The sequence below is a fragment of the Geodermatophilus sp. SMS 5-13 genome (genome assembly GCF_059428245.1).
In genome coordinates this window covers 2,482,108-2,597,450 of sequence record NZ_CP165729.1, presented here as the reverse complement: position 1 = coordinate 2,597,450, position 115,343 = coordinate 2,482,108, and the positions used below count along the sequence as shown (strand labels likewise).

General features: G+C 74.5%; 105 protein-coding genes and 1 pseudogene (2 of these 106 only partly in view). 30 read left to right on the top strand and 76 right to left on the bottom strand.

The annotated features are described in order from the left end of the window. Window positions 1-637: the 3' portion of a GNAT family N-acetyltransferase gene (locus AB3388_RS12705; protein ID WP_495411130.1), read on the top strand. 95 nt of this gene lie to the left of the window's left edge; the window shows 637 of its 732 coding nt (coding positions 96-732); the start codon falls outside the window, past its left edge; its stop codon occupies window positions 635-637. A 15-nt stretch (window positions 638-652) separates the two neighbouring features. Here the strand turns inward: AB3388_RS12705 and AB3388_RS12700 are convergent, their stop codons facing one another. The 4 genes from AB3388_RS12700 to AB3388_RS12685 all read right to left on the bottom strand — a co-directional run bounded on the left by AB3388_RS12700 (window position 653) and on the right by AB3388_RS12685 (window position 5,035). Next, entirely contained in the window at window positions 653-1,828 is a 1,176-nt protein-coding gene (locus AB3388_RS12700; RefSeq protein WP_495411129.1) for a glycoside hydrolase family 1 protein, read from the bottom strand. Further along, on the bottom strand, window positions 1,825-2,757 hold the full coding sequence (locus AB3388_RS12695) for a nucleoside hydrolase (RefSeq protein ID WP_495411128.1): 933 nt from the start codon (window positions 2,755-2,757) through the stop codon (window positions 1,825-1,827). The genes AB3388_RS12700 and AB3388_RS12695 overlap by 4 nt, the downstream gene beginning before the upstream one ends. Then, window positions 2,754-4,253 carry a carboxylesterase/lipase family protein gene (locus AB3388_RS12690; protein ID WP_495411127.1) on the bottom strand — a complete coding sequence of 500 codons (1,500 nt, stop codon included), beginning with the start codon at window positions 4,251-4,253 and terminating at the stop codon, window positions 2,754-2,756. Before AB3388_RS12690 ends, AB3388_RS12695 begins: the two co-directional genes overlap by 4 nt. A 173-nt stretch (window positions 4,254-4,426) precedes the next feature. After that, window positions 4,427-5,035, bottom strand: a complete 609-nt coding sequence (locus tag AB3388_RS12685; protein ID WP_495411126.1) for a TetR/AcrR family transcriptional regulator — start codon at window positions 5,033-5,035, stop codon at window positions 4,427-4,429. A gap of 118 nt (window positions 5,036-5,153) precedes the next feature. Between AB3388_RS12685 and AB3388_RS12680 the strand changes: the two genes are divergently transcribed. The 11 genes from AB3388_RS12680 (at window position 5,154) to AB3388_RS12630 (ending at window position 22,975) form a co-directional block, all read left to right on the top strand. Next, on the top strand, window positions 5,154-6,689 hold the full coding sequence (locus AB3388_RS12680) for an ABC transporter substrate-binding protein (RefSeq protein WP_495411125.1): 1,536 nt from the start codon (window positions 5,154-5,156) through the stop codon (window positions 6,687-6,689). 70 nt (window positions 6,690-6,759) lie between these two features. Further along, the gene (locus AB3388_RS12675; protein ID WP_495411124.1) at window positions 6,760-7,701 is read left to right on the top strand and encodes an ABC transporter permease; all 942 of its coding nucleotides are present in this window, start codon (window positions 6,760-6,762) and stop codon (window positions 7,699-7,701) included. Next, window positions 7,698-9,536 carry a dipeptide/oligopeptide/nickel ABC transporter permease/ATP-binding protein gene (locus AB3388_RS12670; protein ID WP_495411123.1) on the top strand — a complete coding sequence of 613 codons (1,839 nt, stop codon included), beginning with the start codon at window positions 7,698-7,700 and terminating at the stop codon, window positions 9,534-9,536. Before AB3388_RS12675 ends, AB3388_RS12670 begins: the two co-directional genes overlap by 4 nt. Further along, on the top strand, window positions 9,533-10,396 hold the full coding sequence (locus AB3388_RS12665) for an ATP-binding cassette domain-containing protein (protein WP_495411122.1): 864 nt from the start codon (window positions 9,533-9,535) through the stop codon (window positions 10,394-10,396). Before AB3388_RS12670 ends, AB3388_RS12665 begins: the two co-directional genes overlap by 4 nt. Window positions 10,397-10,485: 89 nt before the next feature. Then, a complete protein-coding gene (locus tag AB3388_RS12660) occupies window positions 10,486-12,942 on the top strand; it encodes a glycoside hydrolase family 3 protein (protein ID WP_495411121.1) in 2,457 nt (818 codons plus the stop codon). Further along, entirely contained in the window at window positions 12,939-14,480 is a 1,542-nt protein-coding gene (locus AB3388_RS12655) for a glycoside hydrolase family 43 protein (RefSeq protein WP_495411120.1), read from the top strand. Before AB3388_RS12660 ends, AB3388_RS12655 begins: the two co-directional genes overlap by 4 nt. Next, complete coding sequence (locus AB3388_RS12650; RefSeq protein WP_495411119.1) at window positions 14,477-15,301, top strand: alpha/beta hydrolase; 825 nt, start codon at window positions 14,477-14,479, stop codon at window positions 15,299-15,301. The genes AB3388_RS12655 and AB3388_RS12650 overlap by 4 nt, the downstream gene beginning before the upstream one ends. Continuing rightward, window positions 15,298-17,118 carry a glycoside hydrolase family 3 protein gene (locus tag AB3388_RS12645; protein WP_495411118.1) on the top strand — a complete coding sequence of 607 codons (1,821 nt, stop codon included), beginning with the start codon at window positions 15,298-15,300 and terminating at the stop codon, window positions 17,116-17,118. Before AB3388_RS12650 ends, AB3388_RS12645 begins: the two co-directional genes overlap by 4 nt. A 10-nt stretch (window positions 17,119-17,128) precedes the next feature. Beyond that, window positions 17,129-19,546: a glycoside hydrolase family 2 TIM barrel-domain containing protein gene (locus AB3388_RS12640; protein ID WP_495411117.1), complete on the top strand. Its 2,418-nt coding sequence runs from the start codon at window positions 17,129-17,131 to the stop codon at window positions 19,544-19,546. Further along, window positions 19,543-21,294, top strand: coding sequence for a DUF5605 domain-containing protein (locus AB3388_RS12635; RefSeq protein WP_495411116.1), 1,752 nt, complete (start codon window positions 19,543-19,545; stop codon window positions 21,292-21,294). Before AB3388_RS12640 ends, AB3388_RS12635 begins: the two co-directional genes overlap by 4 nt. 19 nt (window positions 21,295-21,313) lie before the next feature. Continuing rightward, window positions 21,314-22,975: a sulfatase family protein gene (locus AB3388_RS12630; RefSeq protein ID WP_495411115.1), complete on the top strand. Its 1,662-nt coding sequence runs from the start codon at window positions 21,314-21,316 to the stop codon at window positions 22,973-22,975. Window positions 22,976-23,085: 110 nt separating this feature from the next. Here the strand turns inward: AB3388_RS12630 and AB3388_RS12625 are convergent, their stop codons facing one another. Further along, the gene (locus AB3388_RS12625; RefSeq protein WP_495411114.1) at window positions 23,086-23,298 is read right to left on the bottom strand and encodes a hypothetical protein; all 213 of its coding nucleotides are present in this window, start codon (window positions 23,296-23,298) and stop codon (window positions 23,086-23,088) included. A gap of 177 nt (window positions 23,299-23,475) precedes the next feature. Here AB3388_RS12625 and AB3388_RS12620 point away from each other — a divergent pair, with 177 nt between their 5' ends. Beyond that, window positions 23,476-25,893 (top strand): HNH endonuclease signature motif containing protein, encoded by a 2,418-nt coding sequence (locus AB3388_RS12620; RefSeq protein WP_495411113.1) that lies wholly within the window; start codon window positions 23,476-23,478, stop codon window positions 25,891-25,893. 214 nt (window positions 25,894-26,107) lie between these two features. Here the strand turns inward: AB3388_RS12620 and AB3388_RS12615 are convergent, their stop codons facing one another. The 4 genes from AB3388_RS12615 to AB3388_RS12600 all read right to left on the bottom strand — a co-directional run bounded on the left by AB3388_RS12615 (window position 26,108) and on the right by AB3388_RS12600 (window position 30,944). After that, window positions 26,108-27,412 (bottom strand): IS110 family RNA-guided transposase, encoded by a 1,305-nt coding sequence (locus tag AB3388_RS12615; protein ID WP_495411112.1) that lies wholly within the window; start codon window positions 27,410-27,412, stop codon window positions 26,108-26,110. 276 nt (window positions 27,413-27,688) lie between these two features. After that, window positions 27,689-28,573, bottom strand: coding sequence for an SCO6745 family protein (locus AB3388_RS12610; protein WP_495411111.1), 885 nt, complete (start codon window positions 28,571-28,573; stop codon window positions 27,689-27,691). A gap of 150 nt (window positions 28,574-28,723) precedes the next feature. Continuing rightward, entirely contained in the window at window positions 28,724-29,833 is a 1,110-nt protein-coding gene (gene ribB / locus AB3388_RS12605) for a 3,4-dihydroxy-2-butanone-4-phosphate synthase (protein ID WP_495411110.1), read from the bottom strand. 100 nt (window positions 29,834-29,933) lie between these two features. Then, on the bottom strand, window positions 29,934-30,944 hold the full coding sequence (locus AB3388_RS12600) for a sugar-binding transcriptional regulator (RefSeq protein WP_495411109.1): 1,011 nt from the start codon (window positions 30,942-30,944) through the stop codon (window positions 29,934-29,936). 153 nt (window positions 30,945-31,097) lie between these two features. Here AB3388_RS12600 and AB3388_RS12595 point away from each other — a divergent pair, with 153 nt between their 5' ends. From AB3388_RS12595 to AB3388_RS12580, 4 genes are read left to right on the top strand one after another with little or no spacing between them, the layout of a single operon-like run. After that, a complete protein-coding gene (locus AB3388_RS12595; protein WP_495411108.1) occupies window positions 31,098-32,636 on the top strand; it encodes an FGGY family carbohydrate kinase in 1,539 nt (512 codons plus the stop codon). Between the two features lie 5 nt (window positions 32,637-32,641). Continuing rightward, complete coding sequence (locus AB3388_RS12590; protein ID WP_495411107.1) at window positions 32,642-33,634, top strand: sugar phosphate isomerase/epimerase family protein; 993 nt, start codon at window positions 32,642-32,644, stop codon at window positions 33,632-33,634. After that, on the top strand, window positions 33,631-34,572 hold the full coding sequence (locus tag AB3388_RS12585) for a transketolase (RefSeq protein ID WP_495411106.1): 942 nt from the start codon (window positions 33,631-33,633) through the stop codon (window positions 34,570-34,572). Before AB3388_RS12590 ends, AB3388_RS12585 begins: the two co-directional genes overlap by 4 nt. Then, window positions 34,569-35,528 (top strand): transketolase family protein, encoded by a 960-nt coding sequence (locus AB3388_RS12580; RefSeq protein WP_495411105.1) that lies wholly within the window; start codon window positions 34,569-34,571, stop codon window positions 35,526-35,528. Before AB3388_RS12585 ends, AB3388_RS12580 begins: the two co-directional genes overlap by 4 nt. 21 nt (window positions 35,529-35,549) lie before the next feature. On the opposite strand, the gene AB3388_RS12575 is transcribed toward AB3388_RS12580, so the two are convergent. Beyond that, entirely contained in the window at window positions 35,550-35,747 is a 198-nt protein-coding gene (locus AB3388_RS12575; RefSeq protein ID WP_495411104.1) for a hypothetical protein, read from the bottom strand. Window positions 35,748-36,066: 319 nt separating this feature from the next. Here AB3388_RS12575 and AB3388_RS12570 point away from each other — a divergent pair, with 319 nt between their 5' ends. Beyond that, window positions 36,067-36,492, top strand: a complete 426-nt coding sequence (locus AB3388_RS12570; protein WP_495411494.1) for a hypothetical protein — start codon at window positions 36,067-36,069, stop codon at window positions 36,490-36,492. A 410-nt stretch (window positions 36,493-36,902) separates the two neighbouring features. Here the strand turns inward: AB3388_RS12570 and AB3388_RS12565 are convergent. The 8 genes and pseudogenes from AB3388_RS12565 to AB3388_RS12530 all read right to left on the bottom strand — a co-directional run. Further along, a pseudogene (locus AB3388_RS12565) lies at window positions 36,903-37,118 on the bottom strand (DUF5060 domain-containing protein); the annotation flags it as partial. A 14-nt stretch (window positions 37,119-37,132) separates the two neighbouring features. Beyond that, entirely contained in the window at window positions 37,133-38,257 is a 1,125-nt protein-coding gene (locus AB3388_RS12560) for a serine hydrolase domain-containing protein (protein ID WP_495411103.1), read from the bottom strand. 71 nt (window positions 38,258-38,328) lie between these two features. Next, a complete protein-coding gene (locus AB3388_RS12555; RefSeq protein WP_495411102.1) occupies window positions 38,329-39,897 on the bottom strand; it encodes a sulfatase family protein in 1,569 nt (522 codons plus the stop codon). Between the two features lie 21 nt (window positions 39,898-39,918). Next, on the bottom strand, window positions 39,919-40,857 hold the full coding sequence (locus AB3388_RS12550) for a formylglycine-generating enzyme family protein (protein WP_495411101.1): 939 nt from the start codon (window positions 40,855-40,857) through the stop codon (window positions 39,919-39,921). A 17-nt stretch (window positions 40,858-40,874) separates the two neighbouring features. After that, the gene (locus AB3388_RS12545; protein WP_495411100.1) at window positions 40,875-41,234 is read right to left on the bottom strand and encodes a DUF202 domain-containing protein; all 360 of its coding nucleotides are present in this window, start codon (window positions 41,232-41,234) and stop codon (window positions 40,875-40,877) included. Beyond that, window positions 41,231-41,614 (bottom strand): YidH family protein, encoded by a 384-nt coding sequence (locus AB3388_RS12540; RefSeq protein WP_495411099.1) that lies wholly within the window; start codon window positions 41,612-41,614, stop codon window positions 41,231-41,233. Before AB3388_RS12540 ends, AB3388_RS12545 begins: the two co-directional genes overlap by 4 nt. Before the next feature lie 19 nt (window positions 41,615-41,633). After that, window positions 41,634-42,374: a DUF5995 family protein gene (locus AB3388_RS12535; RefSeq protein WP_495411098.1), complete on the bottom strand. Its 741-nt coding sequence runs from the start codon at window positions 42,372-42,374 to the stop codon at window positions 41,634-41,636. 13 nt (window positions 42,375-42,387) lie between these two features. Then, window positions 42,388-44,202: a PucR family transcriptional regulator gene (locus tag AB3388_RS12530; RefSeq protein WP_495411097.1), complete on the bottom strand. Its 1,815-nt coding sequence runs from the start codon at window positions 44,200-44,202 to the stop codon at window positions 42,388-42,390. Between the two features lie 404 nt (window positions 44,203-44,606). Between AB3388_RS12530 and AB3388_RS12525 the strand changes: the two genes are divergently transcribed. After that, the gene (locus AB3388_RS12525) at window positions 44,607-45,617 is read left to right on the top strand and encodes an oxamate carbamoyltransferase subunit AllH family protein (RefSeq protein ID WP_495411096.1); all 1,011 of its coding nucleotides are present in this window, start codon (window positions 44,607-44,609) and stop codon (window positions 45,615-45,617) included. A gap of 310 nt (window positions 45,618-45,927) precedes the next feature. Here the strand turns inward: AB3388_RS12525 and hisG are convergent, their stop codons facing one another. From hisG to rpe, 7 genes are read right to left on the bottom strand one after another with little or no spacing between them, the layout of a single operon-like run. Continuing rightward, window positions 45,928-46,794, bottom strand: coding sequence for an ATP phosphoribosyltransferase (hisG, locus tag AB3388_RS12520; RefSeq protein ID WP_495411095.1), 867 nt, complete (start codon window positions 46,792-46,794; stop codon window positions 45,928-45,930). A 28-nt stretch (window positions 46,795-46,822) separates the two neighbouring features. Next, window positions 46,823-47,086 carry a phosphoribosyl-ATP diphosphatase gene (locus AB3388_RS12515; RefSeq protein ID WP_495411094.1) on the bottom strand — a complete coding sequence of 88 codons (264 nt, stop codon included), beginning with the start codon at window positions 47,084-47,086 and terminating at the stop codon, window positions 46,823-46,825. Beyond that, window positions 47,083-47,607 (bottom strand): 6,7-dimethyl-8-ribityllumazine synthase, encoded by a 525-nt coding sequence (ribH, locus tag AB3388_RS12510; protein WP_495411093.1) that lies wholly within the window; start codon window positions 47,605-47,607, stop codon window positions 47,083-47,085. The genes AB3388_RS12515 and ribH overlap by 4 nt, the downstream gene beginning before the upstream one ends. Next, a complete protein-coding gene (locus tag AB3388_RS12505) occupies window positions 47,604-48,878 on the bottom strand; it encodes a bifunctional 3,4-dihydroxy-2-butanone-4-phosphate synthase/GTP cyclohydrolase II (RefSeq protein ID WP_495411092.1) in 1,275 nt (424 codons plus the stop codon). The genes ribH and AB3388_RS12505 overlap by 4 nt, the downstream gene beginning before the upstream one ends. Further along, complete coding sequence (locus tag AB3388_RS12500) at window positions 48,875-49,507, bottom strand: riboflavin synthase (protein WP_495411091.1); 633 nt, start codon at window positions 49,505-49,507, stop codon at window positions 48,875-48,877. The genes AB3388_RS12505 and AB3388_RS12500 overlap by 4 nt, the downstream gene beginning before the upstream one ends. Before the next feature lies 1 nt (window position 49,508). After that, complete coding sequence (gene ribD / locus AB3388_RS12495; RefSeq protein WP_495411090.1) at window positions 49,509-50,573, bottom strand: bifunctional diaminohydroxyphosphoribosylaminopyrimidine deaminase/5-amino-6-(5-phosphoribosylamino)uracil reductase RibD; 1,065 nt, start codon at window positions 50,571-50,573, stop codon at window positions 49,509-49,511. Between the two features lie 2 nt (window positions 50,574-50,575). Continuing rightward, window positions 50,576-51,250 carry a ribulose-phosphate 3-epimerase gene (gene rpe / locus AB3388_RS12490; protein WP_495411089.1) on the bottom strand — a complete coding sequence of 225 codons (675 nt, stop codon included), beginning with the start codon at window positions 51,248-51,250 and terminating at the stop codon, window positions 50,576-50,578. Window positions 51,251-51,386: 136 nt separating this feature from the next. Between rpe and AB3388_RS12485 the strand changes: the two genes are divergently transcribed. Continuing rightward, window positions 51,387-51,962 (top strand): DinB family protein, encoded by a 576-nt coding sequence (locus tag AB3388_RS12485; RefSeq protein ID WP_495411457.1) that lies wholly within the window; start codon window positions 51,387-51,389, stop codon window positions 51,960-51,962. Between the two features lie 6 nt (window positions 51,963-51,968). Here the strand turns inward: AB3388_RS12485 and AB3388_RS12480 are convergent, their stop codons facing one another. The 21 genes from AB3388_RS12480 to pyrR form a co-directional block, all read right to left on the bottom strand. Further along, window positions 51,969-52,628 carry an anti-sigma factor family protein gene (locus AB3388_RS12480; protein WP_495411088.1) on the bottom strand — a complete coding sequence of 220 codons (660 nt, stop codon included), beginning with the start codon at window positions 52,626-52,628 and terminating at the stop codon, window positions 51,969-51,971. Continuing rightward, the gene (locus AB3388_RS12475) at window positions 52,625-53,152 is read right to left on the bottom strand and encodes a sigma-70 family RNA polymerase sigma factor (RefSeq protein ID WP_495411087.1); all 528 of its coding nucleotides are present in this window, start codon (window positions 53,150-53,152) and stop codon (window positions 52,625-52,627) included. Before AB3388_RS12475 ends, AB3388_RS12480 begins: the two co-directional genes overlap by 4 nt. An 11-nt stretch (window positions 53,153-53,163) precedes the next feature. Beyond that, entirely contained in the window at window positions 53,164-53,544 is a 381-nt protein-coding gene (locus AB3388_RS12470) for a hypothetical protein (RefSeq protein WP_495411086.1), read from the bottom strand. A gap of 187 nt (window positions 53,545-53,731) precedes the next feature. Next, the gene (locus AB3388_RS12465) at window positions 53,732-55,117 is read right to left on the bottom strand and encodes an RsmB/NOP family class I SAM-dependent RNA methyltransferase (protein WP_495411085.1); all 1,386 of its coding nucleotides are present in this window, start codon (window positions 55,115-55,117) and stop codon (window positions 53,732-53,734) included. Beyond that, a complete protein-coding gene (fmt, locus tag AB3388_RS12460; protein ID WP_495411456.1) occupies window positions 55,114-56,031 on the bottom strand; it encodes a methionyl-tRNA formyltransferase in 918 nt (305 codons plus the stop codon). Before fmt ends, AB3388_RS12465 begins: the two co-directional genes overlap by 4 nt. Before the next feature lie 5 nt (window positions 56,032-56,036). After that, window positions 56,037-56,594, bottom strand: coding sequence for a peptide deformylase (def, locus tag AB3388_RS12455; protein WP_495411084.1), 558 nt, complete (start codon window positions 56,592-56,594; stop codon window positions 56,037-56,039). A 23-nt stretch (window positions 56,595-56,617) separates the two neighbouring features. Continuing rightward, on the bottom strand, window positions 56,618-57,310 hold the full coding sequence (locus AB3388_RS12450) for an aspartate/glutamate racemase family protein (protein ID WP_495411083.1): 693 nt from the start codon (window positions 57,308-57,310) through the stop codon (window positions 56,618-56,620). 15 nt (window positions 57,311-57,325) lie between these two features. Further along, on the bottom strand, window positions 57,326-59,278 hold the full coding sequence (locus tag AB3388_RS12445) for a primosomal protein N' (RefSeq protein WP_495411082.1): 1,953 nt from the start codon (window positions 59,276-59,278) through the stop codon (window positions 57,326-57,328). A 41-nt stretch (window positions 59,279-59,319) separates the two neighbouring features. After that, entirely contained in the window at window positions 59,320-60,543 is a 1,224-nt protein-coding gene (metK, locus tag AB3388_RS12440) for a methionine adenosyltransferase (RefSeq protein ID WP_495411081.1), read from the bottom strand. 77 nt (window positions 60,544-60,620) lie between these two features. Beyond that, on the bottom strand, window positions 60,621-61,871 hold the full coding sequence (gene coaBC, locus AB3388_RS12435; protein WP_495411080.1) for a bifunctional phosphopantothenoylcysteine decarboxylase/phosphopantothenate--cysteine ligase CoaBC: 1,251 nt from the start codon (window positions 61,869-61,871) through the stop codon (window positions 60,621-60,623). A 68-nt stretch (window positions 61,872-61,939) separates the two neighbouring features. Beyond that, the gene (gene rpoZ, locus AB3388_RS12430) at window positions 61,940-62,203 is read right to left on the bottom strand and encodes a DNA-directed RNA polymerase subunit omega (protein ID WP_179720069.1); all 264 of its coding nucleotides are present in this window, start codon (window positions 62,201-62,203) and stop codon (window positions 61,940-61,942) included. 15 nt (window positions 62,204-62,218) lie between these two features. Further along, window positions 62,219-62,827, bottom strand: a complete 609-nt coding sequence (gmk, locus tag AB3388_RS12425) for a guanylate kinase (protein WP_495411079.1) — start codon at window positions 62,825-62,827, stop codon at window positions 62,219-62,221. Window positions 62,828-62,864: 37 nt separating this feature from the next. Next, window positions 62,865-63,194 carry an integration host factor, actinobacterial type gene (gene mihF, locus AB3388_RS12420; RefSeq protein WP_495411078.1) on the bottom strand — a complete coding sequence of 110 codons (330 nt, stop codon included), beginning with the start codon at window positions 63,192-63,194 and terminating at the stop codon, window positions 62,865-62,867. Window positions 63,195-63,546: 352 nt separating this feature from the next. Beyond that, on the bottom strand, window positions 63,547-64,440 hold the full coding sequence (gene pyrF / locus AB3388_RS12415; protein WP_495411077.1) for an orotidine-5'-phosphate decarboxylase: 894 nt from the start codon (window positions 64,438-64,440) through the stop codon (window positions 63,547-63,549). Further along, window positions 64,437-65,363 (bottom strand): dihydroorotate dehydrogenase, encoded by a 927-nt coding sequence (locus AB3388_RS12410; RefSeq protein WP_495411076.1) that lies wholly within the window; start codon window positions 65,361-65,363, stop codon window positions 64,437-64,439. Before AB3388_RS12410 ends, pyrF begins: the two co-directional genes overlap by 4 nt. Then, window positions 65,360-66,259 (bottom strand): iron-sulfur cluster-binding protein, encoded by a 900-nt coding sequence (locus tag AB3388_RS12405; protein ID WP_495411075.1) that lies wholly within the window; start codon window positions 66,257-66,259, stop codon window positions 65,360-65,362. Before AB3388_RS12405 ends, AB3388_RS12410 begins: the two co-directional genes overlap by 4 nt. Continuing rightward, complete coding sequence (gene carB, locus AB3388_RS12400) at window positions 66,256-69,552, bottom strand: carbamoyl-phosphate synthase large subunit (protein WP_495411074.1); 3,297 nt, start codon at window positions 69,550-69,552, stop codon at window positions 66,256-66,258. The genes AB3388_RS12405 and carB overlap by 4 nt, the downstream gene beginning before the upstream one ends. Further along, window positions 69,552-70,655 (bottom strand): glutamine-hydrolyzing carbamoyl-phosphate synthase small subunit, encoded by a 1,104-nt coding sequence (gene carA, locus AB3388_RS12395; protein ID WP_495411073.1) that lies wholly within the window; start codon window positions 70,653-70,655, stop codon window positions 69,552-69,554. The genes carB and carA overlap by 1 nt, the downstream gene beginning before the upstream one ends. Further along, the gene (locus AB3388_RS12390) at window positions 70,652-71,938 is read right to left on the bottom strand and encodes a dihydroorotase (RefSeq protein WP_495411072.1); all 1,287 of its coding nucleotides are present in this window, start codon (window positions 71,936-71,938) and stop codon (window positions 70,652-70,654) included. Before AB3388_RS12390 ends, carA begins: the two co-directional genes overlap by 4 nt. After that, window positions 71,935-72,855, bottom strand: coding sequence for an aspartate carbamoyltransferase catalytic subunit (locus tag AB3388_RS12385; protein WP_495411071.1), 921 nt, complete (start codon window positions 72,853-72,855; stop codon window positions 71,935-71,937). The genes AB3388_RS12390 and AB3388_RS12385 overlap by 4 nt, the downstream gene beginning before the upstream one ends. After that, entirely contained in the window at window positions 72,852-73,448 is a 597-nt protein-coding gene (gene pyrR / locus AB3388_RS12380) for a bifunctional pyr operon transcriptional regulator/uracil phosphoribosyltransferase PyrR (RefSeq protein ID WP_495411070.1), read from the bottom strand. The genes AB3388_RS12385 and pyrR overlap by 4 nt, the downstream gene beginning before the upstream one ends. A 135-nt stretch (window positions 73,449-73,583) precedes the next feature. On the opposite strand from pyrR, the gene AB3388_RS12375 reads away from it, so the two are divergent. The 6 genes from AB3388_RS12375 to AB3388_RS12350 all read left to right on the top strand — a co-directional run bounded on the left by AB3388_RS12375 (window position 73,584) and on the right by AB3388_RS12350 (window position 79,027). Further along, on the top strand, window positions 73,584-74,522 hold the full coding sequence (locus AB3388_RS12375) for an ATP-binding cassette domain-containing protein (protein ID WP_495411069.1): 939 nt from the start codon (window positions 73,584-73,586) through the stop codon (window positions 74,520-74,522). After that, a complete protein-coding gene (locus tag AB3388_RS12370; protein ID WP_495411068.1) occupies window positions 74,519-75,316 on the top strand; it encodes an ABC transporter permease in 798 nt (265 codons plus the stop codon). The genes AB3388_RS12375 and AB3388_RS12370 overlap by 4 nt, the downstream gene beginning before the upstream one ends. A 10-nt stretch (window positions 75,317-75,326) precedes the next feature. Further along, on the top strand, window positions 75,327-76,100 hold the full coding sequence (locus AB3388_RS12365; RefSeq protein WP_495411067.1) for a MerR family transcriptional regulator: 774 nt from the start codon (window positions 75,327-75,329) through the stop codon (window positions 76,098-76,100). 148 nt (window positions 76,101-76,248) lie between these two features. Next, on the top strand, window positions 76,249-76,800 hold the full coding sequence (gene bldD, locus AB3388_RS12360; protein ID WP_495411066.1) for a transcriptional regulator BldD: 552 nt from the start codon (window positions 76,249-76,251) through the stop codon (window positions 76,798-76,800). Between the two features lie 293 nt (window positions 76,801-77,093). After that, a complete protein-coding gene (locus AB3388_RS12355; protein WP_495411065.1) occupies window positions 77,094-78,011 on the top strand; it encodes an ABC transporter ATP-binding protein in 918 nt (305 codons plus the stop codon). After that, on the top strand, window positions 78,008-79,027 hold the full coding sequence (locus tag AB3388_RS12350; protein ID WP_495411064.1) for a hypothetical protein: 1,020 nt from the start codon (window positions 78,008-78,010) through the stop codon (window positions 79,025-79,027). Before AB3388_RS12355 ends, AB3388_RS12350 begins: the two co-directional genes overlap by 4 nt. 96 nt (window positions 79,028-79,123) lie before the next feature. Here the strand turns inward: AB3388_RS12350 and AB3388_RS12345 are convergent, their stop codons facing one another. From AB3388_RS12345 to AB3388_RS12270, 16 genes are all read right to left on the bottom strand, one after another. After that, on the bottom strand, window positions 79,124-80,137 hold the full coding sequence (locus AB3388_RS12345; RefSeq protein ID WP_495411063.1) for a hypothetical protein: 1,014 nt from the start codon (window positions 80,135-80,137) through the stop codon (window positions 79,124-79,126). A gap of 392 nt (window positions 80,138-80,529) precedes the next feature. Further along, window positions 80,530-80,928 carry a transcription antitermination factor NusB gene (nusB, locus tag AB3388_RS12340; RefSeq protein WP_495411062.1) on the bottom strand — a complete coding sequence of 133 codons (399 nt, stop codon included), beginning with the start codon at window positions 80,926-80,928 and terminating at the stop codon, window positions 80,530-80,532. 7 nt (window positions 80,929-80,935) lie between these two features. Further along, window positions 80,936-81,496 (bottom strand): elongation factor P, encoded by a 561-nt coding sequence (gene efp / locus AB3388_RS12335; RefSeq protein WP_495411061.1) that lies wholly within the window; start codon window positions 81,494-81,496, stop codon window positions 80,936-80,938. Then, complete coding sequence (locus AB3388_RS12330) at window positions 81,497-82,600, bottom strand: M24 family metallopeptidase (protein ID WP_495411060.1); 1,104 nt, start codon at window positions 82,598-82,600, stop codon at window positions 81,497-81,499. It abuts the gene before it with no gap. Beyond that, on the bottom strand, window positions 82,597-83,031 hold the full coding sequence (aroQ, locus tag AB3388_RS12325) for a type II 3-dehydroquinate dehydratase (RefSeq protein ID WP_495411059.1): 435 nt from the start codon (window positions 83,029-83,031) through the stop codon (window positions 82,597-82,599). The genes AB3388_RS12330 and aroQ overlap by 4 nt, the downstream gene beginning before the upstream one ends. Beyond that, entirely contained in the window at window positions 83,028-84,065 is a 1,038-nt protein-coding gene (gene aroB, locus AB3388_RS12320) for a 3-dehydroquinate synthase (RefSeq protein ID WP_495411058.1), read from the bottom strand. The genes aroQ and aroB overlap by 4 nt, the downstream gene beginning before the upstream one ends. A gap of 11 nt (window positions 84,066-84,076) precedes the next feature. After that, complete coding sequence (locus AB3388_RS12315) at window positions 84,077-84,607, bottom strand: shikimate kinase (protein ID WP_495411057.1); 531 nt, start codon at window positions 84,605-84,607, stop codon at window positions 84,077-84,079. Next, window positions 84,604-85,782: a chorismate synthase gene (aroC, locus tag AB3388_RS12310; RefSeq protein WP_495411056.1), complete on the bottom strand. Its 1,179-nt coding sequence runs from the start codon at window positions 85,780-85,782 to the stop codon at window positions 84,604-84,606. Before aroC ends, AB3388_RS12315 begins: the two co-directional genes overlap by 4 nt. A gap of 37 nt (window positions 85,783-85,819) precedes the next feature. After that, complete coding sequence (locus tag AB3388_RS12305) at window positions 85,820-86,464, bottom strand: prepilin peptidase (RefSeq protein ID WP_495411055.1); 645 nt, start codon at window positions 86,462-86,464, stop codon at window positions 85,820-85,822. Window positions 86,465-86,467: 3 nt separating this feature from the next. Next, window positions 86,468-87,271, bottom strand: a complete 804-nt coding sequence (locus AB3388_RS12300) for a shikimate dehydrogenase (RefSeq protein ID WP_495411054.1) — start codon at window positions 87,269-87,271, stop codon at window positions 86,468-86,470. A gap of 34 nt (window positions 87,272-87,305) precedes the next feature. After that, window positions 87,306-89,153 (bottom strand): endolytic transglycosylase MltG, encoded by a 1,848-nt coding sequence (gene mltG / locus AB3388_RS12295; RefSeq protein WP_495411053.1) that lies wholly within the window; start codon window positions 89,151-89,153, stop codon window positions 87,306-87,308. Beyond that, a complete protein-coding gene (gene ruvX / locus AB3388_RS12290) occupies window positions 89,150-89,818 on the bottom strand; it encodes a Holliday junction resolvase RuvX (protein ID WP_495411052.1) in 669 nt (222 codons plus the stop codon). Before ruvX ends, mltG begins: the two co-directional genes overlap by 4 nt. Window positions 89,819-89,825: 7 nt before the next feature. Further along, window positions 89,826-92,507 carry an alanine--tRNA ligase gene (gene alaS / locus AB3388_RS12285; RefSeq protein WP_495411051.1) on the bottom strand — a complete coding sequence of 894 codons (2,682 nt, stop codon included), beginning with the start codon at window positions 92,505-92,507 and terminating at the stop codon, window positions 89,826-89,828. A 55-nt stretch (window positions 92,508-92,562) separates the two neighbouring features. Then, a complete protein-coding gene (locus AB3388_RS12280; RefSeq protein WP_495411050.1) occupies window positions 92,563-92,853 on the bottom strand; it encodes a hypothetical protein in 291 nt (96 codons plus the stop codon). Next, complete coding sequence (locus tag AB3388_RS12275) at window positions 92,853-93,278, bottom strand: DUF948 domain-containing protein (RefSeq protein WP_495411049.1); 426 nt, start codon at window positions 93,276-93,278, stop codon at window positions 92,853-92,855. Before AB3388_RS12275 ends, AB3388_RS12280 begins: the two co-directional genes overlap by 1 nt. 96 nt (window positions 93,279-93,374) lie before the next feature. Then, entirely contained in the window at window positions 93,375-94,703 is a 1,329-nt protein-coding gene (locus AB3388_RS12270) for a replication-associated recombination protein A (protein ID WP_495411048.1), read from the bottom strand. Between the two features lie 36 nt (window positions 94,704-94,739). On the opposite strand from AB3388_RS12270, the gene AB3388_RS12265 reads away from it, so the two are divergent. Both AB3388_RS12265 and AB3388_RS12260 read left to right on the top strand, forming a co-directional pair. Further along, window positions 94,740-95,597 carry an aldo/keto reductase gene (locus AB3388_RS12265; protein WP_495411047.1) on the top strand — a complete coding sequence of 286 codons (858 nt, stop codon included), beginning with the start codon at window positions 94,740-94,742 and terminating at the stop codon, window positions 95,595-95,597. A gap of 221 nt (window positions 95,598-95,818) precedes the next feature. Beyond that, complete coding sequence (locus AB3388_RS12260) at window positions 95,819-96,607, top strand: type IV toxin-antitoxin system AbiEi family antitoxin (protein WP_495411046.1); 789 nt, start codon at window positions 95,819-95,821, stop codon at window positions 96,605-96,607. Here AB3388_RS12260 and AB3388_RS12255 read toward each other — a convergent pair. The 9 genes from AB3388_RS12255 to AB3388_RS12215 all read right to left on the bottom strand — a co-directional run bounded on the left by AB3388_RS12255 (window position 96,594) and on the right by AB3388_RS12215 (window position 107,191). Continuing rightward, window positions 96,594-97,523, bottom strand: coding sequence for a hypothetical protein (locus AB3388_RS12255; protein ID WP_495411045.1), 930 nt, complete (start codon window positions 97,521-97,523; stop codon window positions 96,594-96,596). The genes AB3388_RS12260 and AB3388_RS12255 overlap by 14 nt on opposite strands. Continuing rightward, window positions 97,520-98,812 (bottom strand): glycosyltransferase, encoded by a 1,293-nt coding sequence (locus tag AB3388_RS12250; RefSeq protein WP_495411044.1) that lies wholly within the window; start codon window positions 98,810-98,812, stop codon window positions 97,520-97,522. The genes AB3388_RS12255 and AB3388_RS12250 overlap by 4 nt, the downstream gene beginning before the upstream one ends. Before the next feature lie 201 nt (window positions 98,813-99,013). Beyond that, window positions 99,014-100,105, bottom strand: coding sequence for a pyridoxal-phosphate-dependent aminotransferase family protein (locus tag AB3388_RS12245; RefSeq protein WP_495411043.1), 1,092 nt, complete (start codon window positions 100,103-100,105; stop codon window positions 99,014-99,016). A gap of 10 nt (window positions 100,106-100,115) precedes the next feature. Then, complete coding sequence (locus AB3388_RS12240) at window positions 100,116-102,017, bottom strand: caspase family protein (RefSeq protein WP_495411042.1); 1,902 nt, start codon at window positions 102,015-102,017, stop codon at window positions 100,116-100,118. A 4-nt stretch (window positions 102,018-102,021) separates the two neighbouring features. Then, complete coding sequence (locus AB3388_RS12235) at window positions 102,022-102,396, bottom strand: effector-associated constant component EACC1 (RefSeq protein WP_495411041.1); 375 nt, start codon at window positions 102,394-102,396, stop codon at window positions 102,022-102,024. A 51-nt stretch (window positions 102,397-102,447) separates the two neighbouring features. Next, window positions 102,448-104,223: an aspartate--tRNA ligase gene (gene aspS, locus AB3388_RS12230; RefSeq protein ID WP_495411040.1), complete on the bottom strand. Its 1,776-nt coding sequence runs from the start codon at window positions 104,221-104,223 to the stop codon at window positions 102,448-102,450. Window positions 104,224-104,250: 27 nt separating this feature from the next. Further along, a complete protein-coding gene (locus AB3388_RS12225) occupies window positions 104,251-105,231 on the bottom strand; it encodes an aldo/keto reductase (RefSeq protein WP_495411455.1) in 981 nt (326 codons plus the stop codon). Then, window positions 105,231-106,499 carry a histidine--tRNA ligase gene (gene hisS, locus AB3388_RS12220; RefSeq protein ID WP_495411039.1) on the bottom strand — a complete coding sequence of 423 codons (1,269 nt, stop codon included), beginning with the start codon at window positions 106,497-106,499 and terminating at the stop codon, window positions 105,231-105,233. Before hisS ends, AB3388_RS12225 begins: the two co-directional genes overlap by 1 nt. Next, window positions 106,496-107,191, bottom strand: a complete 696-nt coding sequence (locus AB3388_RS12215) for an MBL fold metallo-hydrolase (protein ID WP_495411038.1) — start codon at window positions 107,189-107,191, stop codon at window positions 106,496-106,498. The genes hisS and AB3388_RS12215 overlap by 4 nt, the downstream gene beginning before the upstream one ends. 171 nt (window positions 107,192-107,362) lie before the next feature. Here AB3388_RS12215 and AB3388_RS12210 point away from each other — a divergent pair, with 171 nt between their 5' ends. Further along, complete coding sequence (locus AB3388_RS12210) at window positions 107,363-108,154, top strand: peptidylprolyl isomerase (protein ID WP_495411037.1); 792 nt, start codon at window positions 107,363-107,365, stop codon at window positions 108,152-108,154. Beyond that, window positions 108,151-108,828, top strand: a complete 678-nt coding sequence (locus AB3388_RS12205; RefSeq protein ID WP_495411036.1) for a peptidylprolyl isomerase — start codon at window positions 108,151-108,153, stop codon at window positions 108,826-108,828. The genes AB3388_RS12210 and AB3388_RS12205 overlap by 4 nt, the downstream gene beginning before the upstream one ends. 74 nt (window positions 108,829-108,902) lie before the next feature. Here AB3388_RS12205 and AB3388_RS12200 read toward each other — a convergent pair whose 3' ends face one another. From AB3388_RS12200 to yajC, 5 genes are all read right to left on the bottom strand, one after another. Continuing rightward, on the bottom strand, window positions 108,903-111,374 hold the full coding sequence (locus AB3388_RS12200; protein ID WP_495411035.1) for a RelA/SpoT family protein: 2,472 nt from the start codon (window positions 111,372-111,374) through the stop codon (window positions 108,903-108,905). Window positions 111,375-111,479: 105 nt separating this feature from the next. Beyond that, entirely contained in the window at window positions 111,480-112,079 is a 600-nt protein-coding gene (locus AB3388_RS12195) for an adenine phosphoribosyltransferase (RefSeq protein WP_495411034.1), read from the bottom strand. Beyond that, entirely contained in the window at window positions 112,076-113,488 is a 1,413-nt protein-coding gene (gene secF, locus AB3388_RS12190) for a protein translocase subunit SecF (protein ID WP_495411033.1), read from the bottom strand. Before secF ends, AB3388_RS12195 begins: the two co-directional genes overlap by 4 nt. Further along, the gene (gene secD / locus AB3388_RS12185; RefSeq protein WP_495411032.1) at window positions 113,485-115,137 is read right to left on the bottom strand and encodes a protein translocase subunit SecD; all 1,653 of its coding nucleotides are present in this window, start codon (window positions 115,135-115,137) and stop codon (window positions 113,485-113,487) included. The genes secF and secD overlap by 4 nt, the downstream gene beginning before the upstream one ends. Window positions 115,138-115,151: 14 nt before the next feature. Next, window positions 115,152-115,343, bottom strand: partial view of a preprotein translocase subunit YajC gene (gene yajC / locus AB3388_RS12180; protein ID WP_495411031.1) — the 3' portion only. 156 nt of this gene lie beyond the right edge of the window; 192 of the gene's 348 nt are visible here — the last part of the coding sequence; the start codon falls outside the window, past its right edge; its stop codon occupies window positions 115,152-115,154.

Sequence of the window (115,343 nt, the reverse complement as noted above, 5' to 3'; positions counted from 1 at the left end):
CCGCTGCCGGGCCGACCGCCGGCACCGCCCGCGGACGGTGCTGGCCGAGCTGCCCGGCGGCAACCTCGCCCTGCGCGGCGAGCCGGCGGTCATCGGCGGGCTGGCGGGCCTGGTCGAGGCGCCGCCGGAGTGGCTGCCGGCCCTGCGCGACGTGGACCCGCGCACCACGGTCTGGCCGCGGGTGGTCGCCGTCCTGCCGGACGACGCGCACGTCCCGGCGCCGCGGCACCCGGTGCGGCGGCTGGGCCCCCGCGACGCGGCGGCCCTCGAGCGGCTGGACCCCTCGATCGCCTGGATCGGCGAGACCTGGGGCGGGCCGGCCGGGCTGGCCGCCTCCGGCTACGGCTGGGCCGCGTTCGACGGCGACCGCGCCGTGTCGGTCGCCTGCTCCTTCTTCGCCGGACGGCGGTTCGAGGACATCGGCGTGGTCACCGCCCGCGACGTCCGGGGCCGGGGCCTGTCGACGGCGTGCGCGGCCGCGGTGGTCGCCGACATCCGCGCGCGCGGGCACCGGCCCACGTGGACGACCAGCCCCGACAACGCGGCCAGCCGGGCGGTGGCCGCGCGCCTCGGGTTCGTGCACGAGCGCGACGACGTCCTCTACGCCGTCCGCACCGCGATCCCGCCCGTGGACTGACGCTCGCCGAGACCCCTACGGAAGGGCGTTGGCCCGGGCGACCTCGCCCAGCCAGCGGGCGCTGGGCTTGACCGTCCGCCGGAACGTCGCGCGGTCGACCGCGACCAGGCCGAACGTGGGCCGGTAGCCGGCGACCCACTCGAAGTTGTCCAGCAGGCTCCAGTGGTAGTAGCCGCGGACGTCGACCCCGTCGGCGAGCGCGGCGTGCACGACGCCCAGTGCGCCCCGCGTGTAGGCGATCCGCCGCTCGTCGTCCGCGGTGGCGATGCCGTTCTCGGTGACCAGCAGCGGCACCCCCGGCGCGTGCGCGGCGGCCGTGCGCAGCCCGATGCCGACCGCGTCCGGGAAGTACTCCCAGCCGGTCAGCGTGGTCTCCACGCCCTCGGCGACCGCGAGCGGTCCGTCGGGCCCCACGAAGGTCCGCGTGTACGCCTGGATTCCGAGCCAGTCGTCGCCGGCGGCCTCCTGCAGGAAGCGCGTCTCCCGCGGGCCGGCGTACTCGGCGGTGACGTCCTCGGCGCCGGGCAGCGGCGTGAACGCCTGCGTCGCGACCGCCCACCCCACCCGGGGCCCGTCCCACGAGCGGACGATCTCCACCGCGCGGTGGTGCGCGTCGGCCAGGGCGTCGGCCACGAGCGGGTCGGGCGCCGGCAGCCCGGCGCCGCCGAAGGTGGCGTCCTTGCCGAGGTTGGCGAACGTCGCGGTGATGTTGGGCTCGTTGATCGTGCAGACGTACGGGACGTCGCGCTCCACCACCGGCCGCACGAACTCGGTGAACCGGGCGAAGCGCTCGGCGGCGTCGGCCGCGGTCCAGCCGCCGCGCTCGGCCAGCCAGCGCGGGATCGTGAAGTGGCTGATCGTGACGTTGGGGACGACGCCGGCCTCGAGGCAGGTGTCGACCATCCGCCGGTAGTGATCGCGGCCGGAGATCGAGAACTCGCCCTCGGCGGGCTCGATCCGGCTCCACTCCAGGCTGAACCGGTACGAGCCCAGGCCCAGGCCCGCGACGACGGCGACGTCCTCGGGGTAGCGGTGGAAGCTGTCGCAGGCGTCGCCGCTGGGCTCGGCCACGACGGTGTCCGGCGCGTGCTCCCGCGCCCACCAGTCGTTGTTGACGTTCCCGCCCTCGATCTGGTGCGACGACGTGGCCGCGCCCCAGACGAACCCCTCGGGGAACCGCGGCCCGCTCATTCCCGGCCGTGCAGCTGCAGCTTGGCGAACAGGTCGTCCATCATCAGCCGGAGGTCGAGCTGCGTGTAGATCCGCATCGGGCGGCCGCCGGGCACGGGTGCGTACTGCCCGTCGCCGGTGATCGCCGGCGTCTCCCGCACGACGTAGCGGCTCGACGAGGGGTCCGGCTCGAACGCCGACTGCAGCGCGGTCAGGAGCACCAGCGGGCTGTCGCCGAGGATGTAGGTCTCCCCGATGTCGAAGCCGTACTGCCGCCCCATCGACCGCACGCCGTCGAGCGCCTCGAACAGCCGGGCGCCCAGCGGCCCCTGCTCGGCCATGCGCAGCTGCATCTCCGAGAACGAGGCGAGCGTCTGCCGGTAGGCGTCGCGCGGCACCTGCCAGATCGGGATCGACGACTCGCCGAACACCACGCCGGCCGCGGTCACGTCGATGAGCAGGTTGTACTCGATCGGCATCGCGTTCGGCGGCGGCTCGGCCAGCCCCGGGTGCTCCGGCCCGCCGATCCAGACGAGCGTGAGCCGCTCGGCGATCCGCGGCTCGATCAGCCAGGCGCTGGCGATCTCGGTCAGCCCGGCCCCGGCGCAGACGTAGAGCGGGGTGTCGACGTCGTCCCGCATGGCCTCGGCGACCAGCGCCTCCGCCGCCGCCGAGCGGATCGGCGTCCCCGGGTCGGCCAGCCCGGTGTTCGAGCCGGCCACCACCGGCACGTCGTCCCGGCCGGCCAGGTCGAGGACCTCGCGGGCCAGCGCCGCGGCGTTGTCCGCGGTGCGGTCGGAGGGGTCGAAGGGGTCGTCCGGGCGCAGGTGCGACCCGATAACCAGCCGCAGGTCCACCGACGGCGACAGCGCGTGGTGACCGAGCTGCACGAGCCCGTCCGGGTCGCCGCCGTAGTCGTTGTCCGCGACCACCCGCACGCGGCCCGTCACAGGACCGGGTCCACGAGCGCCCGGGCGGACTCGTAGCCGCCGGAGACCACGCCGGACTTCTCGTCGAAGGCCATGACCGCACGGGAGCCGTCGTCGTAGGCGGGCCAGCCGGGGTCGCGGTCCCGGATGAAGCCGACGAACGCCCCGTGCACGCGGTCGGCCAGCTCCTGCGGCGCGCCGGGTCCGGCCACGCGGGTCACGTCCGGGTCCTCGAGCAGGTCGAAGGCGAACGGGACGTCGAGGCAGTGCTCGGCGACGCCGCTGACCGCCGAGGGCCACCGGAAGTCGTACGCCCAGGTCGGGGCGGCGCCCTCGCGCAGCGCCAGCCAGTCCACGACCCGGCGCCGGAAGAGCGCATCGGTGGCGTACTGGCCGACCACCTCGGCCGGGTGCCGCTCCGGCAGGGCGTCGGCGAACCGCCGCGCCACCGCGTCCTCCAGCCCCAGATCCCGCAGCAGACCGGCGAGCTCGCGCTCCTCGAACAGGTGCCGGTTGGCGCGGGCGAGCCCGCTGAACTCGTCGAGGGTGGTGCCCACGAGCAGCGGCACGTCGCGCCCGGTGCCGGCGGCCAGCCCTTCCTCCACGCTGCGCGGGTGCAGGTCGCCGTCCACGACCGGGCCGAGCCGCAGCCGGCCGACCAGCCCGCGCACCACGGCGAGCAGGTCGTCGGCGGAGGGGTTCGCCAGGGGCGCGAAGCCGTCCCCCTGCGCGGCCAGCAGGTCGTCCTCGGCGACCGGGACGAACCCGGCCCGGTCGGGGCTCACCCCGAGGCGGGCGGCGATCTCCGCCGTGGTCCGGCGCGCCGCGTCGAGCGGGACGTCGGTCGGCACGCCGGACAGGGAGATGACGCCGGTGAACAGGCCGCGCGCCCGGGGCAGGGTCAGCAGCGTCATCACCGCGCCGCCGCCCGCCGACTGGCCGGCGATCGTCACGCGCGAGGCGTCCCCGCCGAACGCGGCGATGTTGTCGCGCACCCACTCCAGCGCCAGCAGCCAGTCGAGGACTCCGCGGTTGGCCGGTGCGTCGGGCAGCCAGCCGAAGCCCTCGAAGCCCAGCCGGTAGGAGACGGTGACCGTGACGATCCCGTCGCGGTTGAACGCCGCGCCGTCGTACCAGGGGCTGGCCGGCGACCCGGCCACGTACCCGCCGCCGTGGATGTAGACGAGCACCGGCAGCGGCGTCTCGTCCCCCGCCGACGGCCGCGGCCGCGGGGTGAAGACGTTGACGGCGAGGACGTCGTCCCCCGGAATGCTGGGCTCCGGGATCGTGGTGATCTCCATGAGCGCCTGACGCTGCGGGGTCGGCGCGTACTCGAGCGCGTCGCGGACCCCCTGCCACGGCGCCCGCGCGACCGGCGCCCGGAACCGCAGCTCGCCGAACGGCGGCTCCGCGAACGGGATCCCGAGGAACGCCGCGGACCCCTCCCGCCAGAAGCCGCGGACGGCGCCGGTCGTCGTCTCGACGACGGCGTGCTCGCCGGTGGGTGTCGGGCGCATGGTCGTGTCCTCCTGGTCGTGGTCCGCGGACCGGGACCCCGAAGTGCCCCGCCCTGTGGTGTCGATCACACTGATGCGCGGTGAAGCGCCTCGCGGCAAGGCTCGTCGAGATCGATCCGCTTCCGGCTCCCGGGGATCCCGGGGTCGCCGACGGAGGCGCCCGCGGCGTCCCCCTAGAGCTCGACGGTCAGCAGCGCCTGGACGGCGCGCCGGACCTCCGCCGCCATGTCCACCGCGTCCCGGTCGTAGAGCCACTGGATCTGCAGCCCGTCCATCAGGGCCACCATGGCGCGGGCGGCACTGGCCGGGACCGCGTCCGGGTGGAGCAGACCGTCGTCGGCGACGTCCGCGAACGCGTCACGGAGGTGCTCCACGACCCAGGCGTAGCGCCGGGCGAAGTAGTCGTGCACCGGGTGGTCCGGCGCGGTCGCCTCGGCCGACAGGGTCGCGTACAGCTCCGCCAGCTCGGGAGTCTCTCGCTGGTTGTACTCGACCAGCCGGATCAGCGCCCGGATCCGGTCCAGGCCGCTGCCGCCCTCCCCGATGCGCTGCAGGGACTCGTCGTCCCGCCACGTCAGCACGGCCTCGACCAGGTGGCTCTTGCTGGGGAAGTGGTGCAGGACGCCGGCCTGGCTCAGGCCCGCGCGCTCGGCCACGTCCCGCAGCGAGCCCTTGTGGAAGCCGGAGGTGGAGAAGACCTCGACCGCCGCCGTGAGGATCTCCTGCCTCCGCGCGGGGGTCTTGGCGTACTCGCCGCGGGGCTTCCGAGTGGTCGCCGTCATGGCCGGACGGTAACCCCGAAACTTTCTGAAAACAAACCTAGTGCTCGGTAGGTTTTCCCGCTACGTTGTGCCCCACGTCACCCCGCCTCCGGGGTGCTACATCCGAGAGGAACTGCGCGTGCTCAGGAGAAAGAGGCTCGTCTTCGCCGCGGTCGCCACGGCGATGGCGGTGTCGCTGTCCGCATGTGGTGGCAGTGACGACAGCAGCGGCGGCGCCGCTGCCGGTGACTCCGTCAACCTCGGGGTCATCGTGCCGCCGACGTCGTTCGCCGCCGCCAACGCGAACTGGGCGAACGAGTCGCCCTACATCCAGGCGGTCTACGACAGCCTGCTCCGGGCGACGCCGGACTCCGAGATCGAGCCGTGGCTGGCCAAGGACTGGTCCTACAACGACGACAAGACCGTCCTCACCATGAACCTCCGGGACGACGTCACCTTCACCGACGGCGAGAAGTTCAACGCCGACGTCGCGGCGAAGAACATCCTCGCGTTCAAGAACGGCACCTCGGCCAACGCCTCCTACCTGGCCAACGTCGCCGACGCCAAGGCCACGGGCGACTACACCCTGGAGATCACGCTCTCCCAGCCGGACCCGGCCCTGCTGCTCTACTTGACCCAGAACGCCGGTGCCCAGGAGAGCCCGAAGGGGGCCGCCTCCCCGGACGCGCAGACCGTCCCGGTCGGCTCCGGCCCCTACGTCCTCGACCAGGACAAGACCGTCGTCGGCTCGTCGTACGTCTTCACCAAGAACCCGGACTACTGGGCGCCGGACGAGCAGCACTTCCAGACGCTGACGCTCACCGTTCTCGACAACGCCCAGACGCAGCTGAACGCCATCCAGGGCGGCCAGGTCGACGGGGTCAACCTGCTCGACCAGTCCGCCGGCGACCAGATCAAGGCCGCGGGTTACACGCTCTACCCGCACGAGCTGGACTGGTCCGGGCTCATCCTGTTCGACCGCAACGGGCAGCTGTCCCCCGAACTCGGCGACGTCCGGGTCCGCCAGGCGATCAACCACGCCATCGACCGCAAGGCGATGCTCAAGGCGGTCGTCGCCGACAGCGGGACGGTGACCGGGCAGGTCTTCAACCCGAACACCGACGCCTACGACAAGTCGCTGGACAACACCTACGACTTCGACCCGGACAAGGCCAAGCAGCTGCTGGCCGAGGCCGGCCACGCCGACGGGTTCACGCTCCAGATGCCGCAGGTCCCGATCGGTGCCAACACCGTCTACGACCTGATCCGCCAGTACCTGGGTGACGTCGGCATCACCGTCGAGTACACGCAGGTGCCGCTGAACAACGCGATCTCGGACATCCTGGGCGCCAAGTACCCGGCGGCCTTCTTCATCCTGCAGATGGACCCGACGGCCTGGCAGACCGCCAACTTCTCCATGACGCAGGCCGCCACCTGGAACGTCTTCCACCAGCCCGACGACACGGTCGCCCAGCTGACCGCGACGATCCAGACCGGCTCCGAGGACGAGGCCGCGCAGGCGGCGAAGGACCTCAACAAGTACGTGGTCGACCAGGCCTGGTTCGACCCGTGGTACCGGCTCCAGAGCAACTACGCGGCCAGCGAGAACATCGAGGTCGTGCAGCAGGCCGACAACGCCTACCCGTACCTCTGGAACATCACGCCGAAGTCCTGACCCCTGGGGTGGGCCGCCGTCCGGCGGACGGCGGCCCACCCTCCCCCACCCGCAGCCCTAAGGGGTTCCCGTGCTCCGTTTCGTGCTCCGACGGCTCGCCGCAGGGGTCGTCCTGATCGTGGTCGTCACCGTGGCGACCTTCTTCCTCCTGTACGCGGGGGCCGGCGACGTCGCCCGGACCATCCTCGGCCAGCAGGCGTCGCAGGCGACAGTCGACGCGAAGAACGCCGAGCTCGGGCTGGACCGGCCGGTCCTCACCCAGTTCTTCGACTGGCTCGGGAACGCCCTGCAGGGCGACCTCGGGGTGTCCTGGTTCACCGGCCAGCCGGTCACCGACGCCATCAGCAGCCGCGCCGCGGTCACGCTGTCCCTCGTCATCGGCGCCACGCTGGTGTCCGCGGTGGTCGCCGTCCTGCTCGGCGTGCTGGCCGCCCGGCGCGGCGGGTGGGTCGACCGCGTGGTGCAGGTCGTGTCGGTGATCGGTGTCGCGATCCCCGGGTTCCTGCTGGCGGTCGGGCTGGTGCTGGTCTTCGCCATCAACCTCGGCTGGTTCAAGCCGACCGGCTACACCGAGTTCGCCGACTCCCCCGGCGGCTGGCTGGCCTCCATCACCCTGCCGGTGATCGCGCTCTCCATCGGCGCGATCGCGGGCGTGTCCCAGCAGGTCCGCGGCGCGATGCTCGACGCGCAGCGGCAGGACTGGGTGCGCACGCTGCGCAGCCGCGGCCTGCCGGAGAGCCGGGTCGTCTACGAGCACGTGCTCCGCAGCGCCGCAGGCCCGGCGCTGTCGATCCTGGCGGTGCAGTTCATCGCGCTCATCGGCGGCGCCGTCTTCGTCGAGACCATCTTCGCGATCCCCGGGCTGGGCCAGGTCGCCGTGCAGTCCAGCAGCCGCGGGGACATCCCGCTCGTCCTCGGCCTCGTGATCGCCGTGACCATCCTCGTCGTCATCGTCAACCTCGTCGTCGACCTGCTCCAGGGTTGGCTCAACCCGAAGGTGCGCCGCGCATGACCGCCGCCCCGCTGCCCCCCGCCGAGGTCCCCGAGGTCCACACCCTCGAGGAGTCCGCCCACAAGCCGCTGTTCCGCCGGCTGCTGCGCAACCCGCTCGGCGTCGCGACGCTGGTCTTCCTGCTCCTGGTGGTCCTGGCCGCGGTGTTCGCCCCGCTGCTGGCCCCGCACGACCCGAACGTCGCCAACGCCCAGGACGTCCTGGCGCCGCCCGGCGGGAAGTACCCGCTGGGCGCGGACGCCTCCGGCCAGGACATCCTGTCCCGGCTGCTCTTCGCCGCCCGGCTGAGCCTGCTCGGCGCGCTGATCACCGTCGTGGTCGCGGTCGCGCTCGGGGTCACCACCGGCCTGATCGCCGGCTACTTCGGCCGCTGGTTCGAGTCCTCGTCGGCGTGGGTCTCCAACTTCCTCATGTCGCTCAACGCGATCGTGATCCTGCTGGCCGTCCGGGCGGCGCTGGGCCCGTCGATCCTGCTGTCCATGGCGATCTTCGGCGTCCTGATCTCGCCGGCGTTCTACCGGGTGGTGTCCGCCTCCGTCGCCGCCGTCCGCCACGAGCTCTACGTCGACGCCGCCCGCGTCGCGGGCCTCTCCGACGCCCGGATCATCGGCAAGCACGTGCTGACCGTCGTGCGGGCGCCGGCGATCATCCTCGCCGCCGGCATCGCCGGCATCGCGATCGCCATCCAGGCCGGTCTGGACTTCCTCGGCCTCGGCGACACCTCCCGGCCGTCCTGGGGCGGCATGCTCAACGCCGCGTTCGCGGCCATCTTCCGCGCGCCGCTCCAGCTGCTCTGGCCGAGCCTCGCGATCGGCCTGACCTGCATCGCGCTGTTCCTGCTCGGCAACGCGCTGCGCGACGAGCTGGAGCGCAGCGGCGCGCCGAAGAAGAAGCGCAGCCGCCGCGCGCCGGCGACCGTCGAGGTCGCCGGCGAGCCGGTGGTCGTGCACGACGAGCTCCCCGGCGCCGCCGGCGGCGAGGAGCTCCTGCACGTCGACGGGCTCTCGGTCGGCTACGACCAACCCGACGGCTCGGTCAAGACCGTCGTCGAGGACGTCACCCTCACTGTCCGCCGCGGCGAGGTGCACGGGCTGATCGGTGAGTCCGGCTCGGGCAAGACCCAGACCGCCTTCTCGATCCTGCGCCTGCTCCCCCCGGGCGGCCGGATCGTCGCCGGCACGATCGAGTTCGAGGGCGCCGACCTGGCCCACCTGTCGGCCAAGGAGATGACCCGGCTGCGCGGCAAGAAGATCGCCTACATCCCGCAGGAGCCGATGAGCAACCTCGACCCGAACTTCACCATCGGTCACCAGCTGACCGAGCCGCTGCGGGTCAACCTCGAGATCGGCAAGGCCGAGGCCCGGGAGAAGGCCCTGGCCCTGCTCGCCCGCGTCGGCATTCCGGATCCCGAGCGCACCTTCGCCGCCTACCCGCACCAGATCTCCGGCGGCATGGCCCAGCGCGTGCTCATCGCCGGCGCCGTCTCGTGCAACCCCGACCTGCTCATCGCCGACGAGCCGACCACCGCGCTCGACGTGACGGTGCAGGCCGAGGTGCTCGACCTGCTGCGCGACCTGCAGAACGAGTTCCACATGGGCGTCCTGATGGTCACGCACAACTTCGGCGTCGTGGCCGACCTGTGCGACCGCGTGTCGGTCATGCGCAACGGCCGGATCGTGGAGACCGGCCCGGCCCGCGCGATCTTCGCCGACCCGCGGCACGAGTACACCCGCTCGCTGTTCGACGCGATCCTGCAGGACAGCGAGCCCCGCGGGCCGCTGACCACCACCGCCCCCGCCGGTTCGTCCACCGCCACCCAGGGAGCCTCCGCATGACCGACCGGCTGCTCGACGTCGACAACGTGGTGGTCGAGTACCCCGCGCGCGGGCTCGGCAAGAAGGGCTTCCGCGCGCTGCACGGGGTCTCGCTCGACATCCTGCCCGGCGAGTGCGTGGGCCTGGTCGGCGAGTCCGGCTCCGGTAAGACGACGCTCGGCCGCGCCGTGCTCGGCCTGGCGCCGGTCACCGAGGGCGCGATCCACTACAACGGCCGCGACATCAGCAACCTCTCCCGCAAGGAGCGGCGGGCGCTGTCCAGCGACATCCAGGTGGTCTTCCAGGACCCGTACACCTCGCTGAACCCCGCGATGACGATCGAGCAGATCCTCACCGAGCCGCTCACCGTCCGGGACGTCCCGAAGGCCGAGGCCACCAAGCGGGTCCGCGACCTGCTCGACCAGGTGCACCTGCCCTCGAACGCGGGCAGCCGGCTGCCCCGGGAGTTCTCCGGCGGCCAGCGGCAGCGGGTGGCGATCGCCCGCGCGCTGGCGCTCGAGCCCCGGCTGATCGTCTGCGACGAGCCGGTCTCCGCGCTCGACCTGTCCACCCAGGCGCGGGTCCTGGCGCTGTTCAAGGAGATCCAGGAGCGCACCGGGGTCGCCTACCTGTTCGTGTCCCACGACCTCGACGTCGTCCGGCACCTCTCCCACCGGGTCGCGGTCATGTACCGCGGCGAGATCGTCGAGTGGGGGGACGGCGACGAGGTGACCAGCCGGCCCCAGCACCCCTACACGCAGCGGCTCTTCCTCGCCGCTCCCGTCGCGGACCCGGTGCTGCAGGAGCAGCGCCGCGCCGACCGGCGGCGCCTGATCGAGGAACAGCGCCGGCAGGACGAGCAGGCCGGCGCCGTCGCCTGAGCGTCCCCGTCCCCCTCCCTCTCCTCCCTCCTCCCCTCCCCCAGCTGCACCGAGGTCGGGCGTGCCCGGCCACCGAAGAGATCGGACCCATGACCGACGCCACCGCCGCCTCCGCGGACGCCGCCCTCACCGACAAGCTCGCCGCCCTCACCCTCGAGGAGAAGGTCCGGCTGCTCACCGGCCGGGACTTCTGGAACACCTGGCCGATCGAGAAGATCGGGCTGCGCCGCATCCTCGTCTCCGACGGCCCCTCGGGAGTCCGCGGCGAGGTGTGGGACGAGCGCGACCCGTCGCTGAACCTGCCGTCGGCCACGGCGCTGGCCGCCTCGTGGGACCCGGACATCGCGCGCCGCTACGGCGCGGCCGCCGCCGTCGAGGCCCGGCGCAAGGGCGTCGACGTCGTCCTCGGCCCGACGATCAACCTCCACCGCTCCCCGCTGGGCGGCCGGCACTTCGAGGCCTTCAGCGAGGACCCGGTGCTCACCGGCGAGCTCTCCGCCGCCTACGTGACCGGCGTGCAGGACAACGGCGTCGGGGCCACCCCCAAGCACTACGTGGCCAACGACTTCGAGACCGACCGCTTCACCGCCGACGTCAAGGCCGACGAGCGGACCCTGCGCGAGCTGTACCTGCTGGCGTTCGAGAAGTCGATCACCGAGGCCCGCGCCTGGCTGGTGATGAGCGCCTACAACTCGATCAACGGCGCCACGGCCACCGAGAACGAGCTGCTGGAGACCCCGCTGAACAGCGAGTGGGGCTTCGACGGCGTCGTCGTCAGCGACTGGACGGCGGTCCGCAGCCTGGAGTCCGCCCGGGCGTCGCAGGACCTGGTCATGCCCGGCCCCGAGGGCCCGTGGGGCGACGCGCTGGTCGAGGCCGTCCGCAACGGCGAGATCGACGAGTCCGTCGTCGACCGCAAGGTGCTGCGCATCCTGACCCTCGCCCAGCGGGTCGGCGCCCTGGACGGCGCCGCGCCGGCCGAGCCGACCTGGGTCGAGGACGGCGTCGCGTTCACCCGCCAGGCGGCCGTCGAGGGCACCGTGCTGCTGGAGAACCGGGGCGAGCTCCCGTGGGACGCCGCCGCGCTGCGCACGGTCGCGGTCATCGGCAACAACGCCTCGGCCGCCCGCACCCAGGGCGGCGGGAGCGCCACCGTCCTGCCCGAGTACACGGTCTCGCCGCTCGACGGCATCCGGGCCGCGCTGCCCGGCGCCGAGGTCACCTACTCCGTCGGCGCGGTCGTGCAGACCGGCGTCGTCGAGCTGCCCCTGGCGCAGCTGACCAACCCGGTGACCGGCGACCGCGGCCTGCGGGCCCGGTTCCTCGACGCCGACGGCACCGAGCTGTTCGCCGAGGACCGGCGGTCGACCAACCTCGTCTACTTCGGCGGCGACGCGCCGATCGAGAAGGCCGCGGCGTACGAGCTGACCACGCGGCTGACGCCGGCCGACTCCGGCGCCGTCCGGCTCGGCTTCGCCCTCGTCGGGTCGGCCAGGCTGTACGTGGACGGCGAGCTGCTCGTCGAGAGCGACCTCGAGCCCAACGGCACCGACCTGGGCGCGGCGTTCATGAACCCGCACACCGCCTCCGCCGAGATCGAGCTGACCGCCGGCAAGCCCCTCGACCTCCGGTTCGTCTACGACCTCGCCGCCCGCGAGGGCTTCGCCGCGCACGCCATGGCGCTGCGCGTGGGCACCGAGCCCGCCGAGGTGGACGAGGACGCGCTCATCGCCGAGGCCGCCCGGGCGGCCGCCGAGGCCGACGTGGCGCTGGTCGTCGTCGGCACCAACTCGATCGTCGAGTCCGAGGGCTACGACCGCGAGTCGCTGGCCCTGCCCGGCCGGCAGGACGACCTGGTCCGCGCCGTCGCCGCGGCCAACCCCCGCACGGTCGTGGTGGTCAACGCCGGCGCCCCGGTCCTGCTGCCGTGGCGGGACGACGTCGCCGCGCTGCTCATCGGCTGGTTCGGCGGCCAGGAGTTCGGCAACGCGATCGCCGACGTCCTGCTCGGGGTCGCCGAGCCCGGCGGCCGGCTGACCACCACCTGGGCGGCCGACCAGGCCGACGTCCCCGTGCTGAACTGCACCCCGAAGGACGGCGTCGTCGCCTACGACGAGGGCATCCACATCGGCTACCGCGCCTGGCTCAAGCAGCAGACCCCGCCCGCCTACTGGTTCGGCGGCGGCCGCGGCTACACGCAGATCGACCTGACCGGCGTCTCCGCGGCCGGCACCGCGGCCGCCGGCGACGTGGCGAGCGTGACCGTCGAGGTGGCCAACCGCGGCGAGCGCGACGGCAAGCAGGTCGTGCAGGTCTACGCCGAGCGGCCGGACTCGGTGGTCGACCGGCCGGTGCGCTGGCTGGTCGGCTCGGCGCCGGTGCGCGTGCCGGCCGGGCAGACGGCTTCCGTCGAGGTCGCCGTCCCCACCCGCTACCTGGCGTACTGGGCGGACGGCTGGGAGTACGAGCCGGGCGAGTACCGGCTGCGGGTCGGCACCACCGCCGTCGACCTGCCGCTGGAGACGACCCTGCGGGTGACCGCATGAGCCGGGGTCCCAACCCGCTCGTCCCCGGCTTCAACCCCGACCCCAGCGTCGTCCTGGCCGACGGCGCGTACTACCTCGTCACGTCGAGCTTCGAGTACCTGCCGGGGATCCCGGTCTACCGCAGCACCGACCTGGTCGAGTGGACGCAGATCGGCAACGTGGCCACCCGGCCCGAGCAGCTGGAGATCGGCGACGTGCCGACGGGGCTGGGCGTCTGGGCGCCGACGATCCGGTACCGCGAGGGCACCTTCTACGTGATCGTCACGATCCCCTCCAGTCCGAAGGGGTGCGTCGTCTACACGGCGACCGACCCGGCCGGGCCGTGGGACGACGGCACCACGATCGAGGGCGTCAACGGCATCGACCCCGACCTGACCTGGGACGACGACGGCACCGCCTACGTCACCTTCTCCGGACTGCTGCTGTCGGGGCCGGAGCTCGGCACGCACCTCGGCGTCCAGCAGGTGCGCGCCGACCTCACCGCGGGCAAGGCACTGGAGGAGCCGCGCTCGCTGTGGTCGGGCACCGGGCTGAAGTTCCCCGAGGCGCCGCACGTGTACCGGCGTGGCGGCTGGTGGTACCTGCTCATCGCCGAGGGCGGCACCGAGCGCGGCCACGGCGTCAGCGTTGCCCGCGGCCGCTCGCCCGAGGGCCCGTTCGAGGGGCACCCGGCCAACCCGGTGCTGTCGGCGCGGAGCACCTCGCGGCCGATCCAGAACACCGGCCACGCCGACCTGGTCGACACCCCCGAGGGCGGCAGCGCGCTGGTCCTGCTCGGCGTGCGGCCGCTCGGGGCCACGGTGTCGTTCTCGCCGCTGGGCCGGGAGACGTTCATCACCGACGTCGCCTGGGTCGACGACTGGCCGCAGCCGGAGCCGGTGGAGCTCGCGCCGCGGGCGGGCGTGTCCGAGGAGGCGTTCGACTTCGCCACCGACGACCTCGCCGACCCCGGCTGGCTCGCCGTTCGCACCCTGCCGGCCGACGTCGCCGACGTGCGCGGCGGCCGGCTGGCCTTCACCGGAGACGGCAGCACGCTCGGCGACGCGCACCCGCGGTGGGTGGGCCGACGCCAGCGGCACCTCACCGCGAGCGTGTCGACGCGGGTCGACGCCGCGCAAGGCGTCGGCGGGCTGGCCGCCCGCTACGACGAGCAGCACTGGTTCGCCCTCGAGGCGCGCGGTGACGGCGAGCGCACCACGGTCACCGCCCGGGCGCGGGTGGCCGGCCTGGCCCAGGACTGGACGGCGTCCCTGCCCGCCGGCGAGGTGGAGCTGCGCGTCGAGACGAGGCCGCCCGCGGGTGGCTTCGGCGCCGAGGCGATGGGCGGCGACCGCATCCGGCTCGTCGCGGCCGGCGGCGGCGAGGAGGTCCTGCTGACCGAGCTCGACGGGCGCTTCTGGACCGCCGAGAGCTGCGCGTCGTTCACCGGCCGGGTGCTCGGGCTCTACGCCACCGAGGGCACGGTGACCTTCGCCGACTACCGCTACCGCGGCTCGGAGAGCGGCGAGCAGTTCCGCCCCGGCGAGGTGGGGGCATGACCACGTCCCTGACCCCCCTCCCGCTCGGGGACGCCGAGGCCGAGGACGCCTCGATCCTGTGCGGTCTGCCCTGGGTGCCCGATGACGACCAGCGGTTCCTGCGCAACGTCACCGTCCCCACCCTGACGCCGTACCTGCCCGACCCGGAGACCCGGACGGGCACCGGCGTGGTGATCGCCCCCGGCGGCGGACTGCACTTCCTGTCCATCGACAACGAGGGCGCGTGGGTGGCCGAGCGGCTGGCCGAGCGCGGGATCGCCGCGTTCGTGCTGCACTACCGCGTCACCCCAACCCCGGTCCCCGCCGCGGAGTTCGACGCGGTCACCGAGCGGCTGTTCGGCGACCAGGCGTACATGGCCGAGATCTCGCGGGTGCAGCGCGGCCCCGCCCTCGCCGACGGCGGCGCGGCGGTGCGGCTGGTCCGCGAGAACGCCGGCTCCTGGGGCCTCGACCCGGAGCGCATCGGCATGCTGGGCTTCTCCGCCGGCGGCTACGTGTCGCTGGTGACCACCCTGGACGGCGCGCCGGAGGAGCGGCCGTCGTTCGTGGCGCCGGTCTACCCGGCGTGGTGGGACGAGATCCGCGTGCCGGAGCCCGCGCCGCCGATGTTCCTGGCCTGGGCGAGCGACGACCAGCTCGGCGACGCGATCATCGGCTCGTCGCTGCGGCTCTACGACGCCTGGCGGGGCGCCGGCGCGCCGGTGGAGGCGCACGCGTACGCCCGCGGCGGGCACGGCTTCGGCATGCAGGCGCAGGGAGCGCCGTCCGACGGCTGGTTCGACGCGTTCCTGGCCTGGCTGACCGCGTCCGGGCTCGCATGAGCCGCCGCGTCGCCACCACGCCCGACGGGATGCGCTTCCGCGACCTCGACGGCGACGGGGTGATGGCCCCGTACGAGGACCCCCGGCTCTCCCCCGAGGAGCGGGTCGCCGACCTCGTGCCCCGGCTGTCGCGGGAGGAGAAGGCCGGCCTGCTCTTCCACACGATCATCGGCGTGGGCGCCCCGGGCGAGCACGACGACCCGGCCGGGTTCAGCCCGGAGACCGCGCGGGAGCTGGTCACCGGCAAGCTGATGAACCACTTCAACGTGCACGAGCTGCCCGCGCCGCGGGAGACCGTGCGCTGGCAGAACGCGATGCAGGAACTGGCCGAGGAGACCCCGCACGGCATCCCGATCACCTTCTCCTCCGACCCGCGGCACGCCTTCACGCAGAACGTCGGCGTCGCGCTCGCCGCCGGGGCGCTCTCGCAGTGGCCCGAGCAGCTCGGCCTGGCGGCGATCGGCGATGCGGACCGGGTGCGGGAGTTCGCCGACATCGCCCGCCGGGAGTACGTGGCCCTGGGCCTGCGCGCGGCGCTGCACCCGCAGGTGGATCTGGCCACCGAGCCCCGCTGGGGCCGGCAGGTGCAGACGTTCGGGCAGGACGCCGCCACGGCCGCGGAGCTCGTCGCCGCCTACCTGGCGGGCATGCAGGGCGACACGGTCGGGCCGGCCAGCGTCGCGTGCACGACCAAGCACTTCCCCGGCGGGGGCCCGCAGCTGGACGGCGAGGACCCGCACTTCGAGTACGGCCGCGAGCAGGTCTACCCCGGCGGCCGCTTCGACGAGCACCTGGTGCCCTTCCGCGCCGCGATCGACGCCGGGACCAGCGGGATCATGCCGTACTACGGCCTGCCCGTCGGGCTGGAGCGGGGCGGCGAGCCGGTGGAGGAGGTCGCCTTCTCCTTCAACCGGCGGATCATCACCGGCCTGCTCCGGGAGGAGCTGGGGTACGACGGCGTGATCCTCACCGACTGGGGGCTGGTCACCGACGTCGAGATCTTCGGCCGGCCCTTCCCCGCCCGGGCCTGGGGCGTGGAGCACCTCGCGCCGGTCGACCGCATGGCGCGGATCCTCGACGCCGGGGCCGACCAGTTCGGCGGCGAGAGCCGCACCGACCTGGTGCTCGAGCTCCTCGACAGCGGCCAGGTGGCCGAGTCGCGCATCGACGAGGCGGTCCGGCGGGTCCTGCTGGTCAAGTTCGCGCTCGGCCTGTTCGACGACCCCTACGTCGACGAGGACGAGGCCGGGCGGGTGGTGGGCGCCGCGGAGTTCCGCGAGGCCGGCCACCGCGCGCAGGCGGAGGCGATCACGGTGCTCAAGAACGACGGCGTGCTCCCCCTCCGCGGGCGGCTGTTCGTGGACGGCGTCGACCCGCAGGTCGCGGCCGGGTACGGCGAGGTGGTGACCGACCCGGCGCAGGCCGACGTCGCCGTCGTCCGGGTGCAGGCGCCGTTCGAGCCGCGCGACCAGTACTTCCTGGAGGGGCACTTCCACCAGGGCTCGCTGGACTTCCCGGCCGAGGTGGTCGAGCGCGTCGCGAAGCTGGCCGCCCAGGTGCCCGTCGTCCTCGACGTCTACCTCGACCGGCCGGCGATCCTGACCCCGTTCGACGGCGTGGTCTCGGGCCTGACCGCCGGCTTCGGCGCCTCGGACGCCGCGCTGCTCGACGCGCTGACCGGGCGCATCCCGCCCCGCGGCCGGCTGCCGTTCGAGCTGCCCCGGTCGATGGACGCCGTCCGCGCGAGCCGGCCGGACGTGCCGTCGGACACCGAGGACCCGCTGTACCCGTACGGGTCCGGACTGGACCTGAGCTGAGAGGAGCACCGTGCGCCGCACGCCGTTCACGGCCGGCTGGCAGACCCGCCCCAAGGCGAACCCGTTCGCCGAGCTGACCGGCGGCGCCCCGCCCTGGCAGGCGGTGACGCTGCCGCACGACGCGACGCTCGGCCGGGAGCGCGACGGCGAGCACGGCGCGGCGTCGGGCTTCTTCCCCGGTGGCGCCTACGAGTACCGGGCGACGCTGACGGCCCCGCCGGAGTGGCGGGACCGGCGGGTGCTGCTGGAGTTCGAGGGCGTCTACCGCTCGGCCATGGTGTACGTGAACGGCGCCCTGGCCGGGCAGTGGGGCTCGGGCTACACCGGCTTCGCCGTCGCGCTGGACGACTTCCTGCGCTACGGCGAGGACAACGAGGTGCGGGTCGACTGCCGGGCCCACGCGGACTCGCGCTGGTACGCAGGCGCCGGCATCCACCGGCCGGTGCACCTCGTCGTCGGCCCGCTCACGCACATCGCGCTCGACGGCGTCCGGGTGACGGCGAAGGACGTCGACGCCGACTACGCGGTGGTCGAGGTGGCGACGACGGTGGAGCACGACGGCCGCGGGCTGCGCACCCTCACGGTGGCCACCGAACTGCGCGGTCCCACCGGCGCCGTGGTGGCGAGCGACCGGGTGCCGGTCACCGTGCGGCCCGGGGAGCCGTCCGTGGTGCGGCAGCGGCTGACCGTCGCCGACCCGGCGCTGTGGGGGCCGGACTCCCCCGCCCTCCACACGGCCACCGTGGCGCTGCGCGACGGCGAGGAGACCGTCGACGACGACACCGTGACCTTCGGCATCCGCACCCTGTCCGTGGACCCGCACCGCGGCCTGCGGATCAACGGGCAGCAGGTGCTGCTGCGCGGCGCCTGCGTGCACTCCGACAACGGCGTGCTCGGCGCCGCCGCGATCGACCGCGCCGACGAGCGCCGCGTCGAGCTGCTCAAGGCGGCCGGCTTCAACGCGCTGCGCAGCGCCCACAACCCGATGAGCCGGGCCATGCTCGACGCCTGCGACCGGCTCGGCGTGCTGGTCATGGACGAGCTGACCGACATCTGGACCGAGGGCAAGACCGACTTCGACGCCGCCCTGCACTTCCCGCACTGGTGGGAGCGCGAGGTCGAGGAGCTGGTCCGCAAGGACGCCAACCACCCCAGCGTCGTCTTCTACTCGATCGGCAACGAGATCCCCGAGGTCGGCAAGCCGCACGGGGCGCTGTGGTCGCGGCGGCTGGCGGAGAAGGTCCGCGAGCTCGACCCCTCGCGGCTGGTCACCAACGGCGTCAACGGCACGCTCTCCACGCCGCACGACCCCACGCAGATGAACCTGCCGAACGTGGAGGAGGTCGGCATCAACACGCTCATGGCCAGCATGGGCGAGCTGATGACCACCTTCGCCGGGTCGGAGACGGTCGGCAACGCGACGGCCGAGACCTTCGGCGTCCTCGACGTCGCGGGCATGAACTACATGGACTCCCGCTACGAGAAGGACCGCGAGCTGTACCCGAACCGGGTGATCGTGGGCAGCGAGACCTTCCCCGCGCAGATCGACCGGCTGTGGCGGCAGGTGCAGGACCACCCGCACGTCGTCGGGGACTTCACCTGGACCGGCTGGGACTACCTCGGCGAGGCCGGCATCGGCCGGGTCTCCGATGCCGAGGACCCGGACGCCGCGCAGCTGGCCGCGCCCTACCCCTGGCTGGCCGCCTGGTGCGGCGACATCGACATCACCGGGCACCGCCGGCCGGCCTCCTACTACCGGGAGATCGTCTTCGGGCTGCGCAGCGAGCCGTACCTCGCCGTCCAGCGGGCCGAGCGGGCCGGCCGGGAGCTGGTGCTGACGCCGTGGTCGTGGCCCGACGTCGTCGAGAGCTGGACCTGGCCGGGCGCCGAGGGGACGCCGCTGGCCGTCGACGTCTACAGCGACGCCGACGAGGTCGAGCTGCTGCTCGACGGCCGCTCGCTGGGCACCGCCCCGGCCGGTGAGAAGCACCGGTACCGCGCCTCGTTCGAGGTGGCCTGGTCCCCCGGCGAGCTGACCGCGGTCGCCCGCACCGGCGGCCAGGAGACCGGCCGGACGACGCTGCGGACGGCGGACGGCGACGTGCGGCTGTCGCTCACCCCCGACCGGGACGCGATCCGCGCCGACGACACCGACCTCGCCTACGTCGACATCACGCTCACCGACGCCGCGGGGACGCCGGCCCTGGGCGCCGACCGCGCGGTGACCGTGACCGTCGACGGGCCCGCCGTCCTGCAGGGCCTCGGCAGCGCCGCGCCCGCCACCGAGGAGTCCTACCTCGACGACGTGCACACCACCTTCGACGGCCGGGCGCTCGCCGTCGTCCGCCCCACCGGGCCGGGCGTGATCACCGTGACCGTGACCGCGACCGGGCTCGCCCCCGTCACCGCTCGAGTGGAGGCTCGATGACCAGGCACTTCGGGCCCGACTCGACCGTCGGCGCGCTGCTCAAGAGCGGCGAGGCCCGCCGCATCCTGCAGGAGACCCTGCCCGGCGTGCTCAACTCGCCGATGGTGCAGCACCTGCAGGCCTTCCCGATCGGCGGCATCATCGCCCGCGACCGGGCCCTGTCCGGCGACCCGGCGGCCGTCGACCGGCTCTGGGAGCGGCTGGCCCAGGTCGAGGAGCACGCGCGGCACCCCGAAGGCTCCCGCCGGATCGATCCCGACCCGGGCTACGAGGGCGAGGACGTCCCGCGGGGCTCGGCGACTGCGTCCTCCCCCGCCACGGTGGGCGTCCACGAGCGCTTCCAGCTCGACCTCGCCGGACCCGCCCACGGCAACCCGTTCGTGGACGTGGAGCTCTGCGCCGACTTCACCGGCCCCGACGGCAGCACGGTCGCCGTCGGCGGCTTCTACGACGGGGACGGGCGCTACGCCGTCCGGTACCTCCCGCCCACCGCCGGCACGTGGACGTTCACGACGCGGTCGACCGCGCGGTCGCTGGACGGGATCGAGGGCACGGTCGAGGTGGTGCCGTCCTCCGCGAAGGGGCCCGTCCGGGTCGACGGGTTCCACTTCCGGTACGCCGACGGCAGCCGCTACCTGCCGATCGGCACCACCGCGTACGCGTGGACGCACCAGGGGGACGAGGTCGAGAAGCGCACGCTCGCGGCGCTCGAGGGCTCGCCCTTCACCAAGATCCGGATGTGCCTGTTCCCCAAGTCCTACCTGTACAACTCGAACGAGCCCGAGCGGTACGTCTTCCCGAGCGACGGGGACGGCGGCTGGGACGTCACCCGCTTCGACCCCGCCTACTTCGCGCACCTCGAGGAGCGGCTCGACCAGCTCGCCGCGCTCGGCATCGAGGCGGACCTCATCCTGTTCCACCCCTACGACCGCTGGGGCTTCTCCGACCTGGGTCCGGACGCCGACGACCGCTACCTGCGCTACGTCGTCCGTCGTCTCGCCGCGTTCGGCAACGTCTGGTGGTCGATGGCCAACGAGTACGACCTGCTGTTCTCGAAGACGGTGGACGACTGGGAGCGGCTGGCCGCGATCGTGGTCGAGGAGGACCCGGTCGGGCACCTGCGCTCGATCCACAACTGCTTCGGGTTCTACGACCACTCGCGCCCGTGGATCACGCACTGCAGCCTGCAGCGGGTGGACACCTACCGGACCGCCGAGAACACCGACGAGTGGCGCACGCGGTGGGGCAAGCCCGCCGTGATCGACGAGTGCGGCTACGAGGGCGACCTCGACCAGGGCTGGGGCAACCTGACCGGCGAGGAGATGACCCGCCGCTTCTGGGAGGGCGCGGTCCGCGGGGGCTACGTCGGCCACGGCGAGACGTACTTCGCCGAGGACGAGGAGATCTTCTGGGCGAAGGGCGGGACGCTGCGCGGCACGAGCCCGGAGCGGATCGCCTTCCTCGCCCGCATCACGGCCGAGTCGCCCACCGGCGTGCTCGACCCGCTGCCCTCGGAGTGGGACGCGCCGTGGGGCGGGGTGGACGGCGAGTACACGATCATCTACTTCGGCTTCAACCGCCCCCGGTTCCGGACGATCTCCCTGGCGCCGGGTCAGCGAGTGCACGTCGACGTCCTCGACACCTGGAACACGACGGTCGAGCGGCTGCCCGGGACGTTCGAGGGCACGTTCACCGTGCCCCTGCCGGCCCGGCAGTACATGGCGCTGCGGCTCACCGCCGCGGGGTGAGCCCCGACGGGCCGACGGCGTGACCACACCCAACGTGCTGTGGATCAGCACGCACGACATCAACCCGCACCTGGGTTGCTACCGGGGCGTGTACCCGGGCGCGGAGTACGCGGTCACGCCCCGGCTGGACCGCCTGGCGGCGGAGGGGGTCCGCTACGACAACGCCTTCGCCAGCGCTCCGGTGTGCGCGCCGTCCCGCTCGGCGATCTACACCGGCTGCCACCCTTCGGCCATCGGGACCATGCACATGCGGACCAAGGCCGTGCCACCGCCGGAGGTCCGGCTGTTCACCGAGCACTTCCGCGCGGCCGGTTACTACACGACGAACAACTGGTTCACCGACTTCCAGGTGCACATCCCGGGGACGGCGTTCGACGACTGCAGCCCGACGGCGCACTGGCGGAACCGGCCCTCGCCGGACACGCCCTTCTTCGCGACCTTCCACGGACTGATCACCCACGAGTCGCAGATCTACCTCGACGACGAGGCCTTCGAAGCCGCCACCTCGCGGGTGCGCCCCGAGGACCGGCACGACCCCGCCGCCGCGCCGCTCCCGCCCTACCACCCGGACACCCCGGTGTTCCGGCAGGCGTGGGCCCGCTACGCCGACCTGGTCACGGAGATGGACCGCTGGGCCGGCGGGCTCCTCGACCAGCTGGCGGACGACGGGCTCGCCGGGGACACGATCGTGGTGTTCTGGAGCGACCACGGCCTGGGCATGCCGCGGGCCAAGCGATGGGCCTGCGAGAGCGGTCTGCGGGAACCGCTGATCGTCCGCTGGCCGGGGGTCCTCGCGCCGGGCCAGGCACGCACGGAGCTGGTCCACCTGCTGGATCTCGCCCCGACGATGCTCGAGGTGTGCGGCATCGGCGTGCCCGAGCACATGCACGGCAGGCCGTTCCTCGACCGGTCCGGCGCCTTCCTCGCGCCCAACGAGTTCGTCTTCGGCGGCCGTGACCGCATGGACGAGCAGGAGGACACCGTCCGGACCGTGCGGGACGCCCGCTACCGCTACATCCGGAACCTGCACCCGGACCGCCCGGGCATGGGGCACTGCGACTACCCCGACCACCTGAGCACCTGGCGGGAGTTCCGCCGGCTGCACTTCGAGGAGGCCGGCCAGCTGGCCCTCGGCGTGCCGCGGGACCGGCTGACCCCTCTGCAGCGGTCGGTCGTCGCGCCGGTCAAGCCTGCGGAGGAGCTCTACGACGTCGTCGAGGACCCGCACGAGACCCGCGACCTCGCCGCCGACCCGGCGCACGCCGGGACCCTCGAGCGCCTGCGCGGCGCCCTGGACGAGTGGACCGTCCGCTACGGCGACCTGGGGCTGCTGCCCGAGGACGAGCTCGTCGAGCGGTGGCGGCCCGGTGGGCGCCTCCGGCCGACCGAGGCTCCCGAGGTCACGGCCCGCGACGGCCGGCTCGAGGCCCGCTGCGCCACACCGGGAGCGTCCATCGGCTGGACGACGGACCCACCCGGGTCGCCGTCGTCCGGCGATCAGCCGGGCACTGCGCTGGGTGGTGCCGTCGGGATGCCCGAACAGGACGGGCGGTACTGGCGGCTGTACACCGGCCCGATCGCGCCTGCTGGTCAGGTCTGGTTCCGCGCCTGGCGGCTCGGCCACGAGCCCAGTGACGACGTGCCGGTCCACCTGGGCCCGGGAGCCGCGGGCGGCGCCTGACACCGCGGCTGTCGATGGTTGCCTTCCGCCCGGCGAGGGCGAGGCGCACGCTCACCAGGGTGCTGCCCCGTTCGGTCGCCGGCCCGATGGATGTCAGGAGGAGCGTCCGGTCAGGGACGGCGGTGCTCGCTTAGCGGCCGCCCGTGCAGGAGCACCTCGACGGCGGGGCCCAGTTCGTGCTGCCCGTCGTGGGCCAGGGTGAGCAGTTCCCTAGCCGACTCGGTCTCGGCGCGCAGACTCTCCTCTGTGTCCGGTTCCTCACGCACCCAGCGTCCGGACAACGCTTCCTGCCGGTCCAGCCATGCGGCCAGCCGCTCGGCCAACTCCTCGGCAGCAACAACTCGACTTCTCGACGACTGGGCGCGCGAGCATCGCCGCCGCGAGTTACCGGGACTGGCGCACATCTGTCACACCTTCGTGCCGAACTCAGACCGGCTGAGCTGCGATTTCGTTGTCCACAGCGCTCGCGGGGGCGCCGTCGTTCGAGTATGATCGAACACGTGTTCGATGACATCCGGGGGCTCGGCCGCACGCCGGCGGCGGTGACCATGCGGCGGGTGCGGCAGCGGGCGGCGGTCGCCCGGGCGGTGGCCGCTTCGACCGGCTGGCCGTCGTTCGCGCCGCAGACCGGGCTGGCCGCCGGCCCGCTGGGGCTGGCGCAGGCCGCCGACCGGGAGCTGGCCCGCTCGTTCGCGGCGCGGGCGCGGGCGCTGGCCGAGTTCGCGTTGTCCCGCTCCCCGGAGACGGATCGGGCGCAGGGCGAGCCGGGGGCGATGAGCGCGGCGCGGTGGGCGGCGCGGCCGGAGATCCTCAAGCAGACCAGCGAGTGGACCGCCCAGGAGGTGTCGATCGGGTTGACCTGCGCCCAGGGCCGGGCCGAGGGGCTGGTGGCCGAGTCGCTGACCCTGGTGCAGCGGCTGCCGGGCACGGTGGCCGCGCTCGAGGGTGGGCTGCTCACGATCGAGCACCGGCATCCGATGCTGGAGCAGGTCGCGCCGATCCGGGACGACGCGCTGCGGGCGGAGGTCGAGGCGGAGCTGCTGCGCTGGGTGGCCGCGCGGGCACAGCAGCGGACGATCACCACGCCGGCGCAGCTGGCCGACAAGGCGCGGCGGCTGGTGGCCAAGCGGAACGCCCGGGACAAGGCGCAGGAGGCGCTGCAGGCGCTACGGGGTCGGGGGGTGTTCCGCCAGCGCGAGCGCGGCGCGGGGCTGGCGGGCATCGCCGGGGTGGGCACCGCGACCGAGATCGCGGCGCTGCTGGCGGCGCTGGGGGCGTACGCGGATGCGGTGGAGGACGAGCCGGGGGCGGCGGTCCGGTCGCGGGCGGAGAAGATGTGGGACTGCCTGCTGGACCTGGTGCTGCGCCCGGGCGGCACGGTGTTGCCGCTGCAGGTCACGCTGACGGTGGTGGCCGGAATGCAGGCGGCGCTGGACGGGGACGGCCCGGTCGAGGTCGACGGCGTGCAGGTGTCGGCCGAGGCGGGGCGGGCGCTGCTGCGGCTGCTCACCGGCAGCCCGCTCGGCGAGGCCGCCCGGGCCGAGTACCGCCGCCTCGCCGAGCAGGCGGCCGCTGAAGCGGCGGCCGGCGCGGCGGCAGGCGGCGACGACGACGCCACGCCCGATGCCGCGGTGTCCAGCGATCGGAGGGCCGGCGCGGGCACCGCCGACGACCGCGGGTCCGACCTCGTCACCGGCCAGGACCGCGACGAGGGCCTCCTCAGCGACGAGGACTACGACGAGGACGCCGACCAGGACTTCGACGACGACTTTCCCGACGACGTCGACGAGGAGCTCGACGCCGAGGGGGCGGTGGAGCCGATCGCGGGCCTGCCCGACGGCATCGCGCCCGCCGACCTGGCCGATGATCCGTTCCTGACGCCGGGGCAGCGGCGCTGGCTGCGCCGGCTCGAGGCGCAGTACTGGGCCGAGTGGGAAGACCGGCTGACCGCCGGTGAGTTCGACGATCCCGAGCCGATCGGCGAGGCGGAGGTCCGCGCCGCCGCGGCGCGGGCCGCCGCCGCCGGCTGGGCCGCGGAGCACCGCGCCGGCACCGAGGCCGCCGAGCGGTGGTGGGCGGAGTTCCAGGCCGGCCGGCATCCCGATCCCGACCCACACGGCGACGGCTGGCCGAACGACGCCCCCGACCCGCCGCCGATGACCCCGGCACCGGGCGGCGGCTGGTGGGCGACCGCGGACCGGGCGGTGCAGGACGCCTCCCGGGCGCTGCGCGACGCCCAGCTCGCGGTCAGCCACGCCCGCCGGTTGGTGCGCACCGCGGAGCGGGCCGATGACGCCGACGAGGCCGCGTGGCGGGCCGGCCCGGCCGGCCGGGTCAGCGCCGCCACCGACGCCGTGGGCGCGCTGTGCGCCGCGGCCGCCGCCGACCGCCGGGCGGTGGCCGGCCTGCTGGGCCGCACCGCCGGCGGCGGCCTGGCCGACCGCCCGCGGCTGGCCCTGGTCGACGCCCCGACCGGGGCGCTGGTCTGCCTGACCGACCTGCCGTCCCTGGGCCGCGCCGCGCGCTGCGACCGGCCGGCCTGCACCCGCCGCCCCGAGCGCTGCGACCACGACCTGACCGGCCGGCCGGGCCTGGGCGCCCCCGGCCCCACCGACGGCTACCGGCCCGGCGCCGAGCTCGACCGGTTCGTGCGCGCCCGCGACCGCCGCTGCCGCTTCCCCGGCTGCCGCCGCCTGATCGCCACCGGCGAGCTGGACCACCGCATCCGCTGGCCCGACGGCCCCACCGCCGCCGGCAACCTGGCCGGGTTCTGCGTCGGCAACCACCGCGGCAAACACCAGGCCCCGGGCTGGTCCTACGACGACGACCCCGACGGCACGCTGACCGTCACCACCCCCACCGGCCTGGTCGCCGCCACCGATCCCCCGCCGTTCTCATATGGAGTCCCTCCCTTCTAGGGGCAGGGTGAGGCAGCCCCTCCAGCCGTCGCTCGAGGGGCTGCCTCTGGCCGTTGATGCGGGCGGTGACGAGCGTGTCGGTGTCGACGCGTGGTCACTCTCATATGCGCGGGTCGGGACCGCAGGACGGGTTGTTCGGCGGGAGCGTTGCCGCGGGTCTAGTGACGAGCGTGGCCGGTGCGGGCTGCTCATAGAACGGTCGCGGGTTCGCTCCTCACGCTGCCGTCACCGGGCCGGTGATCATCAACGGACGTGTGCGGGCCGCCGGGCTTGCCGGTCCTCGCTCAACGGCGCTGCTCCGGGAGCCGGGGCGGGGGTCAACGTGGAGCACGCGCAGCGCAGCGAGCATGAACGACGTTGACCATCGACACGGGCCCGGAGAGCCTCTCGCCGGCGAGGACATCGCCCGGGTGTCTCCACGCCCCGATGGGTCAGGGCTCGGGCGCCATGACCGCCAGCGCCTGGCACCAGCCGGCCAACTCCCGAGCGATCGCGGTGTTGGCCACCACCGGCCGTTTGCCGCGGGCGTCGAAGGACCGCCAGCGGGCGTGCAGCCGCCGGTTCCCCTTCGCCGCGTGCACCACCACCGCCCCGGCGCGTGGGACCAGCGGCGCTGCAGCTTGGTCGAGGGCCGATACGGCGGGCGGTGATGCCAGGCCGCTTCGATCAGTAGCCGGCGCACATGGGTGTTGCCGGTCTTGGTCACCCCGCCCTGCGAGCGGCTTTCCCCGGTGGAGTCCTCGCAGGGCACCAGCCCCAAGTAGGACCCGATCGTGGCCGGCGAGAGCCGAGACCAGTCGCCGATCTCCACCGCCAACCCGAATCCGGTCAACGTGGAGATGCCGCGCAGGCAGGCCAACCGATCGACGACCGGGGTGAACCGGCTGGCGGCGGCCAGCCCCGCGATCGCCTCATCCAGACGGTCCCGGCGGCCCTCGGCCGCGGCCAGCGCCTCCAGCGCGGCGTCGTAGGCGGCCCGCAGCGCCGGCTGGGCGAAGCGGTGGGTGCGTAGCCAGTTCTCGTGCTGCCGGGTCCAGGCCGTGCCCCCGGCATAGACGATGCCCTGCCGCAGCAACAGGTGGGTGACCCGGTGCCGGGCGCTCATCAGATCCCCACGCATGTCCTCGCGGGCGCGCACCAGATCCCGCGCCGCCTCGGTCTCCTCATCCGGCATCGCGACCGGGGTCACCTGGCCCACCGCCAGCAGCCGGGCCAGGTGCAGCGCGTCTTTGGCGTCGGTCTTCACCCGATCGCCGGACGGGCGTAGCAGCCGCGACGGCGCCGCCACCACACAGTCGATCCCCGCTGCCTGCAACGCTCGGGCCAGCCCGAACCCGGTCGGGCCGGCCTCATAGGTCGTCTTCACGGGTCCGGGCAGCGACCGCAGCCAGTCAATGACCTGCTCATGGGCGGGCGTCAACCGCGTTCGCAGCACCTCGCCGGTCTGCACATCCAGCCCACACCCGACGACCGAACGGGCGTGAACATCCAGCCCGACACTCGTACGCTGACCGATCACTGGGGCCTCCCACGCCTGTGGCTCTACCGCCAGGGCCCACCCCTGCGCGGCAACCCACGATCATTCGTGGCGGGGCCCCAGCCCCCATACCGTCTAGGGTCTGGCCTGCAGATTTCAGGCAGGGGGCGATGACCCACCGTGCCTGCGTGCGCCGCCCGCAGACCCCCGATGCTTGGACCGCAGTAGTCGCGGGATCCGTCGGCCTGGTTGCAAGCGCTGGGCAGCGCATCAGCCGACGAGCGCCATGGCTGACGACTCGGGACCCGCGCCGTCGTCCTAGTCGGGTGCGGCGAGGAGCAGCGCGGCAAGCGGCTCGAGAGAGACCATGAGCTCATCGAGCTCGCGAGGCGCGAGGCACTCGTAGGGCTTCGCGGCGAGGTCATCGGTGAGCGCCTCGACCCGCTGTCTGACGGCGCGACCCGATTCGCTCAGCCAACCGTCCTCCCCGATCAGGTCACGGCGGCGCATCCCGTCGATCACCTCGGCAATCTGAGCCGCAGGAAGGTGGTGGATGCGTCCGAACTTCTCCGCCGGCATGCCCATGTCGAGGGCAAGGAGGACGTGCGCCTCGAGGCCGCCGACGCCCTCGACCCTCAGGGCCGCGATGTGCCCGTCGCCGCGGTGCTCGCGGAGGAGGGACGCTGCGTGGAAGAGGCGGCCGACCGCGTCATCGGGCACCGGGAGCGCGCGGAGCGCGGCGTACATCGGTCGCCCCTCGGGCGGGGCGCTGGTCGCCGCCTTCAGCAACAGGTCGGCGGCGCGGGCGAAGGCGGGCGAGTCGACGCGATCGCCGAGGATCCGCCGGAGCGCGTTTCCGCATCCTGACTGACGAGCCGCGATCGCCGCTTCGGGCGTGGTGGTTCGCCACACCTTCGGGATGTGGCGGGCCACCTCGCCAGGAGCGAAGTTGTAGAAGAGCGCGTCCACCACCTCTGCCGTGGCGAGGCCCAGCGGGGCCGCGCGCCCGGCGAAGTAGGTGTCCCAGTAGTCGGTGAATCCCAGGGAGAACAACGCCTCGTTGGGTTCGTGGGTCGAGTACGGGACGACACCGATCGGCTCGACGAGTTCGAACATCCGCCGAGCGATCGAACGCATCGTCGACGCCTCCCGCCGTAGAGCCGGCGCTTGATCCTGAACGCTCACGAGCACTTGGACGATCACGCGCCGCTGAACTCATCGCAACAGGGCCGTCCGGCTGGCGTCCCTGAGCGGCGCACTCTGGGCGACTCGGTGGCGACCTCGCCGATGAGGCGTCTCTGACGCCGCCCTCAGGGACGTGCGACGGCGCGCGGGCGGGGACCGCCACACCGTCTACAGCGGCCGAGCAGCCTCCTGGGTCCCGGTGATCGAGAGGCCGAAGGGCTCGAGCCGGTACCGGCGACCGGGGTGAGCGGTGATCAACCGCATGCTCCGGACGCCGAGGTCGCGGAGGATCTGCGTGCCCGTCCCGTACTCCAGGTCGTCCGGGGAGGCGTCGCCGGTCTCGGGCGCGACGTGCCCCAGGATCGGCCGGTTGGCGCCGAGCACCTGGTCGGCCTGCGGCCGGACGTAGACGACGACGCCCCGCCCCTCGTCCGCGATGAGGGCGAGCGCCTCCTCCAGCTTCCCCCGGCACTCGCACAGCTGGGACCCGAACAGGTCGCCCACGGGACACTCGGCGTGCACCCGCACCAGCAGGTCCTGCCCGTCCCCCACCTCGCCCCGGACGAGGGCGACGTGCGCGGAGGCGTCCACGGTGCTGCGGTAGGCGATCGCCCGGAACGGCCCGTGGTCCGTGGGGACGACGGTGTCCGCCACCCGCTCGACCAGCGTCTCGGTGGCCAGGCGGTAGCGGATGAGGTCCGCGATCGACACCAGCGGCAGTCCGTGCCGGTCGCAGAACTCCCGGCAGGCCGGCGCGTCCATCATCGTGCCGTCGTCGTTGACCATCTCGCAGAGCGCGCCCGCCGGCGGCAGCCCGGCCATCCGCACGAGGTCCACCGCCGCCTCGGTGTGTCCGGGCCGGCGCAGCACCCCGCCCGGGACGGCGCGCAGCGGCATCACGTGGCCGGGCCGGGTCAGGTCCTCGGGGGTGGTCGCGGCGTCGGCGAGCGCGCGGATGGTGATCGCGCGGTCCTCGGCCGAGATGCCGGTGGAGTGCACCCCCCGGGCGTCCACGGTCACCGAGTAGGCGGTGCCCTTGCGGTCCTCGTTGACCGCCGTCATCGGCGGCAGGTGCAGCCGGTCCAGGTCGCCGCCGGTCATGCCGACGCAGATGAAGCCGGAGGTGTGGCGGACCATGAACGCCGTCTGCTCCGTGGTCGCCGTCGAGGCGGCGAAGATCAGGTCCCCCTCGTTCTCGCGCCCCTCGTCGTCGACCACGACGACGGACCGGCCCTGGGCCAGGGCCTCCACGGCGGTCTCGACGGGATCGAGACGCACGCCCGTCGCCTCGCGATTCGGTTCCACGATCCACCTTCGGTTCCCTGCACGGCCGGCATCCGCCGGCGGGCGATCGACAGTAACTGCGGGACGAGGAGCCTCAGGCCCCGGGCCGTCCCTCGTCCCCGCCGGAGGCCGCCGCGAGCAGGCGCCGCGCCGTCTCCACGTCGGTGACGAGGACGTTCACCCAGCCGCCCCGCAGCGCCCCCAGGACGGCGGTCACCTTCCGCTCCCCGCCGGCCACGGCGACCCGGCGGGGCACGTCCAGCAGCTGCGGCACGGAGATGCCGACCACCCGGTCGTCGAAGGAGGAGCGCACCGGCTCGCCGTGCTCGTCGAAGTAGCGCAGGCAGATGTCGCCGACCGCGCCGGCGTCCCGCAGCAGCTGCAGGTCCTCCGCGGAGACGGCGTTGCCGCTCTGCCGCAGCAGCGGCGAGGGCTCCAGCGACCCGATCCCCACCAGGACCATGGTCAGCCGCTTCCACAGGTCCATCACGGTGCTCACCGTGGAGTCGCGGGTCAGCGACCGGCGCGCGGCCGCCGTCCCGAGCACCCCGGGGGCCGGCAGGAACGCCGGGGTCGCCCCGGTGGCCTGCGCGAAGCCCGCGATGAGCCGGTTCGCCTGCATCTGCACCTGGGGGTCCCCGACGCCGCCGACCACCTGGACCACCGTGTCGACGACGGTCGACCGGGCCGTGCGCATCGCCTGGACGGCGGCCAGCAGCGTGGCCGACCAGGAGGAGATCCCGACCGTGTCCCCTCCGGTGAGGGTCGCCTCCAGGTAGGCGGCCGCGGCCGAACCCAGCGGCGTGGTCAGCTCGTCGTCCCGGCCCCAGGCGTCGACGACGACGGCCTCGCGCAGCCCGAAGGCACCCTCGAGGTCCTGCTCGAGGTCCGAGTGGACGCCGCTGGGCACCACGACCGTCGTCCGGACCACCCCGACCTCGCTGGCGCGCTTCAGCAGCCGGGACACCCGCGGCTGCGAGACGTGCAGCTCGGCGGCGATGTCCGCCTGCCGCATGCCCTGCTCGTGGTACATGCGGGCGATCCGCACCATGAGGCGCAGCTGGTCGTCGGACTGCGCCAGCCGCCCTCCTGCTCCGGACGCCATCGCGCACCTCTCCCGTGCCCCGTACCGCTCCCGCACTGCACACCCGTGCCTGCGCCACGAACATTGACACGTTAGCCACGGCTTCGTTACGGTGGATCTATTCATTACTGAATTGTTATTCACCCCGATTGCCGAGAGCTCGACAGGAGTGCCATGACCCGGACCATCGGTGCCGGTCCGTACGTGCTCTCGATCGATCAGGGGACGACCAACTCGAAGGCGGTCCTCGTCGACGGATCCGGGGCCGTCGTGGGCACCGGGTCGGCCCCGGTGGGCATCGCCCATCCCCGCCCCCGCTGGGTCGAGCAGGACGCCGAGGACCTCTGGAGCTCCGTCGTCCGGGCCGTCGACGACTGCCTCGCCCGCTTCCCCGAGGCGGTGCCCGCGGCCGTCGCCGTGACCAACCAGCGCGAGTCCGTCGTCGCGTGGAGCCGCCGCACGGGCCGGCCACTCGGTCCGGTGCTCGGCTGGCAGGACGCCCGGACGACGGAGCGGTGCGCCGAGCTGGTCGACCAGGGGCTGGACCCCGTCGTCCGCCGGCGGACCGGGCTGGCCGTCGACGCGATGTTCTCGGCGCCCAAGATGCGCTGGCTGCTGGACGCCGCGCTCGCCGGGGGCGCCGAGGCGGACGACGTCTGCCTGGGCACCGTCGACTCCTGGCTGGTGTGGCGGCTCACCGGCGGCGCGGTGTTCGCCGCCGAGGCCGGCAACGCGGCCCGCACGCTGCTGTTCGACCTGGCCGCCCTCGACTGGCACGAGGACCTGACCACCGCCTTCGGCGTGCCCCGCGCGTGCCTGGGCGAGGTGCGCGCCTCCGACGCCGGCTTCGGCACCACCGTCGCCTCCGGGCGGCTGCCCGCGGGCCTGCCGATCGCCGCCGTCCTCCCCGACTCCTCGGCCGCGCTGTACGCCCACGGCGCGACCAGCCCCGGCGGCGCGAAGGTCACCTACGGCACCGGCTCCTCGATCATGGCGCCCGCCCCCGGCGCGCCCCAGGCGCCGGCCGGGGTCAGCACGACGCTCGCCTGGCTCACCGCCGAGGGGCCGACCCTCGCCCGCGAGGGGAACATCCTCGCCAGCGGGGCGGCCCTGGACTGGATGGCCCGCGTGCTCGGGGCGCCGGCGGAGGAAGCCGGCGGCAACTTCCTCGGCCGGCTGGCCGCCGAGGTCCCGGACGCCGCCGGCGCGGTGCTGGTGCCGGCGTTCTCCGGCCTCGGCGCCCCGCACTGGGACCGCGACGCCACCGGGCTGCTGACCGGGCTCACCGCCGCCACCTCCCGCGCGCATCTCGCCCGCGCCGCCCTCGAGTGCGTCGCCCACCAGGTGGCCGACGTCGTCGACGCCATGGAGTCCGACGGCGCGGTGCACCTGGCCCTGGTGCACGCCGACGGCGGGGCGAGCGCCAGCCGGCTGCTCATGCAGCTGCAGGCCGACCTGCTCGGCCGGCCGGTGTCGGTCGCCGCCTCCGCCGAGGCCTCGGCCGTGGGCGCGGCGCTGCTCGCCGCCCGGTCGCTCGGGCTCGCCGTCGGGGACCGGGAGCTGACCGACCCCGGCTCCGTGGTCCACCCGCAGCTGCCCGAGGACCAGCGCCGGCAGGCCCGCGCGGCCTGGGCCGACGCCGTCCGCCGCTCCCGGGGGCAGAACGCGCCCCCAGCACCCCCGACCCCCGCACCGACGACCGACCGGAGATGACCGTCATGTCCGCACTCCCCCGCTTCGGGGCCGGCCTCTGGCACTTCGCCAGCTACGTCGACCGCTACGCCGTCGACGGCTACGCCCCGCCCGTGACCACGCTGGAGGCCATCGAGCGCGCCGGCTCGGTCGGCGAGCTGTCCGTCGTCGACCTCAACTACCCCTTCACCGACGGCGTGGGCCTCGACGAGGTCAAGGACGCCCTGAAGGCGGCCGGCCTGCAGGCCATCGGCATCACGCCGGAGATCTACCTGCGCCGGTGGGGCAAGGGCGCCTTCACCAACCCCGACCCGGACGCGCGCAAGGCCGCGCTGGACCTCATGCACGAGGCCGCCGGCGTGGTGCGGGACCTCGGCGCGGACTACGTCAAGATCTGGCCCGGCCAGGACGGCTGGGACTACCCCTTCCAGGTCGACCACCGCGAGCTGTGGAAGCTCGCCGTCGACGGCATGCGCGACCTGGCCGGCGCGCACCCCGACCTGCGCTTCGCCATCGAGTACAAGCCGCGCGAGCCGCGGGTGAAGATGACCTGGGACTCCGCCGCCCGGAGCATCCTGGGCATCCAGCAGATCGGGCTGGACAACGTCGGCGTCCTGCTCGACTTCGGGCACGCCCTCTACGGCGGGGAGTCGCCGGCCGACTCGGCCCAGCTGCTCATCGACCACGGCCTGCTGTACGGCATGGACGTCAACGACAACCTGCGCGGCTGGGACGACGACCTGGTCGTCGGCACCGTGCACCTCACCGAGATCTTCGAGTTCTTCTACACGCTCCGGAAGAACAACTGGGACGGCGTGTGGCAGCTCGACCAGTTCCCGTTCCGCGAGGACTCCGTCGAGGCCGCCCGCCTGTCCATCCGGTTCCTCAAGGCGCTGCACCGCGCCCTCGACCAGCTCGACGTCGCGGCCCTGCAGGAGGCCCAGAGCCGCCAGGACGCGATGGGCGCCCAGCGGATCGTCCAGGACGCCCTGCTCAGCTGCATGGCGGGGGACCGGTGAGCACCGACCTGCAGAACCTCGACGCGATCGACCTGGTCGAGGAGGACAACGTCCCGGACGTCCACGACTCCGGGGTCGACCTGCCGGTCGTCGGCCGGATCGGCCGCGACGCCCCGCGCGAGGAGGTGGTCGCCCACCTCGCCGAGGCCGCGCGGCTGGTCCGCCGGCAGGACATCCGGATGGTGCAGGCCGCCGGGCTCGGCCACATCGGCGGCGAGTTCTCGGTCATCGACGTGCTGGTGACCCTCTACCTGCACGTCCTGGAGATCGACCCCGACCGGGTCGACGACCCCGAGCGCGACCGCTTCATCCTCTCCAAGGGGCACGCGGCGGCGGCGCTCTACAGCACGCTGGCCGCGGCGGGGTTCCTCCCGGTCGAGTCGCTGAAGACCTTCATGCAGCCGGAGTCCCAGCTCAACGGGCACCCCGCCCGCACCAAGATCGACGCCGTCGAGGCGAACACCGGCCCGCTCGGGCACGGCCTGCCGATCGCGGTCGGCACCGCGCTGGCCGGCAAGCTCGACGGCTCCAGCCGCCGGACCTTCGTCGTCCTCGGTGACGGCGAGATGCAGGAGGGCTCCAACTGGGAGGCCCTGATGACCGGGGCCCACCACGGGCTGTCGAACCTGGTGGCGATCGTCGACCGCAACCGGCTGCAGCAGGGTGCCCGGGTCGACGACACCAACAGCCTCGAGCCGCTGGCCGACAAGCTGCGCGCCTTCGGCTGGGAGGTCGTCGAGGTCGACGGGCACGACCACGGCGCCCTGGTCGACACCTTCGCCCGCGTCCCCGCCGCCTCCGGCAAGCCCACGGCCGTCATCGCCCACACGGTGAAGGGCCACCCGATCTCGTTCATGTCCGACGACGTCGCCTGGCACCACAAGGTGCCCTCGGCCGAGCAGCTGGCGACCGCCCTCTCCGAGCTGGAGGCACGATGACCACGCAGGCGACGGAGGCGGTCCGGCAGGACCGCCACGACTGCCGCGACGCGTTCGCCGAGGCCCTGATCGGCCTCGCCGAGGCCGACCCGCGCATCGTCGCGGTCGTCAACGACTCGGTGGGCTCCAGCAAGCTGGGCGGCTTCCGTTCCAAGTTCCCCGACCGGCTGATCAACGTGGGCATCGCCGAGCAGGACATGGTCGGCGTCGCCGCCGGCCTGGCCAACGGCGGCAAGATCCCGTTCGTCTCCGCGGCCTCGTGCTTCCTCACCGCACGGGCGATGGAGCAGATCAAGGTCGACGCCGCCTACTCCCGCCACCACATCGTCCTGTGCGGGCAGAGCCCGGGCATGGCCTACGGGGAGCTGGGCCCGACCCACCACTCCATCGAGGACCACGCCTGGATGCGCACCATCCCGGACCTCACCGTCCTCGTGCCCGCCGACCCGGTCGAGACCGCCGAGGCGGTGCGCTGGGCGGCGCAGCACGACGGCCCGGTGTTCATCCGGGTCAGCCGCATGGGCGTGCCCGCGGTGAACGACCCGGACTACCGGTTCACCCCCGGCCGCGCCGTCCCCCTGCGTGACGGCTCCGACGTCACGGTCCTGGCCACCGGGACGACGGTCGGGCGGGCGCTCGACGCCGCGGACCTGCTGGCGGCCGAGGGGATCTCGGCCCGGGTGCTGTCGGTGCCCTCCCTCAAGCCGTTCGACGAGGACGCCGTCGTCGCCGCCGCCCGCGAGACCGGACGGCTGGTCACCGTGGAGGAGGCGCTGCCCACCGGCGGCCTCGGCGGCGCGGTCGCGGAGACCGTCGTGCGGCACCACCCGGTGCCGGTCCGGTTCGTGGGGGTCGACCGGTTCGCCCCGACCGGCTCCGTGGAGTGGCTGTTCGAGCACTTCGGCATCTCCGCGACCGGGATCGCCGCCGTCGCGCGCGAGCTGGTCGCGAGCTGAGTCTCTCCGCGCGGCCGAGCCTCAGCCGAGGCCGGCCGCGCGGAGCAGGTCCGCGACCGGCCGCGCCGGCTCCCCCGACGTCCGGTCGCGGCGCAGCCGGAGGATCCCGGGGGTCAGCCGGGGCGTGACGGTGAACGTCGTCTCGTCGGTGACGCCGAGGCGTGCCACCGTCATGCGCCACGGGTCGATCACCGCCACCTCGTAGCGGCCCTCGGCCACCGTGACGGTGACCGCCCGTGTCGGTCATCGCGAACCGGGCGCGCCCGGTGAGCGGCAGCGGCCGGGACGGCGTCGCGGGCCCGAAGTTGCCCAGGTTCCAGTCCGGCAGCTCGCGCGGCACCGGGAAGTACACGAGGTACTCCTCCCCCGGCTTGGCCAGGCTCATCGGGACGAAGGCGTCGCCGGCACAGGTGAGGACGTCCTCCGCCGGGCTCATCTCCCGGTACGGAGCCGACTCGACGACCTCCCGCAGGAACGCGAGCCTCGGCACGGCGTCACCCACGAACCGCGGCTCGTCGGCGCCCGAGAAGCTCTCCCCGTGGGAGGCGTAGCCGCCGGCGAACGTCGCCGCCCAGTGCATCTCGACCATCTCCGGGCCGCTGAAGCTTCCCCACGTGAAGCCGTTGTTGCCCTCGTAGCCGTACTCGTCGACGACGACCGGCTTGCCGATCGCGCGGGCGTCCAGCGGGAGCTCGGCGAGGTTCCGGGGCCCGCCCGCCGAGCGCTGCAGGAGCACGTCCTGCAGGTTGACGTGGGTGATCCACGGCTGCCGGTTGTCGAAGAAGCCGAGGATGCTGTGGTGGTTGCTGAGCAGGTGCCCGTAGGGGTCGCCGTCGGCGACGGCGCGGGCGAGCGCCGGCCAGTCCTTCTGCTCCCGGAACAGGTCGAACTCGTTGGCCAGCGTCCACCACACGTTGACGGGTTGCGCTCCCCGAAGTCGCCGCGGGCGAAGAAGTCGAAGTAGGGCTGGAAGAAGATCAGGTCGGCCTCGACGCCGAGCGCCTGCAGCTGCCCGAGCCCCTCCTCCACCGCCCGGAAGAACGCGGGGTCCGGCCGCGCGTAGTCCAGGCCGTCGGTCGTGCGCTCGAAAGGGCCGGCGGACGGTCCCGGACGCATCAGTCCGCCGTGGAGCATGAACCGGGCCTTGGTGAACGGTGACCCGGTCAGCTTCGCCACGGTGCGGGTGAGCTCCTCGGGCCCGCCGGCCAGCCCGAAGTAGAGCGTCGTCCCCAGCAGGAAGTACGGCGTGCCGTCCGCGTGGGCGAAGTGCCGCTCCCCGGAGACGCGGACCGGCCCGTGGGAGCCGGGCCGGGCGGCGGAGACCTCGAGGGACCCGGTGTGGCCGGCCAGCTCGCCGTCGGCCGAGGCCGTCGTGAACGTCCAGGTGCCCACCTCGTCGGGCATCAGCCGGACGCCCCAGATCCGGCCGCCGTCGTGGAAGCCGAGCGCGCGCACCTCGCGCCCCGACGGGGACCGGAAGGTGCCGACGACGTCGACGTCCCGGAACGGGTTGCCGTACTCGGTCCCCGACGAGAGCACCAGCTCGCCGATGCCCCACAGCGGGGCGGACGGCGCCGCCTGCAGCAGCACGCCCGTCCGCCCGCTCAGGCCAGGAGACGGCCCAGGTCACCCGCCAGGTCGAGGGCGCGCGGGTCCGCGCCGCCGGGCCACGGCGAGCGGGCCACGGTGTAGGCGAAGGCCACGCCGGTGTCGGGGTCGACGCAGGCCAGGGCGCCGAGCGCGCCGTCGTGGCCGAACGCGCGGGGTCCGCCGAACCGCATCTCCGGCGTGGGCTTCTGGAAGACGATCGAGTGGGCCCGGTGCGCCATGCCGAGCACCTCGTCGTAACCGCGCACCTGCTGCTGCCCGACGATCCCGACCGTGTCGTCGTCGAGGAACGGCTTGCCGCCCTCGAGACCGGTCACCGCGGCCGCCATCATCCGGGCGAGCCCGCGGGCCGAGCCGGTCCCGGAGCCCGCAGGGTGCCCGAACCGCCAGCTCACCTCGTCGTTGGCGAGGTCCACGCGCGGGCCGGGCGTGTTCATGACGACGGGGCCGAGCGCCGACGCCGGCGCCGGTCGCACGACGCCGACCGGCGCGACCATCGGCAGGACGTCCGCCCGCCGCGACTCCTGGCCGGCGGGCAGGCCCAGGTAGAAGTCGAGGTCGTACGGCGCCCGGATCTCGCCGTCGAAGAACTCGTGGAGCGTCTGACCGGTGATGCGGTGGACGAGCTCGGAGGCGAGGTTCCCGATCGTGATGGCGTGATAGCCGAAGGCGGTACCCGGCCGCCAGAACGGGCGCGTGTCGGCCAGCCGCGCGGCGGCCTCGTGGTGGTCGAACAGCTCGTCCCAGGTGAGCGCCGGCTCGGCCTGCGGCAGCCCGGCCTGGTGCGACAGCAGCATGCGCACCGTGACGTCCTGCTTGTCCTTGGCCGCGAACTCGGGCCAGTACTCGCACACCGGCCGGTCCAGCTCCAGCTGCCCCCGCTGGATCAGCAGCGCGGCGGAGAGCCCGATCGTGTTCTTGGTGACCGAGTAGGGCACGAGGACCGAGTCCCCGGACAGGTGCGGCCCACCCCAGACGTCGAGGACGGGCTCCCCGTGCTGGTAGGCGACCGCCTGGAACGAGTAGTCGGGATCGTTCGACAGGAACTGCTCGAAGCGCTCCACGACCTCCTCGAGGCGGCCGTCGGCACGGCCGTTGAGTGCTCCGGTGAGTTCGCGCATCTTCTGTCTCCTCGTTGCCGGCGGTGGCTCCGCGGAACATATCACCGCGAGAGTGAATATCTATTCAGGCGTCAGTCGAGGTCCTCGTCGGTGTCGCCGAACATCCGGGCGACGAGCGCGCGCTTCTCCGGCGTCCAGGGGACGTCGGGGGCGTGCCAGGAGACGGGGGTCGCGCCGGTGGCCTCCGCCAGCCGGCTCTCCAGATCGTCGGCGAGGTGGGCGCGGCCGGTCTCCCGCAGGTGCTGGGCGTAGGCGACGGGATCGTTGTAGTAGGTCGGGCCCACCTGCAGCGTCGTCTGCATGGGGTCGGGCAGCGCACCGGGCCGCCCGGCGTAGGTGTGCAGCCACTCGGCCAGGTGGCTGCGCATCCGCGCGGCGAGCTCCGGCTGCTCGTCGACGAGGTTGTCGGTCAGGTGCGGGTCGTTCGTGACGTCGTAGAGCTGTTCCCAGTCGACCTTCATGCACCCGGGGTGGTACGTGCGGATGTACATGTGGTCCCGGGTGCGCACCGCGCGCTGGTAGGTGTGCGCGCCCTGGCCGAGGACGAGGTACTCGCGCGACCCGATGTCCTCCCCGCGGAGCGCGCCGGCGAACGAGGCGCCCTGCCAGCCACGCGGGACCGGGATGCCGAGCAGGTCGCACAGGGTCGGCGCGAGGTCGATGTGGTACAGCAGGCTGTCGTTGTGCCGCGCCTCGTCGGGCAGGTCGTCGGTCACGCCGGGCCAGTAGACGACCAGCGGCACCCGCTGCACCGGTTCGTTGGCGTGCCCGTGCTCGGCGTACGAGCCGTTCTCGCCGAAGGACTCCCCGTGGTCGGCGCTGACGAGGATCGCCGTCTCCTCGGCGATGCCGCACTCCCGGAGGGTGTCCAGCAGCTCACCGAAGAGCTGGTCCCAGTACATGATCGTGCCGTCGAAGCCGTTGATCAGCTGCTCGAAGTCCTCCCGGCCGCGGATCCGGTCCGGTGCGTTGTACGGCGTCGGCGACCTCCGCGGCGCGAAGGCGTAGTGCAGGTCCTGGGCGCTGCGCGGGCCGTAGACCTCCTGGTGCCCGTCGATGGCGGCCTGGTCCGGCCACGCCGGCGGCGGCCCGGAGGCGGCGGCCTTGTCGGTCCAGCCCGGCTCGGTCAGGTAGGGAGTGTGCGGCTCCCAGTAGGTCAGGTGCAGGTACCAGTCGTCCTCCTGCGCGTGCCGGCGGATCCAGTCCAGGCCGACGCGGTTGATGTCCCGGCCGTCCTCGTCGTTGAGCTCGTTGGTGGCCCGGATCGACTCCTGGAAGTTGCCGAGGAAGTAGTAGGCCCGGTGCCGTTCGGCGAACATCGAGACCGCGGCGGTGTAGTAGCCGTGCTGCCCGAGTCGCTGACCGAGCAGCGGGCGATCCGGGTGCGGCGCGTGGCCGGCGTCCAGCCGGTAGCGCGCGGCCTCGCCGAAGTGCCCGATGACGCCGTTGGTGATGCCGAACTGGCCGCTGGTCAGCGCCGTCCGCGACGGCAGGCAGGGCGAGTCCGAGCAGTAGTAGCGGTCGAAGGTGACGCCCTTGTCGGCGATCGACCGGAGGTTGGGCGTGGTCGGCCGCGAGTAGCCGTACGGGGTCGTGTGGTCGGCCCGCAGGGTGTCGACGTCGACGTAGATGATGCGCATGGCGGTTCCTCCCGGAGTGGGTCAGGCGGGGTCGCGGGCGCAGCGGAAGCCGAGGTTGCCGCCGGCGCTGGTGACGTCGTTGCGGGACCGGGCGGCGACCCGGTAGCGGTTGCAGTAGGACTCGTGGCAGAGGTACGACCCGCCGCGCATCACCTTGCCCGGGCCCGATGCGGGGCCGGCCGGATCCCGGACCTCGCCGGCGGGGTGCTCGGTCCCCCACCAGTCGGCGCACCACTCCCACACGTTGCCGGCCATGTCGAACAGCCCGAAGTCGTTCGGCGGGAACGCGTCGACCGGCGCGGTGCCGGCCCAGCCGTCCTCCGTCGTGTTCTTGACCGGGAAGCGGCCCTGCCAGATGTTGGCCATGTGCCGCCCGCCCGGGGTGAGCTCGTCGCCCCACGGGTAGCGCCGCTGGTCGTGCCCGCCCCGGGCGGCGTACTCCCACTCCGCCTCGGTGGGCAGCCGTTTGCCGGCCCAGGCCGCGCAGGCGACGGCGTCGTTCCAGGAGACGTGGACGACGGGGTGGTCGCCGCGGCCGTCGAGGACGCTGCCGGGCCCCTCCGGCCGCCGCCAGTCCGCCCCGGTCACCGCGGCCCACCAGGGCGTGACGTCCGGCCGCGGGGAGACCTTGCGCAGCTCCGCCCGCAGGAAGCCGACGAACACGTAGGACCAGCCGAAGCGCTCCGCCTCGGTGACGTACCCGGTGTCGGCGACGAAGCGCGCGAACTCGTCGTTGCGGACGGCGCACCGGTCGATCAGGAACGGCGAGAGCTCCACCGTGCGGATGGGCCCCTCGCCGTCGGAGGGGAACCCGGTGGCGTCGTCGGTGCCCATCCGGAAGCGGCCGCCGGGCAGGCGCACCATCCCCGTGCCACCGGCGGTCGCCGGCCGCGTGATCGGGGCCGGCGCCGACCCGGGGCCACCAGCGGCCGCCCGGGCCGGCGTGCAGCAGGCCGTCATGACGGACTCCTCTCCGCTCAGTGCAGCACCACGTCGTCGGACACCACGAACGCGACGGCCAGCAGCGCGATCACCACCCCGCTGGCGGCCAGGGCGGCGATGGGCAGGCCGCCCTGGACGAGATCCCCCAGGTCGCCGCGCCTGGTGAGCGACCGGTGGACGGCCCGATACCGCCGTCCGGACGAGACGGCGACGACACCGGCCTGGAGCAGACCCACAGCCCCCAGCACAACCGCGAGCAGGCCGAGGACGGGGCCGGCCAGACGGGCGGCGCCGATGGCACCCACCGCCATCGCGAGCGCGGTCCGCCGCCAGGCGAGCGCGGTCCGCTCGGCCTGCAACCCGCTGTCGAACACGCGGGCGGGGTCGTCGGTCACCGCAGCAGCAGACCGAGGACGAGCAGCGCGCCGGCCGCGACGGCGCCGGCGGCGAGCACGGGCGCCAGGCGGGGCGCGGGGAGAGGCCGCGAGCGGCGCAGCGCCCGTTCGGTCGCGGACCAGCCCAGCCATGCCTGCACGGGCGCCATCAGGCCCAGCCCGATCAGCACCAGTGCGCAGGCGAGGCGCAGGCCGGGCGCGATCGGGACGTCCAGGGCCTCGAGCGCGACGCCCGCCGCGGAGAGTGCCAGCGAGGTGCGCATCCACGCCAGGAACGTCCGCTCGTTGGCCAGGCTGAACCGGGGGTCGGGCTCCTCTCCCACGCCGTACACGCGCCGCGGGAACCGCCGGTCCGGCCCGTCGACGTCCGCCGTCCTCACCTCCTGTCGCCAGGGCCGATCAGGCCGGCAGCGCGACGCCGAAGCCGCGCACGGCCAGGCGGAGCAGCACCGGCCCGGGCCGCAGCAGGTCGGCGATCCGGGCGGCGCTGAGCGCCTCGAGCTCGGCCACCCGCCGCCGGTGCTCGGCCTCGCCGGCGAGGCGGGCCCGGTGCAGGACGGCGGTGTTGGCCCACACCTTGCGGCGGGCCTCCCGCAGGAACAGCCGGGTCGCGGTGCGGTTGAGCGGGCCCAGCACGTGGTCGACGAGCGTGCGGGGGTCGCCGGCCCGCTGCAGCTCGACGTCCTCGGCGGCGACGCGGGAGGCCAGCACGGCGTCGATCCGCTCGTGGTCGCGCTCCCTGAGGGCGAGGGCGGCCGGGTCGGCGAACTCCTCGTCGGGGATGACCCGGACCAGCGACCGCGGCAGGTCGAAGTTGATGTGCGCGTTCACCCCGAGCAGCACGTGCCCCTCCGGCCGCAGCCCCGGGTCGGCGCCGAAGGCCCGCCGCCACGGCTCCGGCGCGGTGGCCGGGTCGCGGCGGTAGGCCTCCAGCGCGTCGAGGTAGAGGCCGGCGAAGTCGACGTCCCACCGCTCCAGCCACGCGGGGTCCTCGAACAGCGCGTCGTCCAGCGCGGCCCGGACCGCCCGGGTGATCCGCAGGTAGGTGCCGAGGAAGAACCGGCCCGGATCGCCGTCGGCCTCGAGCTCGGCCTGCAGCGCCGCCATCCGCGCGATGAGCCGGTCGACCTCTCCGCCCACGCGTCCTCCCTCGTCAGATGAGCGCGTCGAGGCCGTCGTCGGTGAGCAGCGCGGGCACCGACTCGATCGGCGGGCGGTGCGGCTGGTCCAGCCCGCGCATCCGGGCGGCGTGCAGGGCCAGCAGCAGGTTCAGCCGCAGCGTCGGGTCGGAGGTGAACGGCCCGAGCAGCCGCTCGAGCTTGCCGATCCGGTAGCGCATCGTGTTGTAGTGGAAGTGCAGCCGGCGGGCCGACTCAGCGACGTTGAGGTTGGTCTCCAGCAGCACGCGCAGCGTCTCGCGCAGGTCGGCGGAGTCCGGGTCGCTGCTGTCGGCCAGCGGGCCGAGCACCTCGTCGACGTAGGAACGCAGCTCGGTGCTGTCGGGGATCAGCGACAGCAGCCGGAAGACGCCGAGCTGGTCGAAGTGCGTGACCGCCGCCGTACCGTGGATCTCCTGCCCGACCGACAGCGCCCGCTGCGCCTGCTGGTAGGCGTCGCCCAGGCCGCCGATGGTGGCCGCCGGGCGGCCGATGCCGGTGCCGAGCACACGCCCCACCCGCCGCAGCCGCGCGTTCACCCGCGAGGTCACCGCCGACACCAGCGAGGAGACGTCCTCCGGGCTGCGCCCGTCGAGCGGCAGCACGGTGACGATCTCGGTGGAGAGGCCGGCGACGGCGGCGCCGGCGACCTCGCCCTCCAGGGCGGCCCGCCAGCCGTCGGCCAGCCGGTCGAGCACGTCGAGGGCGCGGGTGGGGTCGGCGGCGGGGTCGGCGACGGTCTCGGTCGCCGAGACGAGGACGACGACCGGGCCGTCGAGCCGCCAGCCGAACGAGCGGGTCTGGGCCAGCGCCCGCTCGGTGTGCCGCAGCGAGCCACCGACGAGGCGGCGGACCAGGTCGCCCTGGAACCGCAGCTCCACCGAGTGCACGGCCTGCTGGCGGATCACCGACAGCGCGCTGACCATCGCCGCGCGCTCGAGGACACCGCCGGAGCCGACCAGCAGCGGGCCGGTCCGGTTGACCGCCACCAGCCACCCGTGCCGCTGGTCGCCGGCCATGATCGGGGCGACGGCGTACTCCCCCACCCCGCCGGGCAGCTCGTGGTGGCCCGGCACGAGCAGGATGCCGTCGGCCGGCGAGAGGTCGGCGTCGGCGAGCACGTCGGCGGGGGTGACCACGCTCTGGTCGGCGCGGACGGCGGAGACCCGGCGCGCGGGGGCCAGCTCGGCGAGCGCGTCGTCCGCGGCGGCGTCGAGCAGCCACAGCCAGTCGCTGATCTCGGCGACGTCCTCCGGGGGCCCGGCGCTGGTGACGATCTCGCGGTCGGGCCCGAGCCCGAGGACGGCGGCGCCCGCCAGGAACGAGGCGAGCTGCTCGGTGACCTCCTCCAGCCCGCCGCCGGAGAGCGCGACGTCGATGAACTGGTTCTGCATCCGCGAGGACAGCTCGAGCGCCTCGCTCTGCTTGGCCACCACGGCGCCGAGGACCTCGGAGAGGACCTCGTCCATGCGCGCACCGGACGGCAGCGCCAGCACGGGAAAACCGCGGCGGTCGGCCTCGGCCAGCACCTCGCCGGGCACCGGCGCGGGTCCCTCGGCGCGGCGGAACGCCAGCCCGGCCGTGCCCATGGAGACCAGGCGCTCCACCAGCGCCCGGCAGTTGGCCGGGTCGGCCGGGGGCAGCCGCGCCCCGAGGACGACGAGCACGTCGGGACCGGCGACGGCGAGCGGGTCGGAGGGGTCGTCGACCACCATGTGCCGGACCGCGCGCTCGAGGCCGCCGGCGCCGGCGACGACGGCGGTGCCCGCGAGCCCGGGCAGCCGAAGCGCCTCGTCGAGGGTCAGCCCCATGCGCTCGTGCCAGCTGCTGCGCGACTCGAACGGCTGTGAGAATGTGGCTCGCCCACCGCTCCCGCCGCGACGGAACGGAGTCGCAGAACTACGTTGCGTGGTGGCCGCGAGTGAGCCATCACCCTGCGTCACGACTTGTCCCCCTTCGGTTGCCGTCCAGAGTGCCACACTCCTCGCTGCTGTCAGGTGTGCCTGGACGCCGTCCCTCATTCTTGGCGATATCCGCCATATAAGGGCGTGCGACGCGCCGCATAGGTTCGAGACCCGGTTCGTCTCAGCCCGCTGGATGGTAGGCCGTCACCCGAGGTGGTGATCGCCGGGCCCTCCGTCAGGCGGGGGTGGGCCGGGGCGGGGGGTCACCAGCACCGGCGCCCCGCCGACGCCTCCGCTGAAGGGCCGCCGCCATGCGCACCATCGACGACATCCCAGGCCCGGGTGGCCACCGCGCGCAGACGGAGGCGTCGCACCGCGAACGCGCCGCCCGCGCCGGGCTCCCGCTGATCCCCCTCCCCCGCGAGTCCGCCCAGGCCGCCGCCCGGACCGCTCCCCCCGCCCGCGCCGCCACCGCCGTCCCCGCGTCGGCCAGCACCGGCGTCGCCGAGCTGCTGCGCGGGCCGGTGCGCCCCGCGCGGGTGCTCATGAGCCTGCCCGCCGCGGTGTACCTGCAGGTCGCCACCGAGCGCGGCTCCGACGTGGTCGGCGTCCTCACCAGCGACGCCGCCCGGCTGCCGCTCGGCTGCGTGCTCTTCCGCCCCAGCAACGGCCGGCCGCTGGTGGCCCTGCCCACCGGGGCGCCCGCGGAGGTCGGCGGCGGGCGGATCGTCGTCGGCGACCTCGCGGTGAGCGCGGCGGCCTGGTGGGACCCGCGGCCGCGGCTGCCGCACCCGCGGCCGGCGCTGCTGCCCGAGGGCGTGCGCCAGCTGCGCAACGCGCTCTACGGCGAGGGCGTCCCGCACAGCGCGTTCACCCTGCCCGGCCTGCCGACCGGTCCCGGCGGCCCGCTCGCGGCGCTGCGCGGCGCGGTGCGCCGGGCGGACCTCGACGCGGCGCTGCGGACGGCGGCCCGGCTGATCGGCCTCGGCCCCGGCCTCACCCCGGCCGGCGACGACGTCATGGCCGGCACGATGGCCGGGCTGGTGCTGCTCGGCCACCCCGCCGCGGAGCGCTTCGCCGCGGGCGTCTACTCGCTGGCCGGCGGCCGCACCACGGAGCTCTCGCGGGCGCTGCTGCGGCACGCGGCCGCGGGGCGGGTCAGTGGCGAGTACGCCGCCGTCCTGCACGGCCTGGTCGGCGAGCGGCCGCTGGCCCCCGCGATCGCCGGCCTGCTGGCCACCGGCTCCACCAGTGGCCGGGCCATGGCGCTCGGCCTGTGCACCGCGATCGACCTCGTGGACCGCACCGCGCGCGTCCGCTGACCGCTCGGCGACGAGGCCCCCTGCCCGATGCGGGCGGGGGGCCTCGTCGCGTTGCGGGGGGCGCCGCCCTCGCGGTGTGGTCGCCACCCGCGCCGAGGGCCGCCGCGTCGGGGAGGTCGCCCGCGACGGCGCCGCCGCAGACGAGGGCCCAGCGCTGGGCCGGCGCCCCGTCGCCGCGGTCGAGCTCCACCGCGAGCTCGTCGAGGAGCACCGGCTGGTCCGCCCGCGGCTGCCCGGTCGCGCCCGGCGTGCCCGGCACACCCGGCGAGGAGCAGCGCCGCCAGCACCAGCAACGGGCGGACGAGGTGCCCTAGATGCGGGAGGCGTGGATCCGCGTCACGAGGATGGCGCGCGCCCCGAGCTCCCACAGGTCGTCCATCACCCGGTTGGTCTCGGTCTGCAGCACCATGGCGCGCACCGCCGACCACCCCGGCGTCTGCAGGGGGCTGACCGTGGGGCCCTCGAGCCCGGGGGTGATCGCGGTCGCCTTCTCCAGCAGCTCGTTCGGGCAGTCGTAGTCGAGCATCACGTACTGCCGGGCGACCAGGACGCCGCGCAGCCGCCGGCGCAGCTGGGCCACGGCCGGGATCTCCTCGGCACCCTGCCGGCGGACCAGGATCGCCTCGCTGGTCAGCACCGCGTCGCCGACGGTCTGCAGGCCGGCCGCGCGCAGCGTCGTCCCGGTCTCGACGACGTCGCACACGGCGTCGGCGACGCCGAGGCGGCAGGCGGTCTCCACGGCACCGTCGAGCTTGACGACGGCGGCCTTGATGCCGGCGTCGGCGAGGTAGCGCTGCAGCAGCACCGGGTAGGCGGTGGCGATCCGCTTGCCGGCGAGCTGCTCGATCCCCTCGATGCCCGACTCCACCGGCGCGGCGAACCGGAACGACGAGCGGCCGAAGCCCAGCGACATGACCTCGACCGCGGACGGCCCCTCGCCGTCCGGCGGCGCGGTCTCCAGCAGCATGTCGCGGCCGGTGATGCCCACGTCGAGGGTGCCGGAGGCGACGTAGACGGCGATGTCGCGCGGCCGCAGGTAGAAGAACTCGGTGTCGCTGTCGGGGTCGTAGACGGCGAGGTCCTTGGTGCTGCGCCGCTGCCGGTAGCCGCTCTCGGCGAGCATCTCGGCCGCGGGCTCGCTCAGGACGCCCTTGTTGGGCACGGCGATGCGCAGCACTGCGGGAGCTCCTGTCCGACCGGGGTGACTACAGGTGAGCGTAGACGTCGTCGAGCGTCAGACCCCGCGCCAGCATGAGCACCTGCACCCGATAGAGGAGCTGGCTGATCTCCTCCGCCGTCCGCTCGGGGGACTCGTGCTCGGCGGCCATCCACGACTCGGCCGCCTCCTCCACGACCTTCTTGCCCGCGGCGTGCACGCCGTCGCGGACGGCGGTCACGGTGCCCGAGGCGGGGTCGGCGGCGGCGACCTTGCCGGCCAGCTCGGCGAACAGCTCGTCGAAGGTCTTCACGCGCGGCCGCCCGCGGCGGGCGTGATGCGGAAGCCGGTCGGCCGCTGCGGGGCGCGCAGGTCGCGGAGCACGAGCGCGGTCTGCAGCGCGGCGATGGTGGCCTCCCAGCCCTTGTCCTCCACCGAGCCGGGCAGCCCCGCCCGGTCCCGGGCCTGCTGCTCGTCGTCGGTCGTGAGGACGCCGTTGCCGACCGGCTTGCCGGCGTCCAGCGCCACGCGGGTCAGGCCCGCGGTGACCGAGTCGCAGACGTACTCGAAGTGCGGCGTGCCGCCCCGGACGACGACGCCCAGCGCCACGACGGCGTCGTGCCGCTCGCACAGCGCCTGGGCGACCACCGGCAGCTCGATCGCGCCCGGCACCCGGACGACGGTCGGCTCGTCCACGCCGGACTCCTTCGCCGCGGCGATCGCCCGCTCGAGCAGCGCGGCGGTGAGCTCGGCGTGCCAGGTCGTCGCGACGATGCCGAGGGTCAGCCCGGTCGCGTCGACCGCCGCCGCCTCCGGCGCGCCCTGACCACTCACAGCTGCTCCTGCGCGGGGGTGTCGGCGGGACCGGCCTCGGTCTCCGGCTCGATGATGTCGAGCAGGTGGCCCATCCGGTCCCGCTTGGTGCGCAGGTAGGCCAGGTTCTCGGCGGTCACGTGGCTGGGCAGCGGCACCCGGCCGACGATCTTCAGCCCGTAGCCCTCCAGGCCCGCGCGCTTGGCCGGGTTGTTGGTGAGCAGCCGCATGGTGTGCACGCCGAGATCCACCAGGATCTGCGCGCCGGTGCCGTAGTCGCGGGCGTCGGCGGGCAGGCCGAGGTCGAGGTTGGCGTCGACGGTGTCCACGCCGGCGTCCTGCAGCTGGTAGGCCTGCAGCTTGTGCAGCAGGCCGATCCCCCGGCCCTCGTGCCCCCGGATGTAGAGGACGACGCCGCGGCCCTCCTGCGCGACCGCCTCGAGCGCCGCCTGCAGCTGCGGCCCGCAGTCGCAGCGCAGCGAGCCGAACACGTCGCCGGTGAGGCACTCGGAGTGCACGCGCACCAGCACGTCCTCGCCGTCCCCGATGTCGCCGATCACGAACGCGACGTGCTCGCGGTTGTCGTACGAGCTGGCGTAGCCCACCGCCGTGAAGGTGCCCGGGGCGAGCGGCACGCTCGCCTCGGCGACCCGCGTGACCAGCTTGTCGAACCGCTTGCGGTAGGCGATCAGGTCGGCGATCGAGATCAGGCACAGGTCGTGCTCGTCGGCGAACACCCGCAGCTCGTCCCCGCGGGCCATGCCGGTCGGGTTCTTCTCGCTGACCATCTCGCAGAGCACCCCGGCCGGCCGCAGCCCGGCGAGCACCGCGAGGTCGACCGCGGCCTCGGTGTGCCCGGGCCGGCGCAGCACGCCGCCGTCCTTGGCCCGCAGCGGCACGATGTGGCCGGGCCGGGTGAGGTCCGCCGGGGAGGTCGTCGGGTCGGCGAGCAGCCGGATGGTGTGCGCCCGGTCGGCGGCGGAGATGCCCGTGCTCACGCCCTCGCGGGCGTCGACGGTGACCGTGTAGGCCGTGCCGCGGCGGTCCTGGTTGACCCGGAACATCGGCGGCAGGTCCAGCCGGTCGGCGTCGCCCTCGGTCACCGGGACGCAGATGTAGCCGGAGGTGTAGCGGACCATGAACGCCACCAGCTCGGGGGTCGCGAGCTCGGCGGCGAAGATCAGGTCGCCCTCGTTCTCACGGTCCTCGTCGTCGATGACGACGACCGCCCGGCCGTCCTTGATGGCGGCGATGGCGTCCTCGATCGAGTCCAGGCGGAGGGAATCGGTCACCGCCGTGCCTCCAGGAGTCGTTCCACGTACTTGGCGATCACGTCGACCTCCAGGTTGACCGGGTCACCCGGGGCGCGGACGCCCAGCGTGGTCTCCCGGAGGGTGGTGGGGATGAGGCTGACCTCGAACCACGGCTCGGGGTCGGCTGCCGCGCTGACCGCGCTGACGGTGAGGGAGACGCCGTCGACGGTGATCGAGCCCTTCTCGACGACGTAGCGGGCCAGCTGCGGCGGCAGGGCGAGCCGGACGACCTCCCAGTGCTCACCGGGCGTGCGGTCGAGCACGCGGCCGACGCCGTCGACGTGGCCCTGCACGAGGTGGCCGCCGAGCCGGGTGTGCGCGGTGACCGCCCGCTCCAGGTTGACCGGGTCGCCGGCGGCGAGGGCGCCGAGGCTGCTGCGCGCGAGCGTCTCGGCCATGACGTCGGTGCCCCAGATCGACTGACCCGGCTCGGGGCCGTCGTCGGGGCGGACGTCGGTGACCGTCAGGCACACGCCGTTGACCGCGATGGAGTCGCCCAGGGCGACGCCGTCGAGGACCGTGCACGCCCGGATCAGCAGCCGCGCGGCGTCCGACTGGTCTTCGCGGACCAGCAGGGTGCCGACCTCCTCGACGATGCCGGTGAACACCTCAGGACCTCCCGTTCGTACGCCGTGCGCCACCCTCAGTGTGCCGGGTCGGGCGCAGCCGTAGCTGCACGTCCCCGCCCAGCCGGGTGACGTCCACGAGCTCCAGGGACAGCGCGCCGGCGATCGTCGCGATTCCCAGGTCTCCCACCAACGAGGGACCGGCGCCCAGCAGCTTCGGCGCGAGGTGCACCACGACCTCGTCCACCACGCCGTCGCGGAGGAAGGACGCGGCCAGCGTGGGGCCGCCCTCCAGCAGCACCCGGCGGACGCCGCGCCCGAACAACTCGGCGAGCAGCTCGCGCGGCGCCGCCGCGGCGCTGACCAGGGTCGGCGCGGCGTCGTCGAGGACCCGCGCGGTGGCCGGCAGCCGGCCGCCGCGGTCCACGACCACCCGCAGCGGCTGGCGGACGGCGTCGCGGCCCTCGGCGTCGCGCACGGTCAGCTGCGGGTCGTCGGCCAGCGCCGTCCCCACCCCGACGACGACGGCGTCGCAGCCGGCCCGCAGCCGGTGCACCGCGGCCCGGGCCTCCGGCCCGGTGATCCACCGGCTGGTGCCGTCGGCCGCGGCCACCCGGCCGTCGAGCGTCGCGCCGACCTTCCACACCACCCGGGGGCGCTGCTCGTGGACGCCGGTCAGCCACGAGGCCAGCGCGCCGTCGGCCGCCTCGGCCTCCTCGAACCCGAGGACCACGTCGACGCCGGCCTCCCGCAACCGCGAGGCGCCGCCCACGGCGAGCTCGGTCGGCTCGGGGACGGCGACGACGACGCGGGCGATCCCGGCCGCGATCAGGGCGTCCGCGCACGGACCGGTGCGGCCGGTGTGCGCGCACGGCTCCAGCGTGACGACGGCGGTGCCGCCGCGGGCGCGCTCCCCGGCCTGCTCCAGCGCGCGGACCTCGGCGTGCGGGCCGCCCGGCGGGGCGGTGCCCCCCTCCCCGGCCACCGTGCCGTCGGCGGCGAGGACCACCGCGCCGACCGGCGGGTTGGGGCTGGTCGAGCCGAGGACGGCCGCGCCGAGCTCGCGGGCGCGCGCCATGGCGGACCGCTCGGCCGGCGAGACGTCCACCGTCAGCCGCGCGCGGCGGCGTCGGCCTGCGCGCGCAGCGCGGCGATGGCCTTGCCCGGGTCGTCGGCGCCGAAGACCGCGGTGCCGGCCACGAAGACGTCGGCGCCGGCCTCGGCGGCCTGCTCGATGGTGTCGGGGTTGATGCCGCCGTCGACCTCGACGAACAGCGACAGGTGCCCGGTCTCCACCAGCTCGCGGGCCCGGCGGACCTTGGGCAGCACCTCGGCGATGAACTCCTGGCCGCCGAAGCCCGGCTCGACGGTCATCACCAGCAGGGTGTCGAACTCTCCGAGCGCGTCGAGGTAGTCCTCGAGCGGGGTGCCCGGCTTGATCGCGAGGCCGGCCAGCGCGCCGGCCGCCCGCAGGTCGCGGGCGACGGCGCGGGGATCGCCGGTGCACGCCTCGGCGTGCACGGTGACGTTGCGGGCGCCGAGCTCGGCGTAGCGCGGCGCCCAGCGCTCGGGCGCCTCGATCATCAGGTGGCAGTCCAGCGGGACCGGGCTGACCCGCGCGATCGCCTCCACCACGGGCGGCCCCAGGGTGAGGTTGGGGACGAAGTGGGCGTCCATCACGTCGACGTGCAGCCAGTCGGCGTCGGCGACCCGCTGGGCCTCGTCGGCGATGCGGGCGAAGTCGGCCGCGAGCAGGCTCGGGGCGATCAGCGGTGCGCGGGACACGTCTGCCGAGTCTAGGTGGCCGGTGATCACCGCTTCCCGGGCGGCGGGCCGGGTGCCCCACTAGCCTGCGCCTCATGGCGAACCGGCAGCTCACGGGGGCCGTGCTGACCCCTGATGACCTGCACGCGGCCGCCCACTGGGCGGTCCGCCGCTTCGCCGTCCTCCCGAGGAGGGATGGGAGCGGCCGGCACCCGAGTGGACGCCGCACCGCACGCTGGACCACCTGGTCGACGTGATGGAGCTCTACTCGGCCTACGTCACCACCCGGGCGGCCGGGCAGCTGGCGCCGCCGCGGGACGGCGATCCCGGCGCCTCCCGGGCCGAGCTGCTCGCCCAGCTGACGCTCGGCGCGGAGAAGCTGGCCGCCCTGCTGGCCGCCCTGGCCGACGGCGAGCGGGCCTTCCACCCCTCCGGGGTCGCCGACCGCGCCGGCTGGGTCGGCATGGCGTGCACCGAGCTGCTCGTGCACACGCGGGAGGCGACCGGCCCGGACCCGGACGACGCCGCCCTGGACCCCCTCGCGGGCCGCGTGGTCGACCGCGTGCTGCCCTGGGCGCCGCCCGGCGACGGGTGGGGCCGGCTGCTCCAGGCCACCGGGCGCGCGCCGCTCGGCGACGTCCCGCCGGCGGACGCCGACTGGTGGTGGCAGAGCGCGCCGCTGGACGAGTGGGACGGCCGGCCCCGCCGCCGCGGCAGCCCGCCCCCGTGGTGAGCCGGTCTACGCCGGCCGGCTGGCGGGCGCGGCGATCAGCTGGGACCCCTCCTTGTCGCGGACGAGGAACCAGGCGACGTCCTCGGCGGGGATGTCGATCCAGCCCGACCAGTGGTAGGGCCCCCGGTAGGTCACCTGCCACGGCTCGTCCGCGGCGAAGTGGTTGCCCGCCTCGTCGACCGCGAGCAGCTCGCACCACTGCCCGAGCTGCACACCCTCGAGCTCGATCCTGACCTTGGTGCCGCCGTTGTCGGCGGGCAGGTAGGAGGCGGTCAGGTGCAGGCCGTTCTCCGTGGCCTCCGCGACCATGGGGTCCGGGGTCAGCAGGGCGACGACGCCGGTCGTCACCGCACCGACGACGAGCAGCGCCGCGGCGGCGACCGCGACCCACCACCGTGTGCTCCGCCGCCGCCGCGGCGCGGCCGGCACGGGCTCGGTGGCCTTGCGGCGGAACCGCTCGTAGGCCAGTTCGCTGGGCACCGGCGCCACCGGTTCCTCGCCCGGCGTCGGCACCACGGCCAGCAGCCGCGGCAGGCCCTCCAGCTCGCGCAGGGTCTCGGCGCACGCGGGGCACTCGTGCACGTGCTGAGCCATCCGCAGCTGCTCGTCGGGCTCCAGCGCGTCGAGGACGTAGGCACCGACCGAGATCTCCTGATCACATCTCACGTCGCCACCCCCCTCTCCTCGAGCGCGAGCCGCAACGCGCGCAGCCCGTAGAACACCCGGGACTTCACCGTGCCGACGGGGATGCCCAGCACGGTAGCCGCCTCGCTGACGGTGCGTCCGGCGTAGTAGGTGTGCAGCAGTGCCTCGCGATGCGCGGGTGCGAGCGAGGCGAGGGCGTCGGCGACCAGCCAGCGCTCCAGCGCCTCGTCGATCCCGTCGTCGGTCATGAGGTCGGCCAGGCCCTCGTCGCCGACCTCGCTCGGCCGGGCCTGGCGCGCCCGGTAGTGGTCGATCGCGACCCGCCGCGCCACGGTCAGCAGCCACGGCCGGACCGGACCACGCTCGGGGTCGAGCACCTCGGGATGCCGCCAGGCCTGCAGCAGCGTCTCCTGGACCACGTCCTCGGCTCGGCCGCGGTCCCCGCCGGTCAGCCGCAGGACGAAGGCGAGCAGCGGACCCGCGTGCTCGTCCCACAGCCGGCGGAGGACTTCTTCGTCGTCGGCCTCCGCCCCGATCCGGCTCACAGAGCCCACGATCACGCTCGGCGCCCGCGCTGTCGAGACCTTCCGAACTCGTAGGCGAAGTAGCCGGCGAGCACGAGGAAGCCGGCCGACTCCACGATGATCGTCGGGACGACGTACTGGGCCTGGATCGACTCGTGGAAGCCGAACAGCCCGGTGGTCAGGCTGAGCACCAGCCCGCCCAGCGTGCCGATCTCCAGCAGCCCGGCCAGCAGGGCCACCCAGGGCAGCCAGCGGGCCGGCGCGAGGAGCACCGCGAGCGCCGCGAGCCCGGCCAGCACGACGTTGACCAGGAACAGCGGGCCGATCCAGGCGATGTCGCGGTACCCGTCGAGCCACAGGTCCAGGTGGAGCCAGCCGGTGATCACGAGGAGCGCCGCCCCGACGACGCGCACGAACAGGGTCAGAATTCGCGGGGCCGTCGGGGCGGCAGTCCGTTCGAGGAGGGAGGCGGGCCGCATGGCTAGGCCGCCGCGCCTGGGGTTCGTGCGGGCATCCGGTGCCTCCCGTCGATGGCGATCCATCCCGGTTCACGGGCGCTGGACGCCGATCGGTTCACAGGAGACGGGCGCGTCGCGCCGGTCAGCGGGTGCGGCGCAGCAGGGCCATGAACATCGCGTCGGTGCCGTGCCGGTGCGGCCACAGCTGGGCTGCGTCCCCGCGGGCGATCCCGGGGACCTCGGGGAACAGCGGCGCCACCGGCAGCACCTCGACGTCGTCCCGGCCGGCGGCCGCGTCGACCACCTCGACGGTCTCGGCGGTGTGCGGGGAGCAGGTCACGTAGGCGACCACCCCGCCGGGCCGGACCGAGCGCAGGGCGCCGGCCAGCAGCTCGGCCTGCAGCCCGGCCAGCGGGGGGACGTCGTCCGGCGTCCGCCGCCAGCGCACCTCCGGCCGCCGGCGCAGCGCACCGAGGCCGGTGCACGGCGCGTCCAGCAACACCCGGTCGAACGCGGCCTCGGACCACGGCGGGGTCCGGCCGTCGGCCACCAGCACCTCGACGTCCTCGCTGCCGTCGAGGGCCCGGCGGACCAGCTCGGCCCGGTGCGGGGCGCGGTCGGCGGCGGTGAGCCGCACGCCGGCGGGGCGGACCGCCGCCAGCAGCCCGGCCTTGCCGCCGGGCCCGGCGCACATGTCCAGCCAGGCGGTCTCCGGGCCGTCCAGCGGCGCCCGGGCCAGGGCGAGCGCCGCCAGCTGGCTGCCCTCGTCCTGGACGGCGGCGGCGCCCTCGCGGACGGCGGGCACCCGGCCCGGGTCGCCGCCGTGCAGCCGGACGGCGTACGGCGACCACGGCCCCGGCTCGCCGCCGGACTGCCGGACCAGCTCGTCGCGGTCGATCCGCCGGGCGGCCAGGTGCACCTCGGGGGCGGCGTCGTCGGCGAGCAGCGCCGCCTCGAGCTCGACGTCGTCCCCCAGGGCGTCCCGCCAGGCCTGCACGATCCAGACCGGGTGGTCGGTGGCCAGCGCGAGCCGCTCGTCGCCGGTGGCGCCGAGCATGGCCAGCCACTGCGCGCGGTCGCCGCCCGCGGCCACCTTGCGCAGCACCGCGTTGACCAGGCCGGAGGCGCCCGCGCCGACGATGGCGCGGGTCAGGTCGACGGTGGTCGCGACCGCCGCGTGGGCGGGCACGCGCAGGTCCAGCAGCTGGTAGGTGCCGAGGCGGAGCAGGTCGAGCACCCGCGGGTCGAGGTCGGCCAGCGGCCGGTCGACCAGCCGGGCGAGCACCGCGTCGAGGGTGCCCCGGGCGCGCAGCGCGCCGTAGGTGAGCTGGGTGGTGAACGCGGCGTCCCGGGGCTCCAGCTCGCGCTCGCGCAGCAGCTGCGGCAGCAGGAGGTTGGCGTAGGCGTCGCGGGAGGTGACGCCGTCCAGGACGTCGTAGGCGGTCAGCCGGGCGCCGTCGAGCTGCGGGCGCGGCGCGGGCCGCCGTCCCGGCCGGGGGCCCCGCCGGGGTCGTCGGGGGCCGGTCACTCCCCGGCCTTCTCCCCCGGCGCCGGGCGGGCGCCGCGGGCCCAGTCGGCGGCGGGCAGCATCCGCTTGCCGGCCGGCTGCACCTGGCCGAGCCGGACGGCGCCGCGGCCGGTGCCGACGAGCACCTGCTTGCCGACCGCGAGCTCGCCCGGCTCCAGGGCCGGGGCGTCGGCGACGAGCTCGACCGGGCCGACCCGCAGCCGCTCGCCGCGCCACGTCGTCCACGCGCCCGGCGCCGGGGTGACCCCGCGGATGCGCCGGTCGACGACGTGCGCCGGCAGCGCCCAGTCGACCCGGGCGTCGGCGACCTCGATCCGCGGCGCCAGGCTGATCCCGTCGGCGGGCTGCGGGCGCGGCTCGAGCGTGCCGGCCTCGATGCCGTCGAGCGTGGCGACCAGCAGCCGCGCGCCGCTGCCGGCGAGGCGGGTCAGCAGGTCGCCCGCGGTGTCGCGGGGGCCGATCGTCTCGGTGAGGGTGCCGTACACCGGCCCCGTGTCGAGCCCCTTCTCGATCCGGAAGGTCGAGGCGCCGGTGACCTCGTCACCGGCCATGAGCGCGTGCTGCACCGGGGCGGCGCCGCGCCAGGCCGGCAGCAGCGAGAAGTGCAGGTTGACCCAGCCGTGCCGCGGGATCTCCAGCGCCGCGACCGGGACGAGCGCGCCGTAGGCGACGACCGGCACGCAGTCGACGGCGAGCTCGGCGAGCCGCGCGAGGAACTCCGGCTCCCGCGGGGAGCGCGGCTGCAGCACGGGGAGCCCGGCGGCGTCGGCCCGCTCCGCGACCGGCGACCGGTGCATCCTCCGGCCGCGGCCGGACGCGGCGTCCGGCCGGGTGAGGACGGCGGCCACCTCGTGCCCGGAGGCGAGCAGCGCCTCCAGCGAGGGGACGGCGGGCTCCGGGGTGCCCGCGAACAGCAGTCTCAGTGCGGGCTCACCTTCACGACCGGCGCCGGCACCGGCTCGCCGGCCGGCAGGTAGGCCTGCTCGCCGGCCCACTCGGCGTCGCGGAGGACGGCGAGCGCGGCCTCCCGGGCCGCGGCGTCCAGGCGGTCGACGAACAGCACGCCGTCGAGGTGGTCGACCTCGTGCTGCACCGCGCGGGCGAGCATGTGCGAGCCCTCGATCCGCACCGGGTCGCCGTGCATGTTCCAGCCGGTGGCGGCGACGTGGAGGTGCCGGCGGCAGTCGAAGCGGAACCCGGGGATGGACAGGCAGCCCTCCTCGGCCTCGTCCATCTCCTCCCCGACCGGCGTCACGTCCGGGTTGACCAGGTGCCCGACCTCGCCGTCGACGTACCAGGTGAACACCCGCAGGCCCACGCCGATCTGCGGGGCGGCCAGCCCGGCGCCGCCGGCGGCGTGCATGGTGTGGGTCAGGTCGGTGACCAGCTGCCGCAGCTCGCGGTCGAAGTCGACGACCGGGGCGGCAGGGGTGCGGAGGACGGGATCGCCCATCAGGCGGATCGGGGTGACGCTCACGCCGACCAGGGTAGGTGGCGGGCTCAGGGGGCCAGTGCGGCAGTCACGGCCGCGTCGACGTGCAGCCTCGTCGTCGGGAACACCGGGACGTCGACGTCGTCCTCGCCGAGGAGCAGTTCGATCTCGGTGCAGCCGAGGACGACGCCCTCGGCGCCGCGGGCCACCAGCCTCTGCACGACGGCCCGGTAGGCGGCGCGGGACTCGTCGCGGACGAGGCCGAGGCAGAGCTCCTCGTAGATGATCCGGTGCACCTCGGCGCGGTCGGCGGGCTCGGGGACCAGCACGTCGAGCCCGTGCGCGGCCAGCCGGTCGGCCATGAACGCCTGCTCCATCGTGAACGCCGTCCCGAGCAGCCCGATCCGGCCCAGCCCGGCCGTGCGGACCGCGGCGGCGGTCACGTCCCCGATGTGCAGCAGCGGCACCCCGAGGACGGCGGTGAGCGCGTCGGCGACCCGGTGCATGGTGTTGGTGCAGAGCAGGACGAGGTCGGCGCCGGCTGCCTCCAGCGCCTTCGCGTCGGCGGCCAGCAGCTCCCCGGCGCGGGCCCAGTCGCCGGCGACCTGCAGCCGCTCGATCCCCGCGAAGTCGACCGACAGGAGCACACAGTGTGCCGAGTGCAGGCCGCCGAGCCGCTCCCGGACGGTCTCGTTGAGCAGCCGGTAGTACAGGGCGCTGCTCTCCCAGCTCATCCCGCCGAGCAGCCCGATGGTCCGCATCCGGCCATCCTGGCGTCACACGAGCTCGAGCGGGTCCAGCTGCACGCGGACGTGCTCGGCGACCTTCTTCGCGCTGCGCACGCCCTGCACCTCGGCCAGCGCGCGAGCCAGCCCCAACCCCTCGGTGCGCGGCACCCGCACCAGGTAGCGCTCGCGCTCGTCGTCCTGGCCCGGGCGGGGCGGCTCGGGCACCGGCCCCAGCAGGTCGGCGTCGGCGGGCAGCCGGGCCGCCTCGAGGAACTCCGCCAGCGCGGCGGGGGTGCCCGACAGCGCCGCCATCCGGGTGGCCGGCGGGAAGCCCAGCGCCCGGCGGTCGGCCAGCTCGCGCTCGGCCAGCCAGGCCGGGTCCCAGCGCACCAGCGCCTGGACGACGGGGTGCGCGGCGTCCGCGGCCACGACCACCTGCCCGCCGGACCGCACGAGGGTGGCCGCGTTCATCCAGCGGCGCAGGGTCTCCTCCCCCGCCCGCAGGTCCGCCCGGGCGAGCAGCGCCCACGAGTCGAGCAGCAGCGCCGCCCCGTAGCCGCCCTCTGCCACCGGCTCCGCCCCCGGCGTGGCGACGACGACGGCCGGCCCGCCCGGCACGGTCGCGAGCACGCCGGAGCCGCGGCCGGAGATCCGGACCGCCGCCCCGGGGAACGCCCGGCCCAGCTCCTCGGCGGTGCGGGCGGCCCCGACGACGGAGGCGCGCAGCTTGGTGTGGTGGCAGTGCGGGCAGTCGAAGGTGGCCGCGGGCCGGGCGCACCACCGGCAGGCCGGCACCCGGGACCCGCCGGGGCCGGGCGTGGCCGCGATGCCGAGCGGACCCGAGCAGACCGCGCACCGGGCGGGCGCGCGGCAGCGGGCGCAGGACAGGCCGGGCGCGTAACCGGCGCGCGGCACCTGCACGAGCACCGGCGCGCCGTCGGCCAGCGCCTGCCGGGCGACGCGATGGGCGAGGCTGGGCAGCCGCGCGGTGCGGGCCGCGGGGTCGCGGGCCAGCTCGGCGTCGTCCCCCAGCGCCTGCACGCGGGGCGCGGCGGCCCGCAGCACGGCCCGCTCGGCGACCAGCTCGTGCGCCCAGCCGGACTCGACCAGCAGCGCCGCCTCGGCGGTGCGCGCGGTGGCGGCCACGACCGCCGCGCAGGAGGCCAGGTGGGCGCGGTGCACGAGCACGTCGCGGGCGTGCGCGTAGGGAGCCCTCGGCTCGGCGTGCAGGTCGTCGCCGTCGTCCCAGATCGCCACCAGGCCGAGGTCGGCGACCGGCGCCAGGGCGGCCGCCCGGGTGCCGAGCACGACCGTGGCGCTGCCCCGGGCGGCGTCGAGGAAGCGCCGGTAGCGGGTGTCCGGCGCGGCGTCGGCCCGCAGCACGACGAACGACCCCTTCGGCAGGACCCGCGCGGCGGCCGCCTCGAGCCGGTCGAGGTCCTTGCCGTCCGGGACGACGACCAGCGCGCCCCGCCCACCCGACAGCGCGGCCTGGCACAGCTCGGCCAGCCGGGCCGGCCAGTCCTCCCCGGGCAGCGCGGTCCACACGGCGCGGGCGGGCGCGCCGGAGGCGACGGCGTCGAGCAGCGCCGGGCCCGTCGGGTAGCGGGCGAGCCCGGCCGGGCCCGGGGGCTCCGGCGGCGGGACGGGGTCGGTCCGCGGCCGCTTCTCCGGCGCCGCCCGGCGGGGCGGGATCGCCAGCCGCAGGACGTCGATCATCGTGCCGCCCCAGCGGTCGGCCACCGAGCGGGCCAGCGCGGCGACCTCGGGGGTGAGCACGGGCTCGCCGGAGACCAGCCTGGCCAGCGGCGCCAGCTTGCCGCCGTGCTCGGTGGAGCCGGCGAGCTCGAGCACGAAGCCGTCGACGAGCTGGCCGGCGAAGCGCACCCGCACCCGGCAGCCGGGCCGGACGTCGTCGGCGAGCTCCTCGGGGACGGCGTAGTCGAAGGGCCGGTCCAGGTGCGCGAGCGGCACGTCGACGACGACCCGCGCGATCAACACCGGACGAGTCTCCCCGTCGGTACCGACTGGAACGGCCCCCTTCAGACCCCGACGGCGGAGCGCAGCGCCTCGACGCGGTCGACCCGCTCCCACGGCAGCTCGATGTCGGTGCGGCCGAAGTGCCCGTAGGCGGCGGTCGGCCGGTAGATCGGCCGCAGCAGGTCCAGGTCGCGCACGATCGCGCCGGGGCGCAGGTCGAACACCGAGCTGACCGCCTTCTCCAGCACGTCGTCGGCCACCGCGCCGGTGCCGAAGGTCTCGACGAACAGGCCGACCGGGTGCGCGGCGCCGATGGCGTAGGCCACCTGCACCTCACAGCGGCGGGCCAGCCCGGCGGCGACCACGTTCTTGGCCACCCAGCGCATCGCGTAGGCGCCGGAGCGGTCCACCTTCGACGGGTCCTTGCCCGAGAAGGCGCCGCCGCCGTGCCGGGCCATGCCGCCGTAGGTGTCCACGATGATCTTGCGGCCGGTGAGGCCGGCGTCGCCCATCGGGCCGCCGATGACGAACTTGCCGGTCGGATTGACCAGCAGCCGGTAGCCGGCGGTGGGCAGGCCGAGCGCCTTCAGCTCGGGCTCGACGACCAGCTCCTGGACGTCGGGGGCGAGCAGCTGCTCGATGGAGATGTCCTCGGCGTGCTGCGAGGACACGACCACCGTGTCGACCGCGACCGGGCGGTCGTCCTCGTAGACGACGGTGACCTGGGTCTTGCCGTCGGGGCGCAGATAGGGCACCGAGCCGTCCTTGCGCACCGCGGAGAGCCGGCGCGAGAGCCGGTGCGCCAGCGCGATCGGCAGCGGCATGAGCTCCGGGGTCTCGTCGGTGGCGTAGCCGAACATCAGCCCCTGGTCGCCCGCGCCCTGCCGGGCGATCTGGTCGATCTCGACCTCCTCGGCCGACAGCCCGGCGTCCTCGCCCCCGCTGCGGGCCTCGTACGCGGTGTCGACGCCCTGGGCGATGTCGGGCGACTGGGAGCCGATCGAGATGCTCACCCCGCACGACGCCCCGTCGAAGCCCTTCCGGGAGGAGTCGTAGCCGATGCCGAGGATCGTCTGCCGCACGATCTCGGCGATCTCGACGTAGCCGCCGGTGGTGACCTCGCCGGCGATGTGCACCTGGCCGGTGGTGATCAGCGTCTCGACCGCCACCCGGCTGCGCGGGTCCTGCTCCAGCATCGCGTCGAGGATGGCGTCGCTGATCTGGTCGGCGATCTTGTCCGGGTGGCCCTCGGTCACCGACTCGGACGTGAAGAGACGGCGTGGCACTCGGTTCTCCCTGGATCGGCGGGTGGGTCGGGCGACCGTTCCCGCAACGTTACCGGCGTTGCGGGACGGATCGACGCTCAGCGTTCGGCGGGGCGCGGCCAGCGGGGGGCGACGGCGGCCCAGATGCCCGCGGCGACGGCGTCCTTGCTGCCGCGGGGGATCTCGGTCGCGCTGCCGTCCGCGGCCAGCACGACCGCCGCGTTGTCGGGCCGGCCGAACGCCTGCCCGGCCGAGACGTCGTTGACCACGAGCAGGTCGCAACCCTTGCGGGCCAGCTTCGCCCGCCCATGGGCGAGCACGTCGCCCTCGTCGTCGCCGGTCTCGGCCGCGAACCCGACCACCAGCTGACCCGGCGCGCGTTTCGTCACGAGCTCGGCCAGGACGTCGGGGTTGCGCACCAGCGGCACCGCGCTCGGCTCGGCGGCGCTGCCCTTCTTCAGCTTCGTGGCCGCGACGTTCCCGGGCCGGAAGTCGGCGACCGCGGCGGTCATGACGACGGCGTCGGCTGGTTCCCCCCCACCCGTCCCAGCCTCGGCGAGCATCGCGGCCCGCAGCTCCTCCGCCGTCCCCACCGGGACGACGCGAACCCCGAACGGGGCCGGCAGGTCGACGTTGGCCGCGACCAGGACGACGTCGGCGCCGCGCGCCGCGGCGACCCGGGCCAGCGCCCAGCCCTGCTTGCCCGAGGAGCGGTTGCCCAGGTAGCGCACCGGGTCCAGCGGCTCGCGGGTGCCGCCGGCGCTGACGACGACCCGCCGGCCGGCCAGGTCCGGGGCGAGGGCGTCCGCGCCGTGCTCCAGCACGAGCAGCGCGAGGGCGGCGATGTCGGCCGGCTCGGGCAGCCGCCCGGGGCCGGAGTCCGGTCCGGTCAGCCGGCCGACGGCCGGGGGCAGGACGACGGCGCCGCGGCGGCGGAGGGTGGCGACGTTGTCCTGCGTCGCCGGGTGCAGCCACATCTCGGTGTGCATCGCGGGGGCGAACACCACCGGGCAGGACACGGTGAGCAGCGTGGCGGTGAGCAGGTCGTCGGCCCGGCCGGCGGCGGCGCGGGCGAGCAGGTCGGCGGTGGCGGGCGCGACGACGACGAGGTCGGCGCTCTGCCCGATCCGCACGTGGGCCACCTCGGGGACGTCGGACCAGACGTCGGTGGTGACCGGGTTGCCGGACAACGCCTCGAACGTGGCCGCGCCGACGAAGTGCAGGGCCCCTGGCGTCGGGACGACGCGGACGTCGTGCCCGGCCTCGGTGAACAGGCGCAGCAGCAGGGCGGCCTTGTACGCGGCCACTCCCCCGCTGACGCCGAGCACGATGCGACTCACGGCGTCCATCCTCCCCATACGAGAACGCACCCGGCACGGGGTGCCGGGTGCGTCGTCATCACTTGTGGGTGCCGGGTTCAGTTCTCTCCGGCGGTGTGGGTGAGCAGGCCCTCGTTGATCTCGCGCAGCGCGATCGAGAGGGGCTTCTCCTGCGGGGCGGTGTCGACCAGCGGGCCGACGTACTCGAGCAGGCCCTCGGAGAGCTGGCTGTAGTAGGCGTTGATCTGCCGCGCGCGCTTGGCGGCGAAGATCACCAGGCCGTACTTGCTGCTGGTGCGCTCGAGCAGCTCGTCGATCGGCGGGTTGGTGATGCCCTCGGGATGGGGTGCGACTCCGGACACGTGCGGGCAGGCTCCTCAGTCGGTGACAGGAGCGCCGGTGCCCTGGCTCAAGCGTGGGGACGACGGCGCAGTCAGCAAGCTTACCAACTCGTCCGCGGCCCGGGCCACGTCGTCGTTGACCACCACCACGTCGAACTCGCCGGCGGCGTCCAGCTCGGCCTGCGCGATGGCCAGCCGGCGCTCCTGGACCGCGGCCGGCTCCGACCCCCGACCGGCCAGCCGGCTGACCAGCGCCGACCACGACGGCGGGGCGAGGAACACCAGCTGCGCCTCGGGTTCGCGCGCCCGCACCTGGCGCGCGCCCTGCAGCTCGATCTCCAGCAGAGCCGGCGCCCCGGCCGCGAGCCGCTCGCGGACCGGGGCGGCCGGTGTGCCGTACCGGTTGCCTGCGTACTCGGCCCACTCGAGCAGGCCGTCCTCGGCGATCAGGCGGTCGAACTCCGCGCCGTCCACGAAGTGGTAGTGCACCCCGTCGACCTCGCCGGGCCGGCGGGCCCGGGTGGTGGCCGACACCGACACCCACACCTCGGGGTGCCGCCGCCGGACCTCCGCGATCACGGTGCCCTTGCCGACCCCCGAGGGGCCGGAGAGCACGGTCAGCCGTGCCGAGGTGCCATCTCCCACTCGTCCATCCTCGCGTGGTGCCCGTCCGCGCCCTGCGTCAGGGGGCGACCTTCTCCCCGCTGAACTCCTGCTCCAGCGCCTTGCGCTGGTTGGCGCCGAGCCCCCGGACCCGGCGTGTGGGCGAGATCTCCAGGCGTTCCATGATCTTCGCGGCGCGCGCCTTGCCCACACCGGGCAGGGACTCGAGGACCGCGGAGACCCGCATCTTGCCGATCACCTCGTCGGTCTCGCCCTGCTTGAGGACGTCACCGACGGTCGCGCCCTTGCTCTTGAGCCGCTCGCGGAGCTCGGCGCGGGCCTTGCGAGCCGCAGCTGCCTTCTCGAGTGCGGCCGCACGTTGCTCTGGGGTCAGGGAGGGAAGAGGCATGGTTGCGACCCAATCGTGTCGTCGCCGGCGGTCTGGACCCGGCGGGTCGGGTGGTGCTTCGGTTCCGGGCCCGTGATGCGAGCCCGGCGGCCAAACTAGTTCCCGGCATATGCGCTGGTCACGCGCCCCCCGGCGAGGATCGTCGAGATCCGGTGTGGTTGCGTTCACCCACTGTTGGGCCCGCTCGTGACCGTGGGTGATGATCCCTGGTCAGCGCGGTTCCGTCCGCACGCGTTCCGCGCGTAACGCCGCCGAAAAGTCTCGGACACGCCGGACGCGACACGCCGGGGCGTGACGCCGCGGTGACGGGGCAAACGCCTCTGAGCAGGGCCTTTCGTCCCGCGTTGCCGCCTCAGCCGGCGAGCGCGGCGGTCCAGCGGTCGGCGGCGGCCCGCAGCGCGGCGGCGTCCGGCCCGGCGGCGAGCACGTCCCGCGACACCGTGGGGACGACGGCGCGATCGGTGCCGAACAGCCGGCGCAGGTCGGCGACCGAGCCGCCCTGGGCGCCCAGCCCGGGCGCCAGGATCGGCCCGCCGAGGCCGTCGAGGTCGACGTCCATCTCCGGCAGCGTGGCGCCCACGACCAGCCCGAAGGACCCCGTCCCCGGGCCGAACCGGCTCGCGACGTCCCGCGCGGCCGCCACGTCCGGCAGCGGGTCGCCGACGACCCAGCCCGGGGTGTTCCAGCCGCGCACGGTGTCGACCACGACCTGGGCGACGCTCCTCTCCCGGCCGGGCGGCCCGCCCACCACGGCGTGCTGCAGCGTGCCGGCGTCCGGGTTGGAGGTGCGGGCGAGCACGAACAGCCCGCCCCCGCAGAGCCGGGCGGTGTCGACGGCGGGCTGCAGCGAGCCGGGGCCGAGGAACGGGCTGACCGTCATCGCGTCCACGGCGAGCGGGTGCTCGGGCCGCAGGTAGTCGGCGTAGGCGTCCATCGTCGAGCCGATGTCGCCGCGCTTGGCGTCGAGCAGCACCAGCGCCCCGGCGGCCCGCGCCCGGGCGACGGCCTCCTCGAGGACGGCGACCCCGCGGGAGCCGTGCCGCTCGTAGAACGCCAGCTGCGGCTTCAGGACCGCGACGGTGCCGGCGAGCGCGTCGACGACGGCGTCGGTGAAGCGGGCCAGGCCCTCCGGGCTGTCGGGCAGGCCCCACTTCTCCAGCAGCGGCACGTGCGGGTCGATGCCGACGCACAGGGGGCCACGCGCGGCGACAGCGGCGGCGAGCCGCTCCCCGAAGGGTGCGGTCATCGGTGCGCGTACCCGACCGCGTCGGCCAGCGAGGCGAACCCGCGGGCGGCCAGGGCGGCCGCCAGCTCGGCGTGCACCCGGGCCACCGCGGTGGGGTCGTTGAAGACCGCCGTCCCGACGGAGACCGCGCTCGCGCCGGCGAGCACGAACTGCAGGGCGTCCAGGCCGCTGCGGATGCCGCCCATGCCGAGGATCGGCACGCCGGGCAGGGCCTGGTGGACCTGCCAGACGCAGCGCAGCGCCACCGGGCGGATCGCCGGGCCCGACAGCCCGCCGGTCACCCCGCCGAGGACCGGCTTCATCGTGTCGGGGTCGATGACCAGGCCGAGCAGGGTGTTGATCATCGACAGGCCGTCGGCGCCGGCCTCGGCGACCGACCGCGCGACCGCCACGATGTCGGTGACGTCGGGGCTGAGCTTGGCGTAGACCGGCTGCGCGGGGTCGGCCGCCTCCCGCACCGCGCGGACGACGTCGGACGCGGCGACCGGGTCGCAGGCGAAGACCTCGCCGCGGCTCTCCACGTTCGGGCAGCTGATGTTGACCTCGAGCCCGAGGACGCCGGGGACGCCGCGCAGCCGCTCGGCCAGCTCGGCGAAGTCCTCGACGCGGGTGCCGGCGATCGAGACGAAGGCGCGCGCGCCGCGCTCGGCCAGCCAGGGCAGCTCCTCGGCGAGCAGGCCGTCGATGCCGGGGCCCTGCAGGCCGATCGAGTTGAGCATGCCGCTCGGGGTCTCGGCCATGCGCGGCGTCGGCCGGCCCGAGCGGGGACGCAGCTGCACCGACTTGGTGACCACGGCGCCGATCGCGGCGAGGTCGACGAACGGCTCCAGCTCGCGGCCGAACGACGAGCAGCCGGAGGCGGTGAGCACCGGGCTCGGGATCTCGGCCTTGCCGAGGGAGGTGGTCATGTCCACCGTGCTCACGCGGTCACCCCCATCGCATCCGCGCCAAGAACGTCCGCGGTCAGCGTGCCGACGTCGGCGAAGCGCACCCGGTCACCGCCGAACACCGGCCCCTCGGTGCAGGAGCGGGAGAACCGCGTCCGCCCGTCGGCGCCCACCACCGGCAGCACGCAGGTCATGCAGACGCCGATGCCGCAGGCCATGGCCTCTTCCACCGCCACGTAGGAGGGCAGCCGCGCTGCGCTCGCCGCCTCGGCGACGGCGCGCAGCATCGGCATCGGCCCGCAGGCGTAGACGACGCCGGCGTCGCCGATCAGCTCGTCGACGGCGAGCGTGACCAGCCCCTGCCGCCCGGCGCTGCCGTCGTCCGTGGTGACCTCGACCCGGCCGCACCGGCCGGTGAGCTCCTCGATCGAGCACAGCCGGTCGGCCGAGGCGGCGCCGGCGACCGCGGTGACCGGCGAGCCGCGCTCGGCCAGCGCGGCGGCGAGCGGCACCAGCGCCGCGGCGCCGTACCCGCCGCCGACCAGCAGCGCGGGAGTGCCCGGCGCCGGCAACGGGAACGGGCGGCCCAGCGGGCCGACGACGTCCACCCGGTCGCCGGGCCGCAGCCCGGCCAGCCAGGTCGACCCGGCCCCGTGCGCGGCGACCACCACGGTCACCCGGCCGTCGCCGGCGCCGGCGATCGCGATCGAGCGGCGCAGGAGTGCCGCCGACAGCGGGCCGCCGACGGCGAAGGCGACGAACTGCCCGGGCTCGGCGACGGCGGCGATCTCCGGCGCGTCGAGCGTCAGCTCCACGTACGCCGCGACCGGGCGCCGCCCGACGACCTCGACCTCCCGCTGCACCGGCCGGTTGCCCGCCGGCGCGGCCGGCGTCGTCAGCAGAGGGCCAAAATGGCCATTTTGGCCCCTCACGAACGGCGCCCGTCGAGGGAGGCGTGGACCTCCTGCAGGCTGCGCACCCCGAGGCCCCCGGTGCGCAGCGCCTCGACGCCCTGCACCGCGGCGGCCAGGCCCTGCACCGTGGTGATGCACGGGATGCCGGCGGACACCGCGGCGGTGCGGATCTCGTAGCCGTCCAGCCGCGGCCCGCTGTTGCCCGGCGCCCCGAACGGGGTGTTCATGACCAGGTCGACGTCCCCGGCGAGGATCCGCTCGACGATGTTGCCCGGCCCCTCGCTGTACTTGCCGACCACCTCGCAGGCCACGCCGTTGCGGCGCAGCACCTGGGCGGTCCCGGAGGTGGCCAGCACGGTGAACCCGAGGTCGGCCAGCCGCTTGACCGGGAAGATCGCCGAGCGCTTGTCGCGGTTGGCCAGCGAGACGAACACCGTCCCCTCGGTGGGCAGCGACCCGTACGCGGCGGCCTGCGACTTGGCGAACGCCGTCCCGAAGCCGGCGTCGAGGCCCATGACCTCGCCGGTGGACTTCATCTCCGGGCCGAGCACGGTGTCGACGTTGTGCCCCTCGACGGTGCGGAACCGGTGGAAGGGCAGCACCGCCTCCTTGACCGCGATCGGCATGTCCTCGGGCAGGTCGGCGCCGTCACCGGTGGCCGGCAGGACGCCGGCCGCGCGCAGGTCGACGATCGACTCGCCGAGGGCGATGCGGGCGGCGGCCTTGGCCAGCTGCACCGCCGTCGCCTTGGACACGAACGGCACGGTCCGCGACGCCCGCGGGTTGGCCTCGAGGACGTAGAGGATGTCGTCCTTGAGCGCGTACTGCACGTTCATCAGCCCGCGGACGCCGATCCGCGCGGCCAGCTTCTCCGACGCCGTCCGGATGCGGATCAGGTCGGCCTGCCCCAGCGTGATCGGCGGCAGCGCGCACGCCGAGTCGCCGGAGTGGATGCCGGCCTCCTCGATGTGCTCCATGACGCCGCCGAGGTAGAGCTCGGTGCCGTCGTAGAGGACGTCGACGTCGATCTCGACGGCGTCCTCCAGGAACCGGTCGACCAGCACCGGGTGCTCCGGGCTGACGTCGGTGGCCTTGGCGATGTAGGCCTCGAGCGTGGCGTCGTCGTAGACGATCTCCATGCCGCGGCCGCCGAGCACGTACGAGGGCCGCACGAGCACCGGGTAGCCGATCTCGGCGGCGATCTCCTTCGCCTCGGGGAAGGCCGTCGCGGTGCCGTGCTTCGGCGCGAGCAGGCCGGTGTCGTGCAGCACCCGGGAGAACGCGCCGCGGTCCTCGGCGTGGTCGATCGCCTCGGGCGCGGTGCCGAGCACGGGTACCCCGGCGTCCTTGAGCCGCTGCGCCAGGCCCAGCGGTGTCTGCCCGCCGAGGGTGCAGATGACCCCGGCGACCGGGCCGGCGGCGCGCTCGGCCTCGACCACCTCGAGGACGTCCTCGAAGGTCAGCGGCTCGAAGTACAGCCGGTCGGCGGTGTCGTAGTCGGTGGAGACGGTCTCCGGGTTGCAGTTGACCATCACCGCCTCGTAGCCGGCGTCCTGCAGCGCCATCACCGCGTGCACGCAGGAGTAGTCGAACTCGATGCCCTGGCCGATCCGGTTCGGTCCGCTCCCCAGGATCAGGACGGCGGGCTTCTCCCGCGGCTCGACCTCGGTCTCCTCGTCGTAGGAGGAGTAGTGGTAGGGCGTGCGGGCGGCGAACTCGGCGGCGCAGGTGTCGACGGTCTTGTAGACCGGACGGACGCCGAGCCGCCAGCGCAGCCGCCGGACGCCGTCCTCCCCCGCCAGCTCGGGGCGCAGCGCGGCGATCTGCCGGTCGGACAGGCCGTGCCGCTTGGCCCTCCTCAGCAGCGCGGCGGTCAGCGCCGGCGCGTCGCGGATCTCCTCGCCGATCTCGTCCACCAGCGCGATCTGGTCGACGAACCAGGCGTCGTAGCCGGAGGCGGCGGCCACCTGCTCGACGGTCGCGCCGGCGGCCAGCGCCCGCTGGGCGAGGTAGAGCCGGCCGTCGACCGGCGTCCGCAGGGCCTCCAGCAGCTCCTCGGCGGTCGAGCCGTCGTCCGGGCCGGTCCAGAAGCCGGCCACCGACGTCTCGGTGGAGCGCATCGCCTTGCCGAGCGCCTCGGGGAAGTTGCGGCCCAGCGCCATGACCTCGCCGACGCTCTTCATCGTCGTGGTCAGCCGCGGGTCGGCGCCGGGGAACTTCTCGAAGGCGAACCGCGGGATCTTCACGACGACGTAGTCCAGCGCCGGCTCGAAGGAGGCCGGGGTGACGCCGGTGATGTCGTTGGGGATCTCGTCGAGCGTGTAGCCGATCGCCAGCTTCGCGGCGATCTTGGCGATCGGGAAGCCGGTCGCCTTGGACGCGAGGGCGCTGGACCGCGAGACGCGGGGGTTCATCTCGATGACGACCAGCCGGCCGGTCTCCGGGTGGACGGCGAACTGGATGTTGCAGCCGCCGGTGTCGACGCCGACCGCGCGCAGCACGTCGATGCCGACGTCGCGCATCCGCTGGTACTCGCGGTCGGTGAGGGTCATCGCCGGGGCGACGGTCACCGAGTCGCCGGTGTGCACGCCCATCGCGTCGATGTTCTCGATCGAGCAGATGACGACCACGTTGTCGCTGCGGTCGCGCATGAGCTCGAGCTCGAACTCCTTCCAGCCGAGCACCGACTCCTCGATGAGCACGGTGTGCACCGGGGAGTCGGCCAGCCCGTGGCCGGCCATGCGGCGCAGCATCGGCTCGTCGGTGGCGATGCCCGAGCCGAGCCCGCCCATGGTGAAGCTCGGCCGGATCACGACCGGGTAGCCGACCTCGGCGGCCGTCTCCAGCGCCTCCTCGACCGACCCGCAGACCGTCGAGCGGGGCGCGTCGGCGCCGACCGACCGGACGATGTCCTTGAACATCTGCCGGTCCTCGCCGCGGTTGATCGCGTCGACGTCGGCCCCGATGAGGTGCACGCCGTACTTCTCCAGCACGCCGTTCTCGTACAGGCCGATCGCGATGTTGAGCGCCGTCTGCCCGCCGAGGGTGGCCAGCAGCGCGTCGGGGCGCTCCTTGGCGATGACCCGCTCGACGAACTCCGGGGTGAGCGGCTCCACGTAGGTGGCGTCGGCGACCTCGGGGTCGGTCATGATCGTCGCCGGGTTGCTGTTGACCAGGCTGACCCGAAGCCCCTCGCTCTTGAGCACCCGGCAGGCCTGGGTGCCGGAGTAGTCGAACTCGCTGGCCTGGCCGATGACGATCGGCCCGGAGCCGATCACGAGGACGTGGTGGATGTCGTCCCGCTTGGGCACTAGTTCTTCTCCCCCATGAGGTCGACGAAGCGCTGGAACAGCGGGGCGGCGTCGTGCGGGCCGGCCGCCGACTCCGGGTGGAACTGCACGCTGAACGCCGGGACGTCGAGGCAGCGCAGTCCCTCGACGACGTCGTCGTTGAGGCCCACGTGGCTGACCTCGACGCGCCCGTAGGGGGTGTCGGTCGGCCGGTCGAGCGGCGCGTCGACGGCGAAGCCGTGGTTGTGACTGGTCACCCGCACCGTGCCGCTGACCCGGTCGAGCACCGGCTGGTTGAGGCCGCGGTGGCCGAAGCGCAGCTTGTAGGTGCCCAGGCCGAGGGCCCGGCCGAGGATCTGGTTGCCGAAGCAGATGCCGAACAGCGGGCGGCGGGCGTCGAGCACGCCCTTGACCGCGTCGACCGCCCAGTCGGCGGCGGCCGGGTCGCCGGGGCCGTTGGAGAGGAAGACGCCGTCCGGACCCGCCTCGAGCAGCTCCTCGGCGGTCGCGGTCGCCGGCAGCACGTGGGTCTCGACGCCGAGCTCGGCCAGGTGCCGTGGGGTGGCGGTCTTGATGCCGAGGTCGAGCGCGGCGATCGTGTACCGCTTCTCCCCCACCGCCGGGACGACGTAGCGCTCGCCGGTGCTCACCGTCGGCGCGAGGTCGGCGCCGACCATGCTCTCGGCCGCCTGCACGCGGGCCAGCAGCTCCTCGGCGCCCACCTCGCTGGAGATGCCGGCGCGCATCGCCCCGCGCTCGCGCAGGTGCCGGGTGAGCGCGCGGGTGTCGATGCCGCTGATGCCGACGACGCCCTGCCCGGCCAGCTCGTCGTCCAGCGAGCCGGTGGCCCGCCAGTTGGCCGGGCGCCGGGCCGGGTCGCGGACGACGAAGCCGGCCACCCAGATGCGGCGGCTCTCGTCGTCCTCGTCGTTGACGCCGGTGTTGCCGATGTGCGGCGCGGTCATCACGACGATCTGGCGGGCGTAGCTGGGGTCGGTCAGCGTCTCCTGGTAGCCGGTCATCCCGGTGGCGAACACGGCCTCGCCGACCGTCGTCCCGACCGCGCCGTAGGCCTCGCCCCGGAACGTCCGCCCGTCCTCCAGGACGAGCACTGCCTCACTCAACGAACTGCCTTTCCGTCCAGAACGGTCGCCGTGCCCCGCAGGAACGTGGCGACCACCCGGCCGGGCAGCTCCCGGCCGGCGTAGGGGCTGTTGCGGCTGCGGCTGGCCAGCGCGGCCGGGTCCACCGGGGCCCGGTGCGCGGGATCGAGCAGCAGCAGGTTGGCCGGCTCGCCAGGGGCGAGCGGGCGGCCGTGGCCGGTGAGCCGGCCGATCGCGGCCGGGCGCGCGGACATGCGGTCGGCGACGCCCCGCCAGTCGAGCAGGCCGGTCTCGACCATGGTCGCGACGACGACGGAGAGCGCCTGCTCCAGCCCGAGCATCCCGGGCCGGGCCTGCGCCCACTCGCACTCCTTGTCCTCCACCGCGTGCGGGGCGTGGTCGGTGGCGACGGCGTCGATCGTCCCGTCGGCCAGCCCGGCCCGCAGCGCCTCCACGTCCTCGTCGGTGCGCAGCGGCGGGTTGACCTTGAACACCGGGTCGTAGCCCTCGACGCACTCGTCGGTGAGCAGCAGGTGGTGCGGGGTCACCTCGGCGGTCACCTGGACGCCGCGGCCCTTGGCCCAACGCAGGATCTCCACCGAGCCGGCCGTGGAGACGTGGCAGACGTGCAGCCGGGCGCCCACGTGGCCGGCGAGCAGCACGTCGCGGGCGATGATCGACTCCTCGGCCGCGGCCGGCCAGCCGCCCAGGCCGAGCCGCGCCGAGCGGTCGCCCTCGTTCATCTGCGCGCCGAGGGTCAGCCGCGGCTCCTCGGCGTGCTGCGCGACGACGCCGTCCAGGGCCTTGACGTACTCCAGCGCGCGGCGCATCAGGGCCGGGTCGGCGACGCACTTGCCGTCGTCGGAGAACACCCGCACCCGCGCCGCCGAGTCGGCCATCGCGCCGAGCTCGGCCAGCCGCTCGCCGCCGAGGCCCACGGTGACCGCGCCGACCGGGACGACGTCGACCAGCCCGGCCTCCTGGCCCAGGCGCCACACCTGCTCGACGACGCCGGCGGTGTCGGCGACCGGGTCGGTGTTGGCCATGGCGTGCACCGCGGTGAACCCGCCGAGCGCGGCGGCACGGCTGCCGGTCTCGACCGTCTCGGTGTCCTCGCGACCGGGCTCGCGCAGGTGGGTGTGCAGGTCCACCAGGCCGGGCAGCGCGATCAGCCCGGCGGCGTCGACCACCTCGGCCGACGGCACCGACAGGTGCTCGCCGATCGAGGCGATCTTCCCGTCCTTGAGCAGGACGTCGGCGGGGTCCTCGCCGTAGAGGCGGGCCCCCTTGAGCAGCGTGGTCACGAAGGAGCTCCCCCGAGCAGCAGGTACAGAACGGCCATGCGGACGCTGACGCCGTTGCCGACCTGCTCGACGATCGTCGAGCGGACCGAGTCGGCGACCTCGGCGGCGATCTCCATACCCCGGTTCATCGGGCCCGGGTGCATGACGATCGCGTCGTCGGCGAGCGTGGCCATCCGGACGGCGTCGAGGCCGTAACGGCGGCTGTACTCGCGGGCGCTGGGGAAGAACGAGGCGTTCATCCGCTCGGCCTGGACGCGCAGCATCATCACCACGTCGGCCTTGGGCAGGACGGCGTCGATGTCGTAGCTGACCGTCACCGGCCAGCTGCCCACGCCCACCGGCAGCAGCGTGGGCGGCGCGACCAGCGTGACCTCGGCGCCGAGGGTGTTGAGCAGCCAGACGTTGGAGCGGGCCACCCGGCTGTGCAGCACGTCGCCGACGATCGCCACCCGGACGCCGTCGAGCCGGCCGAGCCGCCGCCGGATCGTGTAGGCGTCGAGCAGCGCCTGCGTCGGGTGCTCGTGGGTGCCGTCGCCGGCGTTGACCACGCTCCCGCGGACCCAGTGCGCCAGCCGGTGCGGAGCGCCGCTCGCGCTGTGCCGCACGACGATCGCGTCGCTGCCCATCGCCTCCAGGGTCAGCGCGGTGTCCTTGAGGCTCTCGCCCTTGCTGACGCTCGAGCCCTTGGCCGAGAAGTTGATGACGTCGGCCGACAGCCGCTTGGCCGCCAGCTCGAAGGAGATGCGGGTGCGGGTGGAGTCCTCGTAGAAGAGGTTGACCACCGTCCGCCCGCGCAGGGTGGGCAGCTTCTTGACCTCGCGGCCGGCCAGCGCCGAGTCGATCTGCGCGGCGGTGTCGAGGACCAGGGTGGCGTCGGCGCGGTCCAGGTCGCCGGCCTCCAGCAGGTGCCGCTTCACGTGGTCTCCCCCTCGGTCAGCACGACCTCGTCGGCCCCGTCGGTCTCGGCGAGGCGCACCCGGACCTGCTGGGTCCGGGACGTGGGCACGTTCTTGCCCACGTAGTCGGCGCGGATCGGCAGCTCGCGGTGCCCGCGGTCGACCAGCACGGCCAGCTGCACCGCCCGCGGCCGGCCCAGGTCGCGCAGCGCGTCCAGCGCCGCGCGCACCGAGCGCCCCGAGTAGAGGACGTCGTCGACGAGGACGACGAGCCGCCCATCGATACCGGCGTCGGGCAGCACCGTCGGCTCCAGCGCGCGGACACCCCGCATCCGCAGGTCGTCGCGGTAGAGGGTGATGTCGACGGTGCCGACGTCGATCGCGGTGCCGCAGAAGGCCTCGACGCGGGCGGCGAGGCGGCGGGCGAGCGGGGCGCCGCGGGTGGGAATGCCGACGAGCACCAGCTCGGCGAGGTGGTCACCGGCCTTCTCGATCAGCTGGTGGGCCATCCGGTCGACCACGCGGGCGACGTCGGTGGCGGAGAGCAGCGCTCCCGGCGCTGCGGGGCTGCGCGCTTCGGAACTGCTGGGCGCAGCAGGGGACGAGCCGGCCATCAGGCCTCCTTCCCCGCCTCACGGGACGGGTCGTTAAAGGAGTGGGGTGGACCGGCTGCCACCGTACTGCACCGCGCCGACAACTCCCGACAGGGGCTTGACCTTGACGCAGCGTCAACCCTCGACCATCCCGGCATGACCAGTTCGCACGCGATCACGACCGAGGGGCTGCGCAAGGCGTACGGCGACCACGTCGTCCTCGACGGCATCGATCTCGCCGTCCCCGCCGGCACCGTGTTCGCCCTGCTCGGACCCAACGGGGCGGGCAAGACGACGGCGGTCTCGATCCTCTCCACGCTGCTCCCGGCCGACGGCGGTCGCGCCGTCGTCGCCGGGCACGACGTCGCCACCGACCCGGACGCCGTCCGTCGCTCGATCGGCGTCACCGGCCAGTTCTCCGCGGTCGACGATCTGCTCACCGGCGCGGAGAACCTCCGCCTCATGGCCGACCTGCAGCACCTCGGCGCGGCGGCCGGCCGGCGCCGGGTGGCCCGGTTGCTCGACCGCTTCGACCTCACCGACGCCGCCGGCCGGCGGGCGGCCACGTACTCCGGCGGGATGCGCCGCCGGCTCGACCTGGCCATGACGCTGCTCGGCGAGCCGCGGCTGATCTTCCTCGACGAGCCGACGACCGGCCTCGACCCGCGCAGCCGCCGGGACCTGTGGCAGATCGTGCGCGAGCTCGTCGCCGACGGCGTCACGGTGCTGCTGACCACCCAGTACCTGGAGGAGGCCGACGAGCTCGCCGACCACGTCGCCCTGCTCGACGCCGGCCGGGTCGTGGCCGAGGGGACGCCCGCGCAGCTGAAGGCCCGGGTGCGGGGCGGCTGCGTCGCGGTGCGCTTCCGCGACGTGCCCGCGCTGACGGCCGCGGCGGGAGCGCTGCCGGGCGGCGTCCGCGACGACGACGCGCTGACCCTCACCGTGCCCAGCGACGGGTCCGCCCGCGCGCTGCGCCGGGTGCTCGACACGCTCCCGGACGACGAGGGGGTCGACGACGTCGCCCTGCACACCCCCGACCTCGACGACGTGTTCCTCGCTCTCACGGGGCGCGCGAAGGAGACCGTGTCATGACCGCACTCACGCCGACCGCCCGCGACGCGGGAACCATGCTGCGCCGCGACCTCGTCCACATGCGGCGCTACGCGTCGCTGACCGTGCTGGTCGTCGGCCAGCCGATCGTGTTCCTGCTGCTGTTCGTCTACGTCTTCGGCGCGACGATGGGCGCCGGGCTGACCGCCGGCGGCGGGCGCGCGCAGTACCTGGCCTACATCACGCCGGCGATCCTGATGCTCACCGTGGCCAGCGTCGCGGCCGCGACCGCGATCTCGGTGGCCGGCGACAGGACCGGCGGGATCATCGCCCGCATCCGGACGATGGCGGTGAGCCGGGCGGCGCTGCTGACCGGGTACGTGCTCGGCGCCCTGCTCCGCACGGCGATGGCACTGGTCGCCGTCCTGGCCGTGGCGCTGCTGCTGGGCCTGCGCAGCCCCGCCGGGCCGGGCGGCCGGCTGGCGGCCGCCGGCCTGCTGCTGCTCGTCGCGCTGGCGCTCACCTGGTTCACGGTCGCCCTGGGGCTGGCCAGCCCGAGCGTCGAGGCGGCCAGCAACACCCCGATGTTCCTGGTGTTCCTGCCGTTCCTGGGCAGCGGCTTCGTGCCGGTGGAGTCCATGCCCCCGGGCCTGCGGCAGTTCGCCGAGTACCAGCCGTTCACGCCGATGATGGACACGCTGCGCTCGCTGCTGGCGGGCACGCCGGTCGACGCCGGAGCCGCCTGGGCCGCCGTCGCCTGGTGCGCGGCGATCACCGCGGCATGCTTCGTCTGGGCGGTGCGGCTGTTCGACCGGCCGCGGGCGCCGCGGGCCTGAGGAGGTCGCCGTGCTGACGATCAAGCAGCTGGCCGACTACGTCGGCGTCACCGTCCGGGCGGTCCGGCACTACCACGCCTGCGGGCTGCTGGCCGAGCCCGAGCGGGACGCCTCGGGCTACCGGCGCTACGGCGCGCAGGCCGTGGCCGACCTCGCGCGGATCAGGACGCTGGCCGAGGCCGGGGTCCCGCTGTCCCGGGTGCAGACCCTGCTGCGCGCCACCCCCGAGGAGTTCGCGCGGGCGATCGAGGAGATCGACGCCGGCCTGCGGGCGGAGATCGACCGCCTGCAGCGCTCCCGGGAACGGGTGGCCCGCCTCACCGCCGGCGACCACCTGGTGCTCCCGGACGAGGTGGTCGCCCAGCTCGACCTGCTACGGGCGATGGGCGTCAGCGAGCGCGGCATCACGATGGAGCGGGAGGGCTGGGTGATCATCGCCGCCCGGGCGCCGGGGCGGGCGGCCGAGTGGGCCGCCCTCAAGCAGCAGCAGCTGCAGGACCCGCAGTTCCGCGGGCTGTACCTGGCCTTCGACCGCGCGTTCGACCTCGACCCGGACGATCCCCGGCTCGAGGCGCTGGCCGACGACGTCGCCGCGTTCCTGGCCCGGATGGAGGCGGAGCTGCACGACAGCGAGGAGGGCGACGTCTCCGAGCACCTGGTCGAGCTGCTCGATGCGTGGATCGTGCCCGCCTCCCCGGCGTGGACGCGGCTGCAGGCGCTCGTCGAGCAGCGCGGCTGGACGGGCTGGACCCAGGTGGAGCGGGTCGCCCGGCAGGCGGGCTGAGCCCGGCTCACCGTTTCGGGCGCGGGAAGGTACCCCGCAGGTGGGACATGGTGACAGGGTGTGTCTGCTGTTGCGTGCTTGCAGTGACCAGTACGCTCAGTGACCGATGACCGCCCCTCCCGACGACGGACAGTGAGCAGGACTGCCAATGAGCACCGACTACTCGCGGGCCCTCGGGGCCCGGCTGCGCGCGATCCGCAATCAGCAGGGTCTCTCCCTGCAGGGAGTGGAGGACAAGTCGCATGGGCGCTGGAAGGCCGTGGTCGTCGGCTCCTACGAGCGGGGTGACCGCGCCGTGACCGTGCAGCGGCTCTCCGAGCTCGCCGTGTTCTACGGCGTGCCGGTCTCCGAGCTGCTGCCCGACCCGCGGCCGAGCTCCGCGGTGACCGCGACCACCAAGATCGTGCTGAACCTCGAGTCGCTGGGCTCGCTGCCCGCCGACGAGGCCGGCCCGCTCGCCCGCTACGCCTCGACGATCCAGGCGCAGCGGCACGACTACAACGGCAAGGTCCTCTCCATCCGCGCCGAGGACCTCAAGTCGCTGGCGATCATCTACGACATGAGCCCCGACGAGCTGACCTCGCGGCTGATCGAGTGGGGCGTCCTCTCCCCCGGCATGGAGGGCATCGCCAGCAGCGGGGACGACGAGGACGACGACGACCTCGACCCGCACTGGGAGCGCCGCCGCAGCCCGCGCTGACACGGACTGCCCGCTCCTCGCCGGCGTCGCCCGCGCTGCTGAACGGGCAACGCGAGAGAACGGCGGGCGGTCCCGCGGGAAGGGTCCCGGCCGCGACGGTCGGGGCCCTCGCCGTCTGCCCGCGGGTTGAGCCGCGCCACCTGACGTGCAGCCGCGTCGTGGCGCGGCTCCCCGTCCGTCCGCCCGGGTCGACCCGGACGGCGACGCTGCTCGGCGCGGACCTCAGCGTTTCGTTACCACCGCTCGCGCCCGCCCTGTGCCAAGGTGTGCCCCCCCAGCAGCGAGGAGGCGGCATGCCGGCCGTGCACATGGTCGGGGTCTCGAAGACCTACCGGCGACGCGGGCGGGCCCCGCAGAAGGCGCTCGACGAGCTCGACCTGCTCGTGGAGACCGGCGGCGTGCACGGCTTCCTCGGGCCCAACGGCTCGGGCAAGACGACCACGATCCGCGTGCTGCTCGGGCTGATCGCGGCCGACGGCGGCGAGGCGCGCCTGTTCGACCGGCCGGTCCCGGACGCCCTGCCCGACGTCATCGGCGACGTCGGCGCGCTGGTCGAGACGCCGCTGTTCTTCCCCGGCTTCTCCGGCCGGCTCAACCTGCGGCTGCTGGCCGAGGCGTCGGGGGTCTCCCGGGCCCGTGTCGAGGAGGTCCTCGAGCTGGTCGACCTCAGCGACCGCGCCGAGGACCGGTTCAAGGGCTACTCGCTCGGCATGAAGCAGCGGCTGGGCATCGCCGCGGCGCTGCTGAAGGCGCCCCGGCTGCTGATCCTCGACGAGCCGAGCAACGGGCTCGACCCGGCCGGCATCCGCGACGTCCGTGAGCTGATCCGCCGGCTCGGCAGCGACGGGCGGACGACCGTGCTGCTGTCCTCCCACCTGCTCACCGAGATCCAGCAGGTGTGCGACTCGGTCACGATCCTCGCCCGCGGACGGCGGGTCGCCCACGGACTCGTGGCCGAGGTGCTGGCCAGCCGCGCCTCCGGCGACGTCCGGGTCCTCGTGGCCGACCTGCCGGCCGCCGCGGCCGTCCTCACCGGCGCCGGCTTCGCCGTGTCGCCCGCCCCCGACGCCGCCCTGCTCGTGCACGCGGTGGCGACGCCGTCCGAGATCACCCGCGTGCTGGCCGACGCCGGTCACTACCTGGAGGAGCTGACCCCGCTGTCCGCCGACCTCGAGAGCGCCTTCCTCGCGATCACCGGGGACCAGGCGTGAGCGCCCCCACCGCCGCACCGCCGGCCGAGCGCAACGGCAGCCTGCTGCGCGCCGAGACCCACCGCTTCCGCGCCCGGCTGTTCATCCGGGGCATCCTGGCGCTCGCCGTCCTCGGCTGGCTGATCGCGGTCGCCGTCGGGCTCAGCTCCTACGGTCACCCCGGTGCGGCCGAGCTGGGCGCCGCCCGGCAGCAGCAGCAGGAAGCGGTGCTGAGCGCCGACCAGGGCCGGGAGCAGTGCCTGACCGACCCGAACCGGCCGGACGACGTCCCCGCCGAGCAGTTCTGCGGCCCGCCGATCACCGAGGCCGACATCCCGCTCGATCAGTTCATCGCCGACCCGCCGTTCTCGTTCGCGGCGAACGGGCAGGACGGCGCCCTCGGGTTCGCCGCCGCGTCCGCCGTCCTGGCGTTCCTGCTGGGCGCCACCTGGATCGGCGCCGAGTGGTCGACCCGCTCGATCGTCGCGCTGCTGTTCTGGGAGCCGCGGCGGTACAAGGTCATGGCCACCAAGATCGGCATGCTGGTGGGCGCGGCGGCGCTGTTCGGCGTCCTCGCCCAGGCGGCCTGGCTGGCGATGGCCGGCATCCTCGACGTGGTCGCCGGGGACGGCGCCGCGCTGCCGGCCGGGTTCTGGGACGAGCTGCTCGCCACCCAGGGCCGGGCCGTCGTGCTGACCGTGCTGGCGGCCCTGGGCGGGTTCGCGATCGCCAACCTGGTGCGCAACACCGGCGCGGCCCTCGGCGCCGGGTTCGTCTACTTCGCCGTCGTGGAGTCCGCGATCCGCGGGCTGCGGCCGGCCTGGGAGCCGTGGCTGCTCACCAACAACGCCGTCGCCCTGCTCAACCCCGGCGGGCTTCGGGTGTTCCTCGAGATCGGGCCGCTGGACGAGAACGGGTTCGCCGCGACGAAGGAGTACGTGATCGGCAACCTGCAGGGCGGCGTCGTCCTCACGGTCGCCGCCGCCGTGCTGGTGGGCGCGGGAGTCGTCCTGTTCGCCCGCCGCGACCTGCACTGACCGCGGCGCGGACGAGGAAGGGCTCCTCCCGGTCGGGGTGGTGACGGGAGGAGCCCTTCGTTCATCGGCCCCGGGCCCAGCGGCCGGGGGCTCCGGTCACGGCGCCGTCAGGGGTGGCGGCGGGGTGCCCAGCGGCAACGTGTCGGGGGTGAGCCGGTTGGCCGCCGGCACGGGCGACGGGAAGCCGAGGACGGCGAGCCGGCCGCGGACCTGGTTCTGCGCCTGGCAGTCCTGGACGCAGTTCGTCGGCGGGTTGGCCACCTCGACGGCGTCCTCACCGGTCACGAAGCCCATCCGGCCGCCGCTGGCGACGTCCCAGATCGACTGCTTGCCGCAGTGGCCGACCGTGATGACCGGCGGACCCACGGTGTCGCAGCCAGGCTGGCTGATCCGGGTGGCGACCTGCGCGCTGTCCCGGGCGACCAGGTTCCGGGCGGCGGGGCTGTCGTTGGCGATGTTGACCCGGGCGCTCACCTGGACGCAGAACTGCCCGGGCGGTCCCGTCTGCACGCTGGTGCAGCCCGAGCCGAGGAACTGGCCGATGCGGGCGCGGAAGTTCGGGTTGTCGAAGTAGAACGACTGCCCGCCCAGCGTGTGCACGATGCGGGTGCGGGTGCCGTCCCCGCGCTCGGGCTCCATCTGGAAGATGCCGCCCTGCGCGCAGTCCTTGGCCTGGATCTTCATCGACAGCCCGGTTCCGGTGCGCCCGAGCTCGACCGCGTCCTTGTCCAGCTCGACGGAGATCCCGCTGGTGAGCGTCAGGCCACGGTGGTCGGGGATCTTGCTCGCCCACACCACGGTCGGGGCGGTCACCATGCGCAGCGGGTTGGGCGCCCCGGTGAACAGGTGGTCGAACACCGCGAAGTCACCGGCGCGCACCGTGAACTCGTTGTGGACGCCGCGCACGATGAACCGCTCGCCCAGGTTGGCGGCCGGGATCGTCGTCCGCACCCGGCTGCCCGTGCGACCGTTGGCGACGATCCGGCCGGTGCTCGCGTTGACCAGCTGGAAGCCGCCGCCCTCGCAGGCCTTGGACGAGGCCGCCTGCGCCGGTGAGGCCAGGGCGATCATCGGGACCAGCAGGGCGAACGCGATCAGGGCCCCGCGCACGCGGCGGGTGGAACGGCCTGGACGTCTTCGGTCAGGGGCGGCTGCGCTCATGTGTCCTCCTCGGAGTGGGTTTCGCCACCCTGGGAGAAAGCTGGGAGCGCCGACCACTGGCGGTTCGTCGTACGACCAGACCTCTGACCTGCGCTTTCGACCCTCGGGCGGGCCGGAGCACGGGGGCGTCCCCGGACAGCAAAGGGCTCCTCCCGGCGGGGGTCCGGGAGGAGCCCTTCGGTCAGCGACCCGGGACGAGGGCGGGGGTCCCGCGTCCCGGTGGCGACGACGGAGTCACCTTGGCGGGCCGCCGGGTCCCCCGGCCATAGGCCGATGGTCGTACGACTTTGAACTGCTTCCGGGGGCGTCGCCGCTGGTCAGCGGCCCAGGGGCGGGTCCGGCTAGACCTTGGCCTCGGCGATCGCCCCGAGGACGCCGTTGACGAAGGCCGGCGAGTCGTCGGTGGACAGCACCTTGGCCAGCTCCACGGCCTCGTCGATGACGACGGCGTCGGGCACGTCGTCGGCCCAGAGCAGCTCGAACACCGCCATCCGGAGGATCGCGCGGTCGACGTCGGGCAGCCGCTCCAGCGACCAGCCGGACGCGTGCTCGTCGATCAGCCGGTCGATGTCCGGGGCGTGCCCGGCGACGCCCTCGACCAGCCGGACGGTGTAGTCGTTCACCGGCGGCTGGCCGGTGGCGACCTCCTCGGCGAGCTGCTCGCGGCGGTCACGACCGCGCAGGTCGGCCGCGTAGAGGACGTCGACGGCGCGCTTGCGCGCCTTGGACCGTGCGGCCACAGCGAGATCAGTTGACGCGGCCGAGGTACCGGCCGTCGCGGGTGTCGACCTTGAGCTTGTCGCCGGTGTTGACGAACAGCGGCACCTGGATCTGCGCGCCGGTCTCCAGCGTCGCCGGCTTGGTGCCGCCGGTGGAGCGGTCGCCCTGCAGCCCGGGGTCGGTGTGCTGGACGACGAGCTCCATGGTCACCGGCAGCTCGACGTAGAGCGGCGTCCCCTCGTGGACGGCGACGGTCGCCTCGGTGTTCTCCAGCAGGTAGTCCGCGCCCGAGCCGACGGTCTCGGCCGGCACGTGGATCTGGTCGTAGGTGTCGCCGTCCATGAAGACGAAGTCCGCGCCGTCCTTGTACAGGTAGGTCATGCCGCGCTTGTCGACGGTCGCCGTCTCGACCTTGGTGCCGGCGTTGAAGGTGCGGTCGACCACCTTGCCCGAGAGCACGTTCTTGAGCGTGGTGCGCACGAACGCGCCGCCCTTGCCCGGCTTGACGTGCTGGAACTCGGTGACGGTCCAGAGCTGGCCGTCGAGGTTGAGGACCAGGCCGTTCTTGAGGTCGTTGGTGGTAGCCATCTAGAGGACCAGCAGTTCCTTGCTCGTGAGGGTCAACAACTCGGGCGCGTCCGCCGTGACGACGAGCGTGTCCTCGATCCGGACACCGCCGTGGCCGGGCAGGTAGACCCCGGGCTCCACGGTGACGGCCATGCCGCCGGCCAGCCTACCCGCGCCGAGCGGGCCGATGCCCGGCGCCTCGTGGATCTCCAGCCCCACGCCGTGGCCCAGGCCGTGGGTGAAGTGCTCGGCGTGCCCGGCCTCGGCGATCACGTCGCGCGAGGCCGCGTCGACGGCGACGACGTCCGTGCCCACGGCCAGCGCCGCCCGGCCGGCCGCCTGCGACGCCGCGACCAGGTCGTAGATCTCCCGCTGCCAGTCCGCCGCGTGCCCGAGCACCAGCGTCCGGGTCATGTCCGAGTGGTACCCGTCGACGGTGGCGCCGAAGTCCAGCTTGAGGAAGTCGCCGGCGCGCAGCTCGGTCGTGTCCGGCCGGTGGTGCGGGATCGCCGAGTTGGCCCCGGCGGCCACGATCGTCTCGAAGGACGGCGCCTCGGCGCCGAGCGCGAGCATGCGCGCGTCGAGCTCGCGGCCCACCTGCAGCTCGGTGCGCCCCGGCCGCAGCGCCCCCTCGGCGGCGAGCTCCGCCAGCGCCTGGTCGGCGATCGCGCAGGCCCGGCGCAGCGACTCGATCTCGTCGTCGTCCTTGACCGCCCGCTGCGCCTCGACCGCGCGGCGGATGCTGGTCAGCTCCGGCACCGGCCGCCCCGGGGCGGCGTCGGCGAGCACCGCCTCCAGCGCCGCGAGGCCGTCGACGGTGAGGTGGTGGCTCTCGTAGCCCAGGCGGCCCGCGCCGCGGCGCACCGCCTCGGCGGCCAGCGCGGCGACCGTGTTGCGGTCGATGAGCAGCTCGACGTCGGGCACCTGCGTGCCGGCCTGGGTGGTGTAGCGGCCGTCGGTGCCGAGGACGTCGTCGCCGTCGGTGCGCACGAGCAGCGCGCCGTTGGAGCCGGTGAACCCGGTCAGGTACCGCACGTTGAGCAGGTTGGTGACCAGGACGGCGTCCAGCCCGCGCTCGGCGGCGGTCTTGCGCAGCTGCGCGCGCCGTACGGCGGTACGGCTCACCGCACGCCCCGCAGCGCCATCCACTGCAGCGCGAGCACGTAGCCCTCGACGCCGAGGCCGGCGACGACGCCGGTCGCGATGCCGGAGACGTAGGAGTGGTGCCGGAACTCCTCGCGCCGGTGGATGTTGGTGATGTGCACCTCGATCACCGGGGCGCCGACCATGGCGAGGGCGTCGCGCAGCACGACGGAGGTGTGCGACCAGCCAGCCGGGTTGATCACCACCGGGTCGTTGGCCTCGGCGGCCTCGTGCACCCAGCGCAGCAGCTCGGCCTCGTCGTCGGTCTGGCGGACCTGCACGGGCATCTCGAGCTCGTGCGCCGTCTTCTCGATCACCTCGACCAGCTGGGCGTAGGTGACCGCGCCGTACTTGTCCGGTTCGCGGGTGCCGAGCCGGCCGAGGTTGGCGCCGTTGAGGACCTGGATGGTCACTGTTCCTCCACTGCTGCCCAGGCGGCGTCGAGCCAGGCCTGGTCGGGGTCGGTCAGGATGGTCGGGTTGCCGAGACCGTCGAGGACGACGAACCGCAGCGAGGCGCCGCGGGCCTTCTTGTCCACGCGCATGACCGACTGCAGCCGGCCCCAGTCGCCGCGGTAGCGGGTGGCCAGGCCCATCGCGGTCACGAGCGCGCGGTGCCGGTCGACCTCGGCCCGGGTGAGCAGCCCGGCCTGTCCGGCGAGCTCGGCGGCGAACACCAGCCCGACGGCGACCGCCTCGCCGTGCCGCCAGCCGAAGTCCTCGACCCGCTCGATCGCGTGGCCGAGGGTGTGCCCGTAGTTGAGGAACTCGCGCACACCCGTGTCGAAGAGGTCCTCTCCCACCGCCTCGGCCTTGACCCGCACGGCGCGCTCGATGAGCTCGACGGCGTCCCGGCGCCCGGTCGGGTCGGCGTCGAGCAGCTCGAGGATCCGGCCGTCGGCGATGAACCCGCACTTGACCACCTCGGCCAGCCCGGAGCGGAACTCCGCCTCGGGCAGCCCGGCCAGCACGTCGGTGTCGGCCAGGACGGCAGACGGGGGGTGGAAGGCGCCGACCAGGTTCTTGCCGGCGCCGGTGTTGATGCCGGTCTTGCCCCCGACCGCGGCGTCGACCATGCCCAGCAGGCTGGTCGGCACCTGCACCACCCGGACACCGCGGGTCCAGGTGGCGGCGAGGAACCCGGCGAGGTCGGTGACCGCTCCCCCGCCGATGCCGACGACCGCGTCGGAGCGGGTGAGCCCCAGCCGGCCGAACTCCTCCCACGCCCCCGCGGCGACGTCGGCCGTCTTCGCCGCCTCGCCGTCGGGGACGACGACCGCCTCGGCGCCCACCCCGGCGGTCTGCAGCGTCTCGACCGCGGCGCCGGCGACCGCGGCCAGCGGCGGGGCGTGCACCACCGCGGCGCGGGGGGTGCCGGCGAGCGCCATCGACAGCTCGGTCACCGCGCCCGGGCCGATGACGACGTCGTAGGGCTGTGCACCTGCCACCAGGACGCGCCTCACCGCGCCGCCTCCGTCAGCCCGGCGAGCACCTCGGCCGTGATCTCCTCCGGCGTGCGGCCGCCGGTGTGCGCGGTGAGCGTGGCGACCTCGCCGTAGAGCGGCGCCCGGGTCTCCAGCATCGTGCGCAGCATCGCGCGCGGGTTGACGCCGAGGATCGGCCGGTCCCGGGAGAGGCCCACCCGCTTGGCGGCCGTGGGCAGGTCGACGTCCAGCCAGACGACCGCGCCGCCGTCCCGCCCGTAGGCCACCAGCAGCGCGCGGGTCGCCGCGCTGGTCACCGCTCCCCCGCCGAGCGCCAGGACGCCGTCGTGCTCGGCCATCGCCCGGGCCACGGCGGCCGCCTCCAGCGCCCGGAAGTGCGGCTCGCCGTGCTGCACGAACAGGTCGGCGACGCTGGTGCCGGCCTCGGCCTCGACGTCGTGGTCGGTGTCCCGGAAGGCCACGCCCAGCGCCGCGGCCAGCGCCGTCCCGACGGTGGTCTTGCCCGACGCCGGCGGCCCGACCAGCACCGCGAGAGGCCGGGTCATCGGATGGTCAGCGCGTCGAGGTAGGCCTGCGCGTTGCGGCGGGTCTCGGCCACCGAGTCGCCACCGAACTTCTCCAGCGCGGCGTCGGCGAGCACGAGGGCGACCATCGCCTCCATCACGACGCTGCCGCGGGGCACCGCGCAGGCGTCGCTGCGCTGGTTGATGGCCACCGCGGCCTCGCCCGTGGCGACGTCGACGGTCTGCAGCGCGCGGGGCACGGTGGAGATCGGCTTCATCGCGGCGCGGACGCGCAGCACCTCGCCGTTGGTCATGCCGCCCTCGATGCCGCCCGCCCGGTCGGTGACCCGGCGGACGCGGCCCCCCTCGGTGACGATCTCGTCGTGGGCGACCGAGCCGCGCCGGCGGGCGGTCTCCAGCCCGTCGCCCACCTCGACGGCCTTGACCGACTGCACGCCCATGAGCGCGGCGGCCAGCCGCGAGTCCAGCCGGCGGTCCCAGTGCACGTGGCTGCCCAGGCCCGGCGGCAGGCCGTGCACGACGACCTCGATGACGCCGCCGAGGGTGTCGCCGTTCTTCCGGACGTCGTCGATCTCGGCGACCATGCGCTCGCTGGTCGCCGGGTCGGCGCAGCGCACCGGGTCGTCGTCGATGCGGCCGTTGTCGTGCGGGCCGGGAACGACACCGTCGGGGACGGTCACCGGCCCGATCGCGACGACGTGGCTGACCACCTCGACCCCGAGGGCCTGCCGCAGGAACGCCTGCGCCACGGCGCCGAGCGCCACCCGGGCCGCGGTCTCGCGGGCGCTGGCCCGCTCGAGCACGGGGCGGGCGTCGTCGAAGCCGTACTTCTGCATGCCGGCCAGGTCGGCGTGCCCGGGGCGGGGGCGGGTCAGCGGGGCGTTGCGCGCCTGCCCGGCCAGCACCTCCGGCTCCACCGGGTCGGCCGACATGACCGTCGTCCACTTGGGCCACTCGGTGTTGCCCACCTGGATCGCGATCGGGCCGCCCTGGGTCCGGCCGTGGCGGACGCCGCCGGTGAAGGTGACCTCGTCCTGCTCGAAGGACATGCGCGCGCCGCGGCCGTGGCCGAGGCGGCGGCGGGCGAGGGCGACGTCGACGTCCGTGGTCCGGACCTCGACGCCGGCCGGGAGGCCTTCGAGGATGGCGGTGAGCTGCTGGCCGTGCGACTCACCGGCGGTCAGCCAGCGCAACATGCCGCGAATTCTGCCAGGCGGGGAACGGCGCTCCGCGCTACGGCAGGGGAACCGGCCCCGCAAGGGTGAGCGCGGCGGCGGCGCCGAGCAGCAGCGGCGGGCCGAACGGGACGGCGGTGCGCCAGCCCGCGCGGCGCGTCACCAGCAGGGCGACCGACACCAGCGCGCCGCAGACCAGGCCGAGGAACACGCCGGCGAGCAGCACGCCCCAGCCCACCCAGCCGAGCACCAGGCCGAGCAGTCCCAGCAGCTTGACGTCGCCGAAGCCGAGCCCCTCCGGGGAGACGACCGCGCCCAGCGCCGCCACCCCGAAGGCGGCGGCCGCGGCCAGGACGGCGCGCAGCAGCACCGGCCAGGTGCCCAGCAGCGCGGCGTCGGCGACCAGCGCGGCCGCGCAGACGGCGGCGGCCGGACAGGTGACGACGTCCGGCAGCCGGTGACCGGCCAGGTCCACCGCGGCCAGCACCGGCGCGGCGCCGGCCAGCCAGACGAACGCGGCCGTGGCCGGGCGCGCGCCGGTCAGCGCGACGGCCCCCGGCAGCAGCGCGGCGACGGCGAGCCCGGTGAGGACGACGGCGAGCGCCGAGGGACGGGCGGCCCGGTCCCGGGCGGCCAGCCGGGCCGAGGCCTGCGCCAGCCACGGGCCGGTGAGCAGGCCGGCCACGGCCAGGAGGGCGAGCACGCGTCAGCGCGCGTCGAGGGCGGTGTCGAGGGCGAGGCGCATCTCGGCGATCGGCGCCGGCTGGCCGGTCATCAGCTCGACCTGCAGGGTCGCCTGCCAGAACAGCACCTCGAGCCCGCTGATCACCCGGCCGCCGGCGTTCTCCACCCGGTGCGCCAGCGGAGTCGGCCACGGCGCGTAGAGCACGTCGAGCACCGTCTGGCCGGGTCGCCAGCCGAGGCCCAGCAGCGCCGGCTGCCCGTCGATCGGCACCGTGCTGACCACGACCGGGGCGTCGACGACGGCGCCGGCCAGCGGCACGACGGTCGTCGTCAGGCCCAGCACGCCGAGCACCCGCAGCAGCTCGGCGGCCCGCGCCGGCTCGCGGACGACGACGTCGATCCGCTCGGCGCCGAGCGAGGCCAGCGCGACCGCCGCCGCGACGGCGGTGCCGCCCGCGCCGAGGATCGCGGCGTGCGGCGCCCGCTCGACCCCGCCGAGCTGCAGCGCCATGCCGACGCCGGTGACGTCGGTGTTCTCCGCCCGCCAGCCCGTGTCGGTGCGGACCAGGGTGTTCGCCGCCCCGAGCAGCCGCGGCAGCGGCTCCGCCTCGTCGGCGGCGGCGACCGCGGCCTGCTTGCAGGGCATGGTGACGGAGAAGCCCCGCCACTCCTCCCCCAGGCCGGCCAGCAGCACGGGGACGTCGTCGGCGCCCAGGTCGAGCGCGTCGTAGGTCCAGTCGGTCAGCCCGAGCGCCGCGTACGCCGCCCGGTGCAGCAGCGGCGAGAGCGAGTGGCTGACCGGCCGGCCGATGACCGCTGCCCTCACGGGGCACCGCCCGGCCGGCCGGTCGCTCGCGCGCTCATCCGCCGGGGTGCTCCCGCAGCCACTGCTGGAACAGCGCCACGTTGGCGCTGTGCTCCTCGGCGGTGACCGCGAACCGGGTCTCGCCGGAGTCGGGGTTCACCACCACGAAGAACAGCCAGTCCCCCGGCGTCGGGTTCAGGACGGCGCGGATCGCGTCCTCCCCCGGGTTGCCGATCGGACCCGGCGGCAGGCCCGGGTGCAGGTAGGTGTTGTACGGCGAGGGGTTCGCCCGGTCCTCCGGGGTCGTGGTGATCCCGGTCTTGCCGTTGGCGTAGTTGACCGTGGTGTCCAGCTGCAGCGGCATGCTGATGCGCAGCCGGTTCTCCAGCACCTGGGCGACCTTGGCCATGTCCTCGGTGGAGCTCGCCTCGGCCTGCACGAGGCTGGCCTTGGTGAGCACCGTGAGGCGCTGGTCCTCCGGCACGGCGAGCTCGTCGAGCGCCTGCGTGGTGCGGGCGACCATCCCGCTCAGCACGTCGGCCGCGGTGTCGCCGGGCTCGACGTCGTAGGTGGCCGGGAAGAGGAAGCCCTCGAGGGAGCCGTTGGCGTAGGCGGGCAGGCCGAGCGCGGCCGGGTCCGCGGCCGCCGCCTGCAGGTCGGCGATCGGCAGGTCGGACGAGTCGGCGATGCGCTGCAGCGTCTCGGTCACGATCAGGCCCTCGGGGACCGTCACCCGGGAGACCAGCCGCGACGCGGGGTCGAGCAGCAGGTCCAGCGCGGCCGCGCCGCTCATCTGCTTGCGCAGCCGGTAGACGCCCGCGGTGATCCCCATGGCGGCGGGCTCGGTCTCGGCCGCGTCGACGAACGGGCTCACCGACGCGATGACGTCGGCGTCGGCGAGCGTGCGGGCGATGTCGCTGAGCGTGTCGCCGTTCTGCACCCGGATGTCGACGCTGCCGGAGCCCTGACCGCTGTAGTCCTCCGCGGTGAACAGCCCGAGCAGCTTCTGGCCCCCGAAGAACACGCCGCCGATCAGCGCGGCGAGGACGAGCAGCGCGACCGCGACCGCCACCGGACGGCGGCGCCGCCGCCGGCCGCCGCGCCGGTCGTACGGCTGGACGGGGATGTCCTCGTCGTACAGCTCGTCCTCGTGGAGCTCGTCGCCGAGAACGGTGTCGTGAAGATCGTCGTGGACCTCGTCGTGGAGGTCCTCGTGGAGGTCGTGCTCCTCGGCGCGCCGGCGCCCGCGGCGTCCGCGCCGGGGGGCGTCGTCGACGTGGGCGCCGATGACCTCGAGCCCGCCGGTCTCGTCGCCCCACGCGTCCGCGTCGAGCTCGTGGGCGTCGGTGGGGGCCTCGTCGTCGTGGAGCTCGTACGGCTCGTCCGACGGCGGGAGCGGCAGCGCCGACTGGGCCTCGGTCGGCGCATCGGCGCCGCCGGCCGGGGCGTCCGGGCGCCGGCTCAGCCGCGACCACGCGCCCGGCGGGGGCGGGGGCAGCGGGGCCGACGGGTGCCGGCCGGCGTCGTCGGGGGCGCTGCGCCAGCCCGACGGCGCGTCGTCGCCGGAGCGACGGGGTTCGGGGCGCTCGGGTCCGTCCCCGGAGTGCCGCCACTCGAGCGGCACGGGCCCGGTGTCCTCGGCGTAGCGGTCCACCGGGCCGGGGACGCGGGGCATCCCGGCCGTGGTCGCGGCGGCGGCCAGGACGTCGGCGCGGCGGTGCTGCGGGGTCGGCGTCCAGGCAGCGGTGTCGTCCTCCGCCCAGTCGCGCGGGGCGGAGTCGGTGGCGCGGCGGCCGTAGGCCTGCGGCGCGGGGCGGGGGGTCCGGGAGGCCGGGACGCCGCTCGCGTCGTCGTCGGGCGAGGCGTGCCGCCCGCGGGGACGCGGCGCTCCCGGGCCGGTCACGGCGTGGACCCCCGCGAATCGAGGAAGTGCTGCAGGATCACCACAGCGGCGGCCTGGTCGATCACCGAGCGCTGCGCGCGGCTGTCGCGGCCTGCTTCCCGGAGGGATTGGGCGGCGGTCACGGTGGAGAGCCTTTCGTCGACGAGGTGCACGGGCACGTCACCTATGCGCCCGGCCAGGGCCCGAGAGTAGGCGGTGGCGTCCTCGGCCGAGGCGCCCGACGCACCCGAGAGGTGCTTCGGTTCCCCCACGACCACCTCCGTCACCTCGTGTTCCACCACGAGCGAGGCCAGCCGGTCCAGGTCCGACTCGTCCTTGGCCCGCTTGACCGTCTCCAGCGGGCTGGCGAGCGTGCCGGTGGCGTCGGACAGCGCCACCCCGACGCGCACGGTGCCGACGTCGACCCCCATCACCCGGCCGCCGCGGCGGGCCGGCCGGTTCGGGCGCGGCGGCACCTGCAGGCCGGCCGGCCAGCCCTTGGACAGGTCGATCTCGGCGGTCTCGTGCGAGACCGGAGGAAAGCCCTGGGTCAGGTCGATCTCGGTGGTCGGGTGGTACTGCGGCTGGCCGGACGGATTCGTGCGCGGCCGCGCGGGCGGCACTGCGGGCAGCTTCCGCTTCCGCTCGCCGACCGGGCCGGTGTCCTCCGGGTTCCACTCGCTCACGAGTTTGTTACCTCCCTACGGCGGCCGCGACCGCCTCTTCTCCGGCCTTGAGCGCCGCAGGGATCCCCGCGGGATCGGTGCCACCGCCCTGGGCCACGTCGGGCTTGCCGCCACCGCGCCCGCCGACGGGCGCCGCGGCCGCCTTGATCAGGTCGCCGGCCGAGAGCCCGCGCCCGACCGCGGCCGGGTTGAGCGCGGCGACGAGGGCCACCTTGCCGCCGGCCTCGGAGGCGAGCAGGACGACGGCGGGGCGGTCGGCGGGCAGCCGCCCCCGGACGTCGAGGGCCAGCGTGCGCAGGTCGCCGCCGCCCAGGCCGCCGGGCGCGCCGGTGACCACCGAGACGCCGTCGAGGTCCCGGGCGTCCTGGGCGAGGGTGCCGGCCGCGGCGACGGTCTGCTGGGCGCGCAGCTCGGCGAGCTCCTTGTCCACGTCGCGCAGCCGGGCGAGCATGCCGCTCACCCGCTCGACCAGCCCGTCGGTCGGGGTCTTGAGCAGCTCGCCGAGCTGGCGGACGAGGTCGCGCTCGCGCGCCAGGTAGCGGAACCCGTCGAGGCCGACGACCGCCTCCACGCGCCGCGCCCCCGAGCCGACCGAGGACTCGCCGGTCAGCGCCAGCGGGCCGATCTGCGCGCTGCCGCGCACGTGCGTGCCGCCGCAGAGCTCCCGCGACCACGGGCCGCCGATCTCGACCACGCGCACCTGCTCGCCGTAGGTCTCTCCGAACAGCGCCAGGGCGCCGATCGCCTGCGCCTCGGGCAGCGACATGTAGGTGGCGGTCACCTGGTGGTCGGCGCGGACGGCGGCGTTGGCGACCTCCTCGATGTCGTGCCGCTGCTGCTGGGTCAGCGCGCCCTGCCAGGCGAAGTCCAGCCGGAGGTAGCCGGGCCGGTTGTACGAGCCCGACTGCAGCGCCTGCGGCCCGAGCACCTGCCGCAGCGCGGCGTGCACCACGTGGGTGCCGGAGTGCGCCTGGCACGCCGAGAGCCGCCACTCGCGGTCGACCTCGGCCACCAGCTCGGCGCCGGTCCGCAGCTCGCCCTCGAGGACGCGCACCTGGTGGGCCACCAGGCCCTTGACCGGCCGCTGCACGTCGAGCACCTCGGCGCGGCCGCCGTCCCAGGTCAGCAGGCCGGCGTCGGCGATCTGCCCACCGGACTCCGCGTAGAACGGCGTGCGGTCGAGCACGACGCGGGTGATCTCCCCCGGGCCGGCGACGGCCTCGGTGCCGGACTCCTCCAGCTCCGACACGACCCCGAGAACCAGCGAGTCGGTGCGCAGGGTGTCGTAGGCCCGCCAGTCGGTGGGGCCGTGCTCGGCGAGCAGCTGGCGGTAGGCCAGGACGTCGACCGAGCCGGTCTTCTTGGCACGGGCGTCGGCGCGGGCCCGGTCGCGCTGCTGCTGCATGAGCGCGCGGAAGCCCTGCTCGTCGACGGTGACGCCCTGCTCGGCGGCCATCTCGAGGGTGACGTCGATCGGGAAGCCGTAGGTGTCGTGCAGGCTGAACGCCTGCTCGCCGGACAGCCGCGGGGAGCCGGACGCCTTGGCCTGCCGGACGGCGGTGTCGAACAGCGTCGTCCCCTGGGACAGGGTGCGCCGGAACGCCTCCTCCTCGGCGTAGGCGACGGCGGAGATGCGGTCGAAGTCGGCGGCCAGCTCGGGGTAGCTCGGGCTCATCGCGTCGCGGGAGACCGGCAGCAGCTCCGGGAGCGTGGCGTCGTCGACGCCGAGCCGCTTCATCGAGCTGATCGCCCGGCGCAGCAACCGCCGCAGGATGTAGCCGCGGCCCTCGTTGCCCGGGGTGACGCCGTCGCCGATGAGCATCAGGCCGCTGCGGATGTGGTCGGCCACGACCCGCAGCTGCACGTCGTCGGCGTGGTCACGCCCGTAGGTCACGCCGGACAGGTCGGCGGCCCGGTGCAGCACCGGCGAGACCTCGTCGATCTCGTAGAGGTTGTTCACGCCCTGCAGCAGGTACGCGACCCGCTCCAGGCCCATGCCGGTGTCGATGTTCTTCCTGGGCAGGTCGCCGACGATGCGGAAGTCCTCCTTGGACTGCACGTCGTCGAGCTGGTACTGCATGAAGACGAGGTTCCAGATCTCCAGGAACCGGTCCTCGTCGACGACCGGGCCGCCGTCCTGGCCGTGCTCGGGGCCGCGGTCGTAGTAGATCTCGCTGCACGGGCCGCCCGGGCCGGGCTGGCCGGTGTGCCAGTAGTTGTCCTTGAGCCCGCGGCGCTGGATCCGCTCCTCGGGCAGGCCGGCGATCCGCTTCCAGGCGTCGGCGGCCTCGTCGTCGTCGAGGTAGACGGTGACCCAGATCTTCTCGGGGTCGAAGCCCAGCTTGCCGTCGGCCTGGGAGCCGGTGACGAGGTCCCAGGCGTGCTGGATCGCGCCCTCCTTGAAGTAGTCGCCGAAGGAGAAGTTGCCGTTCATCTGGAAGAACGTGCCGTGGCGGGTGGTCTTGCCCACCTCCTCGATGTCGAGGGTGCGCACGCACTTCTGCACGCTGGTGGCCCGCGGGTAGGGCGCGGGCTCCCGCCCGGTCAGGTACGGGATGAACGGCACCATGCCGGCGACCGTGAACAGCAGCGACGGGTCGGGCGACACCAGCGAGGCGCTGGGGACGACGGTGTGGCCGCGCTCCGCGAAGTGCTCGAGGAAGCGGCGGCGGATCTCGGCGGTCTGCATTCGGCTCTACTTCGTCCGTGGTGTCTTCGGTAGGGACGGCGCCCGCCCCCGGTGATCAGTTATCGGCGGCGTGCCGGCCGGGCAGCACCGACGGCAGCGCGAGCTGCTCGCGGGCGGGCAGCGGTGCGTCGAGGCCGGTGCCGGAGCGCAGCTCCGCCTCGCGCTCGGCGGCCGCGGCCCGCACGTCGGCGCCGAAGTCGCCGATCGCCTCGGCGAGCTCGCGCAGCCCGTCGGCCAGCGAGCCCAGGATCCCGGCGGGGGTCATCTTCTCGGCGGCGGCGGAGAGCTTGCGCACCACCAGCGCGCCGATGGTGATGCCCATCGCCAGCCAGAACAGCCGGCGCATCAGGCGGCCCGCCGGGCGGCACGGCGCGCGCGGCGCGCGTCCTTGTCCCGCTGGGCGGCCTCGGCGATCGCCTGGCCCTCCCGCTTCTTGCGGGCGGCGCTGCGCACGCCGTAGCTGAACGCGGCCACCTTGATCAGCGGGCTGCCGAGCGTGGCGGCGACGATGCTGCTCAGCGCGGCGACGTTGCTGGACACGTTGGCCGCGTTGCCGGTGATGTCGTCCACCCGCTCCAGGTTGCTGTTCACGTGCGCGACCGTGGTGTTGGCCTGCAGCAGGATCGGTGCGGCCTGCTCCCGGGTCTGCCGGATGGTCAGCGTGGTCTCGTCGAGGACCCGGCCGAGCTTGAGCAGCGGGATGGCCAGGAGCAGCACCAAGAGCACCAAGGCGAGGGCTGCGATCAGTCCGGCCCACTCTCCTGCGGACACGCGGTCTTCTCCTGTCGTCGCGGCGGCACCGGGTGCGACGACCCGGCGTGGTCACAGTAGCCGGGGCGCTCCGCCGCTGTCCGTCCGTACCGGCGGTCAGCGGCGGCGCAGGATGGCGCGCAGCTTGGCCAGCCGGGCCGCGATGGCGCCCTCCGCGCCGCGGTTCGTGGGCCGGTAGTAGTCGCGGCCGACGAGGGCGTCGGGCGGGTACTGCTGGGGCACGATGCCGTCGGGGTGGTCGTGCGGGTAGACGTAGGTCCTGCCGTGGCCCAGCTTCTTCGCCCCGGCGTAGTGGGCGTCGCGCAGCCCGGGCGGCACCGGGCCGGCCCGCCCGGCCCGCACGTCGGCGACCGACTCGCCGATCCCCACCGTGATCGCGTTCGACTTGGGCGCGGTGGCCAGGTGGACCACCGCGTGCGCCAGGGGGAAGTGCCCCTCGGGCATGCCGATGAGGGCCACCGCCGAGGCCGCGGCCACCGCCGTCTGCAGCGCCGTCGGGTCGGCCATGCCGATGTCCTCGCTGGCGGAGATGACCAGCCGGCGGGCGATGAACCGCGGGTCCTCCCCCGCCTCGACCATGCGGGCGAGGTAGTGCAGCGCGGCGTCGACGTCGGAGCCGCGGATCGACTTGATCAGCGCGCTGGCCACGTCGTAGTGCTGGTCACCCTGCCGGTCGTAGCGGACGGCGGCCTGCGCCACCGCCGTCTCGAGGGTGACCAGGTCGATCTCGCTGGCGCCGGCCTGCTGGGCGGCCCCGGCGCCGGACTCCAGCGCGGTGAGCGCCTTGCGGCCGTCGCCGCCGGCGATGCGGACGAGGTGCTCCTCGGCCTCGGGCGCCAGGGTCACCGCGCCGTCCAGACCGCGGTCGCTGGTGAGCGCGCGGTGCAGCAGGGTGCGGATGTCGTCGTCCTCGAGGGGCTGCAGCGCCAGGACCAGGCTGCGGCTGAGCAGCGGGCTGACCACGGAGAAGAACGGGTTCTCGGTGGTCGCGGCGATCAGGCTGACGATGCGGTCCTCGACCGCGGCGAGCAGCGAGTCCTGCTGGGTCTTGGAGAAGCGGTGCACCTCGTCGATGAACAGCACGGTGCGCCGGCCGGCGTAGGTGAGCTCGCGCTTGGCCGCGGTGATGACCGCGCGGACCTCCTTGACGCCGGAGTCCAGGGCGGAGAGCTGCACGAACTGCCGCTTCGTGGCCAGGGAGATGACGTGCGCGAGCGTCGTCTTGCCGGTGCCCGGCGGGCCGTAGAGGACGACGGACATCGGCTCGTCGGCCTCCACCAGCCGGCGCAGCGGTGAGCGCGGGCCGAGCAGGTGCTGCTGGCCGACCACCTCGTCGAGCGAGCGCGGCCGCATCCGCACCGCCAGCGGCGCCCCGGGGTCGACCTCCGGCGCGTCCTCGGCCGGCTGGTCGAACAACGAACTCACGGTTCCTGACGCTACCCGCGGGGCACGACGGAACCCGTGCACACGCGACGCATCGGGGACGTGACGGTCAGCGCGATCGGGCTGGGCGCCATGCCCCTGTCCACCAAGGACGACCGGCCGTCGCCGGACGAGGCCGAGGCGGTGGTGCACGCGGCCCTGGACGCCGGGGTGACGCTGATCGACACCGCCGACGCCTATGCGCGGGACGAGGCGGAGTTCGGGCACAACGAGGAGCTGGTCGCCGCCGCGCTGCGCTCCTACGGGGGCTCCGACGAGGTCCTGGTGGCGACGAAGGGCGGGCACACCCGGCGGGGCTCCGCCTGGGAGCTGGACGGTTCGGCGTCCTACCTGCGCCAGGCCTGCGAGGCGTCGCTGCGCCGGCTCGGCGTGGACGCGATCGGGCTCTACCAGTACCACCGGCCGGACCCGGAGACGCCGTGGGAGGAGTCGATGGGCGCCCTGCGCGCGCTCGCCGACGCCGGGCTGGTGCGGATGGTCGGCATCTCGAACGCGGACATCGCCCAGATCGACGTCGCGCGCAAGATCTGCGGCGACGCGCTGGTCAGCGTGCAGAACCAGTTCTCCCCCGGCTGGCGGCACTCGGCCGACGAGCTGGCCCATTGCGCGGCGCACGGCCTGGCGTTCCTCCCGTGGAGCCCGTTCGGCGGCATCCGCTCGGCCGGGTCGCTGGACACGGCTGCGCCCGCGTTCGCCGAGGTGGCCGCCGAGCTCGGCGTCTCGGTCCACCGCGTGACGCTGGCCTGGCACCTGGCACAGGCGGACGTCGTGATCCCCATCCCCGGCGCCTCGCGGCCGTCGTCCATCGCCGACTGCGCCGCGGCCGCCGACCTGACACTCACCGACGCCCACCTCGCCCGCCTCGATCAACCGTGATCATCGTCAGGTGGCTGCCCTCATCGGCGTGTCGCGCAGCCACCTGACGATGATCAACCGCGATCCACAGCCGGTTGCCTCGTCCACAGTTGGCGACGACGGCCATCGGCAGGCCGGTCGCGGGCCGAGGCTGCCTGGCTGTGTCCCTTCCTCCCACCTACTCACTCGCCTCGGCTCGTGCGGCCGGGCTGACCCGGGGTCGCCTCCGCGGACCGGCGTTCGTGCGCCTCTGCCACGACCTCGTCGTCCGCCTCGACGACGCGATCGACGTCCGTGAGCGGCTGCAGCTGCTCGCCTCGGTGCTCCCTGCCGATGCCGCCTACAGCCACCTCACCGCCGCGCATCTCCTCGGCGGGCACGTAGACGCTCCCCCGCGGGCGCACGTGGCGCTCACCCCTCGCCGGGTGCTGCCCCAGCGCGCCGAGTTCCTGGTCCACGCCCGCCGCCTCGAGCCCGCGGACGTCGTCGAGCTCGACGGGTTGCGCGTCACCTCCGGCGCCCAGACCTTCCTGGACCTGGCCCAGGCTCTGCCGCCGGCCGAACTGGTCGCGGTCGGCGACGCGCTGACGGCCGCGAAGCACCTCAACGCGGAGGATCTGGCGGAGCGGCTGGGCCGCGCCGAGCGGGTGCGCGGCGTGGTCCGCGCCAGGGAGTGCGCCCCGATGCTCTCGGCCCAGGCGATGTCGCGTCCCGAGAGCCTGATCAGGTACTGGCAGCTGGGCAGCGACCTGCCGGATCCGCAGCCACAGGTGCCGGTGCACGACCGGTGGGGCCGCACCGTCGCGCACGGCGACCTCGGCTACCCCGGGTGGAAGGTGCTGCTCGAGTACGAGGGCCAGCAGCACGCGGAGCTCGACAGGTTCGGCAGCGACATCGACCGGTACTCGCTCATGGCGGCGGGCGGCTGGCTGGTCCTGCGCTTCGCCCAGCGGCACCTCAACCGCGGCACGGTGGTCGAACGCACGCGCGGGGCGCTGCTGAGCCGAGGATGGCGCCCTACGGCTCGTTGATCATCGGCGAGTGGCTGCCCGACACGCCGACAGGGGTAGCCACGTGCCGATGATCAACTCGGTCGGAACCGCGCCGGCCGGCGCGGAGGAAGGCCACGAAGGCCGCGACGACGAGAGCGACCACCCACGGCAGGAGGTCGCGCTGGGTCGGCGACGAGGCGAGGCCGAAGACCTGCCAGGCCGCGGCCAGCGAGTCCGGCAGCGTCCGGGGCAGGCCGGTGCCGGGCCGGAGCAGCTGCTCCAGGTACCCCGCGGCGGTGAGCGCGGGCGAGACGAACCAGGCGGCGAGCACGGCCGGCGGCCACCACGCGAGCCGGGTCAGCGGCCGGGCTCCGGCCGTCACCAGCGCGACCGTGAGGACGGCGGCGCCCGCCCACACCGCCACCCGCCCGACGACGTCGAAGGACTCGGACGGCCCGATGACGGCGGCCGCGACCGAGGACACCCACGCCGGCGCCGCCCCGGCGAGCACCGCCAGACCGAGCGCCAGCCCCGGCCGGCCGAGCGCCGCGGCCGAGCCCAGTCCCCAGCCCGCCAGTGCCACCGCGACGACCACCGCGCACAGCCCGCCGACGACGACGCCGTCGCCGCTGAACGCGTCGGGCGACTCCCCCATCAGCGTCGCCGCCGAGTCCGCGAGCGCCACGGCGAGGGCCACCGCCAGGCCGCCGAGCGTGGCGACCACGCCGAGCCCGCGCCGCGGCGTGAGCAGGCACAGCACCCCCGCACCCACCCCGCCGGCCAGCGCACCGAGCACCAGGACGCTCAGCAGCGACGCCGACAGCGGCAGGGCCATCCGCGGGCCCACCGGGACCGCCCGCAGGCCGTCGAGGACCCAGAACAGGTATCCCCCCGCCCACCAGACGAGCCCGGCGAGCGGCACCAGCGCCCACACCGGCAGCCTTGGGGTGCTCACGTCCACGGATCTCCCTCGTCTCGCAGCACCGGCGACCGCGTCGCGGCCAGCCGTTCCAGCAGATCGGCCGCGGCGGGCGCACCGCCGTGCCGGGCCAGCGACTCCCCCGCCGCCCGCGCCCGCGCGGCGAACGACGGCTCGGCCAGCAACCGCTCCACGGCCGCCCGCACCCGCGACGGTGTGGGCCGGCCCGTGCGCAGGTCCACGCCGACCCCGGACGCCGCCACCCGCCGGGCGATCTCGGGCTTGTCGAGCGTTCCGCCGGCCACCACCAGGGGCACGCCCGCGCCCAGCGCCGCCAGCACGCCGCCCCAGCCGCCGTTGGTGACCATCACCGCCGTCCGGGGCAGCAGCCGGTCGTAGGGCAGGAACGCGGCCTGGTGGGCGTTGGCGGGCACCCGGTCGGCCGGCAGCGCCGCTCCGCCGGTGGCCGCAGCGACCGTGACCGGCAGGCCCGCGAGCCCCGCCAGGGCCGGCAGCAGCAGGTCGGCCGGGTCGACGTCGTAGGTGCCCTGGGTGACGTGCACGACCGGCCGGTCGCCGTCCAGGCACGACCACCACGGTGGCAGCGGCCGCCCGGCCGCCGGCGGAGCCAGCCGGCCGACGAAGTGGACCTGCGGCGGCAGGTCGCTGCGCGGGAACTCGAGCTCGGGGACGCCGTTGGCGAGCACCAGCTGTGGCGAGTAGAACGCCTCGAGCGCCGGGACCCGCGTCGCCGGCAGGTCCAGCGACGCCCGCACCTCGGCGGCGACGGCGTCCAGCCGCCGGCCGAGGACGAGGGCCGAGAGCCCGCGCAGCGCGGCGTCTCGCACCCGGCCGAGCGGTCCGCGCCCCGGTCGCAGGCCCAGCCCGAACGGCGGCAGGTCCCGGCTGGGCAGCCCGAGCGGCACCAGGGCGACCGACGCCCACGGCGTGCCGCTCGCGTCCGCGGCCAGCGCCGCGCCTCCCGCGAGCTGATCGGAGACCAGCAGGTCGAACGGGCCGGCCGCCAGGATGTCGCGGGCCTGCCCGGCGGCGGTCCGGAGGAACACGTGCTCGACGTTCGCCGTCACCGCACGCGGCCCGCGGCCGTGTGTCACCGCCGGGAACGTCGCGGCCAGGTCCGACTCGTCGAAGTCCGGCGCCTGCGCCCACGGCAGCCAGGTCGCCCCGACGTCGGTGAACCGCGGCCCGTACTTCTTGCCCGTGTAGGCGACGACGTCGTGGCCGCGGCGGGTGAGCTCAGCGGCCACGGCGGCCATGGGCGCGACGTGGCCGGCGAACGGCATCGCGGCCACCAGCACGCGCACGGGGGCACCTCCAGGAAACGGAACGCCCCGGGACCCTAGGGCATGTCTGCCGGATTTCCAGCCTTGGTTAGCACCGCCCGGGCGGCGCCCCGCTGCGTTCGAGGGGTCGCTGGATACAAACCCGGTATCCAGCGCCCCCTCGGCCTTGCGGTGCATCCGCCTGGACGGCGCTTCCGTCGGCATGGATCCGGCAGACGCGCCCTAGCGGCCCAGCACCTCCCGCAGGGCGCCCAGCAGCAGCGCCACCGCGTCGGGCCGCGCGTTGTGCCCCATCAGGCCGATCCGCCAGACGGTGGCCGCGTACGCCCCGACGCCCCCGCCGATCTCGAGGTCGTAGCGCTCGAGCAGTTCCTTGCGGACGGCGGCGGAGTCGACACCGTCCGGCACCCGCACGGTGGTCAGCTCGGGCAGCCGGTGCCCCTCGGCCGCGAACAGCTCCAGGCCCAGGTCCTCGAGGCCGGCGTGCAGCAGCCGGCCGGCCTCCTCGTGCCGGGCGTGCACCGCCTCCAGCCCCTCGCCGAGGATCCGGCCGAGCCCCGCGTGCAGCGACACGACCATGCCGGTCGGCGCGGTGTGGTGGTAGGTGCGCCCGCCGGTGCCGGCCGCCTCGCCGGCGTACCCGCCGAGCATGCCGAGGTCGAGGTACCAGCTCTGCGGCCGCTCGACCCGCCGCTCCCAGGCGCGGTCGTTGATGGTGAACGGCGCCAGCCCCGGCGCGACGCCCAGGCACTTCTGCGAGCCGGCGTACGCCAGGTCCACGCCCCACTCGTCGAGCTCCACCGGGATGCCGCCCAGCGAGGTGACGCAGTCGGCGAGCAGCAGGGCGTCGCCCTTGCCCGCGCCCAGCGGCGCGAGGTCGGAGCGCACGCCGGTCGAGGTCTCCGCGTGCACCGCCGCGATCAGCTTCGGCGACGGGTGGGCGGCGAGCACGCGCTCGACGTCCACGGGCGAGCCCCACTCGTGCTCGACGGCGACCACCTCGGCGCCGCAGCGCGAGGCGACGTCGACCATCCGCTGGCCGAACAGGCCGTTGACGGCGACGACGACCACGTCGCCCGGGCCCACCGTGTTGACGAAGGCGGCCTCCATGCCGGCCGAGCCGGTCGCGGACAGCGGCAGCGTGCGCCGGTTCGCCGTCCCGAAGACCCGCCGCAGCCGGTCGGAGGTCTCGTCGAGGACCTCGAGGAACAGCGGGTCGAGGTGCCCGAGCAGCGGGTACCCGAGGGCGGCCACCGCCTCGGGGTAGGGGTTCGACGGTCCGGGTCCGAGCAGGGTGCGGGCACGCAGCGGCATGCGGCGGAGGCTACCGAGGCCCCTCCGCGTCGGCCGGGACCCGGCCGGCCGCCCGCGCCGGCAGCAACTGGGCCGCGTAGCAGGCGATCAGCGACAGCAGCACCGCACCGATCGCGCGGACCACCGCCGGGACGTCGTAGTTCGAGTCGGACCGCGTGATGATCGCGATGCCGCCGACCTCCAGCGCCGCACCGAAGATCGTCACCGCCGCGAGTGCGAAGCGCCGCTGGTCCGGGGTCAGCCGGAGCAGGGTGACCGGCAGGCAGGCGAGGGTGAACAGGACGCCCGGGGCGAGGTACCAGAACCACTGGACGACGGTCAGGTCGTGCGCGATCGCGAACAGCCAGACGCCGAGCGACACGACGACCGCGGCGGTGGCCACGAGGGCCGCCGGGTCGCGCCGCAGGGACGGCGCCGGGCGCAGCACGCCCGAGGAGACGGCGACCGCGAGGCCGGCCGCCAGCACGACCAGACCAGCGAGCCACGCCCACCAGGCCGGCCCGACCGCGTACCCCGAGTACGTGAAGATCGCCCGCCACCCGATCAGCTCGCCGACCAGGCCGAGCAGCGCGCCCGCGAGCAGGCCGGCGGCGAGGGCGTCGCCCGAGCGCCCCCACCGGCGGAGGAGCAGCAACCCGGCCGCGAGCAGGAGCGGCAGGGTCACCTCCACCGTCCACGTCACCGTGGTCCAGGACAGGTCCGCGGCGCGATAGCCGTTGCCGGACTCGAAGACGAGGAAGCGCGACATCGCGAGGAGCGCGCCGGCCACGGCCACGCACGCCAGCACCCCGGCCCGGCGCAGCTCGACGCCCGTCGGCCGGGCCGGCGCCTCGCGCGGCGCCAGGGCCACGGGCGCCGCCGGTGCGGGGGCGGGGCCGGGCTCGGGCGCCGGTGGAGGCTCCTCGGTCACCGCCACGACCACGGGGGGTTCCGGCGGCGGCTCCGGCTCGACCGATTCCGGCGGCGTCCCGAGCCGCACCAGCAGGTCGGTCGCCGCCGTCGACACCGACCGGCTGTCGTCGTCGACGAGGGTGGTGAGCTCGCGCTCCACGGCCTCCCGCACCCGCTCGTTGCCGCGCAGGTACAGGTCACCGAGGCCGTCCAGGGCACCGAGCCGCTGCGCGGCGATCGGGCTGTCGATCGCGTAGCGGAGGTGGCGCGGCAGCTCCCACGCCACGTTGCGGGCGATCACGATCCGCCCCTCGACGTCCTCCTGCTTCTTGGGCCGCTGCTGCGGCATCTCGGTGACGACCCGGTCGCGCACCCAGCTGTAGAGCTCGTCGAGGGTGATGTCGCCGTCGGCGTCGAGGTCCGCGGCCCCGCTGCGCATGGCCTCGACGAGGTAGCGGGTGAACACCGACCGGCTGCCCGAGCCGGTGAGCTCGTCGCCCTCGAAGGAGTACGAGGTGGCGTCCGACGCGGTGAGCACGGCCCGGCCCCGGCCCTGGAACCGCTCCAGCGTGTGCACGGCGGGGTCGGCCTTCGCCGTCCGGCCCGCGGGGAAGGCGCCGCTGTAGCAGCAGTCGAGCACCAGCACCTTGCGCCGGGAGGAGCAGCCGTCCATGGCGTCGCTGATCGAGGCGGCCGGCAGCCCGGTGAAGAGCAGCGTGTCCCGGCGGGTGTTGGTCATGGCCAGGTACAGCCGGCCGTCGTCGTCCTTGAGGCCGTGCCCGGAGAAGTAGAGCAGCGTCAGGTCCTCGCGCCGGCAGCCGCCGTAGAAGTCGCCGATCGCCTCGCCGACGACATGCGCGGGCTCGTCGAGCAGCACGGTGACCTCGAACCCGGCGACGTCGGGGTCGCGCAGGACGTCGGCGAGCGCCTCGGCGTCGTGGGCCGGCGCGGCGAGGCGGCTCAGCCCTGGGTCCTGGTAGCCGTAGGTGGCGACCAGGAGCGCCTTCCGCTGCGGCGCCACGGCCTCAGGCCGGCTGGTGCCGCCGGACGAAGGTCGCGACGAGCTGGGCGCGCTCGGCGTCCGTCGCGTTGTCCAGCTCGAGCGTGTCACCGTCGATGGTGACCGACACCTTGTGCCCGGCCCCGCGACGGGTCAGCCAGTCCTTGATCGTGCCGATCACGGCGACGAAGACGCCGCCGCCGGCGCTCAGGGTGACCAGCCACTCCGTGAGGCCGACCGCCACCCCGCCCTTGGCGCCGGCCGGCGCCGGCCCGTCGTCCACGGTCGCGACCTCGTCCACGTCGAGCGCCCGCAGCTCGTTGCGCAGCTGCCGGCCGAGGCGGTCGACGTCCTCCGGGTCGGCGCCGGCGTCCGGGTGGAGGACGACGTGCAGTTCCACGGACCGGATGGTCCGCCGCCGCCCCCGGAGGGACAAGGGCCCCTCGGCCCCTCAGTGCGCGGGGTTCGTCGGCCCCGGGGCGCCCGGCTCGCCGGGCAGCGGCGGGTCCTCCGGCTTCGCGTCGATGCCGGCCTCCTTGCGCTGCGCCTCGCTGATCGGCGTCGGCGCGCCGGTCAGCGGGTCGTAGCCGGCGCCGGTCTTCGGGAAGGCGATGACCTCGCGGATCGACTCCACCCCCGACAGCAGCGCGCAGGTGCGGTCCCAGCCGATCGCGGCGCCGGCGTGCGGCGGCGGGCCGTAGGAGAACGCCTCGAGGAAGAAGCCGAACCGCTCGCGGGCCTCCTCCTTCGACATGCCGAGGGTCTCGAACACCTTCTCCTGCAGCGCGGCGTCGTGGATACGCACCGAGCCGCTGGCCAGCTCGTTGCCGTTCACCACGAGGTCGTAGGCGTCGGAGAGCGCCGCCCCCTTGTCCTCGGCGAAGCGCTCCCGCCACTCCGGGGTCGGCGAGGTGAACGGGTGGTGCATGAAGGTCCAGTCGCCGTCCTCGGTCTGCTCGAACATCGGGAAGTCGACGACGAACAGGAACGACCACGTGCCGGGCTCGATCAGCTCCAGGCGGCGGGCGATCTCGTTGCGCGCGGCGCCGAGCAGCTCCTGCGAGGAGCGTCGGGAACCGGCGGCGAAGAAGACGCAGTCGCCCGGCTGGGCGCCGACGGCGTCGACCAGGCCGTCGCGCTCCTTGTCGGAGATGTTCTTGGCGACCGGGCCGCCGAGGGTGCCGTCCTCGCCGACCGTGACGTAGGCCAGGCCACGCGCCCCGCGCGACTTCGCCCAGTCCTGCCAGGCGTCGAACGCCCGCCGCGGCTGCGACCCGCCGCCGGGCATGACCACGGCGCCGACGTAGGGCGCCTGGAAGACCCGGAACGGCGTGTCGGCGAAGAAGTCGGTCAGCTCCGTGAGCTCGAGACCGAAGCGCAGGTCGGGCTTGTCGGAGCCGAAGCGGTCCATGGCCTCGCGGTAGCTCATCCGCGGGATCTCCGGCACGTCGTAGCCGGCCAGCTCGCGCCACAGCGCCCGGACGACGTCCTCGGCCACGGCCAGGACGTCGTCGCGCTCGACGAAGCTCATCTCGAAGTCCAGCTGGGTGAACTCCGGCTGCCGGTCGGCGCGGAAGTCCTCGTCCCGGAAGCAGCGGGCGATCTGGTAGTAGCGCTCGAGGCCGCCGATCATCAGCAGCTGCTTGAACAGCTGCGGCGACTGGGGCAGCGCGTACCACTTGCCCGGCTGCAGCCGCACGGGGACGACGAAGTCGCGGGCCCCCTCCGGCGTCGAGCGGGTCAGGTCCGGGGTCTCCACCTCGACGAAGCCGTGCCCCGCCATCACCCCGCGGGCGATCCGGTTCACCTCGGACCGCAGCCGCAGGGCGCGCGCGGGGCCTTGCCGGCGCAGGTCGAGGTAGCGGTACTTGTAGCGGACGTCGTCGCCGGCCGCGACGTCGGTCTCGATCGGGAACGGCAGCGGCGCCGAGGCCGAGAGCACCCGCAGGGACGACGTCGCGACCTCGATCTCGCCGGTCGGCAGCTCCGGGTTCTCGTTGCCCTCCGGACGCCGGCGCACCTCGCCGGTGACGAGCACGCAGTACTCGTTGCGGAGGTGGTGCGCCTCCTCCTCCCGGACGACGACCTGCACGTAGCCCGAGGCGTCGCGCAGGTCGAGGAAGACCACGCCGCCGTGGTCGCGGCGGCGGGCGACCCAGCCGGCGAGGGTGACGGTGGTACCGGCGTCGGACGCGCGCAGCGTGCCGGCGTCGTGGGTGCGGAGCACAGCGGGGGCCTTTCGAGAAGGGAGGGGTTACCAGCGGTCGTGCACGTGGGCGCGGATGCGCTCGTCGTAGAGCCGCTCGAGGTCGGCCAGCTCCGAGTCTGTCAGGCCGGGCAGGTCGGCCGCCTCCGCATTCGACCGGGCCTGGGCGACGGAGCTGGCACCGGGGATGACCGAGGTGACGCCGGGCTGCTGGATCACCCAGCGCAGCGCGACCGCGGCCGGCCTCCGGTCGCCGCAGATCTCCACGAACTCGCGGGCCGCTCCGACGCCGACCTCGTAGGGGACGCCGGAGAAGGTCTCCCCCACGTCGAAGGCCTCCCCGTGCCGGTTGAAGTTCCGGTGGTCGTCGGGGGCGAACGTCGTCGACTCGCTGAACTTGCCGGACAGCAGCCCGCTGGCCAGCGGCACCCGGGCGAGGACGCCGACGCCCGCCTTGGCCGCCATCGGCAGCAGCTCCTCCAGCGGCTTGCGGCGGAAGACGTTGAGGATCACCTGGATCGAGGCCACGCCCGGGTGCTCCAGAGCGGTCAGCCCCTCGGCGACCGTCTCCACGCTGACCCCGTACGCGGCGATCGCGCCGTCCTCGACGAACCCGTCGAGCGCGTCGTAGACCCGCTGATCGGAGTAGACGGCGGACGGCGGGCAGTGCAGCTGCACCAGGTCGAGGGTGTCGACACCGAGGTTGGTCCGCGACCGGTCGATCCAGGCGCGCAGGTTCTCGGGCGTGTACTGGGCGGCCTCGAACGGGTCCGCGCGGCGGCCGGCCTTGGTGGCGACGAACGGGCGCTCGGACCGGGCGACCAGCGCCTTGCGGATGCGCACCTCGGATCGGCCGTCGCCGTAGACGTCGGCGGTGTCGATCAGGGTCACCCCGCTGTCGAGCGCGGCGTCGAGGACGCCGGCGGCGGTGTCGTCGTCGACGTCCCCCCAGTCGCCGCCGAGCTGCCAGGTGCCAAGCCCGACGACGCCGACGTCCGCGCCGGTCCGGCCCAGCGGCCGCTGCTCCATCACGTCCCCACCGTCGCACGGACGGTCTCGAACAGCTCGCCGATGGGGACGGCCCGCTGCTCCCCCGTCCGCAGGTCCTTGAGCTGGCCGACGCCCTCGGCGAGGTCGCGCTCGCCGATGACCACCGCGTGCGAGGCCCCCGACCGGTCGGCGGCCTTCATCGCGCCCTTGAGCCCGCGGTCGCCGTAGACCGTGTCCGCGGAGACGCCGGCCTGGCGCAGCTGCCCGACCAGCCGCACCGCGACCCGCTTGGCCTCGGCCCCCAGCGGGACGACGAACGCCTGCACACCGGTCGCCGGGACGATGTCCAGCCCCTCCGCCTGCACCGCCAGCAGCGTCCGGTCGACGCCCATGGCGTAGCCGATGCCGGAGACGTCGGGGCCGCCGAGCAGGGCCGAGAGCCCGTCGTAGCGGCCACCGCCGCCGATCGCCGACTGCGCGCCGAGGCCGTTGTGCACGAACTCGAACGTCGTCTTCGTGTAGTAGTCCAGGCCGCGCACCAGCTTCGGCGCCTCGGTCCAGGTGACCCCGAGGTCGGTCAGGTACTGCCGGACGGCGTCGTAGTGCGCCTTCGTCGGGTCCGACAGGTGGTCGACCATCAGCGGGGCGTCCTCGAGCTGCGCCTGCACCTCGGGCCGCTTGTCGTCGAGCACCCGCAGCGGGTTGATCTCGGCGCGGCGGCGGGTGTCCTCGTCGAGGTCGAGCTTGTCGAGGAAGGCCACGAGCTTCTCGCGGTACTGCGGCCGGCAGGTGGCGTCGCCCAGCGAGGTGAGCAGCAGCTCGAAGTCGGTCAGCCCGAGGTCGCGGAACCCCTGCACGCCCAGCGCCACCACCTCGGCGTCCAGCGCCGGGTCGTCGACGCCGAGGGCCTCCATGTCGACCTGCGTGAAGTGCCGGTAGCGGCCCGCCTGCGGCCGCTCGTAGCGGAACGCCGAGCCGATCGTCCACAGCTTCACCGGCAGCGCGCCGGTGTGCAGCCGGTGCTCGATGAACGCCCGCATCAGCCCGGCGGTGAGCTCCGGGCGCAGGGTCAGCGACCGGCCGCCGCGGTCCTCGAACGTGTACATCTCCTTGGTCACGACGTCGGTGGACTCACCGACGCCGCGGGAGAAGACGGCGGTCTCCTCGAACACCGGCGTCTCGACGTAGCCGTACCCGGCCCGCCGCAGCGGCGCGGTCAGCGTCTCGCGGACGGCGAGGAACCGCTCCGAGTCCGGCGGCAGGACGTCGAACGTGCCCTTCGGGGCCCGCAGGAACCCCTCGCTCACAGCCCCCGCCCCTTCGGCGCCGGGCCGGCACCGGCCGCGGCCTCGGCGAGGAACGGGTTGGTCGCCCGCTCCCGGCCGATCGTGGTGGCCGGCCCGTGCCCGGGCAGCACCACGGTCGCGTCGTCCATCGGCAGGACGACGTCCCGCAGCGACCGCAGCATGTCCTCCCACGACCCGCCGGGCAGGTCCACCCGGCCGACCGAGCCCGCGAACAGCACGTCGCCGGCCAGCAGCGCCGGGGCGTCGTCGAGGTCCAGGGAGAACACCACCGAGCCCTGCGTGTGCCCGGGCGCGTGCCGCACCGTCAGCCGGACGCCGGCCAGGTCGAGGACGGCGCCGTCGTCCAGCGGCCGCACCTCGGAGGGGTCGGGCAGCTTCACGGCGCCGATCAGCGGGGCCAGCGCCGGGCCGTGCCAGCGCAGCGGATCGGCCAGCATGCCGTTGTCGGCGGGGTGCAGGTAGGCGGGGATGTCGTAGCCCTCGCACACCGGCAGCACGGAGAAGGTGTGGTCGAGGTGGCCGTGGGTCAGGACGACGGCGACCGGCTTGAGGCCGTCGGCGCGCAGCAGCTGCGCCAGCGGCTCGACGGCGTCCATACCGGGGTCGATGACCACGCACTCCTGCCCCGCCCCGGGGGCGACGGCGTAGCAGTTGGTGCCGAACGCGCCGGCGGGGAACGAGCGGATGAGCACGCCGAAAGGTTACGCGGGGGTGATCACGGCGCCCCGGCGCGCTCGACGTGCCAGGGATCGCCCAGGAACGCCACCTAGACTGCGCGCGAACGGCGGGACGCGAGCCGCACGGGCGAGGCAACGCCCGCGGCGCCCCGCCCACGACAAGCGAGCTGTCCGAGGAGTCGACCCGTGCCGACCAACAAGCAGCGCCGGCAGGCCGCCCAGCGCCGCCTGCAGCGCCAGATCGAGCGCCGCGCCGAGCTGCAGCGCAAGCGGCGGCGCAACCTGCTCATCGTGACCGCCGTCGTGGCGGTGCTGGTGGTCGGCGGTGCCGCCTGGCTGATCGCCGGCGTGGGCGGCGGCGACGACACCACGGCCGCCGCCGCCAGCGACACCAGCGCCGCCGCGACCCCCACCGTCGACGGCAGCGACGGCACCTGCGACTTCACCGCCGACGAGACCGGCACCGTCGGCACGCCGCCCGCGGAGGTCGCCACCTCCGGCAAGGTCAACCTGACGATGACCACGAACGACGGTCCGATCGGGCTGGTCCTCGACCAGGCGAACGCCCCGTGCGCCTCGGCCAGCTTCGTCTACCTGACCCAGCAGAAGTTCTTCGACGGCACGCCCTGCCACCGGGAGACCGCCTCCGACGGGCTCAAGGTGCTGCAGTGCGGCGACCCGACCGGCAGCGGCACCGGCGGCCCCGGCTACTCCTTCCCGACCCAGGTGACCGGCACGGAGACCTACCCGCGCGGCACCCTGGCGATGGCCAACAGCGGCTCGGGCACCGACGGCAGCCAGTTCTTCCTCGTCTACGGCGACAGCCAGCTCGACCCGAACTACACCGTCGTCGGCACGATCGACGAGGCGGGCCTGGCGACCCTGGACGCCATCGCCGCCAAGGGCATCGCGAACGGCGCCACCGACGGCGCCCCGGCCGAGCCGGTCACGATCCAGACGATGACGCTCGGTCAGTGAGGACCCGCACCGCGCTCGGGCTGACCGGGTTGCTGGTCGCGCTGGCCGGCTGCTCCAGCAGCATCCAGGGGACGGCGTCCCCCGGCTCCGGCAGCGCGGGCGGTTCGGGCGGCGGCACGGTCGCCTGCGAGTGGACGCCGGACTCGAGCGTGTCGGCCGTGGACGCCGACCAGCCGCCGGAGCAGGTCCCCGCCACGGGCACCGCGACCCTGCGGATGGCCACCGGCCAGGGCGACCTCACGCTGACCCTCGACCAGGCCGGCGCGCCGTGCGCCGCGGCGGCGCTGCTGTCCCTCGCCGGCCAGGGTTTCTTCGACGGCTCGCCGTGCCACCGGGAGACCGACTCCGCCGGCCTGCAGGTGCTGCAGTGCGGCGACCCGACCGGCACCGGCACCGGCGGCCCGCCCTGGAGCTACCCGACCGACGTCGACGGGTCGGAGAGCTATCCGCGCGGCACCGTGGCCATGGCCAACAGCGGGCAGGGCTTCGACGGCAGCCAGTTCTTCCTGGTGTGGGGCGAGGCCCAGCTCACGCCGGACTACACGGTGGTCGGCACGGTGGACGACGCGGGGCTCGCCGTCCTCGACCGGATCGCGGCCAACGGCAACGACGGGGCGAACGGCCCCGGCGACGGCGCGCCGTCCGAGCCGGTGACGATCGACTCGATGCGATGACATCGTCGGCCTACCGGCCGACACCGCGGCCAGGTGCCGTCCCCGACCCGCGTTGAGCCCCGTCGTCCGCTAAGTCACGCGGTGACGCGCTCGACGTCGAAGACGCCCTCGACGTTGCGCACCGTCTGCAGCACCGCGCCGAGGTGCGCGGGGTCGGCCAGCTCGAAGGTGAACCGGCTGATCGCCACGCGGTCGCGGCTGGTCTGCACCGACGCCGACAGGATGTTCACCCGCTCGTCGGCCAGCGCCTTGGTGACGTCGGAGAGCAGCCGGTGCCGGTCCAGGGCCTCCACCTGGATCGCGACCAGGAACACCGAGCCGGGGGCGCTGGCCCACTCGACCTCGACCAGCCGTTCGGGCTTGCGCTGCAGGTCCTCGGCGTTGGTGCAGTCGGTGCGGTGCACGCTGACGCCGCCGCCGCGCGTGACGAACCCGAGGATGTCGTCGCCGGGCACCGGGGTGCAGCACTTGGCGAGCTTGGCCCAGACGTCGGCCATCCCGTGCACGATCACTCCGGGGTCGCCGCCGGCGGGACGGCGGGTGATCGGCCGCCGCATCGGGATGGTCGTCTCGGCGATGTCCTCGACCGCGCCCTCGGTGCCGCCGAGCGCCGTCATCAGCTTGTCGACGATCGAGGCCGCGGAGACCTGGTTCTCCCCCACCGCCGCGTAGAGCGCGGTGACGTCGGCGAAGTGCAGGTCCTTGGCCAGCGTCGAGAGCGCCTCCCCGCCGAGCAGCCGCTGCAGCGGCAGGCCCGCCTTGCGCATCGCGCGGGTCAGCGCCTCCTTTCCGGCCTCGACGGCGTCCTCGCGGCGCTCCTTGGTGAACCACTGCCGGATCTTGGTCCGGGCGCGGGAGGAGCCGACGAACGACAGCCAGTCCTGCGACGGGCCGGCGGTCGGCGACTTCGACGTGAAGATCTCGACGACGTCGCCGTTGGACAGCTTGCTCTCCAGCGACACCAGCGCGCCGTTGACCCGGGCCCCGATGGTGCGGTGCCCGACCTCGGTGTGCACCGCGTAGGCGAAGTCGACCGGCGTGGACCCGCCGGGCAGGCTGATGACATCGCCCTTCGGCGTGAAGACGAAGACCTCCTGCGGGCCGAGGTCGTAGCGCAGCGTCTCCAGGAACTCGCCGGGCTCCTGCGCCTCGCGCTGCCAGTCCAGCAGCTGGCGCAGCCACAGCATGTCGTCGGGCGTGCCGGGCTTCGGGGCGCCGAACTCGCCGGGCACGGGCTTGCCGCCGGCGCGCGCCTTCTCCTTGTACTTCCAGTGCGCGGCGATGCCGTACTCGGCGGTGCGGTGCATGTCGTGCGTGCGGATCTGCAGCTCGACCGGCTTGCCCTGCGGACCGATCACCGTCGTGTGCAGCGACTGGTACATGTTGAACTTCGGCATCGCGATGAAGTCCTTGAACCGGCCCGGGACCGGCTGCCAGTGCGCGTGCATGATGCCGAGCGCCGCGTAGCAGTCGCGCACCGAGTCGACCAGGATCCGGATGCCGACCAGGTCCCAGATGTCGGTGAAGTCCCGGCCGCGGACGATCATCTTCTGGTAGATCGAGTAGTAGTGCTTGGGCCGGCCGGTGACGACCGCCTCGATCTTCGCCGCCCGCAGCTGGTCGGTCACCGACGTGGTGACCTCGGCCAGGTAGGTGTCACGGGACGGCGCCCGCTCGGCGACCAGGCGGACGATCTCGTCGTACCGCTTCGGGTAGAGGGTCGCGAACGCGAGGTCCTCGAGCTCCCACTTGATCGTGTTCATGCCCAGCCGGTGCGCCAGCGGGGCGAGGACCTCCAGCGTCTCGCGCGCCTTCTTCTCCTGCTTCTCCGGCGGGAGGAAGCGCAGCGTGCGCATGTTGTGCAGCCGGTCGGCCAGCTTGATGACCAGCACACGCGGGTCGCGGGCCATCGCGACGATCATCTTGCGGATCGTCTCGGCCTGGGCGGCGTCCCCGAGCTTGACCTTGTCGATCTTGGTGACGCCGTCGACCAGGTGCGCGACCTCGGGGCCGAAGTCGGCGGTGATCGCCTCGAGCGTGGCGCCGGTGTCCTCGACGGTGTCGTGCAGCAGCGCGGCCACCAGCGTGGTGGTGTCCATGCCCAGCCCGGCGAGGATCGTCGCCACCGCCAGCGGGTGGGTGATGTAGGGGTCGCCGCTCTTGCGCCGCTGGTCGGCGTGCGCGGCCTCGGCCACGTCGTAGGCCCGCTGCAGCAGCGCGAGATCGGCCTTGGGATGGCTCTGCCGGTGCAGGGCCGCGAGCGGCTCCAGCACCGGACGCACCAGCCCGCTGCGCTGGCCGGCCACGATCCGCCGGGCGAGCCGGTCGCGGACCCGGCGGCGGGGCACCTCGTTCTCGGCGCGCGGCTCGGCCGCGACGTCGTCCGGACGGCGGACCGCGGGGCGGTCGGGCAGCGGCTGGCGCCTCGGCGCGGCGGGTGCCTCCGCGGCCGCGGGTACCGCGCCGGGGGTGTCCTTCTCGCCCGGCGGCGACGCCGCGCCCGGCCGGGCGGCGGCCGCGTTGGCGGCGGCTACGTCGGGGGCCACGGCGACTCCTGCGGGGCGGAGGAGGGAGAAACCTGGGTCCATGCTAGCCGTGCGACACGCCGGAGGGCCCGGTCGCCGGGGAACGTCTCCCCCGCCGGAGGCGGCTCAGGTGGTCCACAGGGCGTGGACGGCGTGCGGGGCGATCCGCTCGCGGCCGCCCAGCGCGGAGAGCTCGATGACCACGGATACCGCGGTCACCACGCCGCCCAGCTGCTCGACCAGGGCGATCGCGGCGGCGAGGGTCCCTCCGGTGGCCAGCACGTCGTCGACGACGAGCACGCGCTGCCCCGGGCGGATGGCGTCCGTGTGCAGTTCGAGCGTGGCGGTGCCGTACTCGAGGGCGTAGTCCGCGGACACGGACTCCCGCGGCAGCTTGCCGGCCTTGCGGACCGGCACGACGCCCACGCCGACCTCCAGCGCGACCGCGGCGGCGAGCAGGAACCCGCGCGCCTCGACCCCGGCCACCAGGTCGTAGCCCGGATCGCCCGCGCCGCACGGGCCGGCGACGGCCGCCGCGCGCGGATCCGACAGCGCCGGGGCGGCCAGCCCCTCCACCATCCGGCGGAACACCACGGGATCGGCGAACACCGGGGTCAGGTCGCGGAAGACGACCCCGGGGGTCGGGAAGTCCGGGACGTCGACGGCGATCCCGGCGATGAGGGCGTCGAGCGCCTCGCCCCGGGACTCACCCGACGGAACGCTCACCGGCGCCTCTTGCCGCCACGGTTGCCCGGCCGCTGCGGCTTGGCGCCCGGCCGGGGCGCCGCGGTCGCGGCGCTGCCGGACTCGGGCCGCACCGACGACGGCGACTCGATCACCACGTCGGCCTCCACGCGGTCCGGCAGCTCGCCCTCCCGGTCGGCGACCGCGACCGACGACTTCCCGGCGGCCCGCGGCGCCGCGCCGCCGCGGCGGGCGCTGGCGACCGCCGTCCGGCCGCCGCCGGCGGCGCGGGCCTCGGCCTGGCGGGCCGCCGCGGAGCGCCGGGCGAGCACCCGCTTGCGCAGCTGGGCCTGCTCCGGCTCGCGCTCCTTGAGGTCGGCCGCGATCGGCGTCGCCAGGAAGATCGACGAGTAGGCGCCGGCGGCGAGGCCGACGAAGAGCACCAGCGCGAGGTCCTTGAGCGTGCCGACGCCGAGCAGCCCGGCGCCCACGAACAGCAGGCCGGCGACCGGCAGCAGCGCGATGATCGAGGTGTTGATCGACCGCATCAGCGTCTGGTTGACCGCGAGGTTGGCCGCCTCGCCCCACGTCATGCGGGCGCTGGTCGCCAGGCCCTTGGTGTTCTCGTCGACCTTGTCGAAGACGACGACGGTGTCGTAGAGCGAGAAGCCGAGGATGGTCAGCAGGCCGATGACCGTGGACGGCGTCACCTCGAAGCCGATGATCGAGTACACGCCGGCGGTGACCAGCAGGTCGTGCAGCAGCGCGATGATCGCCGCGGCCGCCAGCTTCGGCTGGAAGCGGACGGCGAGGAACAGCACGACCGCGACCAGGAAGACCACCAGCGCGATCAGCGCCTGGTCGGTGATGTCCTGGCCCCAGGCCGCGCTGACCGACTGCGGGCTGACCTCCTGGGGCTGCACGCCGGCGGCCTCGGCCACGGCGGCCTGGACGTCGGCCTCCTCGGCATTGGTCAGCTGGCCGGTGCGCAGCAGGATCTCGTTCCCGCCGACCACCTGGGCGCTGGCCACCTCCGCCCCGGCGTCCTCGGCCGCGGTCTGCACGGCGGAGAGCTCCGCGCTCGAGGCCGGCACCCGGAAGCTGTTGCCGCCGGCGAACTCGATGCCGAAGTTGAACCCGCGGAAGACCATCGACAGGATGCAGACGAGGACGATGGCCGCGGTGATCCGGTAGATCAGCTTGCTCTTGCCGACGACGTCGAGTCCGGCCTCGCCGTTGTAGAGCCGGTGCGCCAGCGAGGCCTTGCGCTGGGGAGCGCGGCGCCGCCGGCCGCCCTCCTCCTCGTGCGGCAGACCGGCGTCGTCGAGCGCCGCGTCGTCGGCGGCACCGGCCGCGTCGTCGAGGACCGCATCGGCGTCGGTCGCCTCGTCGGCGTCGCTGCCCACCGGCACGTCGACGTCGTCGACGTCCTGGGTCTCGCGGCGGGTCATGCCTTGCTCCTGTTCTGGGCGCGGGACGCGGAGGTCCCGGCGCCGACCAGATCCCGCTCGGCCGCCGCCGGGCGGGGCGCGTGCCCGGCCCGGTCGACCTGGCCCAGGCCGGAGAACCGGCTGCTGCCGAACGAGCGGAAGCGCGACAGCACGGCCAGCAGCGGATGTGTGAAGAGGAAGACGACGATCAGGTCCAGGACCGTGGAGATGCCCAGCGTGAACGCGAAGCCCTTCACGTCGCCGATCGCCAGGATGTAGAGGATCGCGGCGGCGAGGAAGCTGACCGCGTCCGCGGACAGGATCGTCCGCCGGGCGCGGACCCAGGCCCGCGGGACGGCCGAGCGCAGGCTGCGGCCCTCCCGGATCTCGTCCTTGATCCGTTCGAAGTAGACGACGAACGAGTCGGCCGTGATGCCGATCGCGACGATGAACCCGGCGATGCCGGCCAGGCTCAGCGTGAAGCCGATCTCCCGGCCGAGCAGCACGAGGCTGGCGTAGACGACCACCGCGGACATGATCAGGCTGGCGATCATCACCAGACCGAGCAGGCGGTAGTAGACCAGCGCGTAGACGAAGACCAGCGCGACGCCGATGGCGCCCGCGATGAGCCCCGCCTTGAGCTGCTCGGCGCCGAGCTCGGTGGAGATCGACTGCGCGGTCGCCTGCGTGAACGTCAGCGGCAGGGCGCCGTACTTGAGCTGGTTGGCCAGCTCGGTCGCGCTCTGCTGGTCGAAGCTGCCGGTGATCGTCGTCTGGCCGTTGATCGCCCCCTGGATGGTGGGCGCGGAGATGACCCGGCCGTCCAGGGTGAACGCGACGTTCTTCCCCACGTTCGCGGCGGTGTAGTTCGCCCACGTCGTGCGGCCCTCGGACTTGAAGTCGAGCAGGACGACCCACTCGCCGGTGGTCTGCTGCGTGCCGGCGCTGGCGTCGTCGATCTCGGTGCCCTCGATGATCGTGGGGCCGAGCAGGTACTTCGCGGTGCCGTCCGCGCTGCAGGCCGCGACGTAGTCGTCGGGGCGGGCGGTCTCGCCGGTGGGGTCCTCGGCGTCGCAGGTCAGCGTCGCGTAGGCCGCGGCCGCCTCCTCCTGCGTCACCGGCGGCGCGTCCGGGTCGGGGGCGGTCGAGTCCCCGGCCGCCCCGCTGGAGGACGCCGCCGCGCTGTCCGTCGGCGTGGCCGCGGCGCTGTCCGTCGGGGTCGCCGCGGCGCTGTCGGTGGGCGTGGCCCCCGCGCTGTCGGTGGGCGTGGCGCTGTCCGTGGTGGCCGGCGCGGCGGCCTCCGGTCCCTGGATCACCGGGCGGAAGCGCAGCTGGGCGGTGGCGCCCAGCTCACGGGCCTGCTCCCCGTTGTCGCCCGGCACCGAGATCACGATGTTGGAGTCGCCCTCGGTGACGACCTCGGCCTCGGCGACGCCGAGACCGTTGACCCGCTGCTCGATGATCTGGCGGGCGAGCTCGAGGTCCTCCTTGGCCGGCGCGTTCCCGTTCGGGGTGCGCGCCGTCAGGGTGACGGTGGTGCCGCCGCGCAGGTCCAGGCCCAGCTGCGGGGTCCGGGTGTCGCCGGCGAAGAAGATCAGGGCGTACATCCCGGCGATGATCAGCAGGAGCGCGGCGAAGTAGCGCCGCGCTGGGAGCTGACGGTTGGCCACGGGGGTCCTCCGGGTCAGCGGGGGCCGTCGGCCGGACGCCCGTCGGCGCCGGCGTCGTCACCCGGGAACTCCGGGCCGACCGTGCCGCCCGGGATCTCGCCGGCGGGCTTGCGCACCTCGAGGACCGCCTGCTGGGCGAAGGTGACCACGACGCCGGGGGCGATCTCGAGGTCCACGGTGGTGTCACCCTTGGCGACGACCGTGCC

Coding starts and splice junctions, on each gene's coding strand:
- AB3388_RS12700 (WP_495411129.1), bottom strand. CDS start 1,828: ATGAGCGGGCCGCGGTTCCCCGAGGGGTTCGTCTGGGGCGCGGCCACG.
- AB3388_RS12690 (WP_495411127.1), bottom strand. CDS start 4,253: ATGCGCCCGACACCCACCGGCGAGCACGCCGTCGTCGAGACGACGACC.
- AB3388_RS12685 (WP_495411126.1), bottom strand. CDS start 5,035: ATGACGGCGACCACTCGGAAGCCCCGCGGCGAGTACGCCAAGACCCCC.
- AB3388_RS12670 (WP_495411123.1), top strand. CDS start 7,698: ATGACCGCCGCCCCGCTGCCCCCCGCCGAGGTCCCCGAGGTCCACACC.
- AB3388_RS12665 (WP_495411122.1), top strand. CDS start 9,533: ATGACCGACCGGCTGCTCGACGTCGACAACGTGGTGGTCGAGTACCCC.
- AB3388_RS12660 (WP_495411121.1), top strand. CDS start 10,486: ATGACCGACGCCACCGCCGCCTCCGCGGACGCCGCCCTCACCGACAAG.
- AB3388_RS12655 (WP_495411120.1), top strand. CDS start 12,939: ATGAGCCGGGGTCCCAACCCGCTCGTCCCCGGCTTCAACCCCGACCCC.
- AB3388_RS12650 (WP_495411119.1), top strand. CDS start 14,477: ATGACCACGTCCCTGACCCCCCTCCCGCTCGGGGACGCCGAGGCCGAG.
- AB3388_RS12645 (WP_495411118.1), top strand. CDS start 15,298: ATGAGCCGCCGCGTCGCCACCACGCCCGACGGGATGCGCTTCCGCGAC.
- AB3388_RS12635 (WP_495411116.1), top strand. CDS start 19,543: ATGACCAGGCACTTCGGGCCCGACTCGACCGTCGGCGCGCTGCTCAAG.
- AB3388_RS12600 (WP_495411109.1), bottom strand. CDS start 30,944: ATGGCGTCCGGAGCAGGAGGGCGGCTGGCGCAGTCCGACGACCAGCTG.
- AB3388_RS12595 (WP_495411108.1), top strand. CDS start 31,098: ATGACCCGGACCATCGGTGCCGGTCCGTACGTGCTCTCGATCGATCAG.
- AB3388_RS12590 (WP_495411107.1), top strand. CDS start 32,642: ATGTCCGCACTCCCCCGCTTCGGGGCCGGCCTCTGGCACTTCGCCAGC.
- AB3388_RS12580 (WP_495411105.1), top strand. CDS start 34,569: ATGACCACGCAGGCGACGGAGGCGGTCCGGCAGGACCGCCACGACTGC.
- AB3388_RS12560 (WP_495411103.1), bottom strand. CDS start 38,257: ATGCGCGAACTCACCGGAGCACTCAACGGCCGTGCCGACGGCCGCCTC.
- AB3388_RS12555 (WP_495411102.1), bottom strand. CDS start 39,897: ATGCGCATCATCTACGTCGACGTCGACACCCTGCGGGCCGACCACACG.
- AB3388_RS12550 (WP_495411101.1), bottom strand. CDS start 40,857: ATGACGGCCTGCTGCACGCCGGCCCGGGCGGCCGCTGGTGGCCCCGGG.
- AB3388_RS12530 (WP_495411097.1), bottom strand. CDS start 44,202: ATGGGGCTGACCCTCGACGAGGCGCTTCGGCTGCCCGGGCTCGCGGGC.
- AB3388_RS12525 (WP_495411096.1), top strand. CDS start 44,607: ATGCGCACCATCGACGACATCCCAGGCCCGGGTGGCCACCGCGCGCAG.
- AB3388_RS12450 (WP_495411083.1), bottom strand. CDS start 57,310: ATGCGGACCATCGGGCTGCTCGGCGGGATGAGCTGGGAGAGCAGCGCC.
- coaBC (WP_495411080.1), bottom strand. CDS start 61,871: ATGGACGCCGTGAGTCGCATCGTGCTCGGCGTCAGCGGGGGAGTGGCC.
- mihF (WP_495411078.1), bottom strand. CDS start 63,194: ATGCCTCTTCCCTCCCTGACCCCAGAGCAACGTGCGGCCGCACTCGAG.
- pyrF (WP_495411077.1), bottom strand. CDS start 64,440: ATGACCGCACCCTTCGGGGAGCGGCTCGCCGCCGCTGTCGCCGCGCGT.
- pyrR (WP_495411070.1), bottom strand. CDS start 73,448: ATGGCCGGCTCGTCCCCTGCTGCGCCCAGCAGTTCCGAAGCGCGCAGC.
- AB3388_RS12375 (WP_495411069.1), top strand. CDS start 73,584: ATGACCAGTTCGCACGCGATCACGACCGAGGGGCTGCGCAAGGCGTAC.
- AB3388_RS12370 (WP_495411068.1), top strand. CDS start 74,519: ATGACCGCACTCACGCCGACCGCCCGCGACGCGGGAACCATGCTGCGC.
- bldD (WP_495411066.1), top strand. CDS start 76,249: ATGAGCACCGACTACTCGCGGGCCCTCGGGGCCCGGCTGCGCGCGATC.
- AB3388_RS12355 (WP_495411065.1), top strand. CDS start 77,094: ATGCCGGCCGTGCACATGGTCGGGGTCTCGAAGACCTACCGGCGACGC.
- efp (WP_495411061.1), bottom strand. CDS start 81,496: ATGGCTACCACCAACGACCTCAAGAACGGCCTGGTCCTCAACCTCGAC.
- AB3388_RS12315 (WP_495411057.1), bottom strand. CDS start 84,607: ATGACCCGGCCTCTCGCGGTGCTGGTCGGGCCGCCGGCGTCGGGCAAG.
- aroC (WP_495411056.1), bottom strand. CDS start 85,782: ATGTTGCGCTGGCTGACCGCCGGTGAGTCGCACGGCCAGCAGCTCACC.
- alaS (WP_495411051.1), bottom strand. CDS start 92,507: ATGCAGACCGCCGAGATCCGCCGCCGCTTCCTCGAGCACTTCGCGGAG.
- AB3388_RS12280 (WP_495411050.1), bottom strand. CDS start 92,853: ATGCGCCGGCTGTTCTGGCTGGCGATGGGCATCACCATCGGCGCGCTG.
- AB3388_RS12245 (WP_495411043.1), bottom strand. CDS start 100,105: ATGCCGCTGCGTGCCCGCACCCTGCTCGGACCCGGACCGTCGAACCCC.
- AB3388_RS12225 (WP_495411455.1), bottom strand. CDS start 105,231: ATGGAGCAGCGGCCGCTGGGCCGGACCGGCGCGGACGTCGGCGTCGTC.
- secF (WP_495411033.1), bottom strand. CDS start 113,488: ATGACCCGCCGCGAGACCCAGGACGTCGACGACGTCGACGTGCCGGTG.